Origin of the sequence: Jiella flava (assembly GCF_017349315.1) — a bacterium.
Lineage (GTDB): Bacteria > Pseudomonadota > Alphaproteobacteria > Rhizobiales > Rhizobiaceae > Jiella > Jiella flava.
Map to the genome: position 1 here is coordinate 1 of NZ_JAFMPP010000002.1, position 113757 is coordinate 113757.

At 63.3% G+C, this 113757-nt stretch carries 102 protein-coding genes and 1 pseudogene (1 of these 103 only partly in view); 54 read left to right on the plus strand and 49 right to left on the minus strand.

Annotated elements, in window-relative coordinates:
- Window positions 1-306 (plus strand): hypothetical protein (locus J1C48_RS02690; RefSeq protein WP_207256137.1); only part of this gene is annotated, 306 nt, incomplete at its 5' end.
- Window positions 307-864: 558 nt separating this feature from the next.
- Window positions 865-1686 (plus strand): bifunctional hydroxymethylpyrimidine kinase/phosphomethylpyrimidine kinase, encoded by an 822-nt coding sequence (thiD, locus tag J1C48_RS02695; RefSeq protein ID WP_207256138.1) that lies wholly within the window; start codon window positions 865-867, stop codon window positions 1684-1686.
- Window positions 1687-1698: 12 nt separating this feature from the next.
- Here thiD and J1C48_RS02700 read toward each other — a convergent pair.
- The 3 genes and pseudogenes from J1C48_RS02700 to J1C48_RS02710 form a co-directional block, all read right to left on the minus strand.
- Window positions 1699-1917, minus strand: a pseudogene (locus J1C48_RS02700) (transposase); the annotation flags it as partial.
- 320 nt (window positions 1918-2237) lie between these two features.
- Window positions 2238-2732 (minus strand): hypothetical protein, encoded by a 495-nt coding sequence (locus J1C48_RS02705; RefSeq protein WP_207256139.1) that lies wholly within the window; start codon window positions 2730-2732, stop codon window positions 2238-2240.
- A 436-nt stretch (window positions 2733-3168) separates the two neighbouring features.
- Window positions 3169-7074 carry a vitamin B12-dependent ribonucleotide reductase gene (locus J1C48_RS02710; protein WP_207256140.1) on the minus strand — a complete coding sequence of 1302 codons (3906 nt, stop codon included), beginning with the start codon at window positions 7072-7074 and terminating at the stop codon, window positions 3169-3171.
- A gap of 580 nt (window positions 7075-7654) precedes the next feature.
- On the opposite strand from J1C48_RS02710, the gene J1C48_RS02715 reads away from it, so the two are divergent.
- Window positions 7655-8740: a sensor histidine kinase gene (locus J1C48_RS02715; protein ID WP_343217681.1), complete on the plus strand. Its 1086-nt coding sequence runs from the start codon at window positions 7655-7657 to the stop codon at window positions 8738-8740.
- Window positions 8741-8752: 12 nt separating this feature from the next.
- On the opposite strand, the gene gpt is transcribed toward J1C48_RS02715, so the two are convergent.
- On the minus strand, window positions 8753-9253 hold the full coding sequence (gene gpt, locus J1C48_RS02720) for a xanthine phosphoribosyltransferase (RefSeq protein ID WP_207256142.1): 501 nt from the start codon (window positions 9251-9253) through the stop codon (window positions 8753-8755).
- 218 nt (window positions 9254-9471) lie between these two features.
- On the opposite strand from gpt, the gene J1C48_RS02725 reads away from it, so the two are divergent.
- Window positions 9472-9861: a DoxX family protein gene (locus J1C48_RS02725; RefSeq protein ID WP_207256143.1), complete on the plus strand. Its 390-nt coding sequence runs from the start codon at window positions 9472-9474 to the stop codon at window positions 9859-9861.
- A 228-nt stretch (window positions 9862-10089) separates the two neighbouring features.
- Here the strand turns inward: J1C48_RS02725 and J1C48_RS02730 are convergent, their stop codons facing one another.
- Entirely contained in the window at window positions 10090-10830 is a 741-nt protein-coding gene (locus tag J1C48_RS02730; RefSeq protein ID WP_231081544.1) for a competence/damage-inducible protein A, read from the minus strand.
- Window positions 10831-11069: 239 nt separating this feature from the next.
- Between J1C48_RS02730 and wrbA the strand changes: the two genes are divergently transcribed.
- From wrbA to J1C48_RS02755, 5 genes are all read left to right on the plus strand, one after another.
- The gene (gene wrbA / locus J1C48_RS02735) at window positions 11070-11669 is read left to right on the plus strand and encodes an NAD(P)H:quinone oxidoreductase (RefSeq protein ID WP_207256144.1); all 600 of its coding nucleotides are present in this window, start codon (window positions 11070-11072) and stop codon (window positions 11667-11669) included.
- A gap of 171 nt (window positions 11670-11840) precedes the next feature.
- Complete coding sequence (gene rpiA, locus J1C48_RS02740) at window positions 11841-12536, plus strand: ribose-5-phosphate isomerase RpiA (protein ID WP_207256145.1); 696 nt, start codon at window positions 11841-11843, stop codon at window positions 12534-12536.
- A gap of 155 nt (window positions 12537-12691) precedes the next feature.
- Window positions 12692-13264 (plus strand): DUF2059 domain-containing protein, encoded by a 573-nt coding sequence (locus J1C48_RS02745; protein ID WP_207256146.1) that lies wholly within the window; start codon window positions 12692-12694, stop codon window positions 13262-13264.
- A 222-nt stretch (window positions 13265-13486) separates the two neighbouring features.
- The gene (gene gor / locus J1C48_RS02750) at window positions 13487-14878 is read left to right on the plus strand and encodes a glutathione-disulfide reductase (protein ID WP_207256147.1); all 1392 of its coding nucleotides are present in this window, start codon (window positions 13487-13489) and stop codon (window positions 14876-14878) included.
- Window positions 14879-14992: 114 nt separating this feature from the next.
- Complete coding sequence (locus J1C48_RS02755) at window positions 14993-15547, plus strand: helix-turn-helix domain-containing protein (RefSeq protein WP_207256148.1); 555 nt, start codon at window positions 14993-14995, stop codon at window positions 15545-15547.
- Window positions 15548-15924: 377 nt separating this feature from the next.
- Here J1C48_RS02755 and J1C48_RS02760 read toward each other — a convergent pair whose 3' ends face one another.
- Window positions 15925-17163: a DUF2778 domain-containing protein gene (locus tag J1C48_RS02760; protein ID WP_207256149.1), complete on the minus strand. Its 1239-nt coding sequence runs from the start codon at window positions 17161-17163 to the stop codon at window positions 15925-15927.
- Between the two features lie 669 nt (window positions 17164-17832).
- Window positions 17833-18744: an alpha/beta hydrolase family protein gene (locus J1C48_RS02765; RefSeq protein ID WP_207256150.1), complete on the minus strand. Its 912-nt coding sequence runs from the start codon at window positions 18742-18744 to the stop codon at window positions 17833-17835.
- A gap of 213 nt (window positions 18745-18957) precedes the next feature.
- On the opposite strand from J1C48_RS02765, the gene J1C48_RS02770 reads away from it, so the two are divergent.
- The 5 genes from J1C48_RS02770 to J1C48_RS02790 all read left to right on the plus strand — a co-directional run bounded on the left by J1C48_RS02770 (window position 18958) and on the right by J1C48_RS02790 (window position 24672).
- On the plus strand, window positions 18958-20784 hold the full coding sequence (locus J1C48_RS02770) for a methanol/ethanol family PQQ-dependent dehydrogenase (RefSeq protein ID WP_207256151.1): 1827 nt from the start codon (window positions 18958-18960) through the stop codon (window positions 20782-20784).
- 108 nt (window positions 20785-20892) lie between these two features.
- Complete coding sequence (locus tag J1C48_RS02775) at window positions 20893-21534, plus strand: gamma-glutamylcyclotransferase family protein (protein ID WP_207256152.1); 642 nt, start codon at window positions 20893-20895, stop codon at window positions 21532-21534.
- Window positions 21535-21701: 167 nt separating this feature from the next.
- Entirely contained in the window at window positions 21702-23084 is a 1383-nt protein-coding gene (locus J1C48_RS02780) for a class II 3-deoxy-7-phosphoheptulonate synthase (protein ID WP_207256153.1), read from the plus strand.
- Window positions 23085-23217: 133 nt separating this feature from the next.
- A complete protein-coding gene (locus J1C48_RS02785) occupies window positions 23218-24018 on the plus strand; it encodes a DODA-type extradiol aromatic ring-opening family dioxygenase (RefSeq protein WP_207256154.1) in 801 nt (266 codons plus the stop codon).
- A 72-nt stretch (window positions 24019-24090) separates the two neighbouring features.
- A complete protein-coding gene (locus J1C48_RS02790) occupies window positions 24091-24672 on the plus strand; it encodes a hemerythrin domain-containing protein (RefSeq protein WP_207256155.1) in 582 nt (193 codons plus the stop codon).
- Here J1C48_RS02790 and J1C48_RS02795 read toward each other — a convergent pair.
- Window positions 24632-25318 (minus strand): VTT domain-containing protein, encoded by a 687-nt coding sequence (locus J1C48_RS02795; protein ID WP_207256156.1) that lies wholly within the window; start codon window positions 25316-25318, stop codon window positions 24632-24634. The two genes, J1C48_RS02790 and J1C48_RS02795, sit on opposite strands and share 41 nt — an antisense overlap.
- Before the next feature lie 472 nt (window positions 25319-25790).
- On the opposite strand from J1C48_RS02795, the gene J1C48_RS02800 reads away from it, so the two are divergent.
- Entirely contained in the window at window positions 25791-27470 is a 1680-nt protein-coding gene (locus J1C48_RS02800; RefSeq protein WP_207256157.1) for an NAD+ synthase, read from the plus strand.
- Window positions 27471-27663: 193 nt separating this feature from the next.
- Here J1C48_RS02800 and J1C48_RS02805 read toward each other — a convergent pair whose 3' ends face one another.
- Together J1C48_RS02805 and J1C48_RS02810 are read right to left on the minus strand one after the other, a co-directional pair.
- Window positions 27664-28644, minus strand: a complete 981-nt coding sequence (locus J1C48_RS02805) for a hypothetical protein (protein ID WP_207256158.1) — start codon at window positions 28642-28644, stop codon at window positions 27664-27666.
- A gap of 11 nt (window positions 28645-28655) precedes the next feature.
- Window positions 28656-29348: a hypothetical protein gene (locus J1C48_RS02810; protein ID WP_207256159.1), complete on the minus strand. Its 693-nt coding sequence runs from the start codon at window positions 29346-29348 to the stop codon at window positions 28656-28658.
- A 421-nt stretch (window positions 29349-29769) separates the two neighbouring features.
- Between J1C48_RS02810 and J1C48_RS02815 the strand changes: the two genes are divergently transcribed.
- Together J1C48_RS02815 and gltX are read left to right on the plus strand one after the other, a co-directional pair.
- A complete protein-coding gene (locus tag J1C48_RS02815) occupies window positions 29770-31053 on the plus strand; it encodes an MFS transporter (protein ID WP_207256160.1) in 1284 nt (427 codons plus the stop codon).
- Between the two features lie 50 nt (window positions 31054-31103).
- On the plus strand, window positions 31104-32498 hold the full coding sequence (gltX, locus tag J1C48_RS02820; protein WP_207256161.1) for a glutamate--tRNA ligase: 1395 nt from the start codon (window positions 31104-31106) through the stop codon (window positions 32496-32498).
- A gap of 107 nt (window positions 32499-32605) precedes the next feature.
- Here gltX and J1C48_RS02825 read toward each other — a convergent pair whose 3' ends face one another.
- The 3 genes from J1C48_RS02825 to xylF form a co-directional block, all read right to left on the minus strand.
- Window positions 32606-33358 carry an ATP-binding cassette domain-containing protein gene (locus J1C48_RS02825; protein ID WP_207256570.1) on the minus strand — a complete coding sequence of 251 codons (753 nt, stop codon included), beginning with the start codon at window positions 33356-33358 and terminating at the stop codon, window positions 32606-32608.
- An 83-nt stretch (window positions 33359-33441) separates the two neighbouring features.
- A complete protein-coding gene (locus tag J1C48_RS02830) occupies window positions 33442-34761 on the minus strand; it encodes a sugar ABC transporter permease (RefSeq protein ID WP_425523478.1) in 1320 nt (439 codons plus the stop codon).
- 442 nt (window positions 34762-35203) lie between these two features.
- Window positions 35204-36253 (minus strand): D-xylose ABC transporter substrate-binding protein, encoded by a 1050-nt coding sequence (xylF, locus tag J1C48_RS02835; protein WP_207256162.1) that lies wholly within the window; start codon window positions 36251-36253, stop codon window positions 35204-35206.
- Window positions 36254-36433: 180 nt separating this feature from the next.
- On the opposite strand from xylF, the gene J1C48_RS02840 reads away from it, so the two are divergent.
- Window positions 36434-37657 carry an ROK family protein gene (locus J1C48_RS02840; protein ID WP_231081545.1) on the plus strand — a complete coding sequence of 408 codons (1224 nt, stop codon included), beginning with the start codon at window positions 36434-36436 and terminating at the stop codon, window positions 37655-37657.
- Between the two features lie 102 nt (window positions 37658-37759).
- On the opposite strand, the gene ptsN is transcribed toward J1C48_RS02840, so the two are convergent.
- From ptsN to lptC, 6 genes are all read right to left on the minus strand, one after another.
- Window positions 37760-38224, minus strand: coding sequence for a PTS IIA-like nitrogen regulatory protein PtsN (gene ptsN, locus J1C48_RS02845; protein WP_207256163.1), 465 nt, complete (start codon window positions 38222-38224; stop codon window positions 37760-37762).
- A gap of 59 nt (window positions 38225-38283) precedes the next feature.
- Window positions 38284-38853, minus strand: a complete 570-nt coding sequence (hpf, locus tag J1C48_RS02850) for a ribosome hibernation-promoting factor, HPF/YfiA family (RefSeq protein ID WP_207256164.1) — start codon at window positions 38851-38853, stop codon at window positions 38284-38286.
- 294 nt (window positions 38854-39147) lie between these two features.
- Window positions 39148-40596: an RNA polymerase factor sigma-54 gene (gene rpoN, locus J1C48_RS02855; protein WP_207256165.1), complete on the minus strand. Its 1449-nt coding sequence runs from the start codon at window positions 40594-40596 to the stop codon at window positions 39148-39150.
- A gap of 351 nt (window positions 40597-40947) precedes the next feature.
- Window positions 40948-41721, minus strand: a complete 774-nt coding sequence (gene lptB / locus J1C48_RS02860) for an LPS export ABC transporter ATP-binding protein (RefSeq protein ID WP_207256166.1) — start codon at window positions 41719-41721, stop codon at window positions 40948-40950.
- Between the two features lie 10 nt (window positions 41722-41731).
- Window positions 41732-42352: a lipopolysaccharide transport periplasmic protein LptA gene (lptA, locus tag J1C48_RS02865; protein ID WP_207256167.1), complete on the minus strand. Its 621-nt coding sequence runs from the start codon at window positions 42350-42352 to the stop codon at window positions 41732-41734.
- Between the two features lie 6 nt (window positions 42353-42358).
- Window positions 42359-43003, minus strand: a complete 645-nt coding sequence (lptC, locus tag J1C48_RS02870) for an LPS export ABC transporter periplasmic protein LptC (RefSeq protein ID WP_207256168.1) — start codon at window positions 43001-43003, stop codon at window positions 42359-42361.
- Window positions 43004-43287: 284 nt separating this feature from the next.
- Here lptC and sppA point away from each other — a divergent pair, with 284 nt between their 5' ends.
- From sppA to J1C48_RS02890, 4 genes are all read left to right on the plus strand, one after another.
- Window positions 43288-44271 carry a signal peptide peptidase SppA gene (sppA, locus tag J1C48_RS02875; protein ID WP_207256169.1) on the plus strand — a complete coding sequence of 328 codons (984 nt, stop codon included), beginning with the start codon at window positions 43288-43290 and terminating at the stop codon, window positions 44269-44271.
- Between the two features lie 108 nt (window positions 44272-44379).
- Window positions 44380-44661: an integration host factor subunit beta gene (locus tag J1C48_RS02880; protein ID WP_207256170.1), complete on the plus strand. Its 282-nt coding sequence runs from the start codon at window positions 44380-44382 to the stop codon at window positions 44659-44661.
- Window positions 44662-44807: 146 nt separating this feature from the next.
- Entirely contained in the window at window positions 44808-45191 is a 384-nt protein-coding gene (locus tag J1C48_RS02885) for a LapA family protein (protein WP_207256171.1), read from the plus strand.
- Window positions 45192-45783: 592 nt separating this feature from the next.
- On the plus strand, window positions 45784-46251 hold the full coding sequence (locus J1C48_RS02890) for an Hsp20 family protein (RefSeq protein ID WP_207256580.1): 468 nt from the start codon (window positions 45784-45786) through the stop codon (window positions 46249-46251).
- A 149-nt stretch (window positions 46252-46400) separates the two neighbouring features.
- Here the strand turns inward: J1C48_RS02890 and moeB are convergent, their stop codons facing one another.
- From moeB to mutM, 8 genes are all read right to left on the minus strand, one after another.
- Window positions 46401-47165: a molybdopterin-synthase adenylyltransferase MoeB gene (gene moeB, locus J1C48_RS02895; RefSeq protein WP_207256172.1), complete on the minus strand. Its 765-nt coding sequence runs from the start codon at window positions 47163-47165 to the stop codon at window positions 46401-46403.
- 4 nt (window positions 47166-47169) lie between these two features.
- On the minus strand, window positions 47170-48303 hold the full coding sequence (gene recF / locus J1C48_RS02900) for a DNA replication/repair protein RecF (protein WP_207256173.1): 1134 nt from the start codon (window positions 48301-48303) through the stop codon (window positions 47170-47172).
- 44 nt (window positions 48304-48347) lie between these two features.
- Window positions 48348-49472, minus strand: a complete 1125-nt coding sequence (gene dnaN / locus J1C48_RS02905; RefSeq protein WP_207256174.1) for a DNA polymerase III subunit beta — start codon at window positions 49470-49472, stop codon at window positions 48348-48350.
- Window positions 49473-49653: 181 nt separating this feature from the next.
- Window positions 49654-51180, minus strand: a complete 1527-nt coding sequence (dnaA, locus tag J1C48_RS02910; protein ID WP_207256175.1) for a chromosomal replication initiator protein DnaA — start codon at window positions 51178-51180, stop codon at window positions 49654-49656.
- Between the two features lie 35 nt (window positions 51181-51215).
- Window positions 51216-51650 carry a rhodanese-like domain-containing protein gene (locus J1C48_RS02915; protein WP_207256176.1) on the minus strand — a complete coding sequence of 145 codons (435 nt, stop codon included), beginning with the start codon at window positions 51648-51650 and terminating at the stop codon, window positions 51216-51218.
- A 676-nt stretch (window positions 51651-52326) separates the two neighbouring features.
- A complete protein-coding gene (gene rpsT / locus J1C48_RS02920; protein WP_207256177.1) occupies window positions 52327-52596 on the minus strand; it encodes a 30S ribosomal protein S20 in 270 nt (89 codons plus the stop codon).
- 265 nt (window positions 52597-52861) lie between these two features.
- The gene (locus J1C48_RS02925; RefSeq protein WP_207256178.1) at window positions 52862-53635 is read right to left on the minus strand and encodes an enoyl-CoA hydratase; all 774 of its coding nucleotides are present in this window, start codon (window positions 53633-53635) and stop codon (window positions 52862-52864) included.
- Between the two features lie 165 nt (window positions 53636-53800).
- Window positions 53801-54694 carry a bifunctional DNA-formamidopyrimidine glycosylase/DNA-(apurinic or apyrimidinic site) lyase gene (gene mutM, locus J1C48_RS02930; protein WP_207256179.1) on the minus strand — a complete coding sequence of 298 codons (894 nt, stop codon included), beginning with the start codon at window positions 54692-54694 and terminating at the stop codon, window positions 53801-53803.
- Between the two features lie 173 nt (window positions 54695-54867).
- Between mutM and ubiE the strand changes: the two genes are divergently transcribed.
- The 4 genes from ubiE to dut all read left to right on the plus strand — a co-directional run bounded on the left by ubiE (window position 54868) and on the right by dut (window position 59165).
- Window positions 54868-55647, plus strand: coding sequence for a bifunctional demethylmenaquinone methyltransferase/2-methoxy-6-polyprenyl-1,4-benzoquinol methylase UbiE (gene ubiE / locus J1C48_RS02935; protein WP_207256180.1), 780 nt, complete (start codon window positions 54868-54870; stop codon window positions 55645-55647).
- Window positions 55648-55770: 123 nt separating this feature from the next.
- On the plus strand, window positions 55771-57354 hold the full coding sequence (gene ubiB / locus J1C48_RS02940) for a 2-polyprenylphenol 6-hydroxylase (protein WP_207256181.1): 1584 nt from the start codon (window positions 55771-55773) through the stop codon (window positions 57352-57354).
- Window positions 57355-57483: 129 nt separating this feature from the next.
- Window positions 57484-58704, plus strand: coding sequence for a bifunctional phosphopantothenoylcysteine decarboxylase/phosphopantothenate--cysteine ligase CoaBC (gene coaBC / locus J1C48_RS02945; protein ID WP_207256182.1), 1221 nt, complete (start codon window positions 57484-57486; stop codon window positions 58702-58704).
- Complete coding sequence (dut, locus tag J1C48_RS02950) at window positions 58701-59165, plus strand: dUTP diphosphatase (RefSeq protein ID WP_207256183.1); 465 nt, start codon at window positions 58701-58703, stop codon at window positions 59163-59165. The genes coaBC and dut overlap by 4 nt, the downstream gene beginning before the upstream one ends.
- Before the next feature lie 79 nt (window positions 59166-59244).
- Here dut and J1C48_RS02955 read toward each other — a convergent pair whose 3' ends face one another.
- Window positions 59245-60045, minus strand: coding sequence for a GGDEF domain-containing protein (locus J1C48_RS02955; protein ID WP_207256184.1), 801 nt, complete (start codon window positions 60043-60045; stop codon window positions 59245-59247).
- Between the two features lie 396 nt (window positions 60046-60441).
- Between J1C48_RS02955 and cysK the strand changes: the two genes are divergently transcribed.
- From cysK to J1C48_RS02980, 5 genes are all read left to right on the plus strand, one after another.
- Window positions 60442-61434, plus strand: coding sequence for a cysteine synthase A (gene cysK, locus J1C48_RS02960; protein ID WP_207256185.1), 993 nt, complete (start codon window positions 60442-60444; stop codon window positions 61432-61434).
- A gap of 212 nt (window positions 61435-61646) precedes the next feature.
- Window positions 61647-62072 (plus strand): GlcG/HbpS family heme-binding protein, encoded by a 426-nt coding sequence (locus J1C48_RS02965; RefSeq protein WP_207256186.1) that lies wholly within the window; start codon window positions 61647-61649, stop codon window positions 62070-62072.
- Between the two features lie 231 nt (window positions 62073-62303).
- Entirely contained in the window at window positions 62304-62924 is a 621-nt protein-coding gene (gene msrA / locus J1C48_RS02970; protein ID WP_207256187.1) for a peptide-methionine (S)-S-oxide reductase MsrA, read from the plus strand.
- Between the two features lie 388 nt (window positions 62925-63312).
- Window positions 63313-63822, plus strand: coding sequence for a DNA starvation/stationary phase protection protein Dps (gene dps, locus J1C48_RS02975; protein ID WP_207256188.1), 510 nt, complete (start codon window positions 63313-63315; stop codon window positions 63820-63822).
- Between the two features lie 99 nt (window positions 63823-63921).
- Entirely contained in the window at window positions 63922-65211 is a 1290-nt protein-coding gene (locus J1C48_RS02980; protein ID WP_207256189.1) for a cation:proton antiporter, read from the plus strand.
- Between the two features lie 64 nt (window positions 65212-65275).
- Here the strand turns inward: J1C48_RS02980 and fsa are convergent, their stop codons facing one another.
- Window positions 65276-65929, minus strand: a complete 654-nt coding sequence (gene fsa, locus J1C48_RS02985; protein ID WP_207256190.1) for a fructose-6-phosphate aldolase — start codon at window positions 65927-65929, stop codon at window positions 65276-65278.
- Between the two features lie 210 nt (window positions 65930-66139).
- Here fsa and J1C48_RS02990 point away from each other — a divergent pair, with 210 nt between their 5' ends.
- From J1C48_RS02990 to J1C48_RS03000, 3 genes are all read left to right on the plus strand, one after another.
- Complete coding sequence (locus tag J1C48_RS02990; RefSeq protein ID WP_207256191.1) at window positions 66140-68347, plus strand: primosomal protein N'; 2208 nt, start codon at window positions 66140-66142, stop codon at window positions 68345-68347.
- Between the two features lie 83 nt (window positions 68348-68430).
- Window positions 68431-69000 carry a hypothetical protein gene (locus J1C48_RS02995; protein ID WP_207256192.1) on the plus strand — a complete coding sequence of 190 codons (570 nt, stop codon included), beginning with the start codon at window positions 68431-68433 and terminating at the stop codon, window positions 68998-69000.
- Window positions 69001-69223: 223 nt separating this feature from the next.
- Window positions 69224-69967 carry an SDR family oxidoreductase gene (locus tag J1C48_RS03000; RefSeq protein WP_207256193.1) on the plus strand — a complete coding sequence of 248 codons (744 nt, stop codon included), beginning with the start codon at window positions 69224-69226 and terminating at the stop codon, window positions 69965-69967.
- A gap of 526 nt (window positions 69968-70493) precedes the next feature.
- Here J1C48_RS03000 and J1C48_RS03005 read toward each other — a convergent pair.
- Both J1C48_RS03005 and J1C48_RS03010 read right to left on the minus strand, forming a co-directional pair.
- Entirely contained in the window at window positions 70494-70841 is a 348-nt protein-coding gene (locus J1C48_RS03005) for a DUF1344 domain-containing protein (protein WP_207256194.1), read from the minus strand.
- A gap of 381 nt (window positions 70842-71222) precedes the next feature.
- Complete coding sequence (locus J1C48_RS03010; protein WP_207256195.1) at window positions 71223-72260, minus strand: glutamine synthetase beta-grasp domain-containing protein; 1038 nt, start codon at window positions 72258-72260, stop codon at window positions 71223-71225.
- A gap of 477 nt (window positions 72261-72737) precedes the next feature.
- Between J1C48_RS03010 and J1C48_RS03015 the strand changes: the two genes are divergently transcribed.
- The 5 genes from J1C48_RS03015 (at window position 72738) to J1C48_RS03035 (ending at window position 77247) form a co-directional block, all read left to right on the plus strand.
- Window positions 72738-72935: a DUF2735 domain-containing protein gene (locus J1C48_RS03015; RefSeq protein ID WP_207256196.1), complete on the plus strand. Its 198-nt coding sequence runs from the start codon at window positions 72738-72740 to the stop codon at window positions 72933-72935.
- A 105-nt stretch (window positions 72936-73040) separates the two neighbouring features.
- The gene (locus tag J1C48_RS03020; RefSeq protein WP_207256197.1) at window positions 73041-73808 is read left to right on the plus strand and encodes a TlyA family RNA methyltransferase; all 768 of its coding nucleotides are present in this window, start codon (window positions 73041-73043) and stop codon (window positions 73806-73808) included.
- Window positions 73799-75019, plus strand: coding sequence for a class I SAM-dependent RNA methyltransferase (locus tag J1C48_RS03025; protein WP_207256198.1), 1221 nt, complete (start codon window positions 73799-73801; stop codon window positions 75017-75019). The genes J1C48_RS03020 and J1C48_RS03025 overlap by 10 nt, the downstream gene beginning before the upstream one ends.
- Window positions 75020-75137: 118 nt before the next feature.
- A complete protein-coding gene (locus tag J1C48_RS03030; RefSeq protein WP_207256199.1) occupies window positions 75138-75785 on the plus strand; it encodes a DedA family protein in 648 nt (215 codons plus the stop codon).
- A 400-nt stretch (window positions 75786-76185) separates the two neighbouring features.
- Window positions 76186-77247, plus strand: coding sequence for a HoxN/HupN/NixA family nickel/cobalt transporter (locus tag J1C48_RS03035; protein WP_207256200.1), 1062 nt, complete (start codon window positions 76186-76188; stop codon window positions 77245-77247).
- A 40-nt stretch (window positions 77248-77287) separates the two neighbouring features.
- Here the strand turns inward: J1C48_RS03035 and J1C48_RS03040 are convergent, their stop codons facing one another.
- From J1C48_RS03040 to J1C48_RS03050, 3 genes are all read right to left on the minus strand, one after another.
- Window positions 77288-78322, minus strand: coding sequence for a YeiH family protein (locus J1C48_RS03040; protein WP_231081546.1), 1035 nt, complete (start codon window positions 78320-78322; stop codon window positions 77288-77290).
- Window positions 78323-78484: 162 nt separating this feature from the next.
- A complete protein-coding gene (locus J1C48_RS03045; protein WP_207256202.1) occupies window positions 78485-79399 on the minus strand; it encodes a methylated-DNA--[protein]-cysteine S-methyltransferase in 915 nt (304 codons plus the stop codon).
- Window positions 79400-79474: 75 nt separating this feature from the next.
- Window positions 79475-79990 carry a DUF2244 domain-containing protein gene (locus J1C48_RS03050; protein ID WP_207256203.1) on the minus strand — a complete coding sequence of 172 codons (516 nt, stop codon included), beginning with the start codon at window positions 79988-79990 and terminating at the stop codon, window positions 79475-79477.
- A 49-nt stretch (window positions 79991-80039) separates the two neighbouring features.
- Here J1C48_RS03050 and nth point away from each other — a divergent pair, with 49 nt between their 5' ends.
- The gene (gene nth, locus J1C48_RS03055) at window positions 80040-80843 is read left to right on the plus strand and encodes an endonuclease III (protein ID WP_231081547.1); all 804 of its coding nucleotides are present in this window, start codon (window positions 80040-80042) and stop codon (window positions 80841-80843) included.
- On the opposite strand, the gene J1C48_RS03060 is transcribed toward nth, so the two are convergent.
- The 5 genes from J1C48_RS03060 to J1C48_RS03080 all read right to left on the minus strand — a co-directional run bounded on the left by J1C48_RS03060 (window position 80797) and on the right by J1C48_RS03080 (window position 84808).
- The gene (locus J1C48_RS03060; RefSeq protein WP_207256204.1) at window positions 80797-81573 is read right to left on the minus strand and encodes a sulfate transporter family protein; all 777 of its coding nucleotides are present in this window, start codon (window positions 81571-81573) and stop codon (window positions 80797-80799) included. The genes nth and J1C48_RS03060 overlap by 47 nt on opposite strands.
- 239 nt (window positions 81574-81812) lie before the next feature.
- Entirely contained in the window at window positions 81813-82319 is a 507-nt protein-coding gene (locus tag J1C48_RS03065; RefSeq protein ID WP_207256205.1) for an invasion associated locus B family protein, read from the minus strand.
- 340 nt (window positions 82320-82659) lie between these two features.
- On the minus strand, window positions 82660-83034 hold the full coding sequence (locus J1C48_RS03070) for a YkvA family protein (RefSeq protein ID WP_207256206.1): 375 nt from the start codon (window positions 83032-83034) through the stop codon (window positions 82660-82662).
- Between the two features lie 129 nt (window positions 83035-83163).
- Entirely contained in the window at window positions 83164-83760 is a 597-nt protein-coding gene (gene thpR / locus J1C48_RS03075; protein ID WP_207256208.1) for an RNA 2',3'-cyclic phosphodiesterase, read from the minus strand.
- A 352-nt stretch (window positions 83761-84112) separates the two neighbouring features.
- Window positions 84113-84808: an arylesterase gene (locus tag J1C48_RS03080; protein WP_207256209.1), complete on the minus strand. Its 696-nt coding sequence runs from the start codon at window positions 84806-84808 to the stop codon at window positions 84113-84115.
- A 98-nt stretch (window positions 84809-84906) separates the two neighbouring features.
- Here J1C48_RS03080 and J1C48_RS03085 point away from each other — a divergent pair, with 98 nt between their 5' ends.
- The 3 genes from J1C48_RS03085 (at window position 84907) to J1C48_RS03095 (ending at window position 89282) form a co-directional block, all read left to right on the plus strand.
- The gene (locus J1C48_RS03085) at window positions 84907-85677 is read left to right on the plus strand and encodes an ABC transporter ATP-binding protein (RefSeq protein WP_207256211.1); all 771 of its coding nucleotides are present in this window, start codon (window positions 84907-84909) and stop codon (window positions 85675-85677) included.
- The gene (locus tag J1C48_RS03090; protein WP_207256213.1) at window positions 85674-88271 is read left to right on the plus strand and encodes an ABC transporter permease; all 2598 of its coding nucleotides are present in this window, start codon (window positions 85674-85676) and stop codon (window positions 88269-88271) included. The genes J1C48_RS03085 and J1C48_RS03090 overlap by 4 nt, the downstream gene beginning before the upstream one ends.
- A gap of 240 nt (window positions 88272-88511) precedes the next feature.
- Window positions 88512-89282: a Bax inhibitor-1/YccA family protein gene (locus J1C48_RS03095; RefSeq protein WP_207256214.1), complete on the plus strand. Its 771-nt coding sequence runs from the start codon at window positions 88512-88514 to the stop codon at window positions 89280-89282.
- A 197-nt stretch (window positions 89283-89479) separates the two neighbouring features.
- Here the strand turns inward: J1C48_RS03095 and fabI are convergent, their stop codons facing one another.
- From fabI to fabA, 3 genes are read right to left on the minus strand one after another with little or no spacing between them, the layout of a single operon-like run.
- Complete coding sequence (gene fabI, locus J1C48_RS03100) at window positions 89480-90328, minus strand: enoyl-ACP reductase FabI (RefSeq protein WP_207256216.1); 849 nt, start codon at window positions 90326-90328, stop codon at window positions 89480-89482.
- 19 nt (window positions 90329-90347) lie between these two features.
- Window positions 90348-91577 (minus strand): beta-ketoacyl-ACP synthase I, encoded by a 1230-nt coding sequence (gene fabB / locus J1C48_RS03105; RefSeq protein ID WP_207256218.1) that lies wholly within the window; start codon window positions 91575-91577, stop codon window positions 90348-90350.
- 38 nt (window positions 91578-91615) lie between these two features.
- Window positions 91616-92146, minus strand: a complete 531-nt coding sequence (fabA, locus tag J1C48_RS03110; RefSeq protein ID WP_207256219.1) for a 3-hydroxyacyl-[acyl-carrier-protein] dehydratase FabA — start codon at window positions 92144-92146, stop codon at window positions 91616-91618.
- A 293-nt stretch (window positions 92147-92439) separates the two neighbouring features.
- Between fabA and J1C48_RS03115 the strand changes: the two genes are divergently transcribed.
- Both J1C48_RS03115 and irrA read left to right on the plus strand, forming a co-directional pair.
- Window positions 92440-92916: a hypothetical protein gene (locus tag J1C48_RS03115; RefSeq protein WP_207256221.1), complete on the plus strand. Its 477-nt coding sequence runs from the start codon at window positions 92440-92442 to the stop codon at window positions 92914-92916.
- Between the two features lie 163 nt (window positions 92917-93079).
- Window positions 93080-93529 (plus strand): iron response transcriptional regulator IrrA, encoded by a 450-nt coding sequence (gene irrA, locus J1C48_RS03120; RefSeq protein WP_207256222.1) that lies wholly within the window; start codon window positions 93080-93082, stop codon window positions 93527-93529.
- 244 nt (window positions 93530-93773) lie between these two features.
- Here the strand turns inward: irrA and J1C48_RS03125 are convergent, their stop codons facing one another.
- Together J1C48_RS03125 and aceA are read right to left on the minus strand one after the other, a co-directional pair.
- Complete coding sequence (locus tag J1C48_RS03125; protein ID WP_207256224.1) at window positions 93774-94028, minus strand: SMc00767 family acetate metabolism repressor; 255 nt, start codon at window positions 94026-94028, stop codon at window positions 93774-93776.
- Window positions 94029-94162: 134 nt separating this feature from the next.
- Window positions 94163-95470, minus strand: coding sequence for an isocitrate lyase (gene aceA, locus J1C48_RS03130; RefSeq protein ID WP_207256226.1), 1308 nt, complete (start codon window positions 95468-95470; stop codon window positions 94163-94165).
- 626 nt (window positions 95471-96096) lie between these two features.
- On the opposite strand from aceA, the gene J1C48_RS03135 reads away from it, so the two are divergent.
- From J1C48_RS03135 to J1C48_RS03165, 7 genes are all read left to right on the plus strand, one after another.
- The gene (locus J1C48_RS03135) at window positions 96097-97518 is read left to right on the plus strand and encodes a helix-turn-helix domain-containing protein (RefSeq protein ID WP_207256227.1); all 1422 of its coding nucleotides are present in this window, start codon (window positions 96097-96099) and stop codon (window positions 97516-97518) included.
- Window positions 97519-97673: 155 nt separating this feature from the next.
- Entirely contained in the window at window positions 97674-98468 is a 795-nt protein-coding gene (locus tag J1C48_RS03140; RefSeq protein ID WP_207256229.1) for an aspartyl/asparaginyl beta-hydroxylase domain-containing protein, read from the plus strand.
- A 65-nt stretch (window positions 98469-98533) separates the two neighbouring features.
- A complete protein-coding gene (locus J1C48_RS03145; protein WP_231081548.1) occupies window positions 98534-99022 on the plus strand; it encodes a GNAT family N-acetyltransferase in 489 nt (162 codons plus the stop codon).
- Between the two features lie 129 nt (window positions 99023-99151).
- Entirely contained in the window at window positions 99152-100267 is a 1116-nt protein-coding gene (locus J1C48_RS03150; RefSeq protein WP_207256231.1) for a polyamine ABC transporter substrate-binding protein, read from the plus strand.
- 67 nt (window positions 100268-100334) lie between these two features.
- Window positions 100335-101471: an ABC transporter ATP-binding protein gene (locus tag J1C48_RS03155; RefSeq protein WP_207256233.1), complete on the plus strand. Its 1137-nt coding sequence runs from the start codon at window positions 100335-100337 to the stop codon at window positions 101469-101471.
- A gap of 10 nt (window positions 101472-101481) precedes the next feature.
- On the plus strand, window positions 101482-102441 hold the full coding sequence (locus tag J1C48_RS03160) for an ABC transporter permease subunit (protein WP_207256235.1): 960 nt from the start codon (window positions 101482-101484) through the stop codon (window positions 102439-102441).
- Entirely contained in the window at window positions 102441-103259 is an 819-nt protein-coding gene (locus J1C48_RS03165) for an ABC transporter permease (RefSeq protein ID WP_207256236.1), read from the plus strand. The genes J1C48_RS03160 and J1C48_RS03165 overlap by 1 nt, the downstream gene beginning before the upstream one ends.
- Window positions 103260-103292: 33 nt before the next feature.
- Here J1C48_RS03165 and J1C48_RS03170 read toward each other — a convergent pair whose 3' ends face one another.
- Window positions 103293-104597 carry a hypothetical protein gene (locus J1C48_RS03170; protein ID WP_207256238.1) on the minus strand — a complete coding sequence of 435 codons (1305 nt, stop codon included), beginning with the start codon at window positions 104595-104597 and terminating at the stop codon, window positions 103293-103295.
- Between the two features lie 144 nt (window positions 104598-104741).
- Window positions 104742-106586, minus strand: a complete 1845-nt coding sequence (locus J1C48_RS03175; RefSeq protein WP_207256239.1) for an AsmA family protein — start codon at window positions 106584-106586, stop codon at window positions 104742-104744.
- 219 nt (window positions 106587-106805) lie between these two features.
- Here J1C48_RS03175 and J1C48_RS03180 point away from each other — a divergent pair, with 219 nt between their 5' ends.
- Entirely contained in the window at window positions 106806-108761 is a 1956-nt protein-coding gene (locus J1C48_RS03180) for an acetoacetate--CoA ligase (protein ID WP_425523479.1), read from the plus strand.
- A 202-nt stretch (window positions 108762-108963) separates the two neighbouring features.
- On the plus strand, window positions 108964-109779 hold the full coding sequence (locus J1C48_RS03185; RefSeq protein ID WP_207256243.1) for an alpha/beta hydrolase: 816 nt from the start codon (window positions 108964-108966) through the stop codon (window positions 109777-109779).
- 522 nt (window positions 109780-110301) lie between these two features.
- Here J1C48_RS03185 and J1C48_RS03190 read toward each other — a convergent pair.
- The 3 genes from J1C48_RS03190 to J1C48_RS03200 all read right to left on the minus strand — a co-directional run.
- On the minus strand, window positions 110302-111993 hold the full coding sequence (locus J1C48_RS03190) for an ABC transporter permease (RefSeq protein WP_207256245.1): 1692 nt from the start codon (window positions 111991-111993) through the stop codon (window positions 110302-110304).
- Between the two features lie 136 nt (window positions 111994-112129).
- Window positions 112130-113185, minus strand: a complete 1056-nt coding sequence (locus J1C48_RS03195; RefSeq protein ID WP_207256246.1) for a Fe(3+) ABC transporter substrate-binding protein — start codon at window positions 113183-113185, stop codon at window positions 112130-112132.
- Between the two features lie 475 nt (window positions 113186-113660).
- On the minus strand, window positions 113661-113757 hold the 3' end of the coding sequence (locus tag J1C48_RS03200; RefSeq protein ID WP_207256253.1) for an ATP-binding protein. The gene runs 3536 nt beyond the window's last position; only the last 97 of its 3633 coding nucleotides appear in the window; the start codon falls outside the window, past its right edge — the gene reads right to left on this strand; it ends in the stop codon at window positions 113661-113663.

Sequence of the window (113757 nt, forward strand, 5' to 3'; positions counted from 1 at the left end):
ACGGGCCAGGGCCTGTCCGGCGAGATTGCCGCTGGATCGGCGGCGGCGAAGGCAGAAGGGCGCGCCGCGGCGTCTGCGGGCGATGATCTCGCCGATGCGGAGGCCTCGGCCACACGCAATGCCGAACAGCCCGGAGTTCAAAGAGCGAGCGAGGACGGCAGCGCAGGCGCAAGGAGTACACGCAAGCTATCATTGCGAGAGCGCTATCTTGGAAAGACACCGGGGAAAAAATCAAAAACCGGCAAGGCCGTCATTGCGCGGATGAAAAAGGATGGCCTGCTGCCGGTTTCGTGGACACCGAGATAAGGTGTTTAGAGCATGGTGCCGAAAAGTTGCATGACTTTTCGGGTCACATCATGCGGCAAAACAATGGCTTAGAGCGGAATGGCGATTCCAGTTTATCGCATTCCGCTCTAACGGAACTGGAGAGTTGGAATGCAGAGAAGGAAGTTCAGCCGCGAGTTGGAGTTGTCCCAAAAAACCTGACAACGGACAGTCCGGCACGGCGGCACAGGGCCGCAAGTGTGTGACCATATCCTATTGCGTCTCGCCGGTCGCGTTGGCTTTCCCGTTCGATCCTGCCTCTCGCCGTCGAGAGCGGCTCGCTGTTGTCGATGATCGCACAGGGATATGGGGTGACGATCGCGGGCGACGCGCACACGCTGATGCGGCCTCCGGGTGTGGTGTTCCTGCCGCTTCTGGATGAACCTGAGCCGGTGCCGTTCTCGGCCGTCTGGTCGGCGCACAATCGCAGCGCCGTCCTACGAAACCTGCCCCAACTCGCCAACCGGATTGGCCGGGCGACTCGTGCCGCTCGAGGTGTCCGCGGCGAACGAAGGATTACGCAAGGAAGGTAGCTATCCTATGATTGCCAATGTGCTCAGCATCGCTGGCACCGATCCCACAGGCGGTGCTGGTATTCATGCCGATATTAAGACGTTCTCCGCCCTGGGAACCTATGCGATGGCCGCGATTACGGCCGTAGTTGCGCAAAACACGCAAGGCGTGCGCGCTTTCACCGCGCTCGATCCCGGTTTCGTTGCAGATCAAATCGACGCTGTTTTCGACGACGTTCGGGTCGATGCGGTTAAGATCGGCATGGTGGCGAACGCTAGCATAGCCGAGGTAGTCGCGGAGCGGCTTCGCCGTCATGGGGCAAGGAACATAGTGCTCGATCCAGTGATGGTCGCAAAAAGCGGCGATCACCTTCTGGAGCCCGACGCGGTGTCCGCCATACGCACCCTTCTGGTGCCTCTGGCGACGGTCATGACGCCGAACTTGCCCGAAGCCGGCGTTCTGCTTGACGCTGCGCCGACATGGACATTGGAAGAGATGCGGGTGCGGGTTGAAGAACTCTACAAGCTCGGTCCGGAATGGGTTCTGCTCAAGGGCGGGCATCTGAATGGGTCGGCTGAAAGCGTCGATCTCCTACATGGCGCTTCACGAACCATCGAGCTGTCGGCTCCACGCATTGACACGCGCAACGATCACGGCACCGGCTGCACACTCTCCGCCGCGATAGCTGCGCTCCTGTCCTATCTTTCGGTCGAGGACGGCGTGCGCGCGGCCAAGACCTACATGCACGGAGCGCTTGCCACGGGCGGCGTGCTTGACGTCGGGCACGGGCATGGGCCGCTGCACCATTTCCATCGGCTCTGGACAGACGCGGGTCACTTCGCGAACTAGAGCGTCGGGCGATTAATCGGCAACATATCCTGCGGTCTTGAAATAATTCCAGCATTCGTCGGGCTCGAAGAGGTCGCAGATATCGCCGAGGGCTCGCCAGAGGTCGTCGGTGGTCCGGGCTTTGGCTTTGCGCAGAAGGGCCTTGAGCTTGGCGAAAGCCATTTCGATGGGATTGAGGTCGGGCGAGTATTTCGGCAAGAGCAGGCGCCAGGCGCCCCGTTCGGCGAGCGCCTTGTGGTGCACATCGCAGAGCAGCATCAGGTTTTCGATGGCGACTTCGAGCTTCGGCGAGAGGACCGCATCGCCACGCGGACCATGGACCGAGTCGGCGACGATGTGGGCGATCGCCGCGAGGTTGGCGTTGGGTGAACCGGAAAGGAGATCGCCGATCAACGACCTGTTGCATCCGGCATACTGGCAACGGCCAGCAGCGCGGGCCCAAAGGAGCGCGCGCGTGTTGTAGGGGATCGCCTTGCGGCTAGTCTTCCGCTCGGAAACCGAGAGGCTCGCTCCAGACTTTTTCGGTCTGGTCGCCATCGGCGCTCCTGTCGCTATGCGGCTTGGTGGTCTGTGTGATCATCGGGAGTTTTCGAATGAGCTTCGATCGCGGCGTTCACCTTCATTCGGTTCCTTCGCCAAAAGGCCCGCAGCTCGCTGAAGGTCTCGTCCGAAGTGACGGCTCCCCTGATCTGCTCCCTCGTGGTCTCGTCGGAGAGCAGCATCCCGAGATCGGTGATCAAGCGGTCGGTTGCGATACAGAGCGTGCTCTTCCCGAAAAGCTTGTGGTTCACTGCGGCTGCGAACGTCTCGAGCAGGTTGAGGTAGTTGTTCAGCTCCGCCTTGAATGCGATCGGCTCGACAACCGACGCGGTCAGTCGAGTCTCTGCTTCGCGGATGTTCGCCACGACGGCGAAGAGGGTTGTGGCGTCGTTCGACTTCTGTTGAAGCGCCAGCATCCTCGCGTTGAAACCTAGGGCGACCGCCGCCGCGAGGCCGGAGACGATGCTCCCCCACACCCCGGCCTCGGTCAGCGTCGGCAACTCCATCACTTCCCTTTATCTCTAAACCTTGGACTCTGGGTTTTCGCCTCGGCGCCCCCGGAGGCAGGCTTCGGTCGCGCCTGTTGAAGCGCCTGCTGAAGGTTCTGAGAGGTAGTTCCCCGGCTCTGGTCATTTGTTGCTCCGGGCTTCGGCTGCGAGGGCCTGAGGGCTCCTGGACGGGATGGACGCTGCTCAGTCATCGGATTCACCTTTCGTTTCTCGGTTCATTCCTGCGCGCCGATCGGCGCGCAGGAGCTTTCCTTTCCAAGCGCAAACCCGACTGTCGACCGGGTGAGCGAACTTCATGCGATCACGAGCGAACCTTTGCGACGCAGAGCGAGATCCGGTGACGCATCAGGGCAGGTGATTAAGCGCATCGAGGCATTTTCAACGTGATTCACGCCATCCTTTGCGAACCCGACACAGACTTGCAGAAGAGGCCTCAGCTGCAGCCGCTCGTCGAGCCGCAGGTGTCGCATTTGAGGCACGTGCCGTTGCGCACCATGGTGAAATTGCCGCATTCAGAGCAGCTTTCGCCGGTGTAGCCCTTCATCATCGCCACCTGGCGGCGCTCGGCGCTGGAGGCCTTCGGCGCTTCAAAGACGTTGGCGGCGTCCTTGTCGTTCGCGGCATAGGCGAGCGGCTGGTCGAACAGGCCCTGGGCCGGCGAGGTGTCGGCGACCGGGGCCAGAGCGTTCAGCGGTTCGACGTCGAGGGGGGCGGGCGCCGCCTCATAGTCGCGCTTGAAGGCCGTCGCCTGATTGCCGCCAAGCGCCGTCAGCGGCGTGCCGGTCCGGGCAGCGCTGGCCGGCGTCGCCGTAATTGCGGGGGCCGCCTTGGTTGAGGTGTTGGCCGGGCTCGCGGCACGGGCGAGCGTCGTCACCGGTGCGGCCTTGGCCGGTGCCTCGGCCGATCCGACCGGCTCAGCCGAGGAGACCAGACGGAACTTCGCGGTCTGGCCGCGCACCATGCCGGACGAGATCGGCAGCGGTGCTGGCTTGTCGCCGGCCACCCCGCGGCCGACCGTCGAGGTGCCGAAATCCTCCGGCTGGACATGGGCGAGATCGTGCCGGCCGAGATAGGAGACGGCCAGCTCGCGGAAGACATAGTCGAGGATCGAGGTGGCGTTCTTGATCGCCTCGTTGCCCTGGACCATGCCTGCCGGCTCGAAACGGGTGAAGGTGAAGGCGTCGACATATTCCTCGAGCGGCACGCCAAACTGCAGGCCGAGCGAGATGGCGATGGCGAAGTTGTTCATCATCGCCCGGAAGGCCGCACCCTCCTTGTGCATGTCGATGAAGATCTCGCCGAGCCGCCCGTCGTCGAACTCACCGGTGCGCAGATAGACCTTATGGCCGCCGACAATGGCCTTCTGGGTGTAGCCCTTGCGCCGGTTCGGCAGCTTCTCGCGGTCGCGTATCACCTTCTCGACGATCTTTTCGACGATCCGCTCGGCGACCTGCACCGCCTGGGCCGGCGCCGGGGCGCTGGCGAGGGCGGCGGCGATCTCCTCGAGGGTCTCGTCCTCATCGTCGTCGTCGGCGATCAGCGAGGCGTTCAGCGGCTGCGACAGTTTTGAGCCGTCGCGGTAGAGCGCGTTGGCTTTCAGTGCCAGCTTCCACGACAACATGTAGGCTGCCGTGCAGTCCTCGACCGTCGCCTCGTTCGGCATATTGATGGTCTTGGAAATCGCGCCGGAGATGAAGGGCTGCGCCGCCGCCATCATCCGGATGTGGCTTTCGACCGAGAGATAACGCTTGCCGATCCGCCCGCAGGGATTGGCGCAGTCGAAGACCGGCAGATGCTCGTCCTTCAGATGCGGCGCGCCCTCCAGCGTCATCGCACCGCAGACATGGATGTTGGCGGCCTCGACGTCCTTCTTCGAAAAGCCCAGCGCCGGCAGCATCTCGAAGGAGAAGTCGTTGAGCTGCGCATCGCTGAAGCCGAGGACATCCTTGCAGAAGGCTTCGCCGAGGGTGAACTTGTTGAACACGAACTTGATGTCGAAGGCCGAACCGAGCGCCGCGTTCAAGGTGGCGATGTGCTCGTCGGTGAAGCCCTTGGCCTTCAGCGTCCCCGGGTTGACCGACGGCGCTTGGTTCAGATTGCCGTGACCCACCGCATAGGCCTCGATCTCGGCGATCTGGCTCTCCGGATAACCAAGGGTGCGAAGGGCGTCCGGCACCGCGCGGTTGATGATCTTGAAGTAGCCGCCGCCGGCGAGCTTCTTGAACTTCACCAGCGCGAAGTCCGGCTCGATGCCGGTGGTGTCGCAGTCCATGACGAGACCGATCGTGCCGGTCGGAGCGATCACCGAAACCTGGGCGTTGCGGTAGCCGTTCTTGGAGCCGAGTTCGACGGCTTCCGTCCAGGCGACCTTGGCGCGGCCGGACAGGCGCTTGTCGGTCAACGAAGCGTGGTCGAGCGGCACCGGATCGACGGCGAGCGCCTCGTAGCCATTGGCGATGCCATGGGCGGCGCGGGCATGATTGCGCATGACGCGCAGCATCGCCTCGGCGTTGCGCTCATAGTCCGGGAATGGCGACAGGATCGCCGCCATCTCGGCCGAGGTCTTGTAGGCGATGCCGGTCATCAGCGCTGAAATGGCGCCGCAGATCGCCCGCCCTTCGTTTGAGTCATAGGGGATACCGGAGGTCATCAGCAGGCCGCCGATATTGGCGAAGCCGAGGCCGAGGGTGCGGTAGTCGTAGGAGCGCTGGGCGATTTCCTTCGATGGGAACTGCGCCATCAGGACGGAGATTTCGAGAACGACGGTCCAGATCCGGACGGCGTGCTCGAAGGCGGCCGTGTCGAAGCGCTTGGTCTCCTTGCCGCCTTCGCCCTTCACGCTCTCCTGGAACTGGATAAGGTTCAGCGAAGCGAGATTGCAGGCCGTGTCGTCGAGGAACATGTATTCCGAGCACGGATTGGAAGCCCGGATCGCACCGGCCTCGGGGCAGGTGTGCCAGTCATTCATGGTGGTGTTGAAGTGCAGGCCCGGATCGGCCGAAGCCCAGGCCGCATAGCCAATCTGCTCCCACAGCTCGCGGGCCTTGACGGTTTTGTGGACCTTGCCGTCGGTGCGGCGCACCAGATTCCACTCTTCGTCGTTTTCGACGGCACGCAGGAAGTCATCGGTGAGCGAGACCGAATTGTTGGAATTCTGGCCCGATACGGTAAGGTATGCCTCGGAGTCCCAGTCGGTGTTGTAAACCGGGAATTCGATGTCGGTGTAGCCCTGGCGCGCGAACTGGATGACGCGCTTGACGTAGTTCTCCGGAACCTGGGCCTTCTTGGCATCCCTGACGGCGCGCTTCAGCGCCGGGTTCTTCATCGGCTCGAAGCAGTCGCCGTCCGGGCCCTCGCAATTGATGCAGGCCGACAGGATGATTTTCAGGTGCTTGGCGACAGTTTTGGAACCGGTGACGAGAGCGGCGACCTTCTCCTCCTCCCGGACCTTCCAGTTGATGTAGGATTCGATGTCCGGATGATCGATATCGACCACCACCATCTTGGCCGCCCGGCGGGTGGTGCCGCCGGACTTGATCGCGCCGGCCGCCCGGTCGCCGATCTTCAAAAAGCTCATCAGGCCGGATGACTTGCCGCCGCCGGCCAGCTTTTCGCCTTCGCCGCGCAGATGCGAGAAATTCGAGCCGGTTCCCGAGCCGTATTTGAACAGGCGCGCCTCGCGCACCCACAGATCCATGATGCCGCCGTCATTGACGAGATCGTCGGCGACGGACTGGATGAAGCAGGCATGCGGCTGCGGATGCTCGTAGGACGAGGCCGAGCGTGTCAACTGGCCGGTGCGGTAGTCGACATAATGATGGCCCTGGCTCGGGCCGTCGATGCCATAGGCCCAGAATAGGCCGGTGTTGAACCACTGCGGCGAATTCGGCGCGACCTTCTGGGTGGCGAGCATATAGACGAGTTCGTCGCGGAAGGCGCGGGCATCGTTCTCGGTCTGGAAATAGCCGCCCTTCCAGCCCCAATAGGTCCAGGTACCGGCCAGCCGGTCGAAGACCTGACGCGCATCCATTTCCGAGCCGGTCCGCTCGTCTTCCGGCAGCTTGGCGAGCGCCTTGTCGTCGGCGACCGAGCGCCACAGGAAAGACGGAACGTCATGTTCCTCGACTTTCTTCAGACGCGTCGGCACACCCGCCTTGCGGAAATATTTCTGGGCGAGAATGTCGCTCGCCACTTGGCTGAATTGTTCGGGGACGTCGATCCCCTCCAGCCGGAACACGATCGAACCGTCGGGATTCTTGATCTCGCTCGTCGCCTTACGGAAGGCGATCGATTTGTAAGGGCTTTCGCCGGACGTGGTGTAACGGCGTTCGAATGTCATGCCCATAAAACCTATCCCCGATTGGTCGTGTTCAATTCGCGCTAAAGTGATCGAATCGTCCCCCGACGATATCGCACCCGCAACCCCCTGAAGTCGTGAACCAAACCCGCATTTGGTGGCGCGGCCGTCTGGTGACCCTACATATAGTGGTTCGTGAAGGTTAAGCGAAGCTTGATAAGACGAATTTTATGCGCTCGGCCAAGTTATCAACGGAATTTGCCGAGCCTGTTGGGGACCGCCATCGCAGCCCTCGTCGAGAGCGACGCACACGGCCTTCCCGAGCTTCCTTTAACGGTAAGGCGAGTCTGGGGGGGGGAGCAATGGCAGCCGGGTCACACCCGACCCGCAAGGGATGGACAAACTGTGTACAAGCTCATCTTCAGGCGGGCCAATGCCTTGAAATGCAGCGGTTTGCATACCTAGTTTCGACTTGATGAAAATTGCCGTCGAAAACAACGGAATCGGTTAACGGTAAGGCCCGTTTTCGATTAGAATCACCCCGTCGTTTCCGGTCAGTGTGGAAGGACCGTGATTGTCCGGCTCTGAAAAATCGACGTGGAGACTCTCTGTCGCCGATCTTGTGGCGACCGGACAAGACGAAGCCTTCGATCGCATTACCCGCCTGGCCACGCGAATGCTCGGCGTTTCGGCGAGCTACATCTCGTTGTTCGACGGCGAAAGACAGGTTTTCAAGAGCGAAATTGGCCTGCCCAAGGGGGAGGCGCGAGACGCTAATGGTTTGCGCGTGACCGGGCGGTCGGAGTCGCTCTGTCGGTTCGTGGTCGATTCGGGCGAGGCGGTGATCAGCAATGACGTCGCCCACGACCCGAGATTTGCCGCGAGCCCGTCCGCGCCTGCACTCAAAATCGGTGCCTATATGGGAATGCCAGTCAGTCTGCCGGACGGCTCGGTCGTCGGCTCGTTTTGTGCGGTCGATTCCGCACCGCGGCAATGGTCGCAGTCCGAACGCGAGGGGCTCGAGGAGCTGCTGGCGATGCTTGCCGCCGAGCTTGTCCTTCGCCAGGAGGTCAAGCAGCGCAAGCGGCTCGAACAACACGCCTTCCTGATGTCGCGGGAGATGGAGCACCGGATCAAGAATTCGCTGTCGACGGTGCAGGCGATCATTCTGTTGTCGGTGCGCGAAGGGCAAACCCCGTCCGAGATCCGGGTCGATCTTCTGGAACGGGTGGCATCGCTCGCCAAGACCCAGTCGCTTTTGGCCGATCGCGACGGCAAGGGGGCGCTGTTCGCCGATATCGTGACCGCCGAGCTGCAGCATTTCGGTATCGGCACCAATGTCTGGATCGACGGGCCGGAGGTCGTCGTCGGCAAGGACGATGCGGTGTCGGTGTCGATGATCATTCACGAACTCGCCACCAATGCGACGAAGCATGGGGCCTTGTCGCCGAAGGTGAAGGGCGGCGTGGCGATGCGCTGGGAAAATTCCGAGCGCGAGGCCCATGCCGCGCTGACCTTCCATTGGCAGGAGTGGTTCGGCGCCGAGCCGCCGCCGGTGGCGGCGAACACGGCCAATGGCCTGGGGTTCGGTACCGAGCTGCTCGAAACCCTCGTTCTGCGGCAGATGCGCGGTGAGATGTCCCGCGAGATGATTCCCGGCGGATTCCTTTTTACCGCAACGGTGCGGCTGAACGAAAAAGCTGCCTGAAGGCCCGTTCGATCAGCCAGGCGTGCCCTTGCCGATCGGCGCCTGGAAGGACAGGCCGAGATCCCAGGGGAAGAAGATCCACGTGTCCTGGCTGACCTCGGTGATGAAGGTGTCGACCAGCGGCCGGCCCTTCGGTTTGGCGTAGACTGTGGCGAAATGCGCCTTCGGCAGCATCTGACGCACGACGCCGGCGGTTTTGCCGGTGTCGGTCAGGTCGTCGACGATCAGGATGCCGCGGCCTTCGTCCGTCAACAACTTTTCATCGATCGTTTTGAGAATCTGCAGTTCACCTTGCTCGCTATAGTCATGATAGGAGGCGACGCAGACCGTCTCGATCAGACGGATGCCGAGTTCGCGCGAGATGATCGCGGCCGGCACGAGGCCGCCCCTTGTAATGCAGACGATCGCCCGCCATCCCTCCGGCTGCACGCTGGCGAGCCGCCATGCAAGGGCCCGGGCATCACGGTGGAATTGATCCCAGGACACGGGAAACGACTTTTCGACCATCGACATCGCGCAGGTTCCTGATCGGCAAAAATGAAGCGCTCCGATAGATCCATCGTCGCAAGAGCGCAACCGGCGCTCGCGTCATTCTTGGGGCGATTATGACAGTTCAGCGCAGGATTGGGCGGCGTTTCGAGACGGTTTGTCAACTGACCAAATCTGGTCAGCGGCTGGACGGCCGGATATTGATCATCGTCCTCCCTGACAGTGAAAGAGATCACGGAACCATGGAACTCAACCGCTACCAACCCTATGCACTTGCGCTGTTGCGTATCGTTTCAGGCCTTTTGTTTATGGAGCACGGCACGCAGAAGCTCCTGAGCTTCCCCGGAGGGGCGCATGCCGGGGTTCCGCTGATGTCGATCTACGGTGCCGCCGGCATCATCGAGTTGGTTGGGGGACTTTTGATCGCCGCCGGTCTGCTCACCCGGGTCGTCGCCTTCATCTGCTCGGGCGAGATGGCCTTCGCTTACTGGATGGCGCATGCGCCGCAGAGCTTCTTCCCGGTGAACAACGAGGGCGATGCGGCGATTATGTTTTGTTTTATCTTCCTGTTCCTGGTCTTCGCCGGCGCCGGTGCCATCAGCTTCGACGCAGCACGCAAGGGTTCAGCCTAGAGCGCCCTGCGTCCGATCGGACGCAGAAAGGTCGCTCTCACCCTTGGAATCGACGCATCGTGCTTTGCCGAAAATCGATTCCGATGTTCGGGCCGATGCTGGAGCGCGAAATCCTCGGCTCTTCTACGGGAGATCCGAGACATCGATATTTCTGGATCATGCCATCGGACCCAAAGCCGCCGTGGTTTTCGGGCTGATGGCATGACCGGGATCGCGTTGAACGCAATGTCAGCGGGACGCCTGCGCGGCAAGCATCGCGTCGACCGCTGATGCCGCGTCGTCCAGGGCCGCCTCATCGCGAGAGCGCACGACGATCTCGTTAAAATAGCCTGTGCCGTCGAACTTCGGATAGGAGCCGATCACTACGTCGGGGTGGGCCCTGGCGATCGCACTCAAGGGATCGCCGATGTCCCCCTCGCCAAACAGGCAGGGGATCGTTCGGCTCTTCAGCGGCGTGCCGACGGGCAGTGTGTCCGCGAGACTGGCGAGCATCGCCTGAAAGACGCTCGGCACGCCGGCCATGACAAAGACATTGTCGATGCGAAAGCCGGGTGCGACCGAAACCGGATTGTCGATCAGGCTGGCGCCTTCTGGGGTTCTCGTCATGCGTCGGCGGGCCGGGGTGAACTCCATCTCCCGCGCCGCGTAGTGACTGCCGAGCCGCGCGATCGCCTCGGGATGCTCGATCACCGGCAGGCCGAAGGCCGCAGCAATCGCGTCGGCGGTGATGTCGTCATGGGTCGGGCCGATGCCGCCGGAGGTGAAGACGAGATCGTAGCTGCGGCGCAGTGTATTCACTGTATCGGCGATCATGTGCGGCTCGTCACCGATGATGCGCACTTCCTTCAAATCGATGCCCGCCACCGTCATCACTTCGGCGAGATGGCCGATGTTCTTGTCCTTGGTCCGGCCGGAGAGGAGCTCGTCGCCGATCGCGAGCATGGCGGCGGTTGCTGTTTGAGGTGACATAGAAGGCTCCGACGATGATACGCCACGCTGATCAAGGCGTCGCGGCGATTTGCGAGTAAGCGGGGCGGTGTCGGAAAAAAGCAAGAGCCTGGCCGGCGGACCGCCTCCGCACGCCGATTGTCGCGCCGAGCGTGACGGTGCGTTGCTGCAAAATAAGAAGCCAGCGGCGGCTTGCTCGCCTATGTCGTGGTCGACGTTCCCGACAACCGGAAGCGAAGAAATTTAAAGGAGCGAGACGGATGGCAAAGGTCCTGGTACTCTATTACTCGAGCTACGGTCATATTGAGACGATGGCGAAGGCCGTTGCAGAAGGCGCCGAAAGTGCGGGGGCGAGCGTCGACATCAAGCGCGTTCCCGAGACTGCGCCGGCCGAGATCGTCGAGGCGGCGCATTTCAAGACCGACCACCCATATCCGATCTGCGAGGTTGAAGAACTCGCCGATTACGACGCGATCATCGTCGGCGTTCCGACCCGCTACGGCAACATGTCGTCGCAGATGCAGGCGTTCTGGGACCGCACCGGTCCGCTTTGGGCCAAGGGCGCGCTGATCGGCAAGGTCGGCGGAGCCTTCACCTCGACCGCCTCTCAGCATGGCGGCAACGAAACGACGCTTCTCTCGGCCCACAAGCTGCTCCTGCACCATGGCCTGATCCTCGTCGGTCTGCCCTATGCCTATGGCGGCCTCGTTGCCCTGGACGAGATCGCCGGCGGCACCCCTTACGGCGCCTCGACCATCGCTGGAGGCGACGGCTCGCGGCAGCCGAGCCAGAACGAACTCGACGGTGCCCGCTTCCAGGGCAAGCATACCGCCGAGATCACCGCGAAGATCGCCGGCTGAGATCGCTGTCGTCCTCGGCGCTGCCGGCCGTGAGTGCGCCATGCGTCCGACAGGATGCACAAGGGACGCGCACTCTGATTGTGTCGACGCATCGGCCCGAAAATCGATTCCGATTTTCGGGCCGATGCTGTAGAGCACTGCGCAGAGCACGAAAGGAACGGCAGAGACATCATGGCGAGTGCGGAGGAACTGAAGCGGGCGGCAGGCGAGGCAGCGCTCGATCACGTTACGGACGGTATGTGCCTCGGCATCGGCACGGGCTCGACGGCGGAGGCCTTTATCCGCGTGCTCGCCGATAAAGTGCAGGCAGGCCTCAACGTCATCGGCGTTGCGACGTCGGAGCGTACCGAGAAACTTTGCCGTGAACTATCGATCCCGATGGCGACGCTGGAGACCTTGCCGCAGCTCGACCTGACCATTGACGGCGCCGACGAACTCGATGGCGCGCTGCGTCTGATCAAGGGCGGCGGCGGTGCTTTACTTCGCGAAAAGATCGTCGCCGCGGCATCGAAACGCATGCTGGTGATCGCCGACGAGAGCAAAACAGTTGAGACGCTCGGCGCGTTTCCGCTGCCGATCGAGATCAACGGCTTCGGCATGGTCGCGACCTATCTCGCCATCCAAGAGGCAGCCGACGGCCTTGGCCTGTCCGGTGAACTGACCCTGCGCCGGACCGGCGAGGATCCGTTCATTACCGACAGCGGGCACCTCATTCTCGATGCATCCTTTGGCCGCATTCCGGATCCAGAAGCGCTGTCGAGAGCCCTTCACGATGTGCCGGGGGTGGTCGAGCACGGGCTGTTTCTGGGGCTTGCGAAGGAGGCGTTGGTGGCTGGCGCCGACACCGTGCGCCACCTGACAGTCTGAGCGATGAACCTTGCACCATTCGGTCCGAGCCGGTAGGTCGCCGATGAGGCGCTAGTCGGCAGATGCACGAGCCACCAAGGACGAGGCTCTTGCCAAGCCGGATTGGGCGGCGGACCTGCTCCGGCGGGTATAGTAACAACGGAGACGAGCAACAGATGATCTTCAGTCAGTCGATGCGCCGCGGCGTTTTCGCGGCCGCAACCGCGCTGCTGCTTCTGCCGGCGGTCGCGAACGCCCAGCAGTCCGGCGGCCAGGCCGGCAAAACCTCGCAGCCCGCGGCCGATGAGGTCAGCCCCAGCCATCTGCAGGCCGCCCGTGCGGCGATCAGAGCGATTCACGCCACCGATCAGTTCGACGAGATCCTGCCCAACGCTGCCACCCAGATCAAATCCGAGCTGATCGCCAATCGCCCCGACATGGAGGCGAAGATCTCCGACATGGTCGACGCGGAGGCGCTGAAGCTCGCGCCGCGCCGGGCCGCGCTCGAGACCGAGATCGCCCGGGCCTATGCCAAGCTGTTCACCGAGGACGAGCTGAAGGCGATCGCCCAGTTCTACAATTCCGAGGCCGGCAAGAAGCTTCTGGAGCAGGGCCCGCAGGCGACCCGCGAGATGATCGGCGCGGCGCAGGTCTGGAGCAACGGCATCGCGCGCGATCTGCGTCAGGCCGCCTTCGACGACTTCAGCCAGATGACGGGCGAGGCACCGAAGGCCGGTCAGCCGAAGTAGCGAGCAGGGCGAGCACGGCGGCTGCGGTGTAGCAGCCGTGCTGCCCGATGTCGGATGGCCTGTGATCGGGCAGGCCGATCGATGTGCGGCGGTCAGCGCCGTGCGTCCGATGGGGCGCACAAAAACCTGCTATCTTCTTGAGTCGACGCATCGGGCTTTGCCGAAAATCGATTCCGATGTTCGGGCCGATGCTGGAGCCAGTCCCACGAACCGAGGCCCGCTATGAGCGCATATGATTACGATCTCTTCGTCATCGGAGGCGGCTCGGGCGGCGTCCGCGCGGCGCGGCGGGCGGCGCAACTCGGAAAGACGGTGGCGATCGCCGAGGAATACCGCTTCGGCGGCACCTGCGTGATTCGCGGCTGCGTACCGAAGAAGCTGTTCGTCTACGCCTCGCAATTTTCCGAAGCCTTCGAAGACGCAAAGAGCTACGGCTGGACCATCGGCGGGCCGACGCGGTTTGACTGGCCGACGCTGATGGCGGCCAAGGACAAGGAAATTGAGCGCCTCGAGGGCCTCTATCAGAGCAATGCCGGCAAGGCCGGCGCCGAGGTGATCACCGATCGCGCGGTGTTCGAGGGGCCGCATGAGATCCGGTTGCTCAAGTCCGGCCGCACCGTCACCGCCGAGACGATCCTGATCGCCACCGGCGGGCGGCCGAACCACTTTCCCGCGCTGCCCGGCGCCGAGCATTGCATCACCTCAGAAGAGGCGTTTCATCTGAAAGAGCTGCCGAAGCGGATCGTGATCCTCGGCGGTGGCTATATCGCGGTGGAATTTGCCAATATCTTCCACGGCCTCGGCGTCGACACCGCGATGGTCTATCGCGGCCAGGAAATCCTTCAGGGCTTCGACGACGATCTGCGCCACGAACTGCACCAGACGATGGATCGCAAGGGCCTGCGGATCCATTGCTGCGACACTTTCGAAAAGGTCGAGATGCGCGACGACGGCACGCTCGCGGCAACGTTGAAAGGTGGCGATGTGATGATTGCCGATCAGGTGATGCTGGCGATCGGCCGTTCGCCCAACACCGAAAATCTCGGCTGCGAGGCGGCCGGCGTCGAACTCGACAAGCGCGGTGCGGTTAAGGTCGACGACTACTCGCGGACGAATGTCGACAACATCTATGCCATCGGCGACGTCACCAACCGGGTGCAATTGACGCCGGTCGCGATCCACGAGGCGATGTGCCTGATCGACACGCTCTATCGCGACAGACCGACCAAGCCGGATTACGACAGCATCGCAACTGCGGTGTTCTCGCAGCCGGAGATCGGCACCGTCGGCCTCACCGAGGCCGAGGCGGTCAAGCGCCACGAGACGATCGAGGTCTATCGCGCCTCCTTCCGGCCGATGAAGAACACCGTGTCCGGCCGCGACGAGAAAATGCTGATGAAGCTGATCGTCGACGCCGAGAGCCGCGTCGTCCTCGGCGCCCATATCCTTGGCCCGGATGCCGGCGAACTGGCACAGGTCCTCGGCATCGCGGTGAAGGCGCGGCTGACCAAGGACCAGTTCGACGCCACCATGGCGGTGCATCCGACCGCCGCGGAAGAACTCGTCACCATGTACGAGCCGAGCTACCGGGTGACGGGCGGCGAGCGCGTCTGAGCCACGGCAGCGGCGCGAGCGACCCTGTTCTTCGAAGGCTTGACGGCGCCGCTGGCAATGCGCGACATCGTTTTATAACGCAACGCTGCGATTGCCATGTCCCTCGAACTTCCCGTGTCTCCGTCATCCTTGGGCCGCGCGCTGCGGCGCTGGCGGCGGCTGAACGATATCAAGCAGACCGCCATCGCTGAGACGCTGCGCGTTTCGCAGACGACTGTGTCACGATGGGAGTCGGGCCAGGGCAAGATGTCCGACCGTGAAATGGCGACGCTGGTGCGGATGGTGGGCGCGCAGCCGGATTCGGACTCGGACAGAGCGCTGCTCGACCTTGTCGCCGGCGCGGCCGAGCCGATGCATCTCGTTTGCGACCTCTCGCACCGCCTGCTGGCGGCCTCGCCGGCGCGCATGGCGGCCTGGCGCGTCGGGCTGGAGACATTGCGCGGCCGCTCGCTCTGGCGATTTGCTTCGGCGGATATCATGAGGGCTGAGGCGGCGCTTGCCGGGAGCGGCTGGCATGAGGCGGGATCGGGCGAATTTGCGTTTCAAACCCGGTTTCACGACTGTGAAACGCTGTGGATCGGCGCCGGCACGATCATCTGGACCCGCATTCCGCTGTCGAACGGCACGATGGCGCGGCTCGTCAGGGATGGGGCACGGGCGGCAGAATAAAATATTTCGTCCGTTGTCGCATGGGGTGATCTCGATACGATCGCCGGCATGTCGACGTCGTTAAAGTCATTGTCTTGCTGCCCAATCCTGCGGCTCACCCTATCCGCTGCACGGGAATGGTGCCGTGCCGTGCTGCCGCGTCATCGCGCTGTCACGCCGGCTGAGCCAAAAGCGGATGCGAGCGTTGAAGAACTCTGGCGGCGAAATCCTCTGAGTCATCCGAATCTGCTACAGATGGGTGAGCGCGAACTGGCCGATCTGCCGTTTTCGCCGCACCGGGTGAAGCCGGAGTGAGCGTCTGAGCCGATCGGGGCTACAGCATCGGTTCGAAAATCGGAATCGATTTTCGGCAAAGCACGTTGCGTCAATTCAAAGACTTAGAGCGCCGCCATATAAGTCGGCAGATCGGTGAGGCTTTTGACCACGATCAGGCGATTGATCTGGCCGCGTTTGAAGGCTTCGAGGAAGCGATCATAGTGTTTGAACACCACGCAGCCATTCGACTGCGAGCGGCCGCCGCCGCCAATATACATATAGGGGTGAGCGAGCAGGCCGTCGCGATTGAACTTCTTACGCCCGTTGGCCGGCAGCAAGCGGATCGCCTCGGCGCCGTGGAAGCGGGCTTCGCGCATCCTTAGATTGTAGATGTTGGGCGGCGTGGGTCCGCGCATCTTTTGATCGACGTAGCGCGGATTGTCCTGCATTTGGCCGAGGCCGGAATGAGCTTCGAGGCGACGATCGCCGGGTAGATAGACGGTTTGCGCCGAGATGTCGTAGACCGCGATGCCGCTGCCGGCAGCTGGAAGACGAGTGCTGCCGCCTTGGAACAGCTTGTGGAAGAAGCCGCCGAAACCGCTGTCGCTCGGGCTTTCCGGAGTGGGAACGGTGGGGCGCGGCGCATAGGCAACCCGCGGCGCGGGCTGCTCAGGCTTTTCGGGCTGACGCCGGGCCTCGGGGCGGGCTTTCGGCTCGGGCGTTGCGGTCACTTCCGGTTGATAATCCGGCCGGTCCTCCGGCAGCGGTACGACGAGTGTGGCCGCTGCGTCGGTGTCTGTGTCGGCCGGAGCCGGCATGTCCTGCGGCTCGAGGCTTGCGACCTCAACACCCTTGTCGACGTTGTGCTCCGGCCGCTCGGCCGGGATCGCAATGAGGGTCGGCACGCCGTCGTCTTCCGGCGTCGAACGTTGGTTGTCGACGGCGTTGGAGGCTTCGACCGCCTCGCGGAAGGATGGCACAGGGACATTGGCCGGCGTCTCGACGGCGGCGTATGCGGCAACGGTCGGCGCGGCATTGCCGGTCGGCTGCTGCGGCTCGTAAGAGGCAAGCTGGGTCAATGCTGCGGTCGAGTTTTGCGGCGGCGCGACCGGACGCTCCTGGCTCGCGGCTGTGGCGACCTTGGCGGCGAGCTCCGGCGAAATCTGATGGAAGCCGAACCGATCGGTGCCGGCATCGGCGGTCTGGGTCAGCCAAGTGATGGGGCGCTTCGCCCGCCGCTCAGATGTTTCCGCCGATGCGACGCGGACGAACACGCGCGCGCCGCGCTCGGCGCGGTCGGCGTTTTGATCGCTGTGGAACACTCGCCCGACGCGATCATCCTCGGCCAAGCGGCTGAACATCGTCGGCCCATCGCTTGCCAGCCGCCTTTCCGCGGCGACCAGAGCGCTGCGTCGGCTGAGGCCGTCCTGCGTGGCGGCCGGATGATGTGACAATGACACCGTGGCGAACACTGTCGATGCCGACAAGGCGACAGTTCCGATCCACGCGCTTCGGCGTAGAACGGATTTGGTCCCCCGCAAAGGCTTATGCCTCGCGGGGACAACCCCCTCAAAGCTGATCGCGGTCAACCGCATCCCCCATCACGTCCATGAATCACTGATTGCGTGGCAAGTCCCCTTGGCGCGCGCCCCGGCTTGGAAGCCGGTTGCAAAGCCAGTCGCCACTCCCCTTAAGTATCAGCGATTCTTGGTAACCAAATCCTTTCACCTCGCAGATTGTCGGAACAATCTTTTTCGTCGGCCGCGATCTTTGTTTCTTTCCCGAGAAACGACAATCCGCCGATCGAAAGACGATTACAGCGTGTTTAGACGGCGCAATTGCGGCAGATCCTCTGATTTTTGGCCAGCCAAAGGTTTTTTCGCCGATTCCGCGTTGCCTCAGGCAAAAAGCAAAGCGCTTTCGCCGATGGTTGGCGCTTGTCGGCGAACATCCGCCTCGTGCGTATCCGGGGCGGATCTTACACTGCCAGCCGTCGCGCGGCGGCGAAAAATGCGGGATTTGCCGCAATTTCAGGGCCGTTCGACGGGCCGGGTCCGGAGCAGGAACCGGGTGGCGGCCGGCCACAATGTCTGGCGCATGTCTCGGCGGAAAAAGCCCATATGGCCGATTTTGCTGCCGGCCTGTTGCGGCGACAGCCAGACCTCCTCGATCGGCGCCTGGGTGAAATGGCGAAGCAGTGCCGCGATCGCTGGCTTTGTGCCCCAGGGGTCGTCGCTGAGGCCGATCGACAGCAGCGGGGTGGCGACATCGGCGAAACGGCCGGCTTCCGCAACGTCCGGATCGTCGAAGAAAAACGCCGGCTTGCGGCACCAGCGCGCCCAGTCGCGAAAAATTGGGCCGGCGAGCGCCGTACCGAGACCGATTGATGCGGGAATGTGACCGAAGAGCCGGGTGGCGGGGACGCCGACGAAATTCATCCGGGCATAGACGGCGAGCGGCTCGGCCGTGCGGCCGTAATAGCCGTTGAGCGCGGCGACGAGGGCGTAGCGCTCGAACCGATCGGCGACGCCGCAAAGGCCAAGGGCGACACCGCCGAAGGAGTGGCCGATGCCGACGATCGGGCCAGGACCGGCGGCGGTTTCGAGCGTGGCGAGTGCGGCCGGCAGGTCGCGAACGCCCCAGTCTTTCATTCGGAAGGTCTTGGCCTGCGGCTCTTTGGCGGCGGCGGCAACGCCGCGATAGTCATAGGTCAGCGCGGCCCGCGCGCCGATCGCGACAAGATGGGCGGCAAAGGCTCGATAGAAGCGCCGCTCCACCGCCGCCGCACAGGAGACGAGCACCGCCGGACCCCGCCCTTCGCCCTCAAACAGCGTCGCGGGCAGTTGAATACCGTCCTCGGTCTCGACGCCAAGCTCACGGCTGGTCACCGGGAAGACGGTGTCATCGGCGGCTTCGCCGGGGCGGCGGATCAAGTCAGGCATGGTGGTATCGTACTGCCATTTACGTTCACGTCAATCTGGATCGGGCCTGCGACGAAACCGCCGAGTCGGGATTGCCGCTCCGGGATGCTCGATCGCCGGAGGCTGCACGGATCACCAGCCACGGCCCCATGGCGCGACAGGCTCGTCTCGAGGCGGGGCTTTTGCTAAGGACGATCGACCTTTCCCTTTCGGAATCGGTGAGTCTTCGTCGCAATGTCCCTCCGCCTGCTTTTCGTTTTTGCCATCCTGTCCCTGATCACGTCCGCGGCCTTGGCCGACGGTCGCAGCTTGCCGGCCCTGATCGATGATCCGGCCGATTGGCCGATCCAGACCGGCGACTACGCCAGCACCCGCTATTCCCAGCTTGACCAGATCAATGCCGATACCGTGTCCAAGCTGCGCCCGGTCTGGAGCTTTTCGACGGGCGTCCTGCGGGGCCACGAGGGCGGACCACTGGTCGTTGGCAACATGATGTATGTCCACACGCCGTTTCCGAACGTCGTCTATGCTCTCGATCTTTCGAAGGATGGCGAGATCGTCTGGAAATACGAGCCGCACCAGGATCCGCAGGTGATCCAGGTGATGTGCTGCGACACGGTCTATCGCGGGCTCGCCTATGACGAAGGGACGATTTTTCTGCATCAGGCCGACACCACGGTGGTGGCGCTTGATGCCGCGACCGGCGCGGTCAAATGGCATGTCAAGAACGGTGATCCGTCGACGGGCGAGGTGAACACGGCGACGGTGCTGCCGGCGAAGGGCCGGCTGATTGTCGGCACCGCCGGCGGCGAGTTCGGCGTGCGCTGTGATCTGACGGCCTATGACGAGAAGACCGGCAAGAAGTTGTGGCGCGCCTATGCCACCGGTCCCGACGCCGACATGCTGATCGACCCGAAGACGACCACCGTGCTCGGCAAGCCGGTCGGCCCGGACACCGGCCTGACGAGTTGGGAGGGCGATGAGTGGAAGATCGGCGGGGCCTGTCCCTGGAGCTGGTTCTCCTACGATCCCGACCTCGACCTGATCTATTACGGCACCGGCAATCCGGCGAGCTGGAACCCGGTGCAGCGACCCGGCGACAACAAATGGTCGAACAGCATTTTCGCCCGCGATCTTGCGACCGGAAAAGCCCGGTGGATCTATCAGATGACGCCCCATGACGAGTGGGACTATGACGGCGTCAACGAGATGATCCTCACCGATCAGACGATCGACGGCCGGCCGCGAAAACTATTGACCCATTTCGATCGCAACGGCTTCGGCTACACCCTCGATCGGGTCACCGGTCAGTTGCTTGTCGCGCAGAAATTTGATCCCTCGGTCAACTGGGCGAGGCGGGTCGATACCGATCCTCAAAGCCCGACCTACGGACAGCCGATTCGCGATCCGGTCTTTTCCACCGACCAGGACGGCGACGGCGAGGATACGACCACCAGCGGCATCTGCCCTGGCGCCCCGGGGGCGAAGAACGAGCAGCCGGCGGCCTATTCGCCGAAGACCAAGCTGTTCTACGTTCCGACCAACCATGTCTGCATGGATTACGAGCCGTTCCGCGTCGCCTACACCGCCGGCCAGCCTTATGTCGGCGCGACGCTGCGGCTTTATCCGGCGCCGAAGGGCAAAGGTTTCGATCGGGATGGCGTGATGGGCTCGCTGACGGCCTGGGACAATGTCGAGGGCAAGATCGTCTGGGCGCTGCCGGAGCGCTTCTCGGTCTGGTCAGGGGTGCTGGCGACGGCCGGCGACGTGGTCTTTTACGGCACGCTCGAAGGCTATCTGAAGGCGGTGGACGCCAAGACCGGCACGATGCTCTATCGTTACAAGACACCTTCGGGCATCGTCGGCAACGTCACCACCTATCGCCATGACGGCCGGCAATATGTCGCCGTCCTCTCCGGTGTCGGTGGCTGGGCCGGGATCGGCCTCGCCGCCGGTCTGACCAATCCGGAAGACGGATCGGGCGCGGTTGGCGCCTATGAGAGCCTCTCCCATTACACCGCGACGGGCGGGGTCCTGACGGTCTTCGCCCTGCCGCATTGAGCGCGCACCCCCTGCCATGGCTGAGCGGGCTTGGCACCGGCAGGACAGTGCCAAGCCACGTAACGATATGGTCGTGCCGCGCGAGGATGGCGAAGCAAAGGATGAAGCATGCCCCACCCGGCTCTCCATGAGGATCATCCGGATCTCGCCGCGCTTGCCGCCGAGGGGCGGGTCGTGGCCTATTTCGGCTATGGCTCGCTGGTCAATCCGCGCACCTTGCGGACGAAATTTTTGGCGATCCGCCGGGCTGAAGCGGCGGGCTGGCGGCGCGTCTGGCTGCCGCGCGAGGCGGACGCGGCCATGTCGCTGCTCTCGGTCAAGCGCGATGAGGCCGCCGCGGTGCATGGCGTCGTCGTTTACGATCTCGTCGACCACTTGCCCTCGGTCGACGAGCGTGAGGCGGGATACGCCCGGCGGATCGTCGATCATGATCGCCTGACGGTGGAAAACCCGCCGCTCGCCGACATCCCCGTCTATCTCTACGAGGCCCATTCCTGCGCGGTGAGCGCTGAGGAGCGCCAATCGGCGATCCTGCAAAGTTATCTCGATGCAGTGATGCAGGGCTTTCTGATGCTTTATGGCGAGGCTGGGGTCGATCGTTTCGTTGCCGAGACTCACGGATTCGAAACCCGGCTGCTGACCGATCGCATCTTGCCGCGCTATCCGCGCCCGGTGACGCTTGATGCCGGTGAGGCAGCGCTGTTCGACAGTTTGGTCACCGCGCGTGGCCTGATCCCGGTCTCGGCTTGAGCCGGATCGCGCGGCGGGCTTGACCTGCGGTGATGACAAGTCGATCAAGAAGTGCTTAAAGGCCGGGCACGTCTTGGATCGGAGCGATCAGCCGTTTCGGACGTAACGACACCCACGACAAACCCGAGGCGAGAAACCACCGGCTGGCCCGGTCAGGAGAGAATGTCATGGCGAAGGATTGGACACCGTCGAGCTGGCGCGCAAAGCCCGTTCTGCAGGTGCCGGACTATCCGGATCCGGTCGTTCTCGCCGAAACCGAGACACGGCTGGCGAGCTTTCCGCCGCTGGTGTTTGCCGGCGAGGCGCGCAAGCTGACACGCTCCTTGGGTGAAGTGGCTGAAGGGCGAGCATTCCTGTTGCAGGGCGGCGACTGTGCCGAAAGCTTCGCCGAGCATGGCGCCGACAACATTCGCGATTTTTTCCGCGCCTTTTTGCAGATGGCCGTCATCCTGACCTTTGCGAGCGCCCAGCCGGTGGTGAAGGTTGGCCGGATTGCGGGTCAGTTCGCCAAGCCGCGCTCCTCAAACAGCGAGACCAAGAACGGCGAGACGCTGCCCGCCTACCGGGGCGACATCATCAACGGCATCGAATTCGACGCGGCGTCCCGCATTCCGGATCCGAACCGTCAGGTCATGGCCTATCGCCAGTCGGCCGCGACGCTGAATCTCTTGCGCGCGTTCGCCCAGGGCGGCTACGCCAATCTCGAGAACGTCCATCAGTGGATGCTCGGCTTCGTCGCGGGCAGCCCGCAGGCCGAACGCTTCGTCGCCATCGCCGACCGGATTTCCGAGACCATGGCCTTCATGCGGGCCGTCGGCATCGATGCGGAGAACCATCCGTCGCTGCGCGAGACCGACTTCTTCACCAGCCACGAGGCGCTGCTGCTCGGCTATGAAGAGGCGCTGACCCGCGTCGATTCCACCTCCGGAGACTGGTACGCCACCTCCGGTCACATGATCTGGATCGGCGATCGCACCCGACAGCTCGATCACGGCCATGTCGAATTCTGCCGGGGCATCCACAATCCGCTGGGCTTGAAATGCGGTCCGACGTCCGATCCCGACGACCTGATCCGGTTGATCGATCGGCTGAACCCGCAGAACAAGGCGGGTCGGCTGACGCTGATCACCCGTTTCGGCCATGAGCGGGTCGAGGAGTGTCTGCCGAAGCTGATCCGGGCCGTGGAGCGTGAGGGCAAGAAGGTCGTCTGGTCCTGCGATCCGATGCACGGCAACACGATTACGCTGAACCGCTACAAGACCCGGCCGTTCGAGCGCATCCTCGCCGAGGTGCAGGCGTTCTTTGATGTGCATCGCGCGGAAGGCACCCATCCCGGCGGTATCCATGTCGAGATGACCGGCAAGGACGTCACCGAATGCACCGGTGGCGCCCGGCCGATCCTGGCCGAGGATCTGTCGGATCGCTACCACACCCATTGCGATCCGCGCCTCAATGCCAATCAGGCGCTCGAACTCGCTTTTCTGGTGGCCGAGCTTCTGAAGCAGGATCGCGAGGCGTCGAGCGAGCCGAAGCGGCAGATTGCAGGCTGAGGCAGCGTTTCCTAAAAACGCTGCCGATCTGGCTGAATTGGTGAACAATCCGTCGGGCCTTCCGGGGCCTGACGGGTCAGCCTTCAGCGCTTATTCTTCGTGGCATGTTCGATCTCACGGAGGGCGCGGAGCGATGCTGCCGACCTTGTTCATCTCTCATGGATCCCCAGATATCGCGATCGCCGACACGCCGGCGTCGCGGTTCCTGCGCGGCCTGTCGCAAGACCTGCCGCGGCCGCGGGCGATCCTTGTCGCGAGCGCCCATTTCGAGGCGACCGGCGGGGTGTTCGTCACCGGCGACGCGCGGCCGCAGACCATCCACGACTTTGGCGGCTTTGCCCGCGAACTTTACGAGATGGCCTATCCGGCGCCGGGCGACCCGGCGCTGGCCGCCGAGATCGCGGGTCTTTTGCAAGGCGCGGGGTTCAATGCGGCCGTCGCCGAGCGCCGCGGCTTCGATCACGGCGCCTGGATTCCGCTGTGCCTTGCTTATCCCCAGGCCGACATTCCGGTGCTCGAAATTTCCGTCGATCCGACACGCGACGCCGCCTATCACTATCGTCTTGGTCAGGCGCTTGGCGGGCTTGCCGAGCGCGACGTGCTTATCGTGGGGTCGGGCTCGCTCACCCACAATCTGCGGGAGGCCTTCGCCCGGGTAAAAGTCGGTCAGCGCGCCGCGGCGGTTCCCGAGTGGGTCGGAGCCTTCGCCGACTGGATGGGCCGCAAGCTCGTTGAAGGCGATCTTGACGCTCTCCTCGACTATCGCCGGCAAGCGCCGTTCGCGGCGGAAAATCATCCGAGCGACGAGCACTTGATGCCGCTTTATGTCGCGCTTGGCGCGGCGGGTGCGGCCGTGAGCGCCACGATGCTGCATCAAAGCCGCGATTTCGGCGTGCTCGCCATGGAGACTTTCGCGTTCCAGAAAGCCGCCTGAGCCCTGGGGGGACAAGCGCCGATCGGCGCGCTCCAACGCGGCACCGAGGCACCGAGGCGGCGAAAGGGCAATATGGACGTCACCTTCGATCTCGATCTGCGGCCGGGCCTGCCGGACGATCTGAAGCTGTTGCTCGACAAATATCCGCGCGAGAGCTGGGAGGGCCATGCCAATTTGGAAGGCACGGCGCGTTTCTGGCTGTCGCGCCACGACATGTTTCGCGAGCTTGGCGCGGCCTTGACCGCGGCACTCCATCAGGAGCGCGAAGGCGAAGTGGCGATCGAGCCGTTCCGCCAGTGGTTCGTGCCGCGGCTTGGCTTCTTTCTCAACGAGTTGAACGGCCATCATCGGATCGAGGACGCGCATTACTTCCCGGCCTATCAAGCGGCCGAGCCGAAGCTCGCGCGGGGCTTTGAGCTGCTCGATGCCGACCATTCGGTCATCCATCACGACCTGGAATCGACCGCCGCAACGGCGAATGCGTTTTTACAGGCGAGCGCGACGGGTGAGGGGGGATCGGACGGTGTGCGCCGGGCGCGCGACGCCTATTCCGAGGCGAGCGAGCGGCTGCTGATGCGGCTGATGCGTCATCTGGAAGACGAGGAAGACCTTATTATTCCTCTGATCCTTGATCGCGGAGACGCGGCGTTCTGAACATCTGGCGCAACGGACCGAACAGGCCGCCATGGCGCATCTTGGCGTGGCGACCTTGGCGCGGACGGGCCCACCATGCGGCCATCAGCGGACCCCATTGCCGCCAGCCGAAATAGCCGGCGAGAAGCACCGCGAGCACCGCCAGCACGATCACCGCACCGCGCTCGAACAGCTGCAGATTGGCGAAGACCGACCAGATCGAATAGCCGAAGACGAAACCGATGGTCGTGAAAATGCCGGCCCAAAGGCCCGCGCCGACAAAGTTCAGCACTAGGAATCGGATGATCGACAGACGCGACAGGCCGAGCGCCACGAGACCCGGCATGCGCAGGCCATAGACATAGCGGTTCACGATGACGAAATAGGCCTGGTAGCGCTCGACGAGGCCGAGCGCCTTGGCAAAGCGCGGCTTTTCCCGCCAGACCATGACCCAGCGGTGATTGGAAAAGAAGCGGGCGAACAGGAACACCGACAGATCGCCGAAGAATGATCCGGTAAAGGCGAGCGCGATCATCATCTCGAGCGGATAGGCGCCGCGATAGGCGAGGAATCCGCCGATGATCGCGAAGACCTCGCCTTCGAAAAAGGTGCCGATAAGGACGATGACCGGCCCGAATTGCGCGATCAGGGTCAGGATTTCGTACACGTGTGCTCCGAACTCACTGGCATTTCCATCCTCTTGCGCGCTTCTCGCAAATGGCGCGCCTTTTCGCTGGTGCCCGCCGGCGGTGCTCCGTCGATGCCGCCTTGTCGCAGAACTTTGCGGCACAAGAAAGTGGCATGGCGTGGCGCGCGAACACGCAGATGCCGCGCCGGCTGGATTATCGCGCCGGATCGAAGGTCTCTTATGCAGGCCGCGCGCGGCTTTCCGTAATGTTTTGCTAAAAGGCGCTTCGTGGCGCAGATTTCAAGATCTTTGCGCCGATCGGCCGCGCAATTGCAGCCGGCCACCGATCACGCTTTGGCTGCAAGTCGGCGGCGTGACATTGCATCGGTGATTTTGCCTTTGATATCCAAGCCCGATCGATCGGATGGCCTTGCTATCGGGTCGCGGCGAAACAATTCGCCCATAACGACATCGCCATGCAGAACTCGCGTTCTGACGAGGAGCCGCCGCCATGCCCGCCATGCCCGCCATCACCGACCGCTTTCGCCTCGCCGTGGCGCAGCTCAATCCGACCGTCGGCGATGTCGCCGGCAATCTCGAGCGGGCCCGCAAAGCGAGAGCCGAGGCGGCGGAGGCCGGCGCCGATCTCATCCTCTTCACCGAACTGTTTCTCGCCGGCTATCCGCCGGAGGATCTGGTGCTTAAGCCGGCCTTTGTCGCCGCCTGCATGGCCGCGGTCGAGACCTTCGCCAAGGAAACGGCCGACGGCGGGCCGGGCGTCGTCATCGGCTGCCCGCTCAGCACCGAGGCGGGGCTGTTCAACGCGGTCGCCGTTTTGGATGGCGGCGCGGTCGTCACCTGGCGCTCCAAGGTCGATCTGCCGAATTATGGCGAGTTCGACGAAAAGCGGGTGTTTCAGGCCGGCGAGATGCCCGGACCGGTGAATTTTCGCGGCCTGCGCCTCGGCATTCCGGTGTGCGAGGATATCTGGGGCGACCTTGGCATCTGCGAAACGCTGGCCGAATCCGGCGCCGAGCTGCTGATCGTGCCGAACGGCTCGCCGTTTTATCGCGGCAAGCTCGATGTGCGCCATCAGATGGTGCTGCGTCAGGTAATCGAGACCGATCTGCCGATGGTCTATGCCAATCAGCTCGGCGGCCAGGACGAGCTGGTGTTCGACGGCGCCTCCTTCGCCTTCAACGCCGATCGCAGCCTCGCCTTCCAATATCCGCAGTTTCAGGCCGGCGTCTTCGTCTGCGACTGGGTGAAAGGCGCGGCGGGCTGGCAGGCGGCGGGCGGCACGGTCGCCGAGATCCCCGATGACGACGCGGCGGTGTGGCAGGCCTGCGTCCTCGGCCTCGGCGACTATGTGAACAAGAACGGCTTCAAGTCGGTGATCCTCGGCCTGTCCGGCGGCATCGACTCGGCGGTCTGCGCGGCGATGGCGGTGGATGCGCTCGGCGCCGAGCGCGTGCACACGGTGATGCTGCCCTATCGCTACACCGCCGAGACCTCCCTCGAAGATGCGGCGGCTTGCGCGAAAACCCTCGGCATCCGCTACGACATCGTGCCGATCGCCGAGCCGGTCGAAGGCTTTTTGAGCGCGCTTGCGCCGATGTTTGCAGGCAGCGGGGCGGGGATCACCGAGGAGAATCTGCAAAGCCGCACTCGCGGCACGATCCTGATGGCGATTTCCAACAAATTCGGCGCGATGGTCGTGACCACCGGCAACAAGAGCGAAATGAGCGTCGGCTATGCGACGCTCTATGGCGACATGAACGGCGGCTTCAACCCGATCAAGGACCTTTACAAGACCGAGGTCTTCCGCCTCGCCCGCTGGCGCAACCAGAACCACCGCGCCGCCCTTCGCGGCCCCGAAGGCGCGGTCGTGCCCGAGCGCATCATCACCAAGCCGCCCTCGGCCGAGCTGCGCGCCGACCAGAAGGATGAAGATTCCCTGCCGCCCTACGACACCCTCGACGCCATCCTGCGGCATCTGGTGGAAGCGGACGGCGGCGTCGACGATCTGGTCGCCGAAGGCTTTGACCGCGACACCGTCGCCCACATCGAAAAGCTCCTCTACATCGCCGAATACAAACGCCGCCAGTCGGCGCCGGGCGTGAAGGTGACCCGCAAGAATTTCGGGCGGGACCGGCGCTACCCGATCACCAACCGGTTTCGGGAGGGGTGAGGGGGAGGGGCAATTGACGCACTTTAGCCAGCTCTTGAACGGGATCGCCAAATCCTACAGCATATCCTTCCCAGTGCTAGCTACGCACGGAAGAATATCAAGTATCTTCCTCGGCGAACTGTATCCATTTGCTCCGCGTTGATGGCAAATGGCATTCAATCAGAGGCAATCTTCTCAAAATTCGTTAAAAATCTTAATTCATGCTGCAATTGAAGATCAAATCCGGAACATTCCGTGCGTATGAGACGTGTTTCGGGATGAGATTCCACTCATCGCCGTCAATTGTCATCGACAAAACGTCAAATGATGATTTTCTTTTATATTTTCCCCAAAAAAAATTGGAATTATCAGAAAATGCAGCATAGTAAAATAATTCACCAGATTTTAATTGGATATTTTTAACCGTTTTTACATTCTCGTTAGAATACTTGGGAACATTTATCCAATAATATAAATCGTATGAGTCTTCTTTTTGAGGATCAAGGAATGCGAGTGCGATATTTATGCCGACACCGCAGTCGTTTTCAACGTCAATATTCGATTTTTGTCCATTTTTAAAAAAACCATCGGATGTGTTTTTATCGGTTTTTTCCGTCTCCGTATATTTGGCTTCCACACCGTTGCATGCTTTGATCATATCTTTAATTGTGCTAGACTTGTTTATCAAGTCGTTTCGTTCTTGGTTTAAATCTTTAATTATATGTGCTAGCAAATCAGATTGTTCTTCCCATGCTGCGATTTTTCTTTCAAATATGCGTAACCCTTGTGGTGTCGATGCTTCGTCTTTTATCTGATTTAATTCCGAAATGTGTAATTTTACTACATTATTCAAATCATTTACGTCGTCAAATATCGTGTTTGATAAGTATTTTTCAATATCTTTATTTTCTTTGTTTAATTTTTCGATATCTCTTGTTGCACATGCCCCAAGATTCATTTCAATAACTGGTTCTGCTTGTATTATATCTGCTACTGAAGCATCAAAAGGCTTGCGTTGTTCGTTCAATGCTGAAATCTGGTCGCGAACACCGGCGGCGTTTAATTGCGTCTTCCCGGCATTTTTAACGATTTGTCTTGGGTTTTCACGTTGTGAAGCAAACGATGTACTCAAAGAAAGAGCGATTAAAATGCATGTTCCCAAAATTATAGGGGAAATGCAAATAATCATCTTCATGTCCATGTCCTTTAATTCGTTAGAGGTTCTTTAATTGTTGAAAGATAATTAGTTAATCCATCTATTATCGATTGTATTTTTTCATTTGTTTGATCTAATTGCTCAGCCGCCTGTGTGAGAGACGATATGATTATGTCATACCCAACGGCTTCCCGTTTTCTATGCAGTTCATCCGCCAAGGAATTGAGCTTAGGATAAAATTGCGAAAAAACTTGTTCTCCTGATTCGAATCTTCTCTTTATTTTCGACAGCGATTCAATGCGACTTGTTTTGAACGTAGATGATATCGTTCTATCATTTCGTAACTGTGCAGAAATAGAGTCAATATTTGAAATAATTTGTTTTATTCGTCTTTCAGTAAAGTTCCCAGGGGCAACGCGATCTGCTAAGGCGTTTACATTTCCGGATAGGGCATCGACTTCTTTCAGTGCGGTTGAGTAATCGCCATTCTTTATCGAATACTCCAGCGCTTTATTGGCTGCATCAAGGGATTTAACAGCTGGATCAAATTCAGATATTATTTTTTTTATAACTTTTTTGCTGTTTGTCTCAATACTTTGGTCTGATCTCTGGTGTTCAGAACCTGTTTGTGATGGGGCTTGGATGATTTTATTCTCAATTGTCGCCGCATCAACGCAAATTGAAGATAACGACAGACACATTACACCCGCTGACGCCGTTAATGAAATCTTTTTTATTTGCATGATGTTTCATTCCTCATCAAGGAGCGAACCTAATTCAGATTGTGTGACGATCTTAGGTTGAAAAATAGACTAATAAATCGTCAAAGTAAAGCGTTATGTAAATAAAAATTAAGGTTGTAATGGGCTGAGTTCGTGCCGTGGTTCGTGCCCAACGGTGTGGGGAAATGACGTCGAGCCGCCGGCGTCGTAAATTGAAATCGCTCCCGAGGGGTATGCCTTGGCTCGTTCTGCTGACGATCGAAACTGAGCCATGACGTCTCAAGTGTGACTGCTGCGGCCCTGTCTTTCGATCGCGGGCAAATTAAATGCCTGTCATATGGTCAGACATCTTGAGCCCCCCATTTCGCCCGCACCCCATTTGATGCTACCCAGCGCCATTCCTCTCTGACGGCGCCGTTGCGGCAGCCTCATCGGATCGATCATGGACTTCTTGCGCTTCATGGGGCGAAATGCCCGCTGGCTGGCCGGCGGCTTTCTGCTCTGCTTCTTCTCGTCCTTCGGGCAGACCTTCTACATCTCCCTGTCGAATGGCGACATCCGGCGCGAGTTCGATCTGTCGAATGGCGCATTTGGCGTGGTCTATATGATCGCGACGCTGGCGAGCGCGGCGACGCTGCCCTTGCTCGGCTGGCTGCTCGACCGGTTCAAGGCCTGGCAGGTCGGCTGCGCGACCGTCCTCAGCCTGGCCCTCGCGACGGCGCTGATGGCGGTGGCCGGCAATCTGCCGCTGCTGTTCCTCTCGCTCTATCTGCTGCGCCTCTTCGGCCAGGGCATGATGACCGAAACCGCGATGACGGCGACGGGGCGCTGGTTTGCCGCCAATCGCGGCCGGGCGATGTCGATCATCTCCCTCGGCTTTCACCTCGGCACCGGGCTGTTTCCGCTGATCTTCGTGTCGGTCGCGGCGGCGCTCGGCTGGCGCGGGACGTGGCTCGCCTGCGGCGCGGTTCTGGTCGTCCTCGCGCTGCCGGTGATCGTCTATACCACCCACAAGGACCGCGATCCGCAGTCGGAGCCGAAATCGCGCGCCAAACCGGATGTGCGGGACTGGACGCTGAAGGAGGTGCTCGCCGCGCCGAGCTTCTGGCTGATCGCCTCGGCGGTGCTGGCGCCGCCTTTCATCGTCACGACCTTGTTCTTTCACCAGGTCTATTTGACCAATCTGCGCGGCTGGTCTTTGGAAGTCTTTGCCTCGGGCTTTGCGGTGATGTCGGCGACGACGCTGGTCTTCGCGCTGATCGCCGGCGGGCTGATCGATCGGTTTTCGGCGGTGCGGCTGCTGCCGGTGTTTCTCGTTCCGATGGCGCTTGCCTGTTTCGTCGTCTGGCAATTTTCCGCCGAGGCCTCGATCTTCGTCTTCATGGTGTGTCTCGGCGTGTCGAACGGCTTTTCCTCGACGTTGCAGGGGGCGATCCTGCCGGAACTTTACGGCATCAAGCATCTCGGCTCGCTGCGGTCGGCGCTGGTGGCGATGATGGTGCTGTCTTCGGCGCTGGGCCCGGGCGTCACCGGGCTGCTGATCGATCAGCAGGTCGACTATCCGCTGCAGATCGGGGTGATGGGGCTCTATTGCGTCGCCATCTCCGTCGTCATGCTGGTCGTCTCGCGGCGCCAGGTCGCGGCGGCGGTCGAGGCCGAGGCGTCGCTGCCGCTGTCACCGCAACAAGCGATCGACCGGATCGATCCCCAGCCGGGCGAGCGCTGATCTGGCAGAGCGGCTTTCGGGCGCGGCCGCTTTGGTGTAGGTCGCTCCCCATGTCTGCCATTCTTCGCTTCGCGCCATCGCCGACCGGGCGACTGCACATCGGAAACTTGCGCACCGCGCTGTTCAACTGGCTGTTCGCCAGGCGCGAGGGCGGTCTCTTCGTGCTGCGCTTCGACGACACCGATTGCGAACGCTCCAAGCGCGAATTTGCCGATCTGATCGAGCGCGATCTCGCCTGGCTCGGCATCACGCCGCACCGCGTCGCCCGCCAGTCGGAGCGGATCGCGCTCTACGATGCGGCAGCCGAGCAGCTGAAGACGGCAGGGCTGCTCTATCCCTGCTTCGAGACGCCGGACGAGCTCGACCGCCGGCGCAAGCGGCTTGCCGCCCGCGGGCTGCCGCCGGTCTATGGCCGCGAGGCGCTGAAACTGTCGGCCGACGAGCGCGCCGGGCTGGAGGCCGAGGGCCGCCGGCCGCATTGGCGCTTCCTCCTGCCGAATTTCACCGACGATCCCTTCGCTCCGACCCGCACCGATCTCAGCTTCGACGATCTGGTGCGCGGGGAAACGACGATCGATCTCGCCTCGCTCTCCGATCCGGTGCTGATCCGCGAAGACGGCAGCTATCTCTATACGCTGCCCTCGGTGGTCGATGATGCCGAAATGGGTGTGACCCATGTCATTCGCGGCGACGATCACGTCACCAACACCGCCGTTCAGGCGGCGCTGTTTCAGGCGCTCAGAGTGCCGATGCCGCGCTTCGGCCACCACAATCTGTTGACGACGATCGGCGGCGAGGGGTTGTCGAAGCGCTCCGGCGCGCTGTCGTTGGAAACGCTGCGCGAGGACGGTTTCGAGCCGATGGCGGTCGCCTCGCTGGCGGTGCTGGTCGGCATGGCGGGGGCGATCGAGCCGATGGCCGATCTCGCCGCGCTGGAAACGCGGCTCGACCTGTCCGCGGTTTCCGCCTCGGCCTCGAAATTCGATCCGGCCGAGCTCGACCGCCTCAACCGCGAGATCGTCCACGCGCTGCCCTCAGCGGCGGTGGCCGAGCGGCTCGCAAGGCTCGGCATTCCGGACGGCGAGGCCGAGGCGTTCTGGCTGGCGGTGCGGGCCAATTGCGACAAGGTCGTCGACGCCAAGGGCTGGGCCGAAATCGTCTATGGCGCGGTCATGGTGCCGGCGCCTGCCGACGCGGAGGAGGCGGTGTTCCGGCAGGCGGCACTGCGGCTGTTTCCGGCGGGAGCCATCGGCTCGGAGACGTTCCGCGCCTGGACCAGCGCCATCAAGGCCGAGACCGGCGCCAAGGGCAAGGCGCTGTTCCTGCCGCTGCGCCGGGCGATCACCGGCCTTGATCACGGGCCGGAACTCGGTCCGCTGCTGCCGCTGATCGGCCGCGAACGGCTGGAAACGCGGCTGCAGCAGCGGCCCGAAAATCAGACGTGATTGTCGGCAACGCACGATGCGCCGATTCAAAGCCTGAGAGCGTTCTTTTTGCGTTCGAGAGGACGCAGGGCGCTCTCAAGGCAGGCCGATCGCCCGCCCGCCGCTCTTTACTCTTTCATGGCGCCGGGGCCGGGCGTTGCGCCGGGCGGACATTTGCCGAGGATGATCATGCCGAGGACCTCGTCCTTGGTCACGTCCTCGGTGCGGGCCGAGCCGACGACCTGGCCGTTCTTCATCACCACCACCCGATCCGACAGATCGAAGACGTCATGAATGTCGTGGCTGATCAGGAAGATGCCGATATCCTCCTTCTTCAGCTCCTTGATCAGATCGGCGACCTGGGCGGTCTCCTGGGGACCGAGCGCGGCGGTCGGCTCGTCCATGATCAGGATCTTGGCGTTGAAGAGGATCGCCCGGGCGATCGCCACTGACTGCCGCTGGCCGCCGGACAGCGCCTTCACCGGTTCCTTGAAGCGGCGGAAATTCGGGTTGAGCCGCCCCATCACCTTGCGTGCCTCGGCTTCCATCGCGGCGTCGTCGAGGGTGCCCCAGGCGGTCATGATCTCGCGTCCGAGAAACAGGTTGGCGGCGGCATCGACATTGTCGGCCAGCGCCAGGGTCTGGTAGATCGTCTCGATGCCATAGGCCTTGGCGTCGCGGGGATTGGCGATCGTCGCCTTGTCGCCGCGCACGTAGATCTCGCCGGAATCGCGCTTATAGGCGCCCGACAGGATCTTGATCAGCGTCGACTTGCCGGCGCCGTTGTGGCCGAGCAGGGCGACCACCTCGCCCGGATAAAGATCGATCGAAGCGCCGTCGACGGCGTGGATGCCGCCAAAGGCGATGGAGATGTCCTCCATCTGGACCAGCGCCGGGCCGGAGCGATCAATGGTGTCGTGATGATGCGCCGGGCCGTGATCGGTGATCTGCTCCATCGTGGTGCTCATGCGGACCTCCTGCGATAGATGGTGTCGAGCCAGACGGCGACGACGAGAACCGCGCCGACGACGATGTTCTGCAGCGGCGTGTCCATGCCGAGCAGAACCATGCCGGATTGCAGGCTCTGCATGACCAGGGCGCCGAGCATGGCGCCGAAGATCGTGCCGGCGCCGCCGGCCAGCGACGTGCCGCCGATCACCGCCGCGGCGATGGTGTAGAGCTCGTCGAGGGTGCCTTGGGCGTTGGTCGCCGAGGACAGGCGGGCCGTCGAGATCGCGGCCGCGATGGCGGCGAGCATGCCCATCAGCATGAACACCATCATGGTGACGCGCTTGGTGTTGATGCCGGCGAGCTCTGCGGCCTCCGGATTGCCGCCGATGGCGAAGACATAGCGGCCGAAGCGGGTGCGCCGGGCGATGAAGGCCATGACGATGCCGACGCCGATGAACAACAGGACCGGGATCGCATAGCCGAAGCTGATCTCGAGGCCGCCTGGCGGCACTGTCAAATTATGCGCCTCGGCGTAACGGCGGGCGAGCGGAGCGGGCAGCATATAGGCGTTGACGATCATCGTCGCCGCGACGACGGCGATCAGCGACAGGCCGAGCGTGAGGATCTCGGCCCAGATCGGCTTGATCGTGAAGTTGAAGCGTTTGCGGCGGCGGCGTGCGGCGACCGCGGCAAGGACGATGAAGACAATCGCGGCGGCGGCGAAGATCCAGCTCCATGTGGCGCCGATCGAGCCGTCGCTGCCGCCGCCGAGAAGCTTGAAATTGTCGTCGGTGAGCGGAATGGTGCGGCCCGAGGCCACCCACCAGGCGCCGCCGCGCCAGACCAGGAGGCCGCCCAGCGTGACGATGAAGGCCGGCACGCCCAGATAGGCGATGATGAAGCCTTGCAGGCCGCCGATCAAAAGCCCGCAGATCAAGCCGACGATGAGCGTTGCAATCCAGACGAGCCCGCTGTCATAGCCGAGCATCGGCGTCAGGTACTGGGTTTGGGCGACCGCCATGATCATGCCGGTGACGCCGAGGATCGAGCCGACCGAGAGATCGATGTTGCGGGTGACGATCACCAGCACCATGCCGGTCGCCATGACGCCGACCGAGGCGGTCTGCACCGAAAGGTTCCACAGATTGCGCGGGGTCAGGAAGGTGCCGCCCGACAGGATGTGGAATCCGACCCAGATGACCAGCAGCGCGCCGATCATGCCGAGCATGCGCGTATCGATCTCCGTCGCGCGCAAGAAACCCTTGAAGCCGCCGCGGGTGGCGTTGCCAGCCGCCGGCCGGGTCAGGGCCGTATCCGAGGTCGCTTCGCTCAATGCCGCCTCCCAAAATGTGAACGCTTTGCGAGACGGCGCCGTCTGGCCGGCATCACGCGGTCGCGCTCGTCTTTGTTGTTTGAGCCGGGTCGTCGTGACCCGCCCGTCGAAGATGCGTCCCGATCCCCAGCGCGCTGGGCTGCACCAATGATCGAATGATCGTTATGGCAAACGCGACCGAGCCGTCTGGACGGCCCTTTCGGAGCGCCGCTGCTGAGGATAGAATGCACCCTAGAGCGCCCTGCATCCCTTTGGACGCAGAATGGATGCTCCAACTCTTTGATTCTACGCATCGTGCTTTGCCGAAAATCGATTCCGATTTTCGGGCCGATGCTGGAGCGGTGCGAAAGGCATAAGGCTGATCGCACCGCGGGCACGCTCGCCCCTGAAAAATGGCCGCAGCGAAGCGCCGCGGCCACCGATCGTCTCAAGGTGACAGGGACTACCCGCAGACCGGCACCGAACCCGGCTTGACGCCCTGGCAGACCTCGTCCTTGGTGATCCAGCCGGCGTCGATGACGACGTTGAGGTTGTCCTTGGTGATCGCCACCGGCTTCAGGAAGATCGATTCGAGCTTCTTGCCGTTGGGGCTGTCCCACTCCTCGGCGCCAGTGACGTCGCTCATCTTCTTGCCGCCGGCGAGTTCGAGCGCGATCTCCGCCGCGCGCTTGCCGAGCTCGCGGGAGTCCTTCCAGACGCTGACCGTCTGGGTGCCGAGCGCGATGCGGTTCAGCGCCGCATGATCGGCATCCTGGCCCGAGACCGGCACGGAACCGGCGAGGCCCTGGGCTTCCAGCGCCGCGATGGCGCCGCCCGCGGTGCCGTCATTGGAGGCGACCACCGCATCGACCTTGTTGTTGTTGGCCGTCAGGATCTGCTCCATGTTCTTCTGGGCATTCGCCGGCAGCCAGCCGTCGGTATAGGCCTCTCCGACATTCTTGATCTTGCCGGCGTCGATGGCGGGCTTCAGCACCTCCATCTGTCCTTCGAACAGGAAGTCGGCATTCGGATCGGAGGAGGAGCCCTTGATGAAGGCGTAATTGCCCTCGGGCTTCACCTTCTCGACCTCGCGGGCTTGGATGCGCCCGACTTCCTTGTTGTCGAAGGTGATGTAGAAGGCGTTCGGATCCTCGATCAGCCGGTCATAGCCGATCACCGGGATGCCGTTGTTCGCGGCCGTTTGGACGGCGGGCCCGATCGCCGCGGAATCCTGGGCGAGGATGATCAACGCGTTGGCGCCCTGGGTGATCAGCGATTCGACGTCGGTCAGCTGTTTGGCCGCCGAGGACTGGGCGTCGGCTGAGATGTATTTGGCGCCGGCGGCCGCAAGTGCCTTTTTGATAGCCGCTTCGTCGGTCTTCCAGCGCTCTTCCTGAAAGTTCGACCAGGAGACGCCCACGGTGATTCCCTTGCCGTCCTGGGCAAAGGCCGCGGTGCTGATGGCAGCGATCGAGAACATCGCGCCGGCCAGCGCGAGCTTCAGCATCTTCATGATTTTTCCTCCCTGGCGCCCCTGGCGCCTTCGCGTCACGGAGCCCGGCGACGTGGCACCGGCCAAGACTTTTTCCAAGCCTCGTAAAAAATGGTGACAGCAATTCCGATCCATGTCAACGTGTTAGAGTTGAGCCGCCGAAGCGCCGGGAGAGCGTGTGGCGGGGGAGGAGAATGACTGTTGAGCAGGCTGGCGAAAACCGACGCCGAGACGGTGCGTGCGCACAATCGTCTGGCAGTGCTCGATCATTTGCGCCGAGTTTCCGTTTCGACACGAAAAAGTGTCAGCGAAGCCACGGGCTTGTCGGTCTCGGCGTCGTCGGCGATCTCTGCGTCGCTCCTGCGCTGCGGTATTCTCGAAGAGGTTGAAGAGGACGATCGCTCGAACCGTCGGGGCCGGCCGGGCAAAGGCCTTGGTCTGAGCGGCGGTGCGGCCTGTGTCGCGGCACTCAAGCTGGCGGTCGGCGAGGTCAGTGGCCGCCTGAGCGATTATGCCGGCCGACCGCTCGCCGAAATCCGCCGCGAGGTCGACATCGCCAGTCATGACGGCGCCGCGCTGGTGATGCTGCTCGCCGATCTCTGCGGGGCGTTGAGGAGCCAGGCGCAGGGGCGGAGCCGGCCGCTCGACAAAGTGGTGGTCGCGGTTCAGGGCAAGACCGACAGCGGCCTCTCCGGCATTGTCTGGTCGCCGGCCCTGCGTCACCGCGACATTGAGATCGCCGCGCCGCTGACCGCGCGGCTCGGCGCCGAGGTGAGCGTTTTAAATGATTGTTCGGTAATGCCGGAGGCCTTTCGCTGGCAGCCGGATTTCGCCGGTCTCGATTTTGCCACGCTGTTCGTCGGCTTCGGTGTCGGCATGGGCCTCCAGATCAGCGGCGAGACCTTTCAGGGAAAGCGCTCCTCGGCGGTGGAATTCGGCCATATCAATCATGTGCCCGGCGGGGCGCTTTGTCGCTGCGGCAATCGCGGCTGCGTCGAGGCCTATGCCAGCGACTATGCGATCTGGCGGCGGGCCAAGGGCACCGACGAAATCGCCGCGCGAAGGATTCGCGACGAGGAGATCCATGCGTTGGCGGAGGCCGCGCGGGCCGGTGACGCCGCCGCGGCGACGGCCTTCGAGGAGGCCGGTATTGCCATCGGCTACGGCCTCGGGCGGGTCTTCACCATGATCGATCCGCTGCCGATCGTGCTGACCGGCTCCGGCGTCCAGGCGATCGACCGGCTTGAGCCGGTGATCCGCCGGGGGATCGCCGAATCCGCCGTCGATGGCCTTGGCGCCGACACGCCGTTGATTCTTGAGGAAGACACCGACGCCTTGGTGTTCGATGCGGCGACGGCCTATGCGCTCGCCGCGCTCGACAAAGGTTTTTCCCGCTCGGCGCCTGAAGCAACAGAGGCCGCGTGATCGGACCAAGGCAGAGCATGCCGGTGATCGTTTGCCAGACCCGCGCCAACCGCGATGCGATCGCTTCGTCGGGAACGTCATCGCTTGAGTGACGATACGATGTCAGGCAGCGTTTTGCGCCATGGCATTCGTCATCAGCGCATAGATCGTATGACTGTCGCGGGATTCGCGGATTTCCTCAACGATATTGCGGTTGCGCAGCAATCTGGCGACCTTGGACAACGCCTTCAGGTGATCTGCTCCCGACCCTTGCGGTGCCAGGAGCAGAAACACGATATCGACGGGCTGATCGTCGAGGGCATCGAAATCCACCGGGCGATTTAGCCGGGCGAACACACCGATGATTCGCTCGATGCCGTCCAGCTTGCCGTGCGGAATGGCGATGCCGTTGCCGACCGCCGTCGATCCGAGCTTTTCCCGCCCGAGGATCGTCTCGAAGATCTCGCGCTCGGAAATGCCAGTAATTTCGGCGGCCTTCGCGGCCAGTCCCTGCAGGACCTGTTTCTTTGAGTTTGCCCTGAGGTCGGGCAAAATCGCGCCGGGTTCAATCAGGGTTTCGACATCCATCGAAGGCCAGCCTTCTCGTTTCGGGCACGTCTTCTTATCCGACGAAACTTATCTCGTCGTTACGCATCCTGCGAGTAATTCGAAGGATCGACCCACCCATAATTTCCATCCGGGCGGCGGAAGACGATGTTCAGATCGCCGGAATTGGCATTCCTGAACAGGACAAAAGGGCTGTCCTGGCGATCCAGTTCCATCACGGCCCCGGCAACCGAATGGGTGCCGACCTTCAGAGTCGTTTCGGCAATGATCGCCGGCGCGTAGTCGACCGGCACGTCCTCGGCCTCCTCCGGAATGGCGGCCATGATCGAATAGGCCATTTCCCGGTGGCTGTTGTTCTGGTGGTCCTTCAGCCGCCGCTTGTAGCGTCGAAGGCGCTTCTCGACCCGTTCGGCCGCCTCCGCGAAGCTCGCATCGGGCTCATGCGCCTGACCGGCCGCCTGGAAGACGACGCCGGTGTCGAGATGGACGGTGCAGTCGGTGGCGTATCGGTTGCCGTCCTTCGATACGACGACCGTACCGGAGAAATTTCCGTCGAAATATTTATCGACCGCTTCGCCGAGGCGTTCCTCGATCCGGACACGGAAGGCTTCGCCCACGTCCATGTGTTTTCCCGATACACGCAAGGCCATTCAACTTCTCCTATCGTCCTTGCCGTCGAACGAGCGAAACCTCATTGGATGCGTCGCCCGTCTGATGGCCCACGCGGGGGGCTTTCGCCTTTGCCCCTGCGTCCAGCTGCACGTCGACGGCCCCGGTCGGGACCGCGCACGGGAGGTGGCGCCTTCTAGAAACGCAGCTGGTTTCTGTCAACGCGACGCCTGCCCGCCTTACAAAACTAGGAATCGGAGTCGGCTTCGCAATGGAGGGCGGATCGGCACTCCGTCGAAATTGCCCGGTCGCCCATAAGCGGCGACCGGCAGGCCTCAGGACGCGAGCTGCCGGGCGTTCATTTCACGCCGCCGCTGGATCGAGGACGGGATGCCCAGCGCCTCGCGATATTTGGCAACGGTCCGCCGTGCCAAATCGATGCCCTCTTTTTTCAGGACAACGGCGATGTCATCGTCGGACATCACCTTGCCGACGCTCTCGGCGTCGATCAGGATCTTGATGCGGTGTTTGACGCTTTCGGCCGAATGCGCGTCGCCGCCATCGGCCGAGGCGATCGCGACCGTGAAGAAGAACCGCATTTCGAATGTGCCACGCGGGGTCGCGATGTATTTCGTCGAGGTCACGCGGCTGACCGTCGATTCGTGCATGCCGATCGCCTCGGCGACGGACATCAGCGTCATCGGCTTCAGCCCGCCGACGCCGCGGGTCAAAAAGCCGTCCTGGCGCCGGACGATCTCGCTCGCCACCTTCAGGATCGTCTTCGCCCGTTGATCAAGAGAGCGGACCAGCCAGTTCGCCGACTGCTGGCATTCGCCGAGAAAGGCCTGATCCGCCTCGCGTGTCGCGCCGTCACGGACGGTGGTGAGATAGGCGTTGTCGACGATGACCCGGGGCAGGGCGTCGGGATTGAGTTCGACCTGCCAGGTCCCGTCGGCGCTTTCGCTGACGAAGACATCCGGGACGATAACCTCCGATCCGTCATGATCGAACGCGTGGCCGGGCTTGGGATCCAGGCCTCGGATTTCGGCGAGGATCTCCATCAACCCGGCTTCGTCTTCGCCGGTCAGCCGGCGCAGCGCCGAGAAGTCACGTCGGGCAAGGAGATCCAGATGGTCGAGGACGATGGCAATCACCGGATCGAAGCGGTTCTGCCGCTTCAGCTGGATCGCCAAGCATTCCGCGAGGCTGCGGGCAAACAGGCCGGCCGGCGCGATATCGCGCTGGATCGTTTGAAGCGTGCGCTCGACAGCCTCGATCGGGCACCGCAGTTGGGCTGCGATTTCCGCTGCCGAAACGTAGACATAGCCGCTTTCGTCGAGATGCTCGCATAGCTCTTCGCCGATCCGGCGCTCGTCGGCATCCTCGAGAATATCGGCGACCTCTTGCGCGGCATGGGCGTGTAACGACGGGCGGCGGTCGGCAAGATCCTCGATTCCGAACTCGCTGTCGCCTGAAAAGGCCTGGTTGGCGCTGCGCCGGGATGCTGGGCCGCCAATGCCATTTGCAACCGCAGACGGTGCGGCGCCCGGATACCCAGCGGAATCGGAGCGGGCTTCCCCAGTGACCTCACCGGAACCGACGGATACCGCAGCGTCGGCAGCGGCGGGGCTGTGAATGAGGAGCGGGTTGCTCTCCATCTGTCGTTCGACGAAGGCTTGCAGCTCGGCGTTGCTATATTGGAGCAGACGGATTGATTGCAGCAGCTGGGGTGTCATCACCAGCGCCTGGGACTGTCGGAGCTGCAACTTTGCCGAAAGCGCCATGAATTTCGATCGAACTCGCTCTCAATCCGGCACGCAGGAGGGGGAACTCGAACGCGTCGGTGATTCAACCACAAGATCGAAAGAGGGTATCGCCAGCGGTCCCCCCCGATCCGTCGATGCCCATCAAAGCGAGTCCGGCCAGCGCTTGTCAATTAGGCAACCGCATCTTGGATGCAGTGCATACATGTGCAGAGCGGCGGAGGTCCGCTGAATGGCCGCTGCGATCAACGCTAAGCCGTTGACTCGCGACGCTGTCGCAAATTCTTCAGCCCTTACGTCATGGCATCACGCAGCCGGGGTCGCAGGCGCATTCGATCGGCGGCTGGTGAGGATCAAAGCGGCGTCTGCCGGTCAGAAACTGAACTGGTCGCCGAGATACAGACGCCGCACATCCTTGTTCTCGACGATTTCCTTCGGCGTGCCGTGGGTCAGCAGCGAGCCGGCATGCATGATATACGCACGGTCGATAAGGCCGAGGGTCTCGCGCACGTTGTGGTCAGTGATCAGGACGCCGATACCGCGGGCGGTCAGATGGCGCACCAGCCCTTGAATGTCGGAGACGGCGATCGGATCGACGCCGGCGAAAGGCTCGTCGAGCAGCATGAAGGTCGGCTTGGAGGCAAGGGCGCGGGCGATCTCGCAGCGCCGCCGCTCGCCGCCGGACAGCGAGGTCGAGGGCTGCTTGCGCAGATGGGAGATGTTAAACTCGTCGAGCAACTCGTCCAGCTGCGCTTCGCGGGCCTTCTTGTCAGGCTCGGCGACTTCCAGGACGGCGCGAATATTGTCCTCGACCGACAGGCCGCGGAAGATCGAGGCCTCCTGCGGCAGATAGCCGATGCCGAGGCGGGCGCGGCGATACATCGGCACCCGGGTGATGTCATGGCCATCGAGGCCGATCCGTCCGGAATCGGTCGGCACCAGGCCGGTGATCATGTAGAAGCAGGTGGTCTTGCCGGCGCCGTTCGGGCCGAGCAGGCCGACGGCCTCACCGCGGCGCACCACCAGGCCGACATCGTCGACGACGCGTCGGCCGCGATAGGTTTTGCTCAACCCCTGCGCCACAAGCGTTCCTTCAAGGCGCGCGGCGGTCTCTTCCGCTGGCGTGGGCTGGGAGATGACGTTCACGTCGAAATCCTCAGTTGCCGGACGACGAGCCGTTCTGTCCGGGGGTCAGCATTAGTCGGACGCGGCCGTTTGAGGCCTTGCCGCAGCTCTGGCTTTCCAGCCGGGCGACGCCAGTGTTCATCTGGATCGTCAGCCGGCAGCCCTCGGCAACGTTGTCGCCTTGGGTGAGAACGACGTTGCCGGTGAGCGTGACCAGCTTCTTGGCCATGTCGAACTGCGCCTTATCGGCGGTCGCGACCTGGTTGGACGACTTCACATAGACCTTTTCCGTGGCCTCCAGGCGGTCGATCTGACTCGATCCGCCTGGCAACGCGCCGGGCGTCGAGGCCGGGCTCGTCTGCGGTCCGCCCGCCTTCTTGGCATCGCGCTTATAATAGACGATGAGCTTGCCTGAGCGCAGCTGGACGTCGCCCTGCTTGACCGAGACATTGCCGCTGAAGGTGGCAACATTGTTGCGATCGTCGACATCAAGCTGGTTCGACTCGATGGCAATCGGCTTGTCGCCGCGCAACTGCAGCCCACTGAAATTGCGGCCGAGATCGGTTCCGTTCTGCTGCGCGAGAGCCGGAAGAGTCGGGCTGAGCGACAGCATGAGAAGGGCGGCGATGCGGGAAATGAATTTCGAGCTCATGCTCCGTCACTCTTTCGATTGGAAGGCGGAAGCTTCGTTCTTCAACGAAGCGGGTTCGATCGACATTTTCACCCGGCCGCCGAAAGACAGGAGCTTGCCGCTGTCGGAAACCTTGAGAGTCTGGGACTGGATCGTCTGACTGCCGGATTTGATGATGACCGGGCCCTGACCCTCCATCGTTCCTTTGGTCAGATCGATATCGGCGCCGGAGAGCTGTATCGAGACGCCGTTGGTGGTCTTGACCGAGATGCCTTTGGTGAGCTCTAGCGATCCTATCGTAGCGTCATAATAGCCTGAGGCCGCGCGAATATTGGCGGTTGCGTCGTCGCTGACGGAGACCTTGGCCTGGATGGCGTCGAGGGTGATGCCGCCGCCATCGACCGACTGGATCGCCCGGCGGGCGATCAGTTGGTACGGCCGGTTCTTGCTGTCGACGCCGGACATGCGTGGATCTTCCATCACGACATTGCCCTCGTCAAAGGCCGCGCTCGAAACCGACACGTTATCGGGAGCGCTGCGCGCGATCCAGATCGTCACCGCGCCGCCGATGACGATCAGAAAGGCGAGAGCCGGGAGAGCGACCTTCAGGAAGCGGACGATGCGTGCATGCCGAGCCGCGCGCTTGAACTCCGCTTGGCGGGCAGCTGACATCCCCGCGGCGCGAGGGGCGCTCAGTTGCCGTGTGTCGATTGCAACCGTCTGCAACGTCAATGAAGACCTCTCGATGCGGCATGTCGCATGTCTTGTTGGGGCAATCCGGACACGATCCCGAAATCCGGAAAGCCGGGCCTTGTAGCATCAATGCGGACCGTTTGCGACAGTCAAGAAAAACCGCCGCAAAGCCGTGATCAGCGACGGACCTGGCCGGTTTGCGCTTCACACATGCCGCGCTTTTCGCTACGCGGCATGGCACGAGTCTTAGGACGGAGCGCGAAATGGTCAATGTGGCCGGAGAGTTGATCGACCGCAGACGGCTGCGCCGCAAGCTGAGCTTCTGGCGGATCATTGCGGTCGCGATCGCTGTTGTGGCCTTGATCGCCGTGCCCGTCCTGCTCGGCTTTCCAGGAGGTGACGGAGCGTCGAGCGGCGATCAGATCGCGCGGGTGTCGATCGAGGGCATGATCCTCGAAGATCAGGATCTTCTCGACCTTCTGAAAGAGCTGAAACGCGAGGACAACGTCAAGGCCGTGGTGCTGAGGATCGATTCGCCCGGCGGCACGACGGTCGGCGGCGAGTCGATCTATGAAGCCGTGCGCGACCTTGCCAAGACCAAGCCGGTCGTCGCGGAGGTTGGCACGCTGGCAGCCTCCGCCGCCTATATGATCGCGATCGGTACGGACCATATTGTCGCGCGGCGCACCTCGATCGTCGGCTCGATCGGCGTCCTGTTCCAATATGTCAATGCTGGCAAGCTGCTCGACACCGTGGGCGTCGAGGTCAATGCCATCAAATCCGCGCCGCTGAAGGCGGAACCCTCGCCCTTCGGCCCGGCACCGGCCGGCGCCGAAGATATGATCCGCCGCCTGGTGATGGATACCTATGAATGGTTCGTCGGTCTCGTTGCTCAGCGCCGCGACATGTCCCTCGCCAAGGCGCGCGAACTCGCCGACGGCTCGATTTTTACCGGTCATCAGGGGCTTCAGAATAAGCTGGTCGACGAACTCGGCGGTGAAGAGGCGGTGCGGCACTGGCTGGAAACCCAGCGCAAGGTGTCGGTCGGCCTGAAAATCGTCGACCGCGAGCCGAAGAGCCATTCCTCCTGGTCGCTGCTCGGTTCGGCGCGTTCGGCCCTGTTCGGTTTTATCGGCCTCGATCAACGGGCCGAAAATCTTCAATCTGCGCTGATGATGAAGACGGGGCGGCTTGACGGGCTGGTGTCGCTCTGGCAGCCTTTCGATAGCCAGGTACGAGTTCAGTGAAGTGTTGGAAATGTCTGTCGATTTACGCGTTTCCAGCGAAGGGGTAAATGACGACTCGGCCGATCCGCTCGAGGCGGGGCCAGGTTGTTGGATAAGGACGTATCGCGGATGATCAAGTCGGAACTCGTTCAGGCCATCGCCAATCGAAACCCGCACCTTTACCAGCGGGATGTCGAGACGATCGTCAACGCCATCTTCGATGAGGTCACGGAAGCGCTCTGCGATTCCAACCGCGTCGAATTGCGCGGCTTCGGGGCGTTTTCGGTAAAAAACCGGCCGCCGCGCTCAGGCCGCAATCCGCGCACCGGCGAGGCGGTGTCGGTCGAAGAAAAATGGGTGCCGTTCTTCAAGGCCGGCAAAGAGCTGCGCGAACGCCTCAATCGCAAATAAGCCCGAGCGGGCTTTGCCAGCAGGCCAGGCGTTCGCGAGCCGGCCGGCATTCCAACTTATGCCTTTGCGTTGACGTCGCAGGGGCTTTTGCCATGTTATGAGTGTCTGTGAGGGTCGCATTCCGCGCCGAGTCTGGACGAAGAGACATGTTCGCCAAAATCATCGCCGCCATCATTCTGATCCCGATTGCCATCGTTCTCATCATCTTCATGGTGGTCAATCGCGGTGCGGTTCCCGTCAGCCTGGATCCCTTCGGTACCATTCCGCAGCTGACGTTCACCGTTTCGCTGTCGGTGCTTTTGATGAGCGCGGTGATTTTCGGATTGATCCTCGGCGGGATCGGCACCTTCCTTACCCAGTCGCATCACCGCCGCTTGTCTTCCAAGCGCAAGCGCGAGATTGAGCGGCTGAAGCACGAGTCCGACAAGCAGGACGAGAAGATCCGCATGCTCGAGGACGACCGTGACCGCATGCCGTCGGCGGGCGCCGGCGATTCTCGTGCCATGGTCCCGGCGGCCCGCGCCGCCTGAGGCGTGATTTTTCGGCGATTGTCATCGACACGAGGAGTCGGCTGGCCGCCTCCGCGGCGCGGCAGCGGATTGAGTGATTGAGCAGGCGCGAAAAAAAGACCGGGAGCCCCGTCTGAAGACTCCCGGTCGAGCGGCCACAGTGGAAGGGACGGGACACTGTGACCGTTTGAGTGCCACCGGGAGGAATTGCGTCAGACGGTCCGGTGGCTGCGGACGATTGATGGCGGACGGGCCTCTCTCGTCTGCGGATGTCGGGCATCTTGGCGAAGTTGGCCTGAACGTCGCCGGAAACCCTCGTTCATCTCTCGTTCATCTTATTTTTCAGTGGTTTGGCAATTTTTCGCTGCGGCGTCTGCTGCTTTGGGCTTTTCGGTTGTCGTTCAAAAACAGTGGGATGACGGCAGGCGGTCGTTTCGAGGTGAAAAATTCCGCGCAAAATTTTGCGGGCCTCGCGTGCTCTCCTCTTGAAGGCGAAAACAAGCCCACCCAAATCAAGCCTGCGGTCGCTGGAAAGGATCGCAAGACCGAAGCAACGCCGGACGGGTTGCTTGATCGGTCATACGCTTCACTGTTGCTTCCAATGGAGAACATCATGCGTCACGTTGATTTTGCCCCCCTTTATCGATCCACCGTCGGCTTTGACCGGCTGTTCTCGATGCTGGATGGTCTGTCCCAGCCGGACAACGTCCAGACCTATCCGCCCTACAACATCGAACGCACCGGCGAGGACGCCTATCGCATCACCATGGCGGTGGCCGGCTTCGACGAGAGCGAGTTGTCGATTGAGTCGCGGGAGAACACGCTGACCGTCACCGGCGAGAAGGCGGAGACGGGCGACGACACCACCGAGACCCTCTATCGCGGTATCGCCGGGCGCGCCTTCGAGCGTCGCTTCCAGCTCGCCGACCATGTCGAGGTGAAGGGCGCCAACCTCAAGAACGGCCTTCTCCACATCGATCTCGTCCGGGTCATTCCGGAGGCGATGAAGCCACGCAAGATCGAGATTGCGACGGCACCTGGAAACGCTAATGGCAAGCAGATCGAGGCCGCCGCGGCCTGATGGTCTGATGATGACCGGGGCGCTGTCGCAAGCTCCCGGTCATTGCCCCGACTTGTCGTCGGACGCCCTCGGCTTTTGCCGGGGGCGTTTTTCTGCGTGAGCCGATGACGTTGGAAGCGGCGACAGGGGGAGCGCCAAAATCGGCCGGGTCAGCCGGCCTTCGCCCGCCGGTAGCGGATCGTCTCGAATCGCAGGGTGAGAAGGTCGATCATCAACAGCTTGCCGATCAGCGGCTCGCCGATGCCGCAGGTCAGCTTGACCGCCTCATTGGCGGCCAGCGTGCCGAGAACGCCGGTGGTGGTGCCGAGGATGCCGGCTTCGGCGCAACTGGGAACGACGCCCGGAGCAGGGGACTCAGGAAACAGATCACGATAGCGCGGGTTGGGTCGTCCATCGGCATCGCTCCGGAACGGCGCGAGCACGGTGAGCGATCCGGAAAAGCGCTGGACCGCCGCCGTGACCAGCGGAACCGCCGCCGCCTCGCAGAGATCAGCCATCAGATAGCGGGTCGAAAAATTGTCCGAGCCATCGAGGACGAGGTCGTAGTTTGCGACGATCTCGGCGCCGTTGGCGGCGTCGAGCCGGGCAGGATGCGCGGTGACGCTGACATGGGGGTTGAGGGCGGCAATCCGCCCGATGGCGCTGTCGAGCTTCATCCGGCCAATATCGCCGGTGGCGTGGATTATCTGACGCTGCAGATTCGACAGGGAGACGATGTCGTCGTCGGCCATGCCGATCGTCCCGACGCCGGCCGCCGCCAGATAGAGGGCGATCGGCGAGCCGAGACCACCGGCACCCACGATCAAGACCCGCGCGGCTTTTAACTTTTGCTGGCCAGGGCCGCCGACTTCCGGCAGCACGATGTGGCGGGCATAGCGTTCGATTTCGCCGGGCTCAAGTTTGCTCTCGCTCATCCTGTCATGCTCCGCGAAGGGGGGCGGTGATCGGGATCATGTCGGCGCGGCCTTCAAGTGCCTCGAACAGGGCGGCGTCGGTGCCGGTCATGAAGCATTGCACGTTAAGCGCAGCGACGAGGTCGAAGAGCGCCGCCCGGCGACCGGGGTCGAGATGGGCCGCCACTTCGTCGAGGAGCAGGATCGGCCGGAAGCCGGACACCCTCGCGACAAGCTGGGCGTGGGCGAGCACCAGACCGATCAGCAGCGCTTTCTGTTCGCCCGTCGAGGCGAGGGCGGCCGGCATCGCCTTGGCGGCGAAGAACACTGACAGATCGGCGCGGTGGGCGCCCGTGCGGGTGCGGCCGGCGGCCCGGTCAAGGCCGCGTGACCGCTTCAGCGCCAGGCGCACGGCCTCTTCGGTCTCGACGGCGGGGCGCGAAAATTCGATGTCGTCATAGCCCGAGGACAAGGCAAGACGGGCGACCGGAAACGGACTCATCCCGGCCACTGCGGCGATCATATCGTCTACCAGGCGGACGAGTTCAGCCCTGGCGATCGCCATTGCGACGCCGAGTTCTGCCATCTGGGCCTCCAGGCCGGAGAGCCAGACGTCGTCCACTCGATCCTCGCATAACAACTTGTTGCGCGATCGCATGGCGCGCTCGTAGTCGCTCGCGCGGCGGCCATGGGCGGGATCGACGGCGAGCACCATGCGATCGAGAAAGCGCCGGCGGTCACCCGCGGGGCCGGTAAACAGGCCGTCCATGGCCGGGGTCAGCCAGAGGACGCGGCAGATGTCGAGCAATTCCTCGGCGGTCTTGACGGTGGTCTCGTCGATCCGCAGCAAGCGGCCGGAGAGGGCGTTCTGGCCGGGCGCAAGTCGCGATTCAACCACAATATCGGCGTCGTTGCTGGTCATCGAGGCCCGGATGAAAAATCCGCCGCTGCCATCCTTCCGGGCCATGTCGCCATAGGTCGATCGGCGAATGCCGCGCCCCGGCGACAGCAGCGAGATCGCCTCGAGGAGGTTCGTCTTGCCGGCGCCATTGTCGCCGTGAAAGGCGACGAAGGAGCTGTCGAAGGCAAGATCCAACCGCGCGTGATTGCGAAAGTCGCCAAGCCGCAGTCCGGTCACACGGGTTGCGCCCGGCGCCACGGAAGCCGACGCCTCCCGATTGAGAGAAAGGTCTGCCGGCGCCGTCACACCCGCATCGGCATCAGGACGTAGAGTGTCGTCGCATCGCCACCGTCCCGAATCAAGGTCGGCGAGCCCGGATCGGCCAGCATGAAGACCGAGCTTTCGCCGGAAAGCTGACTGGTGATGTCGAGGAGATAGCGGGCGTTGAAGCCGATCTCGATGTCGTCGGCCTCATAGGTGACGGCGAGCTCTTCGGTCGCCGTGCCGCTGTCGGGCGAATTGACCGTCAACATCAGCTGGCCCGAGGACAAGGCCAGCTTCACCGCGCGGCCGCGCTCGGAGGAAATCGTCGACACTCGGTCGACCGCTTCCGAGAAGCTCTGCCGGTCGAGGCTGAGTTCCTTATCGTTGTTCTGCGGAATGACGCGCTGATAGTCCGGGAAGGTGCCGTCGATCAGCTTGGAGGTCATCACCACCGCACCGATGGTGAAGCGGATCTTCGAATCCGACAATTCGATCGCGATGGTCTCGTCGTCCTCACAATCGTTGAGGAGTTTTTGCACCTCGCCGACGGTCTTGCGCGGGACGATGATCCCCGGCATGCCCTCGGAGCCGGACGGCGCCGTCACCTCGGCACGGGCGAGGCGGTGACCGTCGGTCGCCACGGCCCGCAGCGACAGGTCGCTGCCGACCTCGGCGGTGTGGAGATAGATGCCGTTCAGATAATACCGGGTCTCTTCGGTCGAGATGGCGAACTGGGTGCGCTCGATCAGCCGCAACAGCTGCGCCGCCTCCAGCGTAAAGCTGTGGCTGAGGCTGCCGGCGGTGATGTCCGGAAAATCGGCTTCCGGCAGGCATTGCAGGCGGAAGTTCGAGCGACCGGATGAGACGGTCATCTGCGTTCCCTCGCCGTTGGTCGCAAGCTTGACCTCGGACCCGTCCGGCAACTTGCGCACGATGTCGTAGAGCAGATGGGCGGGGACGGTCGTCGCGCCAGCCTCCTCGGCCACCGCCTGGACGTCCTCGGTGATCTCGATATCGAGATCGGTCGCCTTCAGCCGCATGCCGGCATCCTCGGTGCGCACCAGGACGTTCGAGAGGATCGGAATCGTGTTGCGCCGTTCAACCACGCGATGCACGTGAGACAGCGACTTCAGGAGGTTCGAACGCTCGATAATGATACGCATGAGGTCTGCCGTTCCATTCGGTCCCGGTGGCGCGCGCCAGCCGGACGGGACCCGTGTTCTTAGTGGCAACATGCCGCCTTGGAAAGGGTAAGGCGGCGCAGCGGAACCCCACAAAGAGCACCGCGCGAGCTGGTTTTCAACAGTCTATAACGGGAAGAGGCAAACGAGGCGCCGCAAGCGCCTATTCTTCGATCATCCGCCGGATCAGATCGAGCTCGTTGGAGAAGGTTTCGTCCTTCGAACGCTCGCCTTCGATCTTGCGCACGGCGTGCAGCACCGTGGTATGATCACGCCCGCCGAAGCGCCGGCCGATCTCCGGCAGAGAGCGCGGCGTCATGGTCTTGGCGAGATACATGGCGATCTGGCGCGGCCGCACGATCGTCTTGGTCCGCCGAGAGGAGAGCAGATCCGTCCGGGTCACGTTGTAGTGACGCGAGACGAATTTCAAAATGTCCTCGATCCGCACCTTGCGCTCGACATTGGCGCGGGTGAGCTGGTTAAGGAGATCTTCCAGATGCTCCTTCGACAACGGCTGGCCGAGCGAATGGCGGAAAGCGATCTGGTTGAAGGCGCCTTCGAGGTCGCGGCCGGAGCCGGCGACGCGCTTGGCGATCGTGTCGATCATGTGATCGGGCATCGTGAAGGTCGTGTCTTCGGCGCGCATGGCGGCGGCCCGGCTTTCGAGAATCGCCTTGCGCATCGGATAGTCTGGCACGCCGATTTCGAGGGTAATGCCGTTGGCGAGCCGCGAGCGCACCCGCGGGTCGAGCGATTCGAGTTCGGCTGCCGGCCGATCGGCGGCGCAGATCACCTGCTTGGCCGAATCGATCAGGGCGTTGAGCAGGTGGCAGAACTCCTGCTGGATCGATTTGCCCTGCAGGAACTGGGTGTCGTCGATGATCAGGATATCGATGCCCCGCAACGTCTCTTTCAGATCGAGCGCCCGGTTGTCCCGAATGGCGGCCGCAAAGCGCCACATGAAATATTCGGCGGTCAGATAGACGACGCGCGGCTTATCCGGCCGACGCACGGCGGCATTGGCGATCGCCTGCAGAAGATGGGTCTTGCCGAGGCCAACCGAGGCGTGAACGAAGAGAGGGTTGAAGCGCACCGAACCGGGGCCGTTTTCGGCCACCGCCTTGGCGGCGGCGAGCGCCACGCGGTTCGACGATCCCTCGACGAAATTCTCGAATTCATAGCGTGGATCGAGGGGCGAGCCGAAGTCCGGCGTGCCGGCGACGGTCAGTGGCGTCGCGGCGCTGACGGGGGCAAAGGTCGACGCCGGCTTTTCGGGCACGCGCGTCTCGCTCGCGACCGGTTTGGCCGAGCTTTCGGCCCGTCCGCCGATCCGGCTGGAGCGGATGGTCACGCCGCCGCCCCGCACGGCCGAGCGCACGGTCACGTCGACGCGCAGCGTGCCGGGCACCTCATCGGCGAAGATCGTCGTCAACAGCTCCAGATAATGAGACTGAATCCAGCTGCGCAGGAACGCGGTCGGAACGGAGATCTGGCACACGCCTTTGCCGAGGCTGTCGAGCTTCATGCGCTGGAACCAGCTCATGTAGATGTCCTGGCCGAGCTGAGCCTTCAAGCGGGCCTTCACGCGCTCGATCACCTCGCCCCGAGCCTCGTCGCCAGTCACCATATTCGCCCCGCCGTCCATGCCGTCGTTCCGGCGCGCTTCATGCTCGCCTTTCGGATGCCCCATCATACGATCCCCTGCGTTTACGCCCGCCACACTCGTCATCGCTGAAGCCACGGAAGCTCCTCAGCCTTCCACCCCGTCTTCTGTCCCCTGTGGCCATGGCCGTCCAGGGGGCCCTCGAAGCCGTCGAGAACATTGACGCACTGCGTATAGCCCGCCGCCGTCAGCGCCTTGGCGGCGGCGATCGACCGCACGCCGGAGCGGCAGAGCAAGAACAATGGCTTGTCCTTATCTGGCCCATCCGAGCCAAGCGCTGCCGTTACGCGATCCACGAAGTTCGGATCGACGGCCATGGAGGGAAAGCTCTGCCACTCGGTGAGGATCGTCGACTTACCGAGGGGCGACAGGTCCGGAATGCCGACATAGGTCCATTCCGCGGCGGTGCGAACGTCGATCAGCGCGGCCCGGGGATCGTCCGCGAGGGCTGCCCAGCATTGTTGGGGGGTGACATCACCTGCATAGCCGTCCGCCATTCGTCTTCCTGTCGATAAACAAAAGTCATGAGAGCCGGCCGGCGATGTTGCGCGCCGGCAGCACTCTGGCTTCTTTTTTTAATTGGGATGCAGAAGCTAGAAAACGAAAGTCTCGGGAAAAACGGCGCCGAATTCCGCAGCCTCTATGGAAGCGTTGGATAACCGGACTTTTCCCCGCGCTTTGTCTCGCTCTGCCCTTGTCATGGTTGAACGTTACGAGACCGGGTCGGGCGGGGCAAGCCGACTCGCAGCGATTCCGAACGACTTGTCGTCCCTCTGTTGCGACTCTGACATCGGGGCGTCGAGAGAGCTCGGCGAAAATCCCTTATGGTGCGGTGGTTTTGGGACCGAGCAGCGAAAAGCCGGTGGAGCAAAAGAATAAATTTTGCAGAATTTGTGACAGCCCACTTGACTCAAAGGCTTGCGACGAAATGGTTAGCCGGCAATTTTAAGGAGTTCAGTGACCTCAAATAAGACAATGAAAAATATCATCTTTTTCTGACAATAAGGACATTCCGGGAACGTTCTTCCGGACGCTGGTGACAATCTGCCTGCTTGCCGCAGCGAATCGATTGAAGAACAGATTACAGATTGTTGATGATCATGGGCGCTGTCACGGAATCGAAAAAGCCCGGTCGATGACCGGGCTTTTTCGATAACTGAGATGGGGCCGCGGTCAGGCTTCGCCGATCGCCTTCACCCGGTGCGACAGGCGCGAAATCTTCCGCGACACCGTATTGCGGTGGAAGACGCCCTTCGAGGCGGCGCGACGCATTTCAGGCTCGGCAACCCGGAACGCGGCGACGGCGGCATCCTTGTCACCGGCGGCGATTGCTTCCTCGACCTTGCGCAGGAAGGTACGAACGCGCGAGCGGCGGGCACCATTGATGGCCGTGCGGCGAGCGATCTTGCGCGTTGCCTTCTTGGCCGAAGGAGTGTTGGCCATTTTTGTCTCTCTTTTCTGACCGGACCGTGAAGCGCCGGCGACAACTAAAACGACGCGGCAGCGCAAAACAACAGGCGGCGCCCGAGAGACGCCGCCACGTGGCGCGCTTTATAAGCAGAGGGGGGTGTCGCGTCAACATCGTGAGGGCGGTTTCCAGCAAATCGTGATGCACGACGGGTGGAAATGCTTTGCCCGTCGGCTGGCGATTGATTGCCGGCGGGATCGGCTGTGTCGCCGATCCTGACCTCTGCCGCCCCCCTGCCGGTCAGCGATTTTTGAATTGCGGCGAGCGCTTCTGTACGAAGGCCTCCATGCCTTCGCTCTGATCTTCCGTCGCGAACAGCGCATGGAAGAGGCGGCGCTCGAACCGCAGGCCGTCCGAAAGCGGCACCTCGAAGGCGCGGTTGACGGCTTCCTTGGCGAGCATCACCGCCGGCAGAGAGAAATTGGCGATCTTGTCGGCGGTGCGCAGCGCCTCTTCGATCAGATCCGTCGCCGGCACGATCCGCGAGACGAGGCCGCAGCGTTCCGCTTCCTGGACGTCCATCAGCCGGCCGGTGAGACACAGATCCATCGTCTTGGCCTTGCCGATCGAGCGGGCGAGCCGCTGGGTGCCCCCCATGCCCGGTATGACGCCGAGGGTGATCTCGGGCTGGCCGAACTTGGCGTTGTCGGCGGCAATCACGATGTCGCACATCAGCGCCACCTCGCAGCCGCCGCCAAGGGCATAGCCGGCGACCGCAGCGATTGTCGGCTTGCGGAAGTTGCCGAGTGCTTCCCACTCTCCCCAAAGATCGATGCTGAGAGCGTCGGCGAATTCCATGTCCTGCATGTCTTTGATGTCGGCCCCGGCGGCGAACGCCTTTTCCGATCCGGTCAGCATCACCGCGCCGATTTTGGCCTCGCCTTGAAAGCTATGCAGCGCCTGAACGATCTCCCGCATCATCTGTTGGCTCAGCGCGTTCATCGCCTTCGGGCGGTTGAAGGTGATCAGACCGACGCGGCCGCGGGTCTCCACCTTGATCGTCTCGTAACTCATGGTGCTCCAACGACTGATGTTCTCAATCAACGGGTGCGTGATGATCGATGCTCATGAGTGGCCGATTGCACCGGCAAAGGCAATATCCGCTCACGGTCGCGTCCGGGCCTGGCCGACTCCGCACCACGCATCGTGTTTTGTGCCTGCTACTGAACGCACGGCGCGCTAACGCTGACAGACCGGACAATAGAAGGTCGAGCGGCCGGACTGAACGATGCGCTTCACGATGCCGCAGCAGCTCTTGCGCTGGCAAGGCTCGTCTTCGCGATCGTAGACGGCAAAGCGATGCTGGAAATAGCCAAGCGATCCGTCGGCTTGGCGATAGTCCCGCAAGGACGAGCCGCCAGCGGCGATGGCATCGGCGATTGTCTCGCGGATGTGTTGCGCGAGCGCGTTCAAGCGCGTCGAGGCCGCGCCCTTGGCGGTGACCAGCGTGCCGGCCGCGCGGCGCGGTGACAGGCGGGCGCGCCAGAGCGCCTCGCAGACATAGATATTGCCGAGACCGGCGATGATCTTCTGATCGAGCAGCGCCGCCTTCAGCGGTGCCGTTCGTCCGGCAAAATGTGGCGCCAGCGCCGGACCGGACAGGGCGTTGCCGGTGGGCTCGATGCCGAGGCTGCGAAAATGCGGATGAGCCCCCAGATCGACGCGCTCGATCAGCGACATGTAGCCGAACCGGCGGGGATCGTTAAAGATCACCGAAACCGGAACTCCCGAAGCGGCCTTCAGATCGAAGCAGACGTGATCGTGCAGGCGCTCTTGCGAGCGTTCACGGACGAAGACGCCGGGCAGGCTCGTGCCTCTCTGGCTCTCGATTCGGAATGAGCCGGACATGCCGAGATGCATGGCCAAGACCGTACCGCCTTCGAGATCGGCGAGAAGATATTTTGCCCGCCGCCCCAGCGCTTCGATCCGGCGACCGGCGAGGCGATCGGCAAATCGCTCCGGCAATGGAAAACGCAGATCCGGCCGGCCGAGGATGACGCGCTCGATTCGCCCCCCCGCCATCACCGGCTCAAGGCCTCGGCGGACGGTCTCCACCTCTGGTAATTCCGGCATTGTCGCTTAAGTCCTTCGATCGTATGCCTGCTCGACGTTTCGCCCCTTGGCGCGGCACGCGGAAGCCTTTAGGGCCTGTCGTGACGCATTCGCCTTGCGTCGGCCAGTGCCGCTCGCAAAGGGCGATCGCAATATCCGCATCGAGTCGATGCTTTTCAACGAAGGTGCTTGTCATGTCGCAATCGCGCGTCACCGAAACCGGAGCCATGGAAACGGCCTATGGTTTCGAGACCGTTGGTGGGGGCGGTGAGAAGCAGGAGCGCGTCAACGCAGTCTTCCACCGGGTCGCCGAGCGCTATGATCTGATGAATGATTTGATGTCGGGCGGTCTGCACCGGGCCTGGAAGGCGGCGATGGTCGCCTGGCTGAGCCCGCCGCACCGACCTGAATACCGGTTCCTGGACGTTGCCGGCGGCACCGGCGACATCGCCTTTCGCATCATCGAAGCGACGCGGCGCCGGGCCCATGGCACCGTGCTCGACATCAATGCCTCGATGCTGGGCGTTGGCGCCGAGCGGGCGGTCAAGCGGCGCTTGTCGGACAATCTGAGCTTCGTCGAGGGCAATGCCGAAGATCTGCCGCTTCCGGACGACCATTTCGACGCCTATACGATCGCCTTCGGCATCCGCAACGTGCCGCGGATCGCGACCGCGCTGAGCGAGGCCTACCGGGTGCTCAAGCCCGGCGGCCGTTTTCTGTGTCTGGAATTTTCCGAAGTCGAACTGCCGATTCTCGACAAGATCTATGATCTCTGGTCGTTCAAGGCGATTCCGCGGATCGGCGAGATGGTGGCGCGTGATCGTCAGTCGTATGAATATCTCGTCGAATCGATCCGTCGCTTCCCCAGCCAGGCAAATTTTGCCGCAAGCATTCGCGAGGCCGGGTTCGAGCGGGTGGATTATCGCAATCTCTCCGGCGGCATCGCTGCCATCCATTCCGGTTGGAAGCTTTAGACGGGAATGCGAGGATCCGGAATCGCCATTGCGCTCCCAGTCCTTGTTTTACCGCATGATGTGATCTGAAACGTCATGCAACTTTTCGGCATCATGCTCTAGTCGGACCAAGCGAAAAGATCTGTGGCCAATCCCATCAACGGAACATTCGCGCTGGTCAGAGCCGCTTTCGTGCTGGCGCGAGAAGGCGTGTTCGGAGCATTCCCCGCCGAGGGGCTGCCGCCGGGCGCGGCGCTGCTGCATCGCCTGGCGCGGCTGATCGAGCGCAAGTCGATCGAAGAGCAGGACCGCTCCGACCGGCTGTCGCGGGCGCTGCATCGGCTCGGGCCCTCCTACGTCAAGCTTGGCCAATTCCTCGCCACCCGTCCCGACATCGTCGGCGCCGACATCGCCGCCGAACTCGGTGCGCTGCAGGACAAGGTACCGCCATTTCCGCGTGAGCAGGCGGTGGCGGAGATCGAAGTCACCCTTGGCCGGCCGATCGGCGAGCTGTTCCTCGACCTCGGCGAGGTGGTCGGTGCGGCCTCGATTGCGCAGGTCTACAAGGCGCGGGTGCGCGGCCGGGACGGGATCGAACGCTTTGCCGCCGTCAAGGTGATCCGGCCTGGCGTGCGTGGGCGGTTCCGCCGCGAACTCGACGCCTTTGCCTTCATTGCCCGTTTCCTCGAACGCTTCGTCGCCTCCACCCGGCGGCTGCGTCCGGTGGCCGTCGTCGAGACGCTCACCCAGTCGACCCGCATCGAGATGGATCTTCGGCTGGAGGCGGCGGCGGCTTCGGAGATGGCCGAAAATGTCGCCTATGACAAAGGCTTCCGGGTTCCCGCGATCGACTGGGAGCGGACGGGCCGCGACGTCATCACCATGGAGTGGATCGACGGCATCAAGCTCAGCGATGTCTCGTCGGTGATCGCGGCCGGCCATGATGTCAAGAAGATCGGCGTCACCGTCGTGCAGTCCTTCCTGCGCCATGCCATGCGCGACGGCTTCTTCCACGCCGATATGCATCAGGGAAACCTGTTTATCGCGCCGGACGGCACGATCGTTGCCGTCGATCTCGGGATCGTCGGTCGGCTGAGCCGCGACTCGAAGCGCTTTCTGGCGGAGATTCTTTACGGATTTATCCAGCGCGATTACCGGCGGGTGGCTGAGATTCACTTCGAGGCCGGTTACGTGCCGCGAACCCAGGACGTCGCGAGCTTTGCCCAGGCGCTGCGGGCGATCGGCGAGCCGATCTACGGCCAGCCGGCCGAGACGATTTCGATGGGGCACCTGCTGTCGCTGCTCTTCGAGGTGACGGAACTCTTCGACATGAAGACCCGGCCCGAACTGGTGCTTCTGCAAAAGACCATGGTCGTCGTTGAGGGCGTCGCGCGGAGCTTCGATCCGAAGTTCAACATGTGGGTGGCGGCCGAGCCAGTGGTCTCCGACTACATCATGAGCGAACTGGGCCCGGCGGCGAAGCTGCAGGAGGTGCGGGACGGGGTCGAGGCCGGGCTGAAGCTTCTGCGCAAGGCGCCGGAATTGGCGGCGGGGCTGGAAATTCTCGGCCGCGAGCTGCCCGAGCTGATCGAGAACGGCATCCGGCTGAATGACGATACGCTCATCGATCTCGTTCAGGATACCAAGGCGAGCATCATTCTCGGCCATGTCGAGCGCTGGGTGATCGCCGGCGCGCTCGTTGCGATCGCCGCGGCCCTGCTGTTCTGATCCGCGGTCGCTTTTGTCTGCGTTGCCGGGGCGGCGGCAGATGGCATAAGAAGACGGGATATCGGCGATCGCCGGCAGGTTTTCAGGAGACGAGGTTTTGGCAATCGACGTGGCGGTGGCATGGATCCGATGAGCGCGCTCTCGCAGCGGCGCGTGCTGCTGGTGATCGGCGGCGGCATCGCGGCTTACAAGGCCCTCGATCTCATCCGCCGGCTCAAGGAGCGCGGCGCGGCGGTGACGCCGGTGATGACGCGGGCCGCCGGGGAATTCGTCACGCCGCTGTCGGTCGGCGCGCTCGCTGCGACGAAAGTCTACTCAGACCTTTTCGACCGCGAGGACGAGCAGGATGTCGGCCACATTCGCCTGGCCCGCGAGCACGATCTGGTCATCGTCGCGCCGACGACGGCCGATCGGATGGCGCAGCTGGCGAACGGCTTGGCCGACGATCTCGCCGGCGCGGTGTTGTTGGCGACCCGTGCGCCGGTGTTGATGGCGCCGGCGATGAACCCGGCGATGTGGGAGCACCCGGCAACCCGTCGCAATCATCAGCGTCTGCTCGCCGACGGGGTACAGTTTGTCGGCCCCGACAGAGGCGAGATGGCCGAGCGCGGCGAGGCCGGCATTGGCCGCATGGCCGAGCCGCTGGCGATCGTTGCCGCCGCCGAGACGCTTGTCGCAACCGTCAAACGGCCGCTGCAGGGCCTTTTGGCAATCGTCACCTCCGGGCCAACCCACGAACCGATCGACCCGGTGCGCTATATCGCCAACCGCTCCTCCGGTCGGCAGGGCCACGCCATCGCCGAGGCGCTGCGCAAGGCTGGCGCCACCGTGACCCTGGTGTCGGGCCCGGTCAGCTTGCCCGATCCGGATGGCATGAGCGTCGTCCATGTCGAAACCGCCGACGAGATGCGTGGCGCGGTTGAAGCCTCGCTGCCCGCTGACATCGCCGTCTTTGTCGCCGCCGTCGCCGATTGGCGGGTGGCAAGCGAAAGCGCGCAGAAGATCAAGAAGAATGGCGGTGGCCCGCCTCAACTCACACTCGCGGAAAATCCTGACATCCTCGCCAGCATAGGTCATCACCCGCGGCGGCCGGCCCTGGTCATCGGCTTTGCGGCCGAGACCGACGATCTCCTGGACAATGCCCGCCGCAAGCTTGCCAAGAAGGGCGCAGACGCAATTTTCGCCAATGATGTGTCTCCGGCCGGCGGGGTGATGGGCGGCGCGGACAATACCTTGCGGTTGGTCACCGCCGACGGCGTAGAGGATTGGCCCAAACTCGCCAAGGCGGAGGCTGCCGCCCGACTGGTGGCCTGGATCGTGCGGCGCATGGGACGCGGCGAGGACCGATGACGATGAACGAGCAAACGGTGCAAATTGGTGTCCGGCGCCTTGAGAATGGTCTCGATGCGGAATTGCCGAGCTATTCGAGCGCGGGGGCGGCGGGAGCCGACTTGCGTGCGTCGCTTGACGGGCCCTTGGAGCTGGCGCCGGGCGAGCGAGCGCTGGTTCCGACCGGGCTTGCGGTCGAGTTGCCGGATGGGTTTGAGATGCAGATCCGCCCGCGCTCAGGGCTTGCCGTGCGCCATGGCGTCACGGTTCTCAACAGCCCCGGGACGGTCGACAGCGACTATCGCGGCGAGGTGAAGGTGCTGCTCGTCAATCTCGGAGAGGAACCGGTGGCGATTGAACCGGGCGACCGGATTGCCCAGGCGGTGATCGCGCCGGTGACCCGCGCCGTTTTCACTCTGGCCGAAACGCTGTCCGATACAACGCGGGGAACCGGCGGCTTCGGCTCAACGGGACGCAGATGAGAAGGCTCGGGCTGCGGATTGGCTTTGATCGTTCGCAGGCGTCATAATCGCGGCTGCAGCGACACTCCCCCGCTCACCCCTACCGCGTGGCGTCCAGCATCAGGTCGCCGTCGAGACCACGCAGACGGCCGCGGCCACCGGCGGCGATCTTGGTGATGGTGCAGCGATTGCGGCCGCCGTCCTTGGCACGATAGAGATTGGCGTCGGCCGCCTCATAGACCTGGGCGAAGCTGTGCGGCGTGCGCATGAAGACGCCGCCGATCGACACCGACAGCTGAGCGCCCTTGGTGCCCGAGCCGACATAGAGTCGGTTGATCGCCGCGCGTAGACGTTCGGCGACAATCTCGCCTTGTTCAGAGCTGCCGCAGGGCAGGGCGATGACGAATTCTTCGCCGCCGAGTCGTCCGACGGCGTCCGTCTCACGAGTCAGCCGCTTCAACGTCGTGGCGATTTTCTTGAGCGCAATGTCGCCGACCGGATGGCCGAGCTGGTCGTTGATCCGCTTGAAGTGGTCGGCGTCGACGATAAGCAACATCAAGCCGCGTTCCGGTTGCCCGACGAGCGCCCGAAGATGGGCGCGAAATTGCTGGTCGAATCCCTGTCGGTTCAACACTCCCGTGAGGCGGTCGGTCAGTGCCGCCCGCATCAGGCCGTCATTGTCAGCGTAAAGGCTCGAAACCCGAAAGGCCAGATAAGCGAGATAGGGAAGCGCGCTGAGGGTGGTCACCGCGATGGTGAAGCCAACGGCCGACATCATTACATGTTCGCCATAAGCCCGGAAGAACCAGAGCGCCAACGCCGTGGCAGCCAGAACGACCATGACGGCGATTAGAAGGAATTCACCGCAGAGGATCTTCGTGCGGGCAGATCCTTTGGACATAATCGTTTCTTTCACTGATAATCGGTTTGACATCGCATCTGTTCGAGCATGAAGTATCTCCCCAATTCTTGAAGAAAGTTTCAGCGGTCTCGATCGAATTGGATTCAAAGCCGATCTTTCGCCGTCGCGTGGCTCAGCGTCCGGGCGCAAAGCTTTTCTCCGAACATGTGCGGCTTTGGGAAAACCGGCCTCCAAGACTGCGGCGCTGCGACCTACATTGGACTGAAACCAGCGTTTCGGCGCGTTGGCGCCCGGTGATCGATCGCGGGACGACTCGGTCCGTGGTCTGTTCGTGGCAAAGGCGCCGAATCGGAGAACAGGGGCATCGCGGCAGCCCGTCCGGACTCACCCCTCTCGATTGCGCTCGTGCGCTCAGGATCCACTACGGAGGACATCATGGATAACCCCCTCAACGACAGCCAGCCTCGCACCAAGGGACGGGGGCGGATCTACGATTCCATCACCGACACGATCGGCGATACGCCGCTGGTGCGCCTCAACAAGGTGGCCAAGGAGCACGGCGTGAAGGCCAATCTTCTTGCCAAGCTCGAATTCTTCAATCCGATCGCCAGTGTGAAGGATCGCATCGGCGTCGCGATGATCGAGGCGCTCGAGGCCGACGGCAAGATTGTGCCGGGGCAGACCACCCTGGTCGAACCGACCTCCGGCAACACCGGTATCGGTCTCGCATTCGCCGCTGCCGCCCGGGGTTACCGGCTGATCCTGACCATGCCCGAGACGATGTCGATGGAGCGTCGCAAAATGCTGCGTTTGCTCGGCGCCGATCTGGTTTTGACCGAAGGTGCTAAGGGCATGAAGGGCGCCATCGCCAAGGCGGAAGAGCTGCTGCAGGAGCTGCCCGGTGCGGTGATGCCGCAGCAGTTTGAGAACCCGGCCAATCCGCAGATCCACCGCGTGACGACGGCCGAGGAGATCTGGAACGACACCGGCGGCAATGTCGATGCGCTCGTTGCCGGCATCGGCACCGGTGGCACGATCACCGGTGCCGGCCAGGTTTTGAAAGAGCGCAATCCCGCGATCAAGATCGTCGCCGTTGAGCCGGAAGCCTCGCCGGTGCTGTCGGGCGGTAACCCCGGTCCGCATAAGATCCAGGGGATCGGCGCGGGCTTCGCCCCGGCGATTCTCGACCGCGAAATCTATGACGAGATCATCCAGGTGTCCAACGAGGACACCTTCGAGACGTCGCGCATGGTCGCCCGGCTGGAGGGTATTCCGATCGGTATCTCGTCGGGCGCGGCGGTTCTGGCGGCGATCAAGCTCGGCCAGCGCGACGAGATGGCCGGCAAGAACATCGTCATCATCATCCCGTCCTTTGCCGAGCGCTATCTCTCGACCGCCCTGTTCGAGGGGCTGTCCGACGAAGCCTGACGCGAACCGATTCGGCTGACCATGGCTCTCCGGCTCCGCCGCCTCTGAAGGCCGGGGCCGAGTGGGTCACGGATGGCGGTGTGCCGCCCCGCTGACCGGGCTGCATTGCTCTGAAAGTCTGCGCACGGGCCGGGCGACATCGTCTCCCGGCTGGTGACAGGCTGGCATTCGTGCCTATCTGCCGCCTGCAAACCAGGAAGGAGACGTCATTCATGCTGACCCTCGACAAGGCCCGCATCATTATCGCCGAAACTCTCAAAGCCGGGCTCGCCAAAGGCTTCAAACCGCTCACCGTCGCCGTGCTCGACGCCGGTGGCGCGCTGATTGCGCTGGAGCGCTCGGACGGCTCATCGCGGATGCGGCCGGATATCGCGATCGGCAAGGCCAATGGCGCCATCGGTCTCGGCATGGGCTCGCGGGCATTGCACAGGCGCGCCGAGGAGCAGGCCTATTTCATCCAGGCGATGAATGCTCTCGCGAAGGGCGTGCTGGTGCCGGTGCCGGGCGGCGTGCTGATCAAGGGGCAGGGTGGTGAGATTCTCGGCGCCGTCGGCGTGACGGGTGATACCTCCGACAATGACGAGACCGCTGCGATTGACGGCATCGAGGCCGCCGGTTTTGCGGCCGATGGCGGCTAAGCTGAACTGAGCGGGCCGCGCGTCCCGTGTTGGCGGCTGCGGTCCTTGGCCTGTCGTTCACGCGCGAATTGATCGGCCGGATCTGAAACAATCCGGCCTCGGCGATCGAAATTTTCTTGAAAGAAGCCGGCCGAGCGCTCTCTCAGTCGAGGCCGGTTTCGTCTGCCTGTTGATGCCGAAATGTCGGGGAGGAGCCCCGCGACGCCGGTAAGGTCGACCGAGGAGATGGGAATGAAACGCACATCCGCAGCAGCGCTCGCGGGCGCCGTCACCATGGCGCTGGGGTTGGCCGGCATTGCTTCGTCGGCTGGCGCGCAGAAGACCGAGACGGCGATCTTCGCCGGCGGGTGCTTCTGGTGTGTGGAGAGCGACTTCGATCATGTGAAGGGCGTGCTCGACACGACCTCCGGCTATATCGGCGGCCAGATCCAGAATCCGACCTACGAGAACCATCCCGGCTTCCGCGAGGCGGTGCGCATCACCTTTGATCCGTCGAAGGTCAGCTACAAGCAGCTCCTGACAGCCTATTGGCATTCGGTCGATCCGACCGATGGCGGCGGCCAGTTCTGCGATCGCGGCCATTCCTACACCACCGCGATTTACGCGACATCGAAGACCCAGTTGAAGGAAGCCGAGTCCTCGGAGGTTCAGGTGAAGAAGGATCTCGGCACGGTGGCGACGGCGATTGCCATGGCGCCGACGTTCTGGCCGGCGGAGGGCTATCACCAGAACTACTATCAGAAGAACCCGCTGAAATATCGGTTCTACCGGACCGGATGTGGCCGCAATGCGCGGGTCAAGCAGATCTGGGGCGACAAGGCCTATATGGGTATCGGCGAGCATATGGGCTGACGGTGGCGGGGAGCCTGGTGCAGCGCCCGCGCAAGGCGCCGTTGAGCCTCACCGATTGAGCGGCTTTGTCACGATCTCGCCGGCCGGCTGGTTGGACGGCCGTGTCAGCGCGTCGACGACGGCGCGCTGGGCGGTCGCGTTGCCGATCCGCCGATGATCAGCATCGCTTTCAGCAGGCGCTCTCGTTGTCACTTTTGCCGTCGATCTCGTTCAGGTCACGCGACACACGCAACCGCAGATCGGCTGCCAACGCCCTGGCCGAGACCCACTGTCGCGCATCGCTCATAGAGGCGGAACTTCCTATCCACGGAGCTGTTTAGGCCGAACAATTCAAACGCCTGAGCCCCCGCGGCCGGGCGTCGTTTCGACATGTGAAGGGAGTATTTCGATGGCGAAGGCCAACAAGACCGGCAAGACCAAGCTGCATCCGACCAAGAACCCGATCTCGGAGAACGTCCGCGGCTCGATGGTTGAACTGCTGCAGACCCATCTGGCGACGTCGGTCGACATCACCTATCAGACCAAGCAGGCCCACTGGAACGTCAAGGGCATGAATTTCATTGCCGTGCATGAGCTGTTCGACGATCTGCACGAGGTTGTCGAGGACTATGTCGACACCATCGCCGAACGGCTGACCGCGCTCGGCGGCCAAGCGCACGGCACGGTCCAGGCGGCGGTGGAGAATTCGATTCTCGATCCCTATCCGCTCGATCTCGTCAAATCCGAAGATCATCTGCGGCGGCTGACCAACTCCTATGCCAAATGGAGCAAGGTGGTCAAAGAAGGCATCGGCGAGGCGTCCGAGGCGGGCGACGATCTGACCGAAGATCTCCTGACCGAGGTCGGTCGCGGCCTCGACAAGTCGATCTATTTTTTGGAGAGCCATTTCCAGAGCTGATGGCGCGGCGCCGGGCTGACAAGTCCGGGGAGCGTCCTATCCTTTTTGAAGGGCGGCGCATTGCGTCGCCCTTTTTCATGCTCCGCCCGGAGACTGGCCATGCTCTCGCTGTTCGATCTCGCTGCACTGTTGCTGACGCTCTCGGCCGGCTTTGGCTATCTCAACAAGCGCTATCTGTGCCTGCCGAGCAATGCGGGGCTGCTCATCCTGGCGCTGCTCGCCGCGATTGTGCTCCTGGCGCTCGACAAGCTGGTGCCGGGGCTGGGCTTTCCCGAACAGATCAAAGAGACCGTCGCCTCGATCGACTTCAACGAGACGCTGATGGAGGGCATGCTCGGCTTCCTGCTTTTTGCCGGCGCACTGCATGTCGATTGGGACGCCTTGAAATCGCGAAGCCTGTCGGTCGGGCTGATGGCCACTTTCGGCGTTCTGATTTCGACGGCGATCTGCGGCACGGGCTTCTATTACCTCGCCGGCTTTGTCGGCCTGCCGATCGGTTACAGCTGGGCGTTGGTCTTCGGCGCGCTGATCTCGCCAACCGATCCGGTCGCGGTGTTGGCGACGCTGAAGTCGATGAGCGGGGTGCCGAAGCGGCTCGAAATCGACATGGCCGGCGAGTCGCTGTTCAACGACGGCGTCGGTGTCGTGGTCTTCGGCATTTTGCTGTCGGTCGCGACTGGGGAGGGCGGCGGCCACCTCTCGCTGGAGCTGGCGCTGGAGCATTTCGCCGTCGAGGCGCTCGGCGGTGCGCTGTTCGGCGTGCTGACCGGCTATATCGCCTATCGCATGATGCTGAAGATCGACGACTATCCGGTCGAGGTGATGATCTCCATCGCGCTGGTGATGGGCACCTATGCCGCAGCCCACAATCTTGGCCTGTCCGGTCCGATCGCCGTCGTCGTCGCCGGCCTGCTCATCGGCGAGCGCGGGGTCGCCTATGCCATGAGTGATCTGACCCAGCGCTATCTGCACGGATTCTGGACGCTGATCGACGACATTCTCAATGCCGTCCTGTTCATGCTGATCGGGCTTGAACTTCTGGTGATCTCGTTTGGCTGGGAGAATGCGGTCCTCGGTCTCTTGACCATTCCGCTGGTGCTCGTCGCCCGATTCTTCTCGGTCTATCTGCCGTTTCAGATCGTCCGGCTACGGGAGCGGTTTTCGCGCGGCATCGTCGCGGCGCTGACCTGGGGCGGCGTCCGTGGCGGTATCTCGATTGCCCTGGCGCTGTCGCTCCCAGCCGGGACGGAGCGCAATCTGATTGTCACTGCGACCTATTCCGTCGTCGTCTTTTCCGTGCTGGTCCAGGGACTGACGCTCGAAGCACTGGTCAAGCGCGCGGTGCGGCCGGAGCAGGCGGCATCTGCCGAAGCGCCGCAGGGCGAATAGATGGAATGAAAACGGGCCGCGCAGCGATGCCGCACGGCCCTTTTATCCGTTTTGCCGATCGTGATCAGGCGATGGTCTGGCCGGTCGCCTTCCAATCGGCGAGGAACTGCTCCAGGCCCTTGTCGGTCAGCGGATGCTTGACGAGGCCCTTCAGCGTCGCCGGCGGCACCGTCGCAACGTCGGCGCCGATCAGGGCGGCCTCGCGCACATGGTTCATGGTGCGCACCGACGCGGCCAGGATTTCCGTCTCGAAGCCGTAATTGTCGTAGATCTGGCGGATGTCGCCGATCAGCGCCATGCCGTCGAGATTGATGTCGTCGAGGCGGCCGATGAAGGGCGAGATGAAGGTCGCGCCGGCCTTGGCGGCAAGCAGCGCCTGCACGGCCGAGAAGCAGAGCGTGACATTGACGAGATAGCCTTCGCCGGTCAGCTCCTTGCAGGCTTTCAGACCATCCATGGTCAGCGGCAGCTTGATGCAGACATTGTCGGCGATGTCGGCGAGGATCTTGCCCTCGCGGACCATCTCGCCGGCTTCCGTCGCCGTGACTTCGGCCGAGACCGGGCCTTCGACGATGTCGCAGATCTCGGCGATGATCTCCTTCATCGGCCGGTTGGCCTTCTTGATCAGCGACGGATTGGTGGTCACGCCGTCGAGGAGGCCGGCATCGGCGAGTTCACGGATGTCTGCAACGTCTGCGGTGTCGACGAAAAATTTCATGAGGGGTGCCCTTTCGATTCCGAACTATCGCCACTGAACGATGTTGGCTTCTTTATCAGCATCGTTGTCTCAAAGGCCATATGGGATTTCCCAAACGGGTCGAAAACCGGGCTTGGCACTGGCGGCTGGTCGCGACGAAAAGAGCCGTTAGGATTGGCGGTTCGATTCGCCGGAGTGGTCTGCGTGGTTTGTTTCCGCCGGCGACTGGACATGCGATTGGGAGCCCCGTTGAACCTCACCGACCAGCTCTTTCCCGAAACCATCGTGCCGGTGCTGGTGCCGTTGCCGAGCGATCGGCCCTATTCCTACACGGTTCCTGAGGGAATGGCGGTGCGGCCCGGTGCGATCGTTCAGGTACCGCTTGGGCCGCGGCAGGTCGCGGGGGTCGTTTGGGACGGTCCGATCGATGCTATCGACGCGAAGAAATTACGGCCGATCACCCATGTCTTCGAGTGCCCACCGCTGGACGAGACGATGCGGCGATTCATTGATTGGGTGGCCGAATATACGCTGTCGCCGCCCGGTCTCGTCGTGCGCATGGCCTTACGCGCGCCGGCGGCTTTTGATCCGGAGCCCTGGATCACGGGCATCGAGGCGACGGGGGAGGCGCCTGACCGGCTGACCGCAGCGCGGCAACGGGTCATCGCGGCTGCAGAGGAGGCCCACGCCTGGTCGAAGAGCGGCCTTGCCCATGCAGCCGGCGTCAGCGTGTCGGTCGTCGACGGGCTGATCAAGCAGAATGTCTTTCGCATCACGCGCTTTCCGCCGCCGCCGGCCGTCGCCGAGCCCGATACCGGCTATGGCCGGGCGACGCTGAGCCCGGATCAGGCGAAGGCTGCGGGCGATCTTGTCGCCGCCGTCGAGCAGGCGAGCTTCGCGCCGATCCTCCTCGAAGGCGCCACCGGCTCCGGCAAGACCGAGGTCTATTTCGAAGCGGTGGCGAGCGCTCTCGATCAAGGCAAGCAGGTGCTGATTCTCTTGCCCGAGATCGCGTTGACCCAGAGCTTCATCGACCGTTTTGACGCCCGCTTCGGCGCGCCGCCGGCCGAATGGCATTCGGACGTGCCGCCGCGACGGCGCGAGGCGATCTGGCGGCAGGTCGCCGAAGGCCGCGTGCGGATCGTCGCCGGTGCCCGCTCGTCACTGTTTCTGCCGTTCCAGGAACTTGGCCTGATCGTCGTCGACGAGGAGCATGACCCGGCCTACAAGCAAGAGGACCGCACATTCTATCACGCCCGCGACATGGCGGTGGTGCGCGCCTCGCTCGGCGGATTTCCGGTCGTTCTCGCCTCGGCGACGCCGTCGGTCGAAACCCGTGTCAATGCCGGTAGCGGCCGCTACGCCCATGTGCGGCTGAAGGCCCGCCACGGCGATGCCGCCTTGCCGGAACTCGCGCTCGTCGACATGCGCCGCCATCCACCGGCGCGTGGACGCTTCGTCTCGCCGGTGTTGGCGACCGAGATCAAGAAAACACTGCAGCGCGGCGAACAGACGCTGCTCTTTCTCAACCGGCGCGGCTATGCGCCGCTGACGCTTTGCCGGGTTTGCGGCCATCGCTTCCAGTGCCACAATTGCTCGACCTGGCTGGTGGACCACCGCCTGCGCGGCATCTTGCAATGCCACCATTGCGGCTTCTCGATGGGGCGGCCGGAAGCCTGTCCGGAATGTGGCACGCTCGATCATCTCGTCGCCTGTGGCCCGGGTGTGGAGCGGATCGCCGAGGAAATCGTCGAGGACTTTCCCGACGCTCGCACCATCGTCCTGTCGTCCGACATTGCCGGTGGTCCGCGGCGTCTGCGTCGGGAGCTCGAAGCGGTCGCCGATGGTGAGGCGGATATCGTGATCGGCACGCAACTCGTCGCCAAGGGGCATCACTTCCCGAAAATGACGCTGGTCGGCGCGATCGACGCCGATCTCGGCTTGGCGAATGGCGATCCGCGTGCCGCCGAGCGGACCTTTCAGCTGCTCCATCAGGTGACCGGCCGGGCGGGCCGCACGGGTCTGGCCAGCCATGGGCTGATCCAGACCTTCCAGCCGCAGCATCCGGTGATGCAGGCGCTCATCGCCGGCGATCCGGAAAACTTTTATGAAAGCGAGATCGACGAGCGTCGGCGCAGCGCCCTGCCGCCCTTCGGACGGCTCACGGCGATCATCGTTTCGGCCGACACCCGCGCCGACGCCGAGAACCACGCCCGCGAGATTCGCAAGGCCGCGCCGGAGGCGCCGGAGATCGAAATGCTCGGGCCGGCCGAGGCGCCGCTCGCCGTGGTGCGGGGGCGCCACCGCTTTCGCCTGCTCGTCGAGGCGACGCGGCGGGCGCCGATCCAGAGCTATCTGCGGGCGACCTTCGCAAAGGCGCCGCGGCCGCGCGGCTCGGTTCAGGTGCAGATCGACGTGGACCCGCAGAGCTTTCTATGAGACATGCGGGAAGCAAGGGGCTACAGTGGGAGGACCGTTGCGTTATGAGGAGGATACAGGAACGAGCATTGCGGGGACTGGGATTGACCGCCGCTCTGACTCTTTTCAGTGCTGGGACTGCGGTCGCGGCGCAGCCAAGCGGCATGAAGCTCGATGCCTCGCCGTTTGTCGCGGCCGCGCCGGGCCAAAATCAAGATGCCTCGCCCGACCTGACGCCGCGCGGCCTCGACCTCGGCGAGCTCGACTGGGCACCGATCGCGAGCCGCTGCGCCTTCGTGCGCATGGCCGGCTCCGCGGATTCGAACCAGCAAGCCATTCCGGAACCCGGCCAATCCTCTTCCAAGGCAAACGGCTACGGTCGCTTCGTCTTCGTGACGATGCTCGCCGACGCGAGCGGCGGCGCGCCGCCGCTCGAACGTGGCTATGTGATGGCCAACGGCCTCGTCCGGGAGCTCGAAAAGGGCAAGACGGCCGCTGGCAAGACCGGCACGGTGATGACCGTCTGGCGCTCGGCCGGCGAGCCACGGATCAGCGTCAATCTCGATCTGTCGGGAGTCGAGCAGGTGTCCGGCCACGCCGAATATGAGGGCGAGATGACCGTGTTCTGGGGCGACAAGAAGGAAGCTGTGCCGGTGCGCGGCCGTTGCAATTGATTCGGCACCATTGCCTGGGGATCGCATCACTGATCATCGTCGCTTGGTCCGGTGACGCAGCGTTCGCCGCTGCAAGGGCAACTTGTACCATACCAGACGCGTTCGAAGGCCGAACCGGTTGCCGTTGACGGTCGGGCGCCCGCTTGTCTCGGGCATCCTTGCCGGCATGCGCTTAGACGGAGGGGCGATCGGCGGCTTGGGCATCCCAACACGGAGACGAGGGATGAAACGTTTTGAGAACAAACGCGTGGTGATCACCGGCGGCACCAGCGGTATCGGACTTGCCACCGCCAAGCGCATCGCCGAAGAGGGCGGCGCGCTGCTTTTGACCGGCAATTCGCCTGAGCATATCGAGGCGACTCGCCGGGCGCTGCCGGAGGCGAAGGTGATCGCCAATGACGCCGCGGACCCGATGGGCGCGCCGGCGCTGGCCGAGGCCGTCAAGGCGCATTTCGGCACCATCCACGCGGCGTTTCTCAACGCCGGCTTCGGCTCATTCGCGACGCTTGACGACGTCGACGCCGAGGATTTCGATCGCCATTACGATTTGAATGTCCGCGGACCGATTCTTCAGACCAAGCATCTCGACCCGCTGATCGAAGCCGATGGCGCGATCGTTTTGACCGGCTCTGGGACTGCGGCCTCGCCGCGCGAAGACGTGCTGGTCTACGGCTCGACCAAGGCTGCCGTGCGTCAGATCGCCCGTTCGCTGGCGACCCGGTTCGCGCCGCGCAAAATTCGCGTGAATGTCGTGACACCGGGCCTGACAGAAACCCATTTCCACGATCGCGGCGGCATGGAAGCTGCGGCGCAGAAGACCTACAAGGCGAATGTCGCCAAGGCGGTGCCGCTCGGTCGCCTCGGCCAGCCCGAGGATGTCGCGGCGGTCGCGTGTTTTCTGTTGAGCGCCGATGCGGCCTATGTCACGGGGGCCGAATACAAGGTCGATGGCGGCTTGACCATGTGAGACTGGACAAAGTGAGACTGGCCGTCGCCGCCGCGAATCGCCGGCGGATCGCATGACCGTCGCGGTGCCGGGGAGTTCGTGTCCGGCCCAGTTCATGCCGGCCCCTTCGGTTCGAACGCCCTTGGTATGACCCGCAGACTGGGCCCGAAAGTCGCGCTTCGGGTCGATCGCTTGTACTTTCGCGACCAGGCCGCCCCGCGTCCTGTCGGACGCAGAAAGGTCGCTCTCACCTTTTGAATCGACGCATCGTGCTCTGCCGAAAATCGACTCCGATTTTCGGGCCGATGCTGGAGGCCGCCCTGACCTCGTCGAATGGGCGGTAACGCACTGCTTTGGACAAAAAAAGAGGACCGGAGGCATAGCCTCCGGTCCTGCTTGGTGCCGACCGGGAGAGGGTGAACCCGGCGGCTGGGGGGGATGTTTGCGAGCCCCGGATCTTGGGGGGATGTCCGATGGGAGAAGGACGATCCGGTGCGATCGCAACTCACGGCCCGTCAATTAACGCCGACGGGCAATAAGGCGAGGCTTACTTGACAACCTTCACGGTGGTTGCGGTCCGCTCTTTACCCTTCATGTGGTAGCTAACCTTCACCGTGTCTCCGACCTTCAAGTCAGCGACGACGATCTTCGCCGGCAGCACAAACGTCTTGCCGTTGGCGAGGGTCAACTTGCCGGTGTCGAGGATCTTGATTTTGCTCGTGCTGACGTGAAGCGCAGCCGTGTGCTTCTTCGCAACATGCTTGGAGGCCACGTGCACTTTGGCCGCTGGCTTCTTGGCCGCGTCGGTCGACGTGGTGGTCGAAGTCGCAGCGAACGCCGAGGTGCCGACGAGCAGGCTGGCGGCGAGGGTGAGGGGAAGGGTGAGACTACGCATTCGACGCATCCTCGTCGATAAACCGGCGCCCGGCATAGGCCGCGGCTTGTCCCGGTAGATAGAAGCCGTCAGGTTTAGCGTCGAGCCACGGCCTCACTTGGGAGCGCCGCCGGCGCTTCCCGGCTTCGAGGAAGAAATTACCGCCGGGCGAGGGCTGTCGCAAATGAATAAGAAATAATGTTTCACTGCCCCAAAACGTCCGCAATTTCCAACAAGCCGGGCGTTATCTGACTCGTTCGACATGTGCAGATCTGCAACGGGAGCATCGGGCCGAAATCACTTGTCAGCGTCGACGTCACGGCTGTGTAAAAGCCCAACGGCGCGGCCTCATTCGAAGCCGCGCCGTTGGGGTCTTTCATCGTTTGCTGTCATCCGGGCCGATTATGCGGCGGCGGCAGCCTTGCCGGCGGGGACTTCCGAGATCGTCTTCAGAACCTGCGAGGCGATCGCGTAGGGGTCGCCTTGAGAGTTCGGGCGGCGATCCTCGAGATAGCCCTTATAGCCGTTGTTGACGAAGGAGTGCGGGACGCGGATCGACGCGCCGCGGTCGGCGACGCCGTAAGAGAACTTGTTCCACGGCGCGGTCTCGTGCTTGCCGGTCAGTCGCATGTGGTTATCCGGGCCGTAGACGGCGATGTGGTCTTCGAGGTTCTTCTCGAACTGGCCCATCAGCGCCTCGAAATACTCCTTGCCGCCAACTTCCCGCATATGCTTGGTCGAGAAGTTGCAGTGCATGCCGGAGCCGTTCCAGTCGGTATCACCAAGCGGCTTGCAGTGCCACTCGATGTCGATCTCGTATTTCTCGCAGATGCGCATCAGCAGATAGCGGGCGATCCACATCTGATCGGCAGCTTTCTTGGAGCCCTTGCCGAAGATCTGGAATTCCCACTGACCCTTGGCGACTTCCGCGTTGATGCCTTCGTGATTGATGCCAGCGGCCAGGCACTGGTCGAGATGGGTTTCGACAATCTCACGGGCGACGGCGCCGACGGCGCCGTAGCCGACGCCGGTGTAGTATTTGCCCTGCGGCTCGGGATAGCCCTGGGCCGGGAAGCCGAGCGGACGGCCTTCCTGATAAAAGAAATATTCCTGTTCGAAGCCGAACCAGGCGTCTTCGTCGTCGAGGACCGTGGCGCGGCTGTTCGATTCATGCGGGGTGACGCCGTCGGGCATCATCACTTCGCACATCACCAGAACGCCGTTGGTGCGGTCAGGATCCGGATAGCTGGCCACGGGCTTCAGAACACAGTCGGAGCTGCTGCCTTCGGCCTGCAGCGTCGAGGAGCCGTCAAAGCCCCACAGCGGCAACTGCTCGAGCGTCGGAAACTCGGCAAATTCCTTGATCTGCGTCTTGCCGCGCAGGTTCGGGACCGGCTTGTAACCGTCCAGCCAAATATACTCGAGCTTGAATTTCGTCATGGTCGTTCTTCCGTGGGTGGACGCGTTTTCGCGCATCGAAACACAATGATCACCCGCGGCGCGGCGATGCGCGCTCAAACGGGGTCGTCTCGGCCTATGCATGCGGCGTGCCAAGCCGGGTCGATGCGGATATCGGCCGGCGTTTTTCTCGCCGCCGCGCAATATTGTCGCGGCGGCGGGATCTGGGCCTGCGCGGTTCGGCCCTTATCCTTGGCCGTCCAAAGCCAAAATATCCTAAGATTTCAGCAACCATGCGCTGCAAAGTGAGCGGAAGGGCGCTCGCTGGTCAGTCCGGGAAAGGGATCTCGTGGCAGAATAATCCGATCGCCGGCTGCGGATCATTTAGGTGCTCGGTGAGCTCGCATGGTTGTGAAGCGGGTGCGTAAAGTCTATTATTTGATCATATTGCATAAAAGATATGCACACCTACCTGTATCTTAACCCCTTCCTGTTGGGAGGCTCATTGAGGAACAGCCCATGAAACCGAGAGAGGGCCATCAAGGCGCCGAGATCCTGCCGTTTCCCTTAAAGGCGCGTCTTGCCTGCGTCGCCGCCTCGCGCTCGCAGCGCCTGTCCCAGCCTTTGCCGGGCTTCGTCGAATTTGCCGCCGGCGGTGCCGCCTATCACGAAGACGCCATCCGCGAGGACGCCGAAAAGCATGGGCGCCGCCATTAACGGCTAACCCTGGCCCCAAGCGGCGGTCTTTGACCGTGGTCGCGGCCCCTGGCTGACCAAACGGCCGGCTTGCCAAACGGGCGGCTACGTCGCATCACGCCCGTCATGGCCGCAACCATTTCCAGCCGCAGCCGGCTCGATGCACTGCTCGTCGACAAGGGCTTCTTTGCCACCCGCTCGCGGGCGCGCGACGCGATTTTGCGCGGCCATGTCGTCGTTGCGGGCAAGCCTGAGACGCGGCCCGGCCTGACGGTTCGGCCGGACGCGTCCATCGTTGTCTCCGATCCGGCCTGCGCCTATGTCTCGCGCGCGGCGCTGAAGCTGAGACAGGCAATTGCCATGTTCGATGTTGCCCCGCGCGGCCGCGCGGCCCTCGATATCGGTGCGTCGACCGGCGGTTTTACTCAGGTTCTTCTGGAGGCCGGCGTCGCCCATGTGGTGGCGATCGATGTCGGCCACGGGCAAATGCATGCTACGATCGCCTCTGATCCGCGGGTGACGGCGCTCGAAGGGCTGAATGCCCGCGAGCTGGCACGCTCTGATCTTGCCGGCCACAAGATCGACCTCATCGTTTCGGACGTCAGCTTCATTTCCCTCACGCTTGCTTTGCCGCCGGCGTTGTCGCTGGCCGAGCCGGGTGCCGACGGCCTCTTTCTGGTCAAGCCGCAATTTGAGGCCGGGCGCGCGGCGATCGGCAAGGGCGGGCTTTTGCGCGATCCGGCATCGGCCGAGACGATCGCCGGGCACGTGCGGGAGTGGCTCGACCGACAACCGGGCTGGCAGGCACTGGCGCTCATCGATTCCCCAATCAGCGGCGGCGACGGCAACCGCGAATTTCTGCTTCATGGACGAAAGGCGAACCATTGCGCGTGACGATCGACAGCCTCGGGGCGAAGGGCGACGGCGTCGCGATAACGCATGCCGGGCCGGCCTATCTGCCCTTCACCCTGCCGGGCGAGGTGGTGGAACTGGAAGGCACTGAGGCGCGGCCAGATTTCACGCTGATCGCGGCGTCGCCCGAGCGTCAGTCGCCGGCCTGCCGGCATTTTACCGAATGCGGCGGTTGCGATCTGCAGCATGCGAGCGAGACGACCTATCACGCCTTCAAGCGCGGCCTCGTCGTTGCCGCCTTGCAGCGGCAGGGGATCGAGGTCGAGGTGGCGCCGCTTGTGCCCTGTGCGCCGGCCTCGCGCCGCCGGGTGACGCTGACGGCGGTGCGTACCGGCAATCGCGTGCTTCTCGGCTACAACGCCGCCCGCTCGACCCGTGTGGTGCCGATCGAAACCTGCCCTATCGCGATGCCGCAAATCACGGCGGCGCTGCCAGTCCTGCGACGGCTCGCCGGGCTTTTGATCGACCGCAAACGGCCGTTGAAGCTGTTGGTGACGATGACGGCGGCCGGCCTCGACATTGCCGCCGAAGGCGCGGCGCGCTTGTCCGACACGCTCCGGCAGCAGGCGGTTGCCTTGACGCTGGAGGCGGGGGTTGCCCGGCTGAGCCTTGGCGACGAGATCCTCGTGATGGCCAGAGCCCCCTTCATCGACTTTGCCGGCGTTCCCGTCGCGCTGCCGCCTGGCGCATTTCTGCAGGCGGTCGAGAACGCGGAGCGGGCGATGGCCGAGCGGGTGACCACCCATCTCGCGGGAGCCAAGCGCGTCGCCGACTTCTTTTCCGGTTGCGGCACGTTCTCGCTGCGGTTGGCGCGGCAGGCGGCGGTCAACGCCGTGGAAAGTGACGCGCTGGCGCTCGCCGTCCAGGATCAGGCACACCGTCAGGCCCAGGGGCTGAAGCCTCTGACCACCGAACGCCGCGATCTCTTCCGTCGCCCGGTTCCGGCCAAGGAGATGGCGTCTTTCGATGCCGCGGTCTTTGATCCGCCACGAGCCGGCGCCGAAGGGCTCGCACGGGAACTTGCCGCCTCAAGGATCGGCCGGCTCGCTGCCGTCTCCTGCAATCCGATGACCCTTGCCCGGGATCTGAAGATCCTCGTCGATGGCGGCTATCGGATCCGTTCGGTCACGCCGATCGACCAGTTCTTATGGTCGCATCATGTCGAGGTGGTAGCCCTGCTCGAACGCGGGTGAGATCCTCGCGTCACCGAATGACGGATCGCCGGGCGACTTGCCGTTTGTCGCCCAGCATGCGAGCGAGACCCAACGCGACCCATCGCTCCCCCGCGTGCGAACTGCAGGCCGACGGATCTTGACCGAATATCTTGCCCAGTATGGAACCGGCTTCTTGTTTCTCGTCGTCCTTCTGGAATCGACGGGACTGCCGCTGCCGGGGGAAAGTCTCGTCGTCGCCGGGGGACTGCTGGCCGGCCAGGGCTCGTTGAGTCTGTGGCTGGTGCTTGGCGCGGCCTGGGCCGGCTCGATCGTCGGCGACAATATCGGCTATGCGGTCGGCCGGCGTTATGGCCGCACGATCGTCGTACGCTGGGGCGAGCATTTCGGCCTTGGCGAAAAGCGCTTCAAGATGGTCGAGGATCGGTTCGACAACTACGGCATCGCCGTGGTGCTCATTGCCCGCTTCATCATCATCCTGCGCCAGCTCAATGGCTTCGTCGCCGGCACGATGAAGATGAACTGGCCGGTCTTCCTGCTTTACAATTCGATCAGCGCCGCGCTCTGGTCGCTGGCCTATGGCGGGCTCGCTTATGCCTTCGGCTCGGCCTTCCAGACCTATTTTGCCGGCCATTCGACCTGGCCGCTCTATGTCGCGGCGGCGGCGATCTGCCTGATCGGCTGTGTCGGAACCTACCGGTTTCTGTTCCACAGCAAGGATGAGGAGCAGGACGAGAGCCGCGGGGGAAATGGCGAGGGCGGCGAGGGGACTCGCCGGGAGGCCTGAAAGCCGGGCGGCCTAAAAGCCGGGCGGATGGTGCGAGGCGAATGGCGAGCGCTGAATCTCGGTGTGGGGTCGGATCGCTCCTGCTTCAGGCGCGATGATCGCCGCCCACCGAGGTGGAGCTGTTGGCAATCGCCGGGTGATTGCGCCTTATCGATTATGGGCCTTTTATCGGTCGGCATCAGGGCACCGCCGACCGACTCGGACGCGGAAAAGGCGCAGAGCGTCGCGGGCCGGGATTGACGAATGCGGCGCCGCGTCGTCAAAACCGATGGTGAAACGCTTTGAAGGCTCCGGCCCATCCGGTCGTCGCGGCGCGTCGTGGCCGAGCCTGCGCCCGCGGCTGCCAGAACGTTTCAAATTTGGATCGCGCGGCCCGTCAACCATAGACTGGGATAAAATCTTGCTTCTCAATCCGTTCGACGATCAGCCCGCTGAGTTCAAAGCGAAGGCGGCGTTCACCCTTGTCTTGCTCGGCGCTGCCAATTTGGGCGTCTGGCTCTGGGCCTTCGATGCGTTTGCTGGACGGCCGGCGCTTCTCGGCACGGCGTTTCTCGCCTATATGTTCGGGCTCCGTCACGCCTTCGATGCGGATCACATCGCCGCCATCGACAATGTCGTGCGCAAACTGGTGCAGAGCGGCAAGAAGCCGCTTTCGGTAGGCTTCTTCTTTTCACTCGGCCACTCCACCATCGTCGTCGCGGCGACGGTTCTGATCGCCCTGACCGTCTCAACCTTTCAGGACCGCCAGAACGCGCTTCAGGCGATCGGCGGGGTCGTCGGGACGCTGGTCTCGTCGCTTTTCCTGATCGCCATCGGTCTGGCCAATCTCGTCGTCCTACGTTCGATCTTTGCGGCCTTTCAGCGGGCCCGGCGCGGCGAGGAAATCGGCGAAGAGGATCTTGACGGCCTGCTCCGCGGACGCGGCTTGTTGGCCCGGATTTTTCGCCCGCTGTTCCGGGTGGTGACACGCTCGTGGCACCTTTACCCCATCGGCTTCCTGTTTGGCCTCGGCTTCGACACCGCGACCGAGATCGGCCTGTTGGGCATCTCGGCGAGCCAGGCGGCGCAGGGATTGTCGCTCTGGTCGATCCTGGTGTTTCCGGCGCTGTTTACCGCCGGCATGTCGCTGATGGACACGCTCGACAGCATGCTGATGACCGGGGCCTATGGCTGGGCGTCGGTGAAGCCGCTGCGCAAGCTTTGGTACAATCTGACCATCACCGCGGCCTCGGTGGCGGTGGCGATCTTTATCGGCGGGATCGAGGCGTTGGGACTGGCCGCCGACGAATTGAACCTCACCGGCCGGTTTTGGGATCTTATCGGCCATCTCAACGACAATCTCGCCGATCTCGGCTATGTGCTTGTCGGCATTTTCGCCCTGAGCTGGCTGGTCTCGACGGTCATCTACCGCGCGCGAGGCTATGACGACGCGGTCGTTGATCCGCAGGGCGCCTCCTCTTAAGACAACGCCAAGCTTGGGCGCCGGCGGCGCCCCTCTTGTTTTACTGGCCGGCGCCGGTGAGGATGATCAGGGCGAAGGCGAGAGCGATGATGAAGATCCAGGCCGCCGCGCCGAGAAGGGCCGGGCGCAGGCCTTTCGCCGCCAGCTTGCGCATGTCGGTTTCGAGCCCCATCGAGGCCAGAGCGATCGCCAGCAGGAAATGCGTCGTCCAGATGGTGCCGGGCATCACCGCCTCCGGAACAATGCCGATCGAGGCGACGCCGATCATCGCGATGAAGCCGAGGACGAACCAGGGGACCGGCACCCCGCCGCCTTCGCTCGTCGTCGTGCGGGCCCGGCGGGCGGCGAAGTAACCAAGCCCAAGGACCATGGGGGCGAGCATCAACACGCGGGTCAGCTTGGCGATGGTGCCGAGATGGCCGGCGAGGTCGCCACCCTGAAAGGCAGCCGCGACGACCTGAGCGACCTCGTGGATCGAAGCACCCGTCCACAGGCCATAGACCGCGGGGCTGAGATGCAGGGCGTTGTTCGCAAGTGGCAAGGCCACCATCGACAGCGAACCGAACACAGTGACGCAGGCGATCGCATAGGCGACATCCTCGTCGCGCGCCCGGGTCACGGTGTTGGTCGCGATCACGGCCGAGGCACCGCAGATCGAGGTGCCGGCGGCGATCAGCTCGGCGAGCTTGGCGTCGACACCGAGCATTCGTCCAAGCCATTTGGTGAACAGGAAGGTCGAGAGCAGCGTTACGACGATCACCGCGACGCCGAGAGCGCCGACCTCGGCGATCTGCGGCAGGGTGAGTTGCAGGCCGAGCAGCACGATGCCCGCCCGCAACAGCCGTCTCAGGCCGAATTTGACGCCGGGCAGCGCGGCTGCCGGCGTGCCAACGGTGTTATGAAACACCATGCCGAGAATGATCGCCAAGATCAGCGGGCTCATGAAGCCGAAGCCGGGCACAGCGTGAATCGCAAAGGCCAGCAGTGCGATCGCCACGGTGAGGGCAAGCCCCGGTCCGATCGAGGCCGGCAGGGCGTCGGCACTGGATGCATTCGCTTGACTGAGATTGGTCATGATCAGTTCCGCCATGCGGTGTTTACTGACCACAATCTTAGAGAGCGATATTCAATCGGTCCAAATGGTAATTCTTGTATTTTTAATTGATAAAATCGAATGGTTGAGCCCGTGTGGCACCGGTGGCGAGGGACGCGAACCCCACGCCAGTGCGGCGGGCCGTCAATCGCGGGCGAGGACGCCGTGCTCCCAGCCGAGCATCGCGCGCTTGCGGGTGATGCCCCAGTGATAACCGGTGAGGGCGCCGCTCTTGCCGAGCACGCGATGGCAGGGAACGACGAAGGACACCGGGTTGCGGCCGACCGCCGCGCCGACCGCCCGCGCGGCCTTGGGGGCGCCGATTCGTTCGGCGATGGTCGAATAGCTCGCCGCTTGGCCGAGCGGGATCTCGAGCAGTGTCTGCCAGACGCGGATTTCGAAATCCGTCCCGATCAAGACGACCTTCAGCGGCCGATCCCGCTGCCAGCGCGAGGGCTCGAAGATGCGCTTGGCGAACGGGCCGGTGCGCATCGCGTCGGCGATGAAGCGCGCCCTCGGCCAGCGCCGGCGCATGTCGTCAAGTGCGGCGGCTTCACCACCATCGGTCGGCTCGGCAAAGCCGATCCCGGCGAGCCCGCGATCATTCGCGACGACGATGGCGAGGCCGAAGGGCGTTGGATGATAGCCATAGAACAGATCGATGCCGTCGCCGCGCGCCTTATAGCTGCCCGGCGACAGGGCTTCGTGCTTGACGAAGAGATCGTGCAAGCGCGAGGGGCCTGAAAACCCGACCTCATAGGCCGCATCGAGCAGCGAGGCGCCTTCGTCGAGCAGCCGCCGCGCATTGTCCAGCGTCACCGCCTGGAGAAAGGCCTTGGGCGTCAAGCCGGCCCAGCGTCTGAGCAGCGAGGTCAAGGTTTCTTCTGATCGGCCGATCGCTTCGGAGATTTCGGCAAGGCTCGGCTGGCTGCGATATTCGATCGAGATGAACTCGATCATGCGGCGAACGGTTTCGTAGTCGGTCAAGGTCGCGCGTCCGGAGGGCATGACGTCAGGGAGGGGAACGGCTTCGCAGGTTTCGGCGGAAAAGGTCAGCATGGCGAAATCTCCTTCACCGTCATCTGCGCATGGGCCATAACCACCCGCCACCCGTTTTCCAGACGGCTTTCAATTTTATCGCCGTTTGGCCGTTGTCAGCGCGTCGCCAAACGCTTTGGCGAAACTCTCGCGATCGTCGGGATTGAGAAAACCGCCGATCTCGGTGGAGATGTTCTTCGAATCGACGCTCATCCGGGTGATGCCGATTTCTTCATGGCGATTGATCGAGAAGCGGGCGAAGAACGGGTTGTGATGGGCTTCGCGCACGTCGCCGCGGGGCGAGGTCTTGCGGATGGCGCAATCGGTCCGCGTCACGCAGACCTCCTCCCGCGCCTTGGCCGAACGATAGCTGGCCGCGAAGGCCCACCACAGAAACAAAACGTCGAGCCCGAAAAAGCCGACCACCGGCCAGGCGCCGTTCATCCAGAACAACAGGCCGCTGACGAGGCTGACGAGGCAGAAAAAGCTCATCATGATGGTAAAGCCCGCCCGGCCCAGCGAGCGGTAGGGCGTCAGCAGCGCCTGAAAGATCGGGCGCTCGGACGATGCGATCGGTGACCGCCCATCCGCCATGCGGGAATCGGGGGTCATGTTTTGGTCCTTGCGATTGTCATCCATCGGCCAGGCTCGCTATAGGGCGATGATGGTTGAAAAGATCGACAAGCCGGTCCCTCGGGTCAAGCGGGCAGTCGCCAAGACGGCGGCGAAGACGCCCAAGGCGCGCGCGGCCAAGCGAAGCATCACGGTGCCCTATACAGCCGAGGACATCGCCGAGATCTTCTGGCGCTTCCAGGTGCAGCGGCCCGAGCCGGAATCGGAACTCGAATACAGCAACGCCTTCACCTTGCTCGTCGCCGTGGTGCTGTCGGCGCAGGCGACCGATGCCGGGGTCAACAAGGCGACGCGCGGCCTGTTCGCGGCTGCCGATACGCCTGAGGCGATGGCGGCGCTCGGGGAAGAGGCGATCCGCGAACACATCAAGACCATCGGTCTTTATCGCAACAAGGCCAAGAACGTCGCGGCGCTGTCCGAGGCGCTGATCGCCCGGCATGAGGGTGCTGTGCCGAACGACCGTGCGGCGCTGGAGGCGCTGCCCGGGGTCGGCCGTAAGACCGCCAATGTTGTCCTCAACGTCGCCTTCGGCGAAGAGACGCTGGCGGTCGACACCCATATCTTCCGTATCGGCAATCGGCTGCATCTGGCGCCGGGCAAGACGCCGGACGAGGTCGAAGACAATCTTCTCCGCCTCATTCCGCAGCCCTATCGCCGCCATGCCCATCACTGGCTGATCCTGCACGGCCGTTATGTCTGCAAAGCCCGCAAACCGGTCTGCGAGGCCTGCGTGATCGCCGATCTGTGCATGGCCGAGGTGAAGACCTGCGACGTGCCGGCCGCGCTTACGCCTTTGCCGCCCGGTCCGCCGCCATCGGCGACGGCGGCCTGACGCCAGCGGCGCGATCGAGGCTGGGAAAGTCGCCGTCCTTGGCCGAGATCCGCTGATGCAGATGCACCATCAATGCGGCGGCAAAGAGTGGGGTCAAAAGGTTGACGATCGGGATCGCCATGAACAGCGCGACCAGCAGGCCGGCGACGAAGATCGTCGGCGCGTGGCGCGCGCGCATCGCCTTGGCGTTCGCCTCGCCGCGATAGCGCATGGCGGCGAATTCGAAATATTCCCGGCCGACGAGATAGCCATTGACGACGAAGAAGGCGATGAGGTTGACGCCCGGCACCAACAAGAGCGCCAGGGCGATCAGGTTGCCGAGAATGACGACGCCGAAGAACTTGATCGACAGGAACAGCCCCTGCAGCACCGGCAACGGTCGGCCGATCGGCGCGGCGGGATAGCTGTCGCGCTCGACCACTTCGGCGACGTCGTCGAGGAACATGCCGGCGATGATCGCGCTGATCGGTCCGATCAGGAACAACAGCCCGATGGCGAGCGCGATGCCCGCGCCCCAGCCGGCAAGCGATCCGGCCTCGTCCACCCAATGCGGTGCGTCCGGGAAGAGGTTCGACAAAAACGGTACGGCGAGCCACTCGAACACGGTCTGGACACCGATCCACAACAGGATCAGGACGACGGCAGTCAGGCCGAGCGACTTCCACAGCGTCGCACGGAAGGGCGGCGACAGGAGATCGTTCAGGGCAAGACGAGCGCTGGTAAAGATCAAAAGCAGCTCCATTGTCTCGGCGAGATGGAGATAGGGGCCCGGGGGCTGTGCTGCAACGGCGATGAGGGCAGGCGGTATTCGGATGAATGCAGCCCAATCGCTTGCGAGCGGCTTGCCGCCGGCGCGTCGGTGACGAGTGCGTGAAAACGAAAAAGGCCCGCCGCCAGGGCAGGGCCTTTAAGGGCGATCGCAGCGTCGCTTGCGGGCGTATGCAATCGCTTTGGCAGACGCTCAGGCGACTATTTGCAGTCCTTGATCGAATCGAGCGCCGCGCTCACGCCCGAGAGCGAATAGCTGTAGCTCGTCTTGGTCCCACGTTTCGACTCGGCCTCGAGGCCCAGCGAATGGCCGGCGCGCATGGCGGAAACGAGCTGCGGCTCTTCGGCTGCGTTCTCCATCCAGGCCGAGTTGCCCTTGGTGAACATCGAGAATTTCTTGCCGTCGACGTCGACCGTGACCTTCGAGCCTTCCTTCAGCTCGTAGCCCATCACCGCCTGCGGCTCGTAGGATACGCCCTGGCCGGGCTTTTGCGACACGAGGAAGAAGATGTCGCCGTGATCGACATTGGCCGGCAGTTCCTTCTTCGGGGTCGAAAGAATGTAGCAGACCTTCCCGCCGGAGCCGGAATAGGAATAGGTCCCCCAGTCGTTGAAGGTGTTCATCCGTGTCGGTGTCGGGGCGGCGACGGCCGCGCTGGAGACAATCAGCAATGCCGCCGCGGTGGTCAGGATCGTCTTGGGATTCATGGTTTCCTGCTCTCCGGTGTGCGTCTTTCTGGCGGCGCCGCAACCTCGCCGAGGCTCGGCGACCGTCGGAAAACGATGACTGGCGCCACAATAGGCGATGCCGGTTTCGCGATGGTTAACGAAGGGCAAAAACCCCCGGGACAATTTTCAGGTTGCGAGACGATCGGGGTGCGCCATCATTGGGTATGGCGATTTTTGCTCGCGACCGTCGACGCCCGGTGCAGCGACGGGCGATCTTGCGACACCCGCGATTTCAGGAACAAGAGAAGGAATCGGGCGAGAGTTGGGCTCGCTGGGGCTTTTCGCCCCACCAAAGATTCAGGGCGCAAGCTTCGCGCAATTAAAAATCCGCCAGCGTCTCTCGGGCGCGATCGTAATGCTCGGGCCGGATATTGCCGCGAACCGCATTGAACGCGGCGAGAAGCACCGCGATATCGTCGGTAAAGCCGAGGCCGAGCAGCATGTCGGGGATGAGATCCATCGGCAGCACGAAATAGGCAAGCGCCGCAATCAAGATGCCGCGAGTGGTCGCCGGGGTCTTGGGATCGAGCGCGCAATAATAGGCGGCGACGACGTCGTCCATGAAGGGAATGTGGCGCAAGGCACGCCGCACCGCCGCAAAGAACGACGAGCGGACGCGCTCTTCACGCTCTGCCGAGTCGCGATCGGATCCGATCTTCAAGATTTCCGCGATCATGCCCTCGCTTAGCGTCATGGCTCACTCCCTCTTGGTTACGTATCAAGATGGCGAGGGATTGGCCACGGCTCAAGACCCGGGCGCCCATTCGGCGCACGGATCTGCTTTCATCGTGAAGGTGTTAGCTGAGACTGCGGGCTTGGCGCCTCAGCCGAACTCGGGCATCGCCGGAGCGAAAGACTCGCCGCTGTGCGAAACGAAGTCGTCGTAGCGCTTCAGATCGAAGGCTTCCTCCAGCACATAGGGGCCACCGCCGATCGAATCGCGCGAGGAGAACAGGGCGAAGCGGTCGACTGCGAAAGGCCGGCTGCGAAAGCCGCCGCGCAGCGCGAGATAGTGGGCGACGTCGCAGGCCTTGGCGTTGCGCAGCCGGGCCAGGGTGACGTGCGGCACGAACTTGCGCTGGTCTGGTGCAAGGCCAAGGCGCTTGCAGGCCCGGTCGATATCGGCCTGCAGCGCCGACAGCGCGGCCGAGGGCGCGATCTCAGCATAGACCGAATGGGGCTTCTTGCTGCCGAAGGCGGCGAGGCCCGAAAACGTCAGTTCGAAACGGCTGCGCCGGATCCGGTCCAGCGATGCGACGATCTCGTCCGCCAGCCGCGCCTCGACGTCTCCGATGAAGCGAAGCGTCAGATGATAGTTTTCCGGATCGATCCAACGGGCAGAGGTCAGGCCGCCGCGCAGAAGCGAGAGAGACAAGCCAATATCGTTTGGAATTTCGAGGGCGGTGAAGAGTCGCGGCATCGGAAGACCTCCGTCCGTCATGCTGCCCGTTAAACGCGCGAGCGCCTCATCGCGTCGCCCGCTGGCGAGCCGCCTCGGCCCACACCAGGGCATTGAGGTGAAGCAAGGGTGAGGCGGCGCGAGTCACACCCTACCACTCGCTTCATGCGCGAGACTTTCATCTCGAAAGCCATGTTTCAAGGACTGGTCAGCTTTGCACACGGCTTTTCCCGATTGCCGATGCCGCAATGCACAATTATCTCCGAGGCCGGGAGGACTCGCCGACGGCCCGCAAAATCTGCCGTTGCGCCAAGCATGGGGTCCGTCGTGAATCATCGGCACCGTCTTGCGCCACTCTGGCGACGCGCCGATCTCAATTGGATGGCGCTGCCGCGTTTTCGCCGCTGAGCGCCTTCTCGATCAAAGGCTTCATCGCCGCGACGATCTTCGCTACGCCCTTTTCATTCGGATGCATGCCTTCGCCCTGGTTGAGATCGGGTTTGCCGACCACGCCATCGAGGAAGAAGGGGTAGAAGGTGACGGGATATTGTCTGGCGAGATCGGGATAAATCGCATCGAACGCGTCGGCATAGTCCTTGCCCATGTTCGGCGGCGCCAGCATGCCGGCGAACAGCACCTTTTGGCCCCGATCGGTTAGGCGCTCCAAGATTTCGCTGAGATTTTTGCGGGTGATGTCGGGCGAAATGCCGCGCAAAGCGTCGTTGGCCCCAAGTTCGACGATCACCAGATCGGCCGACTTCGGCACCGACCAGTCGAGGCGGGCGAGCCCGCCGGTCGAGGTGTCGCCGGAGGCGCCGGCATTGACGACCGTGGCGTTGAGACCGTCTGCCCGCAGGGCCGCCTGGAGCTGCTCGGGAAACGCCTTGCCCGGCTTGACGCCGTAGCCTTGCGTCAAGCTATCGCCGAGGGCGACGATCTCGACCGCTTTACCGGATGGCTCGGCAGCCTGCGCCTTCATGCCGAAGGGGAAGGGTGCGGCGATCAGAAGCCATGACAAGGCCGTGAGGACTAGGCCCCCACGACGAAGAAAGTGTTGGAAGCGTTGCATTCGTCACCCATATCCGCACCCGGACCGGCCGAGCCACCGCACGGATCGAATGGTTGGACCCGCAAACATGTGCGACCATCAGATAGGAAGGGACGACCTTGGCGGAAACGGCAATCCGACTGCGAAACGTTCACCTGACCCTCGGATCCGGCCGATCGACCGTGCATGTGCTGAAGGGCGTCGACTTGGCGGTCGATCGCGGCGAATCCGTCGGCATCGTCGGGCCATCGGGCTCCGGCAAATCGACGTTGTTGATGGTGCTCGCCGGACTGGAGCGGGCCGACGAAGGCCTGGTCGAAATCGCCGGCACGCCGCTGCGCCCGATGAGCGAGGACCAGTTGGCGGCCTTTCGCGGTCGCAATGTCGGCATCGTCTTCCAATCCTTCCATCTGATCCCGAACATGACGGCGCTGGAAAATGTCGCCGTGCCGTTGGAACTGGCCGGCATGCCTGACGCATTCGCGCGTGCCGAACGCGAGCTTGGCAATGTCGGGCTGAAAGATCGCGCGACGCATTATCCCGGGGAGCTCTCCGGCGGCGAGCAGCAGCGCGTCGCGATGGCGCGGGCGCTGGCGCCGGAGCCGGCGATCCTGATCGCCGACGAGCCGACCGGCAATCTCGACCAGGAGACCGGGCGGCAGGTTGCTGATCTCCTGTTTGCCGAGCAGCAGCGCCGTCAGATGACCTTGGTGCTCGTGACCCATGATCCGACGCTCGCCGAGCGCTGCGGCCGCACCATCGCCGTGCGCGCCGGCGTCATTCATGACGACGGCGCCCGCCGGAGCGCTTCGGTCCAGTCGCCGGCCGGGGAGCGCGGCGCCGATGGCGCCGCGCGGCTCGTCGAGCCGATCACCCAGGCCGCGCGATGAGTGTCGCGACGGGCGAGATCGCCGTTCTCAACGGCAAACGTCAGAATGAGCCGCTCGACCGGGTGGCGCAGCTGCGATTGGCGCTGCGTTTCGCCTTGCGCGAGATGCGCGGCGGGCTCTCGGGCTTTTACATTTTTCTGGCTTGCATCACGATCGGCGTCGGGGCGATCGCGGCGGTCAACTCGGTCGCCGCGATGATGTCCGACGGCGTCACCCGCGAGGGCAAGGCGATTCTTGGCGGTGACCTGCGCCTCGCCTTGGTGCAACGGCCGGCAACGGCCGAGGAGCTGAGCTTCCTCAACGGGCTTGGCGAACTCTCGCAGACCCAGTCGCTGCGCTCGATGGTCCGGCTTATGGACGGTAGCGACCAGTCGCTCGCCGAGGTGAAAGCCGTCGACAAGGCCTATCCGCTCTATGGGTCGGTGGGCACGACGCCGAAAAGGCCGCTGACGACGCTGCTCGCCAAGACCGGCGACGGATATGGCGCGATCGCTGCCCAGGGGCTCTACGATCGGCTCGGTCTGAAGCCGGGCGACACCGTGAAGCTCGGCGATCTGACGCTGACGCTCACCGGTGTCCTCGACCGCGAGCCGGATCTGATCGGCGATGGCTTTGCGCTTGCGCCGCGGCTGATGATCTCGGAGGCGGCGCTGAAGGCGAGCGGCCTAATCCAACCCGGCAGCCTGATCGGCTATCACTACAAGCTCAAGCTGCCGCCCGGCAAACGGGCTTCGGTCGCCGAAGACGAGACCAATGCGAAGTTTCCGCAATCCGGCTTTCAGATCCGCACCTCGCGAGATGCCTCGCCGGCGCTTCAGCGCAATATCGGCCGCTTCTCGCAATTCTTGACGCTGGTCGGGCTGACGGCGCTGATCGTCGGCGGCGTCGGGGTCGCCAATGCGGTGCGCGCCTATCTCGATTCCAAGCGCGGGGTGATCGCCACCTTCAAGAGTCTCGGTGCGGGCGGACGCTTCGTCGTCACCGTCTATCTCATCCAGATCATGGGGCTCGCGACGCTTGGCGTCTTGCTCGGGCTGGTTCTCGGCGCTGTCGCGCCGTTTTTGACCGCGCGGTTCCTCGAAGGGGTGATTTCGGTTCCCGCCGAAGCGTCGGTCTATCCGGGGCCGCTCGTGCTGGCCGCCGCCTTCGGCTTCCTCACCGCGCTCGCCTTCGCGCTGATTCCGCTGGGGCGAACCCGCGACGTGCCGGCGACGGCGCTGTTCCGCGAGGCCGGCGGCAGCGGCGGTGCGCCGATGCGCTGGGCCTATTTGGGCGCGGCGATCGCTCTGGCCCTGGCGATCTCCGGCCTGGCGCTGCTGATGGCGAGCGACAAGACGGTGGCGCTGATCTTCCTTGGTGGGACGGCGGCGGCCTTTCTCATCCTGCGCGTCGTCGCAGCCGGGATTGCCGCGCTGGCGCGCCGCGCGCCGCGCGTCCGCTCCACCTCCCTGCGCCTCGCGATCGGCAATATCCATCGGCCCGGCGCGCTGACGCCGTCCGTCGTCTTGTCGCTTGGGCTCGGCCTGACCTTACTTGTGACGCTCGCGACCATCGATTTCGATCTTCGCCGTGAGATCGGAATGGGCCTTGCCAACCGGGCGCCGGACTTCTTCTTCCTCGACATCCAATCCCGTGAGATCACGCCGTTTCGCCAGAAGGTCGAGGCGCTGGCGCCGGGCTCAAAACTCAACGCCGTTCCGATGCTGCGCGGTCGAATCGTCAAGCTGAATGGCACCGACGTCGGCAAGATCAAAGCCCCGGCCAAGGGCGGCTGGGTGCTGCGCGGCGATCGCGGCATCACCTATTCCGGCACCGTTCCGGAAAACTCCACTGTGACCGAGGGCCAGTGGTGGCCAAAGAACTATGCCGGCGAGCCGCTGGTCTCCTTCGCGGCGGAGGAGGGCAGCGAACTGGGCCTGAAGATCGGCGACACACTGACCGTCAACGTGCTCGGCCGCAACATCACCGCCCGGATTGCCAATTTCCGCACCATCGAGTGGGAAAATCTCGGCATCAACTTCATCATGGTGTTCTCGCCCGACGCTTTCGCCGGGGCGCCGCATTCCTGGCTGGCGACCCTGTCGATCAAGAGCGACAGCGAGGCGGCGGAAAAGGCGGTGGTCAACGGCATCACCAACGCTTTCCCGGCGGTCACCAGTGTCCGCGTCAAAGAGGCGCTGAGCGAAGTCAACAAGCTGATTGCTCAGCTTGCCTTGGCGATCCGCGTCGCCGCCGCAGTGGCGCTGATTTCCTCGGTGCTGGTGCTGGCCGGCGCGCTGGCCGCCGGCAATCGCGGCCGGATGCATGACGCGGTGGTGCTGAAGACGCTGGGCGCGACGCGGATCACACTGATCAAAGCCTTTGCCACCGAATATCTGCTTCTGGGAATCGCCACTGGGGTTTTCGCCATTGCGGCAGGCGCGGCGGCCTCGTTCTTTGTCGTCGATACCATCATGAAGCTGCCCTGGGTGTTCAGCTGGACGGTGGCGCTGACGACGCTCGTCGTGTCGCTGCTTCTGACCGTCGGCTTCGGTCTTGCGGGAACTTGGCGCATTCTCGGCCAGAAGGCAGCGCCGGTCCTGCGAAACCTTTGACCGGCAACGGCGCGACTGGCGGCTGGCAAACGGAAGCCGGCGTTAACACAATTCACGGCGAAGTCAGCGCCGCGCGAGGTGAAATCCTTGTCAGGCAGGGCGGATGCTCTTGTGCCGCAACCGCTCAATCCGCATATTGGTGGTAGGACTGCTGGGCGTCCCGCCAGCGGCGCCTCCACGTCCGGCTCGAAACGGCGCGACGCGGACACCGGACGGGACACGCAGAAAGGAAATCGATTCATGGCTGATTATCGGAATGCCAGTATGCGGTCCGTGCCCGCTGCCGGTGCCCGGACGGATATCGACGTCGGCCTTCGCAATTACATGCTGAAGGTCTACAATCTGATGGCGGGCGGCCTCGCGCTGACCGGCATCGCGGCTTACGCGCTCTACGCCATGTCGGTGACTACGGAGCCGACGGCCTACCAGGTCCGGCCGGACCTCTTCCTCACCGATCTCGGCTACACGGTCTTCGTCTCGCCGCTGAAGTGGGTTCTGATGCTTGCTCCCCTTGCGATGGTGTTCTTCCTGTCGTTCCGGGTGCACAAGATGAGCGTCCAGGCGGCGCAGGCCACCTTCTGGGCCTATGCCGGCATGGTCGGCCTGTCGCTGTCGACGATCTTCCTCGTCTACACTCAGGAATCGATCACCCAGGTGTTCTTCATCACCGCCGCCGCCTTCGGCGCGCTGTCGCTGTGGGGCTACACCACCAAGCGCGACATTTCGGGCTGGGGCTCGTTCCTGTTCATGGGCGTGATCGGCATTATCCTCGCCTCGATCGTCAACATCTTCCTCGCGTCCAGTGCCCTGCACTTCGCGGTCTCGGTCATCGGCGTCCTGGTTTTCGCGGGCCTCACCGCCTACGACACCCAGCAGATCAAGGAGATGTATTACGAAGGTGACGGTTCGGCGGTCATGGGGCGCAAGGCCGTGATGGGCGCGTTGCGTCTCTATCTCGACTTCATCAACATGTTCCTCTTCCTGCTGCAGCTCTTCGGCAATCGTGACTGATCGCGGAAAGAACATTCAGACATGCAAAAGGGCGGTCCGATGGGCCGCCCTTTTTGTATCATCGTAGGATGATGGATGAATGTCTGGCTTGGGCGCGACAGCCTGGATGATCGTTCGATGCGATCCGCCCCGGTAGGGGTAACGCGGCTCGGCCGAGCCGCTGATGCGCCCGACGGCTTTGAGCCGATCTCTGTCGCTCAGCTCTCGCTTGGGTCGTCGCCGCCACCCTCGATCATCATCTTGCGATGCTCTTGCGCCTTCAATTCGTCCAGCGCCGGCATCGAGACAACGTTGTAGCCCGAATCCACATAATGGATTTCGCCGGTGACGCCATTGGCGAGCTCGGACATCAGATAAAGCACCGCGCCGCCGACCTCTTGGATCGTGGTGTTACGCCGCATGGGGGCGTTGCGGCGCTGATAGTTGAACATCAGCCGCGCGTCGGACACGCCGGCACCGGCGAGCGTGCGCACCGGGCCCGCCGAGATGGCGTTGACGCGGATGTTGCGTGGGCCGAAATCCGCCGCGAGATAGCGCACCGAAGCTTCCAGTGCGGCTTTCGCGACGCCCATGACGTTGTAGTTCGGCATCACGCGGACGGCGCCGCCGTAGCTCATGGTGACCATCGAGCCGCCATTCTCCATGATCGCCGCGGCGCGCTTGGCGACCTCGGTGAAGGAGAAGCAGGAGATCACCATGGTGCGCACGAAGTTTTCGCGCGTCGTATCGGCGTAGAGGCCCTTCAGCTCGTTCTTGTCGGAAAAGGCGATGGCGTGGAGCACGAAGTCGATCGAGCCCCATTCGTCCTTCAGCGTCTCGAAGACCGCGTCGAGCGAAGCGGCGTCCTCGACATCGCAAGGAATGACCAGCTTGGAGCCGATTTCCTCGGCCAGCGGCTTGACGCGCCGTCCGAACGCTTCGCCCTGATAGGTGAGGGCAACCTCCGCGCCGTTGTCGGCCAGGGCTTTGGCCGCACCCCAGGCGATCGAGTTATGGTTGGCGACGCCCATCACGAGCCCGCGCTTGCCTTTCATCAGATCGCCCATGGCGGTCTCTTTCTTTTCTTCAGTCCGTGACGCGCTGGAAGACAAGGCAAGCATTGGTGCCGCCAAAACCGAACGAATTGGACAAGATACGGTCAAGTTTGACGGCGTCGCGCCGCTCGCGAACGATTGGCAGACCTTCGAACTCGGGATCGAGATCGTCGATATGCGCGCTCTTGGCAATGAAGTTGTCACGCATCATCAACAGCGAATAGATCGCTTCATGCACGCCTGTCGCCCCTTGGCTGTGTCCGGTCAGCGACTTGGTGCCTGAAATTGGCGGGATCGCATCGCCGAAGACCTCGCGGATCGCCTGGATTTCCACCCGATCGCCGACGGGTGTCGCTGTCGCATGGGGGTTGATGTAGTCGACCGTGCCATTGAGATTGCCGGAGAAGCCGGCGAGTGCCTGACGCATGCAGCGCACGGCGCCTTCGCCCGAGGGCGCGACCATGTCGGCGCCGTCGGAGGTCGCGGCATAACCGACGAGCTCGCCGTAGATCGTCGCGCCGCGGGCCTTTGCCCGCTCATACGCCTCGAGTACCAGCACGCCGGCGCCCCCGGCGATGACGAAGCCGTCGCGGTTCTTGTCATAGGCGCGCGAAGCCACGGCGGGCGTCTCGTTGAAATTGGAGGAGAGCGCGCCCATCGCATCGAACAGGTTGGAGAGCGACCAGTTGAGGTCTTCGCAGCCGCCGGCGAACATAATGTCCTGCTTGCCGAGCATGATCTGCTCGGCGGCGTTGCCGATGCAGTGGCTGGAGGTCGAGCAGGCGGAGGAGATCGAATAGTTGATCCCCTTGATCTTGAACCAGGTGGCGAGGGTCGCCGAGGCGGTCGAGGCCATCGCTTTCGGCACCACCGTCGGGCCGATCCGCTTCGGTCCCTTCTCGCGGGTGATATCGGCCGCCTGGACGATCGAGATGGTCGAGGAGCCGCCGGAGCCCATGACGATGCCGGTGCGCTCGTGGGAGACCTCGGCCCCGTTCAGGCCGGCATCCTTGATCGCCTGATCCATGGCGACGTGGTTCCACGCCGTTCCGCCGCCGTGAAAGCGCATGGCGCGACGGTCGAGGACGGTCGAGGGGTCAAGGGTCGGCTTGCCGTGAATATGGCTGCGGAAGCCGAGCTCCTTATATTCTTCGGCAAAGGAGATGCCCGAGCGGGCGTCCTTCAAAGACCGTGCGACCTCTTCCACATCGTTACCGATGGGAGACACGATGCCCATGCCCGTCACGACGACCCGTCTCATCCGCAGACGTCCTCTTCTGGTGCCTTTTTTGATCCGTCTCAGGCGAGGGCCGCGTCGGCCTCGCCTTCAATGAACAGGCCGACCCTGAGGTCGTTGGCCCGATAGATCAGCTCGCCGTCGGCCTTCACCCAACCATTGGCGATGCCCAGCTTGAGCTTGGATCGGATCACGCGGCGGAAGTCGACGCCGTATTCGACGTGCTTGACCTTCGGGGTCACCTGGCCGGTAAACTTGACTTCGCCGACGCCCAGCGCGCGGCCCTTGCCGCGCTCGCCGAGCCAACCAAGAAAGAAGCCGGTCAGCTGCCACAGGGCGTCGAGGCCAAGACAACCCGGCATCACCGGGTCGCCCTGGAAGTGGCACTGGAAGAACCAGAGATCCGGATTGACGTCGAATTCGGCGGTGATGCCACCCTTGCCGTTTTCGCCACCCTTCTCGTCGACATTGGTGATGCGATCGAACATCAGCATGGGCGGAAGGGGCAGCTGCGCATTGCCGGCTCCGAACAACTCGCCGCGACCACAGGCAAGGAGGTCGTCGTAGTCGAAAGAGGATTTGCGTGCTGTCATCGCTGTCGAATATCCGCCATGTCTATCCCGCCGGCCCGCTGGGGCCAGATTCGTGTGCGCCATAGCATGTCCGGCACGAGACTGAAAACCGCCTGGGTGGCATTGCCACAGTTTTGCGCCGGCTCCCACGCCAAACTGACGGTGATGACGCGCTTTCGGCCTTGGGCCGCCCAGTGCAAATGTGGGCCGCGGCCGGCATTTTAAAGAGCGTGGCGCGACCTTTTGCGTGACGCGCCACCGGGTTGTCGCCAAACGCCTTGCGGAAAGCGCACTTGACCTCGAAAAGGATCGCCATGTCTTCGGCTTCGTTTCGCGCCCGCTGTCTCCTTGGTTCGATCGTCGGCTTTGCCACGCTCGTGACATTTGCCGCGCCCGGTGCGGCGGCGAGCTGGCGTTATGCCGGGGGCGAGGCTGGCCTCTGGGTCGATGGCGATTTCAATGGAATCACACTGAGCTGCCGAAACGGCGAACTGGCGATGAGCGTTTTCGGCTTTCCGGAACGGCTTGAGGCTGGGCTCGGCTACACGGTCGTCCTGGATGTGGACGGCACCGCGCGCCGGCTTCGGACAAGGCCCGGCACCCGGCGTGGGGCACCCGGCTCGGTGCTGTCGGTGACGCTTGCCGGGGCCGAGGCAAAAAACATTGTCGATGCGATCCGCCGGGGGCGCAAGGCAGAAATCTCCACCCCGGCCGGGCGCTATGGGCTGCCGCTCTCCGGCTCGGCGAAGGCGCTGGACCGGCTGATTGAGGCTTGCCCGGGTCTGGGGTGAGGGCAGGGCTTGACGCCACTATCAAAAAGATGACATTCCTTATCAGGAATATCCCTAATTTTTGATGCTTACAGGCAGAGTCTGTGCTATGGGGCAATCTGAATATGGTCAGCGCCGGAACGGTGTTGGGGTAATGGAAATACGGACAGTGGCATTTTCAGGAATGGAAAAGCAGACCCGGACTCAAGGCTTTTGCGTGTTCGAACGGCTTCGCTCGGTGGGGCTTCGGCCGACTCGGCAGCGCGTTGCCCTGTGCAATCTGATGTTCGGCTCGGGCGATCGGCATCTGTCGGCCGAAGAGCTGTTTGAGGAAGCGCATAAGGCGGGAGAGGCGGTGTCGCTCGCGACCGTCTACAATACGCTGCATCAGTTTACCGATGCTGGCTTGGTGCGGCCGCTCTCGGCCGAAGGTCAGCGAACCTATTTCGACACCAACACCTCCGACCACCATCACTTCTTCATCGAGGAAGACAACGCGATGGTCGATATCCCGACCGGCACGCTGAAACTCGGCGAATTGCCTGAGCCGCCGGAGGGCATGGAAATCGTCAATGTCGACATCGTCGTGCGGTTGCGGCGCAAGGATGGCGTGGCGCGGCGCGAGAGCAACTGACATCGGAAGCCGGAGCCGCTGATGCGGCGAGACCGGCGGGCGCGTTACGGGCGCTTGTTCCTGACCGCTCTTGAGAAAAAACCCCGGTGCGGACGCCGCGCCGGGGTTTTCATTTCGGACTTTACCATCGCCGCCGGGGTGAGGCAAAGTTTGACTCATCTGCCCAAGCGCCGGTGTCGCACCGGATAAAGCGGGACCGATCGTCGACCGACGTGGTGGTCCCCGCGAAGTCTGGCGCGTTGGGTCAGATTTCGCTCTTCAGGACCACCGGGATCAGAAGGTCGCCCCAGTTGCCGTTGCCGCCGTGATGCCGGGCCGAGCGCACCAGCTCGACCGAGACGCCGGCCTCGACCGCCTTCATCACCGATTGGTTGAGGCGATGCAGGTCATTGGCGAGCATCCGGATGGCGCTCTGCTGCGTCTCGTCCATCGCCGAGGCCTGCTCCTCGGCCCGTTCCTTGACGCGGGTGCGGGGAAGATCGTTGGCAACTGCACTCATGGTCTATCTCCCTTGAAGAAACCGGCGGCTGACCTTTAAGCTAGGACGCGCCGATGCTGCTGGCCGCTGGGCGGCAATCGATATTGATGACGAGCCGGGCGCTGGCGTCGATCGCGGCGCGCCCGGCGTCGGTGTCACTCGGCGGCGACGTTGAGCCGGGTTTCCGCCTTGAACTGGGCGCTCTCGGTGGATTCGCCCATGGCCGTCGTCGAGGACAGGCCGCCGGTGATCGCCATCGAGACGGCGTCGAAATAGCCGGTGCCGACCTCGCGCTGATGCTTGGTAGCGGTGTAGCCATTGGATTCCGCGTCGAATTCGGCCTGCTGCAGCTCCGAATAGGCCGCCATCTGCCGGTCCTTGTAGCCGCGCGCGAGCTCGAACATGCCGTAGTTCAGCTGGTGGAAGCCGGCGAGGGTGATGAACTGGAACTTGTAGCCCATCGCGCCGAGTTCGCGCTGGAACTTGGCAATCGTCGCCTCGTCGAGGTTCTTTCGCCAATTGAAGGATGGCGAGCAATTATAGGCGAGCAGCTGGTTCGGATGCTCCTTCTTCACCGCCTCGGCAAAGCGCCGCGCCTGATCGAGATCCGGCTTGGAGGTCTCGCACCAGATCAGATCCGAATAGGGCGCATAGGCGATCGCTCGGGCGATGCAGGGCTCCAGCCCATTCTTCACGCGGTAAAAGCCCTCCGGCGTGCGGCCGGCGTCGTAGTCGACGAAAGGCTGATCGCGCTCGTCGATGTCCGAGGTCAGGAGCTTGGCGGCTTCCGCATCGGTGCGGGCGACGACCAGCGACGGCACGCCCATCACGTCGGCGGCCAGGCGCGCGGCGGTGAGGTTGCGGATGTGGGCCTGGGTGGGGATCAGCACCTTGCCGCCGAGATGGCCGCACTTCTTTTCCGACGCCAGCTGATCCTCGAAATGGATGCCGGCGGCGCCCGCCTCGATATAGGCCTTCATCAGCTCATAGGCGTTCAGCGGGCCGCCGAAGCCGGCTTCGGCATCGGCGACGATCGGCGCGAACCAGGTGTCGACGGAGAGCCCGTTGCCCTCGGCGGTCTCGATCTGGTCGGCGCGCTGGAGCGTCCGGTTGATCCGGCGGCAGAGTTCCGGGCCGGCATTGGCCGGATAGAGCGACTGGTCGGGATACATCGCCGAGGCGGTGTTGCTGTCGGCGGCGACCTGCCAGCCGGAGAGGTAAATTGCCTTGAGGCCGGCGCGAACCTGCTGCATCGCCTGATTGCCGGTCATGGCACCGAGCGAATTGACGAAATCTTCCGAATGGATCAGCTGCCACAGCCGGTTGGCGCCGTTTTCTGCGAGGGTGTGCTTAATCTGCACCGAGCCGCGCAGGCGCTGCACGTCGGCGACGCTGTAGGGGCGGTCGATATTGTCGTAACGGCCGTCCGGCGCCGACGGAACAAGATTGTAAAAATCGGTCATGATGGAACCCTCCATTCGTGTCGCAGCGTCGACGGGGCCGAGACAGGTTCACGCCACAGCGCCGCCGGTGCAGGGAAATTGCCACTTGCAGAGCGATCGGCGAAGAGCGGGTGGCGGTTTTGGGTCGAGATTTCGGGTTGCGATGTCTTGCCTTTTACAGCCCGAATTTGTAAATCTGTAAAAAATGTAAAGTCTTCTCGCGTGTTTGAGCCTCGCTGAAGCGGCGGCTCGGCGTCGCTTTTGCCGGCGATCGTTCTGCAGTGTCTGCGCCTGGGATGGACGCCGCGATCGGAGATTGTTGCAAATGATCCTAAATGCCTCAATTCGTTTGCACTTTCGCAAGGTTCAGGCGCTATTGTCGTGCTTCTATGAGAGGGACGGGACTGGGATCCTGCGAGGGTGTCATGTCAGGCACGGTGATGATGTCCATGATGAGGGCAGTGGCCGAATTTCTGCGGCCAAGCTACCGGCCGGAGCGCTATTACATGCGCGGTCCGGGCCCGGCCTGCGCGCGCAAGGGCGGCACCCCGCTGACCCCCTAATCGATCGGCCGGCGCGCAGCCCCCGGGCCGTTTGTCGCGCATGGGCGCTTGGTCCGGCCGCCTGCCGCGTGACGAGCTAGCGCCATGGCCGAGAACAAGATCTTTGCCGGTCCGCGCATTCGCCGCATTCGCAACGGCCTGGGATTGACCCAGACGGCGATGGCCGAGGAACTCGGCATCTCGCCGTCCTATCTCAACCTGATCGAGCGCAATCAGCGGCCGCTGACGGTCCAGCTTCTGCTCAAGCTTTCCGAGACCTATCAAGTCGATCTTGCCGATCTGCAGGGCGGGCGGCAGGAGGGCGTGTTTTCGGAGTTGAAGGCGATTTTCTCCGATCCGCTGTTGTCCGGCGAACTGCCGGGCGATCAGGAGCTTGTCGAACTCGCCGACGCTGCGCCGAACGCTGCGGCCGGCGTCTCCAAGCTCTATCGGGCCTATCGCGAGCAGCAGGCGCGGTTGACCGATCTCTCCCAGCTTCTGGCTCGCGAGGGTCGCATGCTCGGCTCGGCCGGCGCCCGTCTGCCGATCGACGAGGTCCATGAGGTTTTCGAGATGCGGCCGAATTTCTTCGCCGCGATCGAGACCGCGGCCGAGGCTTTGCACCAGGCGCTGGCGCCGGGCGACGACCTCTTCGGCGCGATGCGGGTGTGGCTGCGCAAGCAGCACGACGTTTCGGTGCGGGTTCTGCCGCTGCAGGCCATGCCGCTTTGGCGCCGCCGCTTCGACCGTCACTCGCGGCGGCTGTTTCTGTCCGAGCGGCTGTCGACCGCCGATCGGATCCGCGAGACGGCGATGGAGGTCTGCCAACTCGCGATCGGAGCTGAGACCGACGCCGAAAGCCGGACCTTCACCTTCGCGACGGATGAGGCGCGCCGGCTCGCCCGCTTCGAACTGCTGCGCTACGCCGCCCACGCTCTGATGATGCCCTACACGGCCTTTCAGGCCGCGGCCGAACGGGCAGCCTATGACGTCGATGTTCTGAAGAGCCGGTTCCAGGTCTCGTTCGAGCATGCAGCGAATCGCCTGACCATGTTGCAGCGCCAAGGTGCGCCGGGCGTGCCGTTTTTCATGTTGGAGGTCGACAATGCCGGCAATCGGTTCCGCCGCGCCGGCGCGCGCGGCTTTCCGCTCCAGCGCTTTGGCGGCGGGTGTCCGAAGCTGCCGATCCATGCCGCTTTCGCTCAGCCGGGCCAGATCATCGTCGAGCGGGCGGAAATGCCGGACGGCGCGGAATTTTTGCTGATCGCCCGCACTCTCGAAGGGTTAGGCGCCGGCTTCGAGGAGCGGCCGCGGCGCACGGCGATTTTGATCGGTTGCGATATCGGCTTTAGCGACGACACGGTATATGGCCGCCATCTCGGTGAAAAATCGACGGTTTTGAAGATCGGACCGGCCTGCCGGCTGTGCGAGCGTCAGGGGTGTCTCGCCCGCGCCGAGCCGCCGCTGACCCGCCCGCTCGGCCTTGACGAAATGGTCACCGGTCTCTCGGCGTTTGACTTCCAGTGACGGCAGGTCCAAATCCGCAGCGCAGAGTCTTCGTCCGAGGGACCATCCTGTCATCGAATCGTCATGATCCTGCTCGCAATGGCGGGAAGGCTTGGCTGGCGCGGGCCCGTTCCGGTCTGCCGGTCGACCGCTGAATGTGAGGTAAAGCGTAAAACATGGACAAGAGCGTCAGTCAGCAGAAACTCAAGACCACGGGCCTCGAAGACACGATGACGCGCGCGGGATTTGCCGCGCGCACCATCCAGAAGCTCGTCGACGGGGCCGAGGCGCTGAACCTCAAATACTCATCCGTCGGCAATCCGCCGGTGTTCGAGACCGACGATTTTCCCTGGGCGCGCGCGATCGAGTCCGAATGGCACCTGATCCGTGCCGAACTCGATAAGGTTCTGGTGCGCAAGGGCGAATTGCCGGCTTTCCATGAGATCTCCTCGGAGGTGCGCTCGATCTCATCCGACAACAGTTGGAAGACATTCTTCCTTTGCGGCTACGGCATCACCTCCGAGAACGCTATCGCCCAGTGCCCGGAAACCTGGCGCATCCTGCAGAACATCCCCGGCCTGAAGTCGGCGATGTTCTCGATCTTCGAGCCGGGCAAGCATCTGCCGCCCCATCGCGGGCCCTATAATGGTGTTCTGCGCTTCCATCTGGGCCTCATCGTGCCGGATGAGCCGGACAAGATCGGCATCCGGGTCGACGATCGCACCTGCCATTGGGAAGAGGGCAAGGCGCTGATCTTCGACGATGCCTATGAGCATGAGGCGTGGAACCACTCCGACAAGGTGCGGGTGGTGCTGTTCGTCGACTTCGAGAAGCCGACCCGCTTCCCGGCCAGCGTGACCAACAAGGCGGTGCTGAACATGGCCGTCTTCACGCCGTTCATTCGCGAAGGCTACAAGGCCCACAAGAAGTGGGAAAAGCTGTTCTACGGCGAGGGCCAGAAGCACCGCTGAGGCCGACCGACCGCTTGGCGGCGGCACGCAACGCAACCATCGGGACGGATATGACGGCTTTAGCGATGGCCTGGCGTGCGATGCGGCGCGGCGATCTCGATGCGGTCGCAGATCTTGCCGACCGGATCCATCCGGATCTGCCGGAAGATCGGGCGGTCTTCGCCGAGCGGTTGCCGCTTTATCCCTCCGGCTGCCGCGTTCTTGCGAGCGACGCTGAGATTGCGGGCTATGCGCTCGCCCATCCGATCTGCTATCCGCATCCGCCGGCCTTGAACACGCTGATCGGCGCGCTGCCGCCGCTCGGCGACGCGCTCTACATCCACGACGTCGCCATCGCGCCGGACATGCGGGGCGGTGGTCATGCGGCGGCGGCGATCAGGGCACTCTTGGCGCTTGGCGCCGCCTTTCCACGCTGTTGTCTCATCTCGGTTTACGGCACGGCGCCGTTTTGGCGCCGCTTCGGATTTACCGATGCGAGCTGTGACTGTGCGCCGGGCGCGCTCGCAGCCTATGGCGCCGACGCGCTCTGGATGGTCCGATTGACGCCGGAATGAGCAGGCGTGGCTTTTGTCGCTTTTCTTGGCTGCCGCCCCTAGGCATCGCGCATCCATTGTCGTTATGGTTGCGAATGCGGCAACCACCACGGTCTTCGCCGCCACGGATGTTGGACAGGGGCGGGGGCGATGTCGCAGATCAAAAGGTTTCTAGCGCAGGCTTTGGCGGGGCTCGCTTTCGTCGCGGCCGCCATGTCGACGGGCGGCGCGTCGGCCGAGGACAAGGTCGTCAACGTCTATAACTGGTCGGACTATATCGATACGTCGATCCTCACCGACTTCACCAAGGAAACCGGCATCAAGGTCGTCTACGACGTCTTCGATTCCAACGAACTCGTCGAGACAAAGCTGCTCACCGGCGGCACCGGCTACGACGTCGTGGTGCCGACGGGCAGTTTTCTCGCCCGCCAGATCAAGGCGGGGGTGTTTCAGAAGCTCGACAAGGCGAAGCTGCCGAATCTGAAATACATGGACCCCGAGATTATGAAACGTCTCGCAGTCTATGATCCCGGCAATCAATACGCCATCGACTATATGTGGGGCACGACCGGCCTCGGGCTCAACGTCAAGGAGGTCCAGAAGCGTCTCGGCAAGGACCAGCCGCTCGACACCTGGGCGCTGCTGTTCGATCCAAAGCTCGCCGCCAAGCTCGCCGATTGCGGGATCTACGTGCTCGATACCGCTGACGAGGTGGTGCCGGCGGCGCTGATCTATCTCGGCCTCGATCCGAATTCCAACGATCCCAAGGACCTCGCCAAGGTCAAGGATCTTTTGATGAAGATCCGCCCCTATATCCGCAAATTCCATTCGTCCGAATACATCCAGGCGCTCGCCAACGGCGATATCTGCATGGCCCACGGATGGTCGGGCGACGTTCTGCAGGCGCGCGACCGGGCCAAGGAGGCCAAACAGGGCGTCGAGATCAAATATGTGATTCCGCGCGAAGGCGCTGTCATCTGGCTCGACAACATGGCAATCCCGGCCGATGCGCCGCATCCCGGGAACGCGCTGACCTTCATGAACTACATCATGCGGCCGGAGGTCATCGCCAAGTCGACCAATGTGGTCAATTACGCCAGCGGCAATCTGGCGGCGAAGAAATACGTCAACAAGGACATTCTCGACGATCCGGGCGTCTATCCGCCCGCCGCGACGATGAAGCGTCTGACCGCGATCTTGCCGAAGGATCCGAAGGCCCAGCGGCTGCAGACCCGGCTTTGGACGAGCATCGTCACCGGGCAGTAGGACGGGTGATGCAAACCGAGATCTTGTTCAGCCCAAGGGGCGTCGCATCGCGGGCGTTCGGCTGGCCATGAAGTCCCTCGGCAGCATCCGCAACGACTTTGCGCCCTGGCGCGAACCGCAGGCGCAGCCCTTCATCCGGTTCGAGGCCATCACCAAGCGCTTCGGCCAATTTAACGCCGTCGACGATCTGAGCCTGTCGATCTTCAAGGGCGAGTTCTTCGCGCTGCTCGGCGCGTCGGGCTGTGGCAAGTCGACTCTGTTGCGCATGCTGGCCGGATTCGAGACGCCGACGAGCGGCCGTGTCATTCTTGACGGGGACGATTTGGCCGGGATTCCGCCCTATCGCCGCCCGGTGAACATGATGTTCCAGTCCTACGCGCTCTTCCCGCACATGAGCGTTGCGAAAAACATCGCCTTCGGCCTCAAGCGCGAGGGTATGCCGAAAGGCGAGATCGCCGCCCGAGTCGAGCAGGTTCTCAAGCTCGTCAAGCTGCAGGACTACGCCCGGCGCAGGCCGGATCAGCTGTCAGGCGGCCAGCGTCAGCGGGTGGCGCTCGCCCGCTCGCTCGCCAAGCGGCCGAAGGTGCTTCTTCTCGATGAACCGCTCGGCGCGCTCGACAAGAAGCTGCGTGAGGAGACCCAGTTCGAACTGACCGATCTGCAATATGAACTCGGCACCACCTTCATCATGGTCACCCATGATCAGGAGGAGGCGATGACCATGGCCGACCGCATCGCGGTGATGGACAAGGGACGCATCGTGCAGGTGGCAACGCCGGCGGAAATCTACGAAGCGCCGAAGTCCCGCTTCGTTGCCGATTTCGTCGGCGACGTGAATCTGTTCGACGGAACCGTGCAGGCCGTCGATCGCGGGCGGATCACGCTTCAGACCAGCGCGGGCTCGCCATTCACGGTGACGAGCGATGTGGCGGTGTCGAACGGGCAGGCGGTGACCTTCGTCCTGCGCCCGGAAAAGCTGCGGATCGCCGCCGAGCCGCTCTCCGGCGCCAATGTGCTGGAGGGCGAGGTCTGGGACATCGCCTATGTCGGACCGGTCACCTCCTTCCACATTCGGCTGGCCAATGGCGCGGTGGTCAAGGTGGCGATGATCAATGCAACGCGCGAGAGCCCGTTGCAACTGACCTGGCACGATCGCGCCTGGCTGCAATTCGACGAGGATGCCGGCCTCGTCCTGACGGCCTGAGGAGCAAGCGATGGCGCGCTCTGCCCGCGAGGCTTCGGGCGAAACCCAGACCCGCCCCGCGCGCAAGACGATCTCGCAGCCGGGCCCCGACACCCGGGGCTGGTTCCGCCGGATCGTCATCGGCGTGCCGTTCTTCTGGCTGTTCGCGCTGTTCCTCGTTCCCTTCCTGATCGTCTTCAAGATCTCGCTGTCCGAGGTGGTGACGGCGATGCCGCCCTACCAGCCGACCTTCGGTTCGATCGCCGGCTGGTGGAGTGCGCTGAAAGAGTTCTCCTTCGACAATTATCGCTGGATCGCCGGCGACCCGCTTTATTTCAATTCCTATGTGCTCAGCCTCGGGATTGCCGCCGCCTCGACGGTGCTGACGCTGCTTCTCGCCTATCCGCTGGCCTACGGCATCAGCAAGGCATCGCCCGCCTGGCGCACGTCGCTCGTGATGCTGGTGATCCTGCCGTTCTGGACGAGCTTTTTGATCCGCGTCTATGCCTGGATCGCGATCCTGAAGCCGGAAGGGCTGCTCAACCAGCTGCTCTTGTGGCTCAGGGTCATCGACCAGCCGTTGGTCATCTTGAACACGCCGACGGCGATCTTCATCGGCATCGTCTATTCTTATCTGCCCTTTATGATCCTGCCGATCTATGCGAGCCTGGAGCGGATGGATCAGAGCCTGATCGAGGCCGCCGCCGATCTCGGCGCGACCCCGTTCAAGACGTTCTGGACGGTCACATTTCCGCTGTCGCTGCCCGGCGTCATCGCCGGTTGCTTCCTGGTCTTCATCCCGGCGACCGGCGAATTTGTCATCCCCGACCTCCTTGGCGGATCGCGAACCTTGATGATCGGCAAGACGGTCTGGCTGGAATTCTTCACCAATCGCGACTGGCCCGTCGCCTCGGCGGTGACCGTCGTGCTGGTGATCATCCTGGTTCTGCCGATCGTGCTCTTCCAACGGGTCCAGGCGAGGGCGCAGTGATGCGACAAGGGCTGTCGAAGATCAATGTGGTCGGGTTGGTCGTCGGCTTTTCGTTTCTCTATCTGCCGATCGTTCTGCTCGTCATCTTCTCCTTCAACGCCTCGCGTCTGGTTACCGTCTGGGCCGGCTTTTCAACCGTCTGGTATCGCCAGCTCTGGCACAATCAGGCGCTGCTCGACGCGGCCTGGGTGACGTTACGCGTCGGCCTGATTTCGGCGAGTGTCGCCACCCTTCTCGGCACGATGGCAGCGCTGGCGCTGTCGCGTTACCCGCGCTTTTTCGGTCGCACGCTGATGACCGGCATGGTCTACGCGCCGCTGGTCATGCCGGAGGTGATCACCGGTCTGTCGCTGCTCTTGTTGTTCGTGGCACTCGATCTGAACCGCGGCTTCGTGACGATCACGCTCGCCCATATCAGCTTCACCATGTGCTTTGTCACCGTGGTGGTGCAGTCGCGGCTGATGAGCTTTGACCGCTCGCTCGAAGACGCGGCGATGGATCTCGGCGCAACGCCGACGGTGACTTTCTTTCAGGTGACACTGCCGTTGATCTGGCCGGCGGTCGCGGCGGGATGGATGCTGGCCTTTACCCTGTCGCTCGACGATCTCGTCATCGCCTCCTTCACCACCGGCCCCGGCGCGACGACCCTGCCGATGAAGATCTACAGCCAGGTGCGACTGGGGGTGACCCCGGAGATCAACGCCGTCTGCACGATCCTGATTGCGATCGTCTCGACCGGCGTCATCGTTGCGACGCTGATCAACAAGCGCCGGCTGATCCTGCAGGCCCGCGACGAGCGCCTCGCCGCCGCAGGTTGAGAGTGGCTCGACTCCGATATCAGCCGTCCGTCGTCAGTTCCCGCGACAGCCACAATTGGCCGCGTGGGCGGCGGCGATCGCATCGAGCGTGCGATTGATCGCGGCGGGGACCGAGTTCGCGTCGTCCGACGGGCGGTGGGCGAGATAATCGACGATTTCGATGGTCGAGAAGCTCTGGATCAGCTCACGGCGCACACGCAGGTCGCCGATCGCCGGTCGCGCACCATAGACCAGCGGCCGCAAGGCTTTGAGGCGGGCGATCACCGGCCGGCTTTCGGCTTCGTCGCGGCTTGCCGCTGCCGCATCGTTGGCCACTGCCGCGTTGGGCGTGTCACCGATCGCCGCATCGCCAGCCAGCGCGCCGTTCTGGCGCACCGCCTCGACCAGCCGATCCAAAGCGGCTAGCCGTTCTGCGTCGGTCATCAGCGCGATCGGCTTTGGCGGCGTCAATGCCGGCAGATCCGGATCGGCTGGGATGGTGGTCGTCGCGGCCGGATCGTCGGCGGACGGATGGGGCGCGCTCGTGCCGCCGGTCACGGTGGCGTCGGTTTCGTCCACCGTGTTCGGATCATTCGTTACGGACGTATCGGTTGGAGCGGCCGCCGGCCGCTCGACGATTCCCATTGCCGGCCGAAGATCATCGCCGATCGCTTGCCCCCTCGCTGCGGGGGCGGCGGTGGGTAGCGGCACCGGCCGCAAGTCGCCCAGCGTCGCAATGATCTGATGGGAGGCCGTGGCGGCCGCGACGATCTCGAGCCGGGTGATCGCGCCCGTGTCGCTGCCGGCCCGCGCGAGATAGCGATGCATCGTGGCGAGATAATTCGGCACGCCGCCGCACAGATAGGCCGTCTCCTTCTGCCGGAGATAGCGCCCGAGCTCGTCCGACACCTCGCCGATGACCCAGCGCGCGTCGCGGCTCGTCATCCAGTTCGGCCGGTTGCGCGAGCGCGCCAGCTCGGCGGCGCGCATCAGCGCTCGGCGCTCGTCGGTGGTTTTCGGCAGAACGATGGGCGCGAAGACCAGGCGGCCCGGCAGGGCCGGATCGGGGTTGCCGGCATTCTGCCGGGCGGTCTTAATGGCATTGTATTCCGTGTCGGCGATGGCCGCGAGAGCGTCATGATAGCGCGCGGCCGATCCGCAGCTGCCAGCATTGTCTCTGCTGCTTGGGCCGTCCTTGTCGCCGAGCGTCACGATCGATTGCGCCTGGGCGCTCCCGGCGGTCAGACCGGTGACGGCCGCCGCGACGATGCAGGCGGCCATGCCTCGGCGCATCGCCCGGCGGGCGCGGGCAATGGAATCGGTGCGGTTCGAGGAAGGCCATAGGGTGGAGTGCGGCATCGGCCAAACTCTCGCTGCGATCTGCAAATGGGATGCAATCTTCTGAGGATCGTCGTCGACCATGCGCCTGAAAGCTTGAGCGAACCAAGACCGACCCGGCGATCGGACGCGAAGAAGCCCGCGGTGATGCCGGGATGCGACGTGTCAGATTGGGCTGGCGGCCTTGGTGGTGACGGAGGGATTGGGCCAGTTGCCCTTCATGTCGAAAGCAATCGTCTTTTGCGGGATGGCCGGCGTTGCCGGGTCGGCACTGGCCGTTGCCGGCGCTGCGGCGACGAAGTTGCCGTTCAGATCGATGGTGTTCGTGCGGGCGTGATAGTCGCCGCTGGCGCTTAAGCTGCCGGCGTCATTGCGGATGGTGATCGGCTGGAATGTCAGGGTCGAGCCCTGCAGGTCGACCGTTGCGTTGAGCACCGAGAACGGGATCATGCCGTCGCCGGAACCGGCCGCGAGCGGTCGCGCGCCCGGCCGGGCGAAGACGCGCGGATCAAAGCCGGAGAGCGTGCCGTTCGTCGTCGCCAGCTTGGCGGAAATTTTGAGGCCGGCCAGGATCGTGCGCCAGTTCTTTGCGGGCGCGCTGAGTTTGGCGGTGATCGACGACGTGCCGCTCATACCGATCGACTTGATCGACAGGCCGGTGAAGAGATGCCCCATGTCGATGTTGCTGGCGCTAAACCAGCCCTCGACACCGGGTGTTGCTGGACGCCCGTCGACCGTCAATGTCGCCTGGCCGCGACCGCCGAAAATCGTCGCGTCGCCGACCTCCAGCTTGGCGATGCCGCCGTCGGCGCTGATCACCGCCGCGACGTCCTTGAAGGGCACCGTGCCGAGCTGCAGGTCGCTGGCCGACAGCCGGATCTCCATCCGCATCGCCTTGGCAAAGTCGACGTCGAGCGGGCGCTCGAAGTCGAAGGCGTTGCGCGGGAAGGGGGCGATCGATCGGGCGACGGGGGTGATGTTCAAGGAATCGAAAGCCAGTGTCCCGCCGACCACCGGGATGCCGTCATCGATCCGCGCCTCCATCGCGCCGTGGCCCTGCGAGCCGGCAATGCTGAGATTGGCGTTGCGCAGCTCGGCGTTCTTGCCGCGCAGCATCAGATCGCCGGACAGGGCGACCGCGCCGATTTCGGGAACTCTGAGATCCGGCGAGAACAGCCATTCGATTCCGCGGGTGAAGGACGGGCCGGCGATCGACAGCTTGCCTTGCGCATCCCGCAGCCTGTCGAACTCGGCCGTGCCTTTGAAGCTCGCCGTCAGAGCTGGCGAATCGAGGCTGAGATCGACATTGCCTGAACCGCCATCCCGCAGCGGCTTGGACGAATCGATGCCCAAATCGACGGTGGTCGGTTGGCCGTTCCAGACGAAGCTGCCGGACAGGCTGAGACTGTCGCCCGAGGTCGATTGCTTGATCGTGACATTGGCGTTGCTGATGCCACGCGAGCCTTCGAAGCCGGGCTCGCTCGGCCGGAACAAGCCGTCACGGATTTCGATGGCGCGCACGCCTTGCAACCGCGACATCAGCCGATGCAGGCCGGTCATCAATCCTTCGCCAGTGCCGGTGGCCATGAGGCCGGATGCGGCGTTTGCTTTTGCCGCAGCGGCAACGGCGTCGTCGATGGGGGGCGCGGACTGCCATTCGGGGCGCACCAGCACCAGGCGGGAGATCTCGCCCTTGCCGGCAAAAACGTCGAGCAGGCTGAAATTGGCGACCAGCCGATCGATGTCGATGCCATTGGTGCTGCCGAGGCGGACATGTTCCAGGCTGAGCCGCGCCCGGGGAAGGATCGAGAAATCGATTCGGCCGTCGACCGAGACATGGCGACCGGTCAGCTGTTCCAGCCGTTCGATCACCAGTGTCCGCGCCTGATCGGAGCCGAGAGCCAAGCCCGGCAGCACCGCGACCACGGCGATGATGGCGGCAAGGCTCGCCGCAAGGGCGAGTGCCAGCCATTTGCGACGCGCAGGCCGCGAACCGGAAGCCGTCGTCAAGGCTTCAGACGGGTCTGAAGCGGGCGGTGTACGTCCCAAACTCGATGCTCTCCAGGTTGATCGGTGTTGCCTGTTCGTAACGCCGGAACGAAAATGACGAAAGGCGTTTGGCTCGGCGGGACACCATTATCCCCTGGGGAAGGGATCTGTCGGGATCGACGCACCTTTCACTTCTGATACATGGGTATGGCGCCAGCAAGGCGTGCTCTGGGAGGTTCTTTGATGTCGAATAAATGCTTGTGGACCCCTTCGGCCAATCGGGTCGAGACCCATCCGATGACGGAGTTTGCCCGAATCGCTGGGAAGGCGGTCGGCCAGGATTTGTCCGACTATGCCGCTTTGCACCGCTGGTCGATCGATGATCGCGCCGGTTTCTGGTCGCTTCTGTGGGACCACGCCGGTCTCGTGGGTGACAAGGGCGAGCACGGACTCTTCGAGGGCGCGACGATGCGCGCGGACCGGTTCTTCCCGGACGCGCGGCTGAATTTTGCCGAAAACCTCCTCGCCAAGGCCGGAACGGGCGACGCGCTGGTGTTTCGCGGCGAGGATCAGCGCTCAGCCCGGCTCAACTGGGACGACCTCAAGGCACTCGTCTCGCGCTTGCAGCAGGCGTTTCGGGATGCCGGCCTCGAAAAGGGCGACCGCGTCGCGGCGATGATGCCCAACATGCCACAGACCATCGCGGTGATGCTTGCCGCAACCTCGATCGGCGCGGTCTTTTCCTCCTGCTCGCCTGACTTCGGCGAGCGCGGGGTGCTCGATCGCTTCGGCCAGATCGAGCCGAAGCTGCTGGTGGCTTGCGACGGCTATTTCTACGCCGGCAAGGCGATCGATATCGCCGACAAGCTCGGCCCGATCAGCGAAAAGCTCGCTCCGGCACGAACGATCGTCGTACCCTATCTCGGCGATGGGGCGAGGGCGGCCGCCAGCGCTCATCACGGCGTGATCTTGGACGATTTCATCGCGCCCTTCGCGCGGAAGGCGTTGACCTTCGAACGGCTGCCCTTCGATCATCCACTCTACATCATGTTCTCCTCCGGCACGACCGGCGTGCCGAAATGCATCGTCCATTCGGCCGGCGGCACGCTGATCCAGCACCGGAAGGAGCATCTCCTCCACTGCGGCAACGACCAAGGCTCGCGGGTGTTTTATTTCACCACCTGCGGCTGGATGATGTGGAACTGGCTGGTTTCGGCGCTGGCCGGCGGCAGCACGCTCTTGCTCTATGACGGCTCGCCCTTCCATCCGACGCAGGATGTCATTTTCAATTACATCGCCGAGGAAAAGGCGAGCTTCTTCGGCACCAGCGCGAAATATATCGATTCGGCCCGCAAATTCGGTTTAAAGCCCGCTAAGACCCATGATCTTTCCAGCGTTGACGTGATCGCTTCGACCGGCTCGCCGCTGTCGCCCGAGGGTTTCGACTACGTCTATGAGGACATCAAGCCGGACGTGCATCTCGCCTCGATCTCCGGCGGCACCGACATCGTCTCCTGCTTCGTGCTCGGCGTGCCCATCCGGCCGGTCTATGAGGGCGAAATTCAAGGCGCCGGCCTCGGCATGGCGGTCGACGTGTTCGACCCCGAGGGCCGGCCGGTGCGCGGCGAAAAGGGCGATCTCGTCTGCACAAAGGCGTTCCCCTCGATGCCGATCGCATTCTGGAACGATCCCGACGGCGCGCGCTATACCGGCGCCTATTTCGAGACCTTTCCGGGCATCTGGGCCCATGGCGATTTCGCCGAATGGACCGAGCATGACGGCATCGTCATTCACGGCCGCTCGGACGCGACCCTCAATCCGCAAGGGGTGCGGATCGGTACGGCCGAAATCTACAACATCGTCGAGCAGTTCGATGAGATCGCCGAGGCGATCTGCATCGGTCAGAGTTGGGACGGCGACGTGCGCGTCGTCCTCTTCGTCCGCCTCAGCGACGGCCATACGCTGGACGAGGCGCTGATCAAGCGGCTGAAGGACGCCATCCGCTCCGGCGCCTCGCCGCGCCACGTGCCGGCCAAGATCCTCGCCGTCGCCGACATCCCCCGCACCAAATCCGGCAAGATCACCGAACTCGCCGTGCGCGAGGTGGTCGAGGGCCGGCCGGTGAAGAACAAGGAGGCCCTCGCCAATCCGGAGGCGCTGGCGGAATTCGAGGGCCGGGCGGAACTGGCGGAGTGAGGGGCAGACTGTCCGCTGCCGGAGCGATCTCGCAGACGGCTTCGACTGGTGGAATTCTGCGAACGTTCTCAGTGTCGATCGCGTTAAAGGGCTGATCAAAGGCGGTGATGGCGTGAGATATCGCCCAAAGTCGTGAGCGACAGCCCGCGTCGTGACCGGCTGATCCTATCAGTTGCGTCCGATGGCCAAGGATCCGATGATCATGCCGAAGATTGCGCTTCTTGTGGCCGGGATCTTGAATTTTGCCGTCGCAGCGCCCCTGCGAGCAACGGCCGAGCCGGCAGGGGACGCGCCCGTCGCCGGCGAGCATGTGGTGCGCCTGCCCTACGGTGTCGGTCTGACCCAGCGGGTGCTTTTCGACGCGCCGCCGCATCCTCGGGCAACGCTCATCATGCTGCCGGGCGGCACCGGCGAGGTCGGCCTGCGGCGCGATGGTGCGGTGCGTCACGATGACAATTTCGTCGTGCGCACGCGTCAGGCTTTTGTGGCGCGGGGCTATGCCGTGCTGATTCCGGAGACTGTCGCCAAGATAAATCTGCGTGGCATGCGCAGCTCTCCGGCCTATGGCCGGGTGGTGGACGGTCTGGCCGAATACGCTCGTCAGAGGTTCGGCGTGCCGGTATTTTTGGTCGGCACCAGCCAGGGGACGATCGCGGCGATGAACGGGGCGGCCCATGCCCCGTCGGGCCTCGTTTCCGGTGTCGTTTTGAGCGAATCCATCTCCGTGCCCGGCCGCCGGAGCACCGAAACCGTCTTCGATGCCGATCCGCCGGGCGTCCGTGTTCCCGCGCTGGTGATCGCCAACCGCGACGATCGTTGCGATGTCGCGCCACCCGCCATGGCTCCCCGCATCGCCTCGGCCATGGCGCATTCGCCTAGCGTCCGCGTGCTGCGCGTCGAGGGAGGCGAACAGCGCTCGAAGACGGCCTGCGGTTCGCGTTCGCCCCACGGTTATGACGGCATCGAACGGCCCGTCATCGCCGCGATCACCGCCTGGCTTCGAGCCCACGGCGGATAACGTTGCAGCGGATCTTGCGCAACTGTCGTGTCGAACGGGACGGTCTGACGAGAGCGCGGCACCTGACGCAAAACAAGTCATCTTGCATGCTTCACAATGAGTCAAAGCGAAGGGGCGGAAGTGAGACGCTTTGCTTGAGTCCATTGCTCTTTGAGCTACAGCATCGGCCGACAATCGGAATCGATTTTCGGCAAAGCCCGATGCGTTGATTCAAAAGGTGTGAGCGACCTTTCTGCGTCCGATAGGACGCAGGGCGCTCTACTGCGGCAGCGCGGACGTCGCCACCTGGTCGGAGACCGTCGGCAGCAAGATCGTGTTGCCGCCGGCGACGAAGGTCACCTATTGGCAGCGTTTACAGGCGTTGACGGTTGGCATCGAGACGGCCCGGGGGAGACGGCCGGGGCGTCGACACGGGCTTTCCACAGCGCCTTGCCGGTGTCGAGCGCCGTCACCGCGGCCGCGAGCGGCCGCTTCTCCTTGCGTTCGCCCTCGATTCGCGCGCGCGGGGCTGCCGCCTTCGCCTCAACTGCGGGCGGTTTCCGCAAGAATCGAGCGGTTGAGGATTGCCACCGGCAACATGCCGACGAGGACGATCATCAGCGCCGCCACTGCGCCATCCTCGAAGGCCGCCCGAGAGGTCTGGGCGTAGACGAAGGTGGCCAGCGTTTCGAAGTCGAAGGGCCGGAGCAGGATCGTCGCCGACAGCTCCTTGCTGGACTCGACGAAGACCAGGAGAAAGGCGGTCATCAGTGCCGGGCGCATCAGCGGCAGCAGCACCTCGACGAGGGTCGAGCCCGGCGCGCGGCCGAGCGTGCGCGCTGCCATGTCGAGATGTGGCGAGAGCTTGGCGAAGCCGCTTTCAAGCGCGCCGTGCCCCATCGCCATAAACCGCACGAAGCCGGCATAGACGATAGCAAAGCCCGAACCCGACAAAAGCAGCCCTGTCGAGAGGTCGAACCCGGCGCTGAGATGCGCATCCACCCAGTTGTCGAAGCCAGCCAGCGGAATGAGAATGCCGATGGCAAGCACCGTGCCGGGAACGGCATAGCCGAGCACCGCCAGCCGGGTCATCAGCACCAGCCGACGCGAGCCCGTCAGCCGAACGCCATAGGCGAGCAGAAAGCCGGCGATGATCGTCACCAGCGCGGTGATGCCGGCGAGGACGACGGTGTGCTGCAGGGCCCGCCAAAGCTGCGGATCGGCCAGCTGATCGAGCCGTTCGAACGCGTAATCGGTAAGCACCGCAAAGGGGATGGCAAAACCGAGGAGGATCGGCAGGGCGCAAGCGGCAACGGCCAGAACGGCCTTGCCGCCGGTCAGCCGGTCCGCTCCCGGTCGCGGCCGGTCTGCCCGCCCGAGGGTGAAGCGCTGCTTGCGGCGGGCAAAGCGCTCGACGCTGACGAGAAGCACGATCATCACCAGCATCAACAAAGCGATCTGCGTCGCGCCATAAAGGTCGCCGCGATTGAGCCAGGTGGAATAGACCGCGAAGGTCAAAGTGCGCACGCCGAGAAACTCGACGGCGCCGATGTCGTTCACCGCCTCCATCAGCGCCAGCATAACGCCGACCGCGATCGCCGGGCGGGCGAGCGGCAGGAGAATGCGCAGAAAGATCGTCGCCTGCGAGGCACCGAGGGTGCGGGCGACATCGGCGGCCTTCTGCCCCTGCATCAGAAAGACCATGCGCACGGTGAGATAGACGTAAGGGTAGAGCACCGACGATAGGATCAGCACCGCTCCCGGCAGCGAGCGGATGTCCGGAAACCAGTATTCGCGGCTGGTCGTAAAACCGAAGACGCCGCGGATCGCCGTCTGCACCGGTCCGGCGAAGTGCAGAAATTCGACGAAGCAATAGGCGGCAATATAGGTCGGCACGGCGAGCGGCAGCACCAGGGCCCAGGAGAACATCCGCCGACCCGGAAAGCTGAAGCGGGCGACCAGCCAGGCGGTGATCACACCGATAGAGCCGGTGACGAGCGCGACGCCGAGCATCAGCCCGAGGGTGACGAGGCTCGCCTGCGGCAAGATCGTGCGGGCGAGATGCGACCAGTTCGTCGAGGTGCCGGAGAGCGCCAGATAGACCAGCGCGGCAAAGGGCATGGCGATCACGGCCGAGAGCGCGAAGGCCGCGGCGAGATAGCCGCGATCGCCCCGCGGGAGCAGGCGAAGGCGCGCCGGAATCGGCCAGGTCTTGGCGGGGCGAATGACGGACATGGATGCGGATGGTCTCGGCGTCAGGCGCCAGCCGGAGCGGCGCATCATCGGGCGGTGATGGACCGGCAAGAACCGGTATCGCCTCGCATGAAGGCGATGCCGGCGATCGTGTCCGCTCAGTTCAGTTCAAAACGGATCAGCTCTGGGGGCCACCGTCATAGTTCAGCTCGTCGACGATCTCGGAAGCCGTCGCCCGGTGCTTGGCGATCTCGTCGAGCGCCAGCGTATCCGACTTCAGCGCGCCGAAGGACTTGACCAGATCGGAGGTCGCGATGCCCGGCTCGACTGGATATTCGTAGTTCAGCTCGGCATAGATCTTCTGGGCGTCGTCGGAGGACAGGAATTCCATCAGCTTGATCGCGTTCTCCTTGTGCGGCGCGTTCTTGGCGAGGGCGACGCCCGAGATGTTCACATGGGTGAGGCCGTTGTCGAAGGTCGGCATGATCACCTGGATCGCCTTGGCCCAATCCTTCTGCTCCGGCTCCTTCTCGTTGGTCGCCATCTTGCCGACATAGTAGGTATTGCCGAGCGCGATATCGCATTCGCCGGCGAAGATCGCCTTGGCCTGGTCGCGGTCGCCGCCTTCGGGCCGGCGGGCGAGATTGTCGCGCAGACCTTTCACCCAGTCACGGGCGGCGTCCTCGCCGTAATGGGCAATATAGGCGGCGATCAGCGCAATATTGTATTGATGCTGGCCGGAGCGGGTGCACAGCCGGCCCTTCCATTTCGGATCGGCGAGATCCTTGTAGCGGATCGCAGCGACATCGACGCGGTCCTTGGAGGCATAGACGACGCGGCCGCGGGCCGTCAACGCGAACCAATCCTTGGCGCCGTCGCGAAAATTCGCCGGGATGTTTGTCGCAAGCGTCGCGCTGTCGACCGGCTGGACGATGCCGGCCTGCTTGGCGGCATCGAGGCGGCCGATATCGACGGTCATGACCAGATCGGCCGGCGAATTGGCCCCTTCCGCCTTGACGCGCTCTTCGAGCCCCTTGTCGATAAAGATCGTCGCGGTGCTCAGCCCGGTCTCTTTGGTGAAGGCATCAAGAACCGGCTGGATCAGCTCCGGCTGGCGGGAGGTGTAGATGTTGACGTCGGCGGCCTGGACGACTGAGGCGGCGACGGTGATCGGCGCGAGCGTGGCTGAAAAAATGGCGATGGTCGTGAGGTGGCGGGCGAGAGACTGAGTCATGAGGCTTCGTTCCTAATGGCGGGGGCCGGGGCTCCCGTCTGCTGTCGATTGCGGGCTTGGGATGAAGCGGATCACCACCCCCGCCGGCGGCCATCGCGTTGGTTCGCGACGCGGAAGATGGGTCCCCCACGCCGTATCACGAAATCTGTAGCAAGCGACGTTTGACTAGTAAAATCAATGATTTAAAAGAATTCTAAACTATTCGTAAGGTTCTTATATGACTTATGGGAATGTTCGTATGGTTTTCAACGCCTTAGCGCTGTCGGACCGGGCCATCGGTCCATCAGAGACGACGATCACATTTGCGTTGAATGTTTGCGTGCCGTGGGCCTGCCCAATCGGCGACCGGCGAATGCGCCGATCCGCGCTCGCGCCTGATCAACGCATCCCGATCTGATCGAGGCGCATGGAAATGACCAAGGCTCGGCCCTCCGAGCGATCCTGTGTCATGGCGCTTTGACCCCGCGCGTCGCGATCAGTCGAGAAGCACGCGGGAGAGCGGAAAGCGCACTTCCACCATCGTGCCCTCGCCGGGCGTCGAGGCGATCGAGAACTGCGCCCGGTTGGCCTCG

Excerpts from the sequence above, each read along its gene's own strand:
- J1C48_RS02955 (WP_207256184.1), bottom strand. The coding sequence starts at position 60,045 with ATGTCCAAAGGATCTGCCCGCACGAAGATCCTCTGCGGTGAATTCCTT.
- J1C48_RS02925 (WP_207256178.1), bottom strand. The coding sequence starts at position 53,635 with ATGAGTTACGAGACGATCAAGGTGGAGACCCGCGGCCGCGTCGGTCTG.
- J1C48_RS03050 (WP_207256203.1), bottom strand. The coding sequence starts at position 79,990 with ATGACCCCCGATTCCCGCATGGCGGATGGGCGGTCACCGATCGCATCG.
- nth (WP_231081547.1), top strand. The coding sequence starts at position 80,040 with ATGATGGTTGAAAAGATCGACAAGCCGGTCCCTCGGGTCAAGCGGGCA.
- J1C48_RS03020 (WP_207256197.1), top strand. The coding sequence starts at position 73,041 with ATGGCCGCAACCATTTCCAGCCGCAGCCGGCTCGATGCACTGCTCGTC.
- mutM (WP_207256179.1), bottom strand. The coding sequence starts at position 54,694 with ATGCCGGAATTACCAGAGGTGGAGACCGTCCGCCGAGGCCTTGAGCCG.
- J1C48_RS03150 (WP_207256231.1), top strand. The coding sequence starts at position 99,152 with ATGTCGCAGATCAAAAGGTTTCTAGCGCAGGCTTTGGCGGGGCTCGCT.
- irrA (WP_207256222.1), top strand. The coding sequence starts at position 93,080 with ATGGAAAAGCAGACCCGGACTCAAGGCTTTTGCGTGTTCGAACGGCTT.
- J1C48_RS02990 (WP_207256191.1), top strand. The coding sequence starts at position 66,140 with ATGCGATTGGGAGCCCCGTTGAACCTCACCGACCAGCTCTTTCCCGAA.
- lptA (WP_207256167.1), bottom strand. The coding sequence starts at position 42,352 with ATGAGCTCGAAATTCATTTCCCGCATCGCCGCCCTTCTCATGCTGTCG.
- msrA (WP_207256187.1), top strand. The coding sequence starts at position 62,304 with ATGAAACGCACATCCGCAGCAGCGCTCGCGGGCGCCGTCACCATGGCG.
- J1C48_RS02890 (WP_207256580.1), top strand. The coding sequence starts at position 45,784 with ATGCGTCACGTTGATTTTGCCCCCCTTTATCGATCCACCGTCGGCTTT.
- J1C48_RS03090 (WP_207256213.1), top strand. The coding sequence starts at position 85,674 with ATGAGTGTCGCGACGGGCGAGATCGCCGTTCTCAACGGCAAACGTCAG.
- J1C48_RS02800 (WP_207256157.1), top strand. The coding sequence starts at position 25,791 with ATGCCCGCCATGCCCGCCATCACCGACCGCTTTCGCCTCGCCGTGGCG.
- dut (WP_207256183.1), top strand. The coding sequence starts at position 58,701 with ATGACGATGAACGAGCAAACGGTGCAAATTGGTGTCCGGCGCCTTGAG.
- J1C48_RS03140 (WP_207256229.1), top strand. The coding sequence starts at position 97,674 with ATGGACAAGAGCGTCAGTCAGCAGAAACTCAAGACCACGGGCCTCGAA.
- J1C48_RS03160 (WP_207256235.1), top strand. The coding sequence starts at position 101,482 with ATGGCGCGCTCTGCCCGCGAGGCTTCGGGCGAAACCCAGACCCGCCCC.
- J1C48_RS02825 (WP_207256570.1), bottom strand. The coding sequence starts at position 33,358 with ATGGAGGACATCTCCATCGCCTTTGGCGGCATCCACGCCGTCGACGGC.
- xylF (WP_207256162.1), bottom strand. The coding sequence starts at position 36,253 with ATGAAGATGCTGAAGCTCGCGCTGGCCGGCGCGATGTTCTCGATCGCT.
- J1C48_RS03045 (WP_207256202.1), bottom strand. The coding sequence starts at position 79,399 with ATGCTGACCTTTTCCGCCGAAACCTGCGAAGCCGTTCCCCTCCCTGAC.
- ubiE (WP_207256180.1), top strand. The coding sequence starts at position 54,868 with ATGTCGCAATCGCGCGTCACCGAAACCGGAGCCATGGAAACGGCCTAT.
- J1C48_RS02745 (WP_207256146.1), top strand. The coding sequence starts at position 12,692 with ATGATCTTCAGTCAGTCGATGCGCCGCGGCGTTTTCGCGGCCGCAACC.
- J1C48_RS02770 (WP_207256151.1), top strand. The coding sequence starts at position 18,958 with ATGTCCCTCCGCCTGCTTTTCGTTTTTGCCATCCTGTCCCTGATCACG.
- J1C48_RS02980 (WP_207256189.1), top strand. The coding sequence starts at position 63,922 with ATGCTCTCGCTGTTCGATCTCGCTGCACTGTTGCTGACGCTCTCGGCC.
- fabB (WP_207256218.1), bottom strand. The coding sequence starts at position 91,577 with ATGAGACGGGTCGTCGTGACGGGCATGGGCATCGTGTCTCCCATCGGT.
- thiD (WP_207256138.1), top strand. The coding sequence starts at position 865 with ATGATTGCCAATGTGCTCAGCATCGCTGGCACCGATCCCACAGGCGGT.
- J1C48_RS02780 (WP_207256153.1), top strand. The coding sequence starts at position 21,702 with ATGGCGAAGGATTGGACACCGTCGAGCTGGCGCGCAAAGCCCGTTCTG.
- aceA (WP_207256226.1), bottom strand. The coding sequence starts at position 95,470 with ATGACCGATTTTTACAATCTTGTTCCGTCGGCGCCGGACGGCCGTTAC.
- J1C48_RS03155 (WP_207256233.1), top strand. The coding sequence starts at position 100,335 with ATGAAGTCCCTCGGCAGCATCCGCAACGACTTTGCGCCCTGGCGCGAA.
- J1C48_RS03170 (WP_207256238.1), bottom strand. The coding sequence starts at position 104,597 with ATGCCGCACTCCACCCTATGGCCTTCCTCGAACCGCACCGATTCCATT.
- J1C48_RS02915 (WP_207256176.1), bottom strand. The coding sequence starts at position 51,650 with ATGGCGGACGGCTATGCAGGTGATGTCACCCCCCAACAATGCTGGGCA.
- dps (WP_207256188.1), top strand. The coding sequence starts at position 63,313 with ATGGCGAAGGCCAACAAGACCGGCAAGACCAAGCTGCATCCGACCAAG.
- J1C48_RS02710 (WP_207256140.1), bottom strand. The coding sequence starts at position 7,074 with ATGACATTCGAACGCCGTTACACCACGTCCGGCGAAAGCCCTTACAAA.
- J1C48_RS03135 (WP_207256227.1), top strand. The coding sequence starts at position 96,097 with ATGGCCGAGAACAAGATCTTTGCCGGTCCGCGCATTCGCCGCATTCGC.
- J1C48_RS03040 (WP_231081546.1), bottom strand. The coding sequence starts at position 78,322 with ATGACCAATCTCAGTCAAGCGAATGCATCCAGTGCCGACGCCCTGCCG.
- J1C48_RS02810 (WP_207256159.1), bottom strand. The coding sequence starts at position 29,348 with ATGCAAATAAAAAAGATTTCATTAACGGCGTCAGCGGGTGTAATGTGT.
- moeB (WP_207256172.1), bottom strand. The coding sequence starts at position 47,165 with ATGAGCGAGAGCAAACTTGAGCCCGGCGAAATCGAACGCTATGCCCGC.
- J1C48_RS02815 (WP_207256160.1), top strand. The coding sequence starts at position 29,770 with ATGGACTTCTTGCGCTTCATGGGGCGAAATGCCCGCTGGCTGGCCGGC.
- J1C48_RS03165 (WP_207256236.1), top strand. The coding sequence starts at position 102,441 with ATGCGACAAGGGCTGTCGAAGATCAATGTGGTCGGGTTGGTCGTCGGC.
- rpsT (WP_207256177.1), bottom strand. The coding sequence starts at position 52,596 with ATGGCCAACACTCCTTCGGCCAAGAAGGCAACGCGCAAGATCGCTCGC.
- rpoN (WP_207256165.1), bottom strand. The coding sequence starts at position 40,596 with ATGGCGCTTTCGGCAAAGTTGCAGCTCCGACAGTCCCAGGCGCTGGTG.
- lptC (WP_207256168.1), bottom strand. The coding sequence starts at position 43,003 with ATGTCAGCTGCCCGCCAAGCGGAGTTCAAGCGCGCGGCTCGGCATGCA.
- dnaN (WP_207256174.1), bottom strand. The coding sequence starts at position 49,472 with ATGCGTATCATTATCGAGCGTTCGAACCTCCTGAAGTCGCTGTCTCAC.
- J1C48_RS03080 (WP_207256209.1), bottom strand. The coding sequence starts at position 84,808 with ATGCAACGCTTCCAACACTTTCTTCGTCGTGGGGGCCTAGTCCTCACG.
- J1C48_RS03015 (WP_207256196.1), top strand. The coding sequence starts at position 72,738 with ATGAAACCGAGAGAGGGCCATCAAGGCGCCGAGATCCTGCCGTTTCCC.
- J1C48_RS02760 (WP_207256149.1), bottom strand. The coding sequence starts at position 17,163 with ATGTTCAGCCGCTTGGCCGAGGATGATCGCGTCGGGCGAGTGTTCCAC.
- fabI (WP_207256216.1), bottom strand. The coding sequence starts at position 90,328 with ATGGGCGATCTGATGAAAGGCAAGCGCGGGCTCGTGATGGGCGTCGCC.
- coaBC (WP_207256182.1), top strand. The coding sequence starts at position 57,484 with ATGAGCGCGCTCTCGCAGCGGCGCGTGCTGCTGGTGATCGGCGGCGGC.
- J1C48_RS02785 (WP_207256154.1), top strand. The coding sequence starts at position 23,218 with ATGCTGCCGACCTTGTTCATCTCTCATGGATCCCCAGATATCGCGATC.
- J1C48_RS03070 (WP_207256206.1), bottom strand. The coding sequence starts at position 83,034 with ATGACGCTAAGCGAGGGCATGATCGCGGAAATCTTGAAGATCGGATCC.
- fabA (WP_207256219.1), bottom strand. The coding sequence starts at position 92,146 with ATGACAGCACGCAAATCCTCTTTCGACTACGACGACCTCCTTGCCTGT.
- J1C48_RS02725 (WP_207256143.1), top strand. The coding sequence starts at position 9,472 with ATGGAACTCAACCGCTACCAACCCTATGCACTTGCGCTGTTGCGTATC.
- J1C48_RS03000 (WP_207256193.1), top strand. The coding sequence starts at position 69,224 with ATGAAACGTTTTGAGAACAAACGCGTGGTGATCACCGGCGGCACCAGC.
- sppA (WP_207256169.1), top strand. The coding sequence starts at position 43,288 with ATGGTCAATGTGGCCGGAGAGTTGATCGACCGCAGACGGCTGCGCCGC.
- cysK (WP_207256185.1), top strand. The coding sequence starts at position 60,442 with ATGGATAACCCCCTCAACGACAGCCAGCCTCGCACCAAGGGACGGGGG.
- ptsN (WP_207256163.1), bottom strand. The coding sequence starts at position 38,224 with ATGGATGTCGAAACCCTGATTGAACCCGGCGCGATTTTGCCCGACCTC.
- gltX (WP_207256161.1), top strand. The coding sequence starts at position 31,104 with ATGTCTGCCATTCTTCGCTTCGCGCCATCGCCGACCGGGCGACTGCAC.
- J1C48_RS02965 (WP_207256186.1), top strand. The coding sequence starts at position 61,647 with ATGCTGACCCTCGACAAGGCCCGCATCATTATCGCCGAAACTCTCAAA.
- J1C48_RS02775 (WP_207256152.1), top strand. The coding sequence starts at position 20,893 with ATGCCCCACCCGGCTCTCCATGAGGATCATCCGGATCTCGCCGCGCTT.
- J1C48_RS02790 (WP_207256155.1), top strand. The coding sequence starts at position 24,091 with ATGGACGTCACCTTCGATCTCGATCTGCGGCCGGGCCTGCCGGACGAT.
- J1C48_RS03095 (WP_207256214.1), top strand. The coding sequence starts at position 88,512 with ATGGCTGATTATCGGAATGCCAGTATGCGGTCCGTGCCCGCTGCCGGT.
- J1C48_RS03115 (WP_207256221.1), top strand. The coding sequence starts at position 92,440 with ATGTCTTCGGCTTCGTTTCGCGCCCGCTGTCTCCTTGGTTCGATCGTC.
- rpiA (WP_207256145.1), top strand. The coding sequence starts at position 11,841 with ATGGCGAGTGCGGAGGAACTGAAGCGGGCGGCAGGCGAGGCAGCGCTC.
- J1C48_RS02730 (WP_231081544.1), bottom strand. The coding sequence starts at position 10,830 with ATGTCACCTCAAACAGCAACCGCCGCCATGCTCGCGATCGGCGACGAG.
- gor (WP_207256147.1), top strand. The coding sequence starts at position 13,487 with ATGAGCGCATATGATTACGATCTCTTCGTCATCGGAGGCGGCTCGGGC.
- J1C48_RS03195 (WP_207256246.1), bottom strand. The coding sequence starts at position 113,185 with ATGACTCAGTCTCTCGCCCGCCACCTCACGACCATCGCCATTTTTTCA.
- J1C48_RS02705 (WP_207256139.1), bottom strand. The coding sequence starts at position 2,732 with ATGGAGTTGCCGACGCTGACCGAGGCCGGGGTGTGGGGGAGCATCGTC.
- thpR (WP_207256208.1), bottom strand. The coding sequence starts at position 83,760 with ATGCCGCGACTCTTCACCGCCCTCGAAATTCCAAACGATATTGGCTTG.
- J1C48_RS03145 (WP_231081548.1), top strand. The coding sequence starts at position 98,534 with ATGGCCTGGCGTGCGATGCGGCGCGGCGATCTCGATGCGGTCGCAGAT.
- J1C48_RS03190 (WP_207256245.1), bottom strand. The coding sequence starts at position 111,993 with ATGTCCGTCATTCGCCCCGCCAAGACCTGGCCGATTCCGGCGCGCCTT.
- J1C48_RS02805 (WP_207256158.1), bottom strand. The coding sequence starts at position 28,644 with ATGAAGATGATTATTTGCATTTCCCCTATAATTTTGGGAACATGCATT.
- J1C48_RS03185 (WP_207256243.1), top strand. The coding sequence starts at position 108,964 with ATGCCGAAGATTGCGCTTCTTGTGGCCGGGATCTTGAATTTTGCCGTC.
- J1C48_RS03010 (WP_207256195.1), bottom strand. The coding sequence starts at position 72,260 with ATGACGAAATTCAAGCTCGAGTATATTTGGCTGGACGGTTACAAGCCG.
- gpt (WP_207256142.1), bottom strand. The coding sequence starts at position 9,253 with ATGTCGATGGTCGAAAAGTCGTTTCCCGTGTCCTGGGATCAATTCCAC.
- J1C48_RS02885 (WP_207256171.1), top strand. The coding sequence starts at position 44,808 with ATGTTCGCCAAAATCATCGCCGCCATCATTCTGATCCCGATTGCCATC.
- J1C48_RS02765 (WP_207256150.1), bottom strand. The coding sequence starts at position 18,744 with ATGCCTGACTTGATCCGCCGCCCCGGCGAAGCCGCCGATGACACCGTC.
- hpf (WP_207256164.1), bottom strand. The coding sequence starts at position 38,853 with ATGGCCTTGCGTGTATCGGGAAAACACATGGACGTGGGCGAAGCCTTC.
- J1C48_RS02880 (WP_207256170.1), top strand. The coding sequence starts at position 44,380 with ATGATCAAGTCGGAACTCGTTCAGGCCATCGCCAATCGAAACCCGCAC.
- wrbA (WP_207256144.1), top strand. The coding sequence starts at position 11,070 with ATGGCAAAGGTCCTGGTACTCTATTACTCGAGCTACGGTCATATTGAG.
- dnaA (WP_207256175.1), bottom strand. The coding sequence starts at position 51,180 with ATGGGGCATCCGAAAGGCGAGCATGAAGCGCGCCGGAACGACGGCATG.
- fsa (WP_207256190.1), bottom strand. The coding sequence starts at position 65,929 with ATGAAATTTTTCGTCGACACCGCAGACGTTGCAGACATCCGTGAACTC.
- J1C48_RS03125 (WP_207256224.1), bottom strand. The coding sequence starts at position 94,028 with ATGAGTGCAGTTGCCAACGATCTTCCCCGCACCCGCGTCAAGGAACGG.
- J1C48_RS03065 (WP_207256205.1), bottom strand. The coding sequence starts at position 82,319 with ATGAATCCCAAGACGATCCTGACCACCGCGGCGGCATTGCTGATTGTC.
- J1C48_RS03005 (WP_207256194.1), bottom strand. The coding sequence starts at position 70,841 with ATGCGTAGTCTCACCCTTCCCCTCACCCTCGCCGCCAGCCTGCTCGTC.